The 113,549-nt window shown below is 61.4% G+C and carries 100 protein-coding genes, 2 tRNA genes and 3 riboswitches (2 of these 105 only partly in view); of the genes, 72 read left to right on the top strand and 30 right to left on the bottom strand.

What is annotated here, in order from left to right:
• On the bottom strand, window positions 1–685 hold the 5' end (the start) of the coding sequence (locus tag ACYVGC_RS06310; protein ID WP_460582948.1) for a BamA/TamA family outer membrane protein. The gene continues 1,202 nt to the left of window position 1, outside the view; 685 of the gene's 1,887 nt are visible here — the first part of the coding sequence; its start codon is at window positions 683–685; the stop codon falls past the left edge of the window.
• A 179-nt stretch (window positions 686–864) separates the two neighbouring features.
• On the opposite strand from ACYVGC_RS06310, the gene hemW reads away from it, so the two are divergent.
• From hemW to ACYVGC_RS06290, 4 genes are all read left to right on the top strand, one after another.
• Complete coding sequence (gene hemW, locus ACYVGC_RS06305) at window positions 865–2,019, top strand: coproporphyrinogen-III oxidase family protein (RefSeq protein ID WP_460582946.1); 1,155 nt, start codon at window positions 865–867, stop codon at window positions 2,017–2,019.
• A 49-nt stretch (window positions 2,020–2,068) separates the two neighbouring features.
• Window positions 2,069–2,485, top strand: coding sequence for a hypothetical protein (locus ACYVGC_RS06300; RefSeq protein ID WP_460582945.1), 417 nt, complete (start codon window positions 2,069–2,071; stop codon window positions 2,483–2,485).
• Window positions 2,486–2,790: 305 nt separating this feature from the next.
• Complete coding sequence (locus ACYVGC_RS06295; RefSeq protein ID WP_460582944.1) at window positions 2,791–3,468, top strand: alpha/beta hydrolase; 678 nt, start codon at window positions 2,791–2,793, stop codon at window positions 3,466–3,468.
• Window positions 3,469–3,534: 66 nt separating this feature from the next.
• Window positions 3,535–4,206: a hypothetical protein gene (locus ACYVGC_RS06290; protein ID WP_460582943.1), complete on the top strand. Its 672-nt coding sequence runs from the start codon at window positions 3,535–3,537 to the stop codon at window positions 4,204–4,206.
• 74 nt (window positions 4,207–4,280) lie between these two features.
• Here the strand turns inward: ACYVGC_RS06290 and rpmA are convergent, their stop codons facing one another.
• Window positions 4,281–4,556 carry a bL27 family ribosomal protein gene (rpmA, locus tag ACYVGC_RS06285; RefSeq protein ID WP_460582942.1) on the bottom strand — a complete coding sequence of 92 codons (276 nt, stop codon included), beginning with the start codon at window positions 4,554–4,556 and terminating at the stop codon, window positions 4,281–4,283.
• Between the two features lie 113 nt (window positions 4,557–4,669).
• A complete protein-coding gene (gene rplU, locus ACYVGC_RS06280) occupies window positions 4,670–4,975 on the bottom strand; it encodes a bL21 family ribosomal protein (RefSeq protein WP_460582941.1) in 306 nt (101 codons plus the stop codon).
• A 439-nt stretch (window positions 4,976–5,414) separates the two neighbouring features.
• Here rplU and ACYVGC_RS06275 point away from each other — a divergent pair, with 439 nt between their 5' ends.
• Window positions 5,415–6,374, top strand: a complete 960-nt coding sequence (locus tag ACYVGC_RS06275; RefSeq protein ID WP_283565729.1) for a ribonucleoside-diphosphate reductase small subunit — start codon at window positions 5,415–5,417, stop codon at window positions 6,372–6,374.
• 136 nt (window positions 6,375–6,510) lie between these two features.
• Window positions 6,511–6,792, top strand: coding sequence for a GIY-YIG nuclease family protein (locus ACYVGC_RS06270; RefSeq protein WP_460582940.1), 282 nt, complete (start codon window positions 6,511–6,513; stop codon window positions 6,790–6,792).
• A 162-nt stretch (window positions 6,793–6,954) separates the two neighbouring features.
• Here the strand turns inward: ACYVGC_RS06270 and ACYVGC_RS06265 are convergent, their stop codons facing one another.
• Window positions 6,955–7,425: a nuclear transport factor 2 family protein gene (locus ACYVGC_RS06265; RefSeq protein WP_460582939.1), complete on the bottom strand. Its 471-nt coding sequence runs from the start codon at window positions 7,423–7,425 to the stop codon at window positions 6,955–6,957.
• Window positions 7,426–7,511: 86 nt separating this feature from the next.
• Between ACYVGC_RS06265 and ACYVGC_RS06260 the strand changes: the two genes are divergently transcribed.
• From ACYVGC_RS06260 to ACYVGC_RS06240, 5 genes are all read left to right on the top strand, one after another.
• Window positions 7,512–7,739, top strand: coding sequence for a hypothetical protein (locus ACYVGC_RS06260; RefSeq protein WP_460582938.1), 228 nt, complete (start codon window positions 7,512–7,514; stop codon window positions 7,737–7,739).
• Window positions 7,740–7,960: 221 nt separating this feature from the next.
• Entirely contained in the window at window positions 7,961–10,336 is a 2,376-nt protein-coding gene (locus ACYVGC_RS06255) for a ribonucleoside-diphosphate reductase large subunit (protein WP_460582936.1), read from the top strand.
• Window positions 10,337–10,430: 94 nt separating this feature from the next.
• The gene (locus ACYVGC_RS06250; RefSeq protein WP_460582934.1) at window positions 10,431–10,727 is read left to right on the top strand and encodes a hypothetical protein; all 297 of its coding nucleotides are present in this window, start codon (window positions 10,431–10,433) and stop codon (window positions 10,725–10,727) included.
• A gap of 154 nt (window positions 10,728–10,881) precedes the next feature.
• Complete coding sequence (locus tag ACYVGC_RS06245; RefSeq protein ID WP_460582933.1) at window positions 10,882–11,211, top strand: hypothetical protein; 330 nt, start codon at window positions 10,882–10,884, stop codon at window positions 11,209–11,211.
• 275 nt (window positions 11,212–11,486) lie between these two features.
• Window positions 11,487–11,792, top strand: a complete 306-nt coding sequence (locus ACYVGC_RS06240; RefSeq protein ID WP_460582932.1) for a hypothetical protein — start codon at window positions 11,487–11,489, stop codon at window positions 11,790–11,792.
• Window positions 11,793–11,841: 49 nt separating this feature from the next.
• On the opposite strand, the gene ACYVGC_RS06235 is transcribed toward ACYVGC_RS06240, so the two are convergent.
• Complete coding sequence (locus ACYVGC_RS06235; RefSeq protein ID WP_460582931.1) at window positions 11,842–12,198, bottom strand: hypothetical protein; 357 nt, start codon at window positions 12,196–12,198, stop codon at window positions 11,842–11,844.
• Between the two features lie 198 nt (window positions 12,199–12,396).
• On the opposite strand from ACYVGC_RS06235, the gene ACYVGC_RS06230 reads away from it, so the two are divergent.
• Both ACYVGC_RS06230 and ACYVGC_RS06225 read left to right on the top strand, forming a co-directional pair.
• Window positions 12,397–12,765: a DUF433 domain-containing protein gene (locus tag ACYVGC_RS06230; RefSeq protein ID WP_460582929.1), complete on the top strand. Its 369-nt coding sequence runs from the start codon at window positions 12,397–12,399 to the stop codon at window positions 12,763–12,765.
• Window positions 12,765–12,983, top strand: a complete 219-nt coding sequence (locus tag ACYVGC_RS06225) for a DUF4926 domain-containing protein (RefSeq protein ID WP_460582928.1) — start codon at window positions 12,765–12,767, stop codon at window positions 12,981–12,983. The genes ACYVGC_RS06230 and ACYVGC_RS06225 overlap by 1 nt, the downstream gene beginning before the upstream one ends.
• Window positions 12,984–13,063: 80 nt before the next feature.
• On the opposite strand, the gene ACYVGC_RS06220 is transcribed toward ACYVGC_RS06225, so the two are convergent.
• Window positions 13,064–13,261 carry a DUF433 domain-containing protein gene (locus ACYVGC_RS06220; RefSeq protein WP_460582926.1) on the bottom strand — a complete coding sequence of 66 codons (198 nt, stop codon included), beginning with the start codon at window positions 13,259–13,261 and terminating at the stop codon, window positions 13,064–13,066.
• Window positions 13,262–13,366: 105 nt separating this feature from the next.
• On the opposite strand from ACYVGC_RS06220, the gene ACYVGC_RS06215 reads away from it, so the two are divergent.
• From ACYVGC_RS06215 to ACYVGC_RS06185, 7 genes are all read left to right on the top strand, one after another.
• Entirely contained in the window at window positions 13,367–14,257 is an 891-nt protein-coding gene (locus ACYVGC_RS06215; protein ID WP_460582925.1) for an AraC family transcriptional regulator, read from the top strand.
• 76 nt (window positions 14,258–14,333) lie between these two features.
• The gene (locus ACYVGC_RS06210; protein ID WP_460582924.1) at window positions 14,334–15,071 is read left to right on the top strand and encodes an SDR family oxidoreductase; all 738 of its coding nucleotides are present in this window, start codon (window positions 14,334–14,336) and stop codon (window positions 15,069–15,071) included.
• A gap of 314 nt (window positions 15,072–15,385) precedes the next feature.
• Complete coding sequence (locus ACYVGC_RS06205; protein WP_460582923.1) at window positions 15,386–15,835, top strand: hypothetical protein; 450 nt, start codon at window positions 15,386–15,388, stop codon at window positions 15,833–15,835.
• A gap of 181 nt (window positions 15,836–16,016) precedes the next feature.
• Window positions 16,017–16,604: a Crp/Fnr family transcriptional regulator gene (locus ACYVGC_RS06200; protein WP_460582922.1), complete on the top strand. Its 588-nt coding sequence runs from the start codon at window positions 16,017–16,019 to the stop codon at window positions 16,602–16,604.
• A 98-nt stretch (window positions 16,605–16,702) separates the two neighbouring features.
• On the top strand, window positions 16,703–17,104 hold the full coding sequence (locus tag ACYVGC_RS06195) for a RidA family protein (RefSeq protein WP_460582921.1): 402 nt from the start codon (window positions 16,703–16,705) through the stop codon (window positions 17,102–17,104).
• 110 nt (window positions 17,105–17,214) lie between these two features.
• A complete protein-coding gene (locus tag ACYVGC_RS06190; RefSeq protein WP_460582920.1) occupies window positions 17,215–17,772 on the top strand; it encodes a glycosyl-4,4'-diaponeurosporenoate acyltransferase CrtO family protein in 558 nt (185 codons plus the stop codon).
• Between the two features lie 92 nt (window positions 17,773–17,864).
• Window positions 17,865–18,464 carry a carboxymuconolactone decarboxylase family protein gene (locus tag ACYVGC_RS06185; RefSeq protein ID WP_460582919.1) on the top strand — a complete coding sequence of 200 codons (600 nt, stop codon included), beginning with the start codon at window positions 17,865–17,867 and terminating at the stop codon, window positions 18,462–18,464.
• A 73-nt stretch (window positions 18,465–18,537) separates the two neighbouring features.
• On the opposite strand, the gene ACYVGC_RS06180 is transcribed toward ACYVGC_RS06185, so the two are convergent.
• Window positions 18,538–18,610, bottom strand: a tRNA-Gly gene (locus tag ACYVGC_RS06180).
• Between the two features lie 89 nt (window positions 18,611–18,699).
• Between ACYVGC_RS06180 and ACYVGC_RS06175 the strand changes: the two genes are divergently transcribed.
• The 3 genes from ACYVGC_RS06175 to ACYVGC_RS06165 are packed head-to-tail and all read left to right on the top strand — an operon-like array spanning window position 18,700 to window position 20,534.
• The gene (locus ACYVGC_RS06175; RefSeq protein ID WP_460582918.1) at window positions 18,700–18,951 is read left to right on the top strand and encodes a hypothetical protein; all 252 of its coding nucleotides are present in this window, start codon (window positions 18,700–18,702) and stop codon (window positions 18,949–18,951) included.
• A gap of 39 nt (window positions 18,952–18,990) precedes the next feature.
• On the top strand, window positions 18,991–19,539 hold the full coding sequence (locus tag ACYVGC_RS06170; protein WP_460582917.1) for a GNAT family N-acetyltransferase: 549 nt from the start codon (window positions 18,991–18,993) through the stop codon (window positions 19,537–19,539).
• 11 nt (window positions 19,540–19,550) lie between these two features.
• Window positions 19,551–20,534 (top strand): hypothetical protein, encoded by a 984-nt coding sequence (locus ACYVGC_RS06165; protein ID WP_460582916.1) that lies wholly within the window; start codon window positions 19,551–19,553, stop codon window positions 20,532–20,534.
• A 207-nt stretch (window positions 20,535–20,741) separates the two neighbouring features.
• Here ACYVGC_RS06165 and ACYVGC_RS06160 read toward each other — a convergent pair whose 3' ends face one another.
• Window positions 20,742–23,150: a B12-binding domain-containing radical SAM protein gene (locus tag ACYVGC_RS06160; protein ID WP_460582915.1), complete on the bottom strand. Its 2,409-nt coding sequence runs from the start codon at window positions 23,148–23,150 to the stop codon at window positions 20,742–20,744.
• 108 nt (window positions 23,151–23,258) lie between these two features.
• On the opposite strand from ACYVGC_RS06160, the gene ACYVGC_RS06155 reads away from it, so the two are divergent.
• A complete protein-coding gene (locus ACYVGC_RS06155; RefSeq protein WP_460582913.1) occupies window positions 23,259–23,951 on the top strand; it encodes a zinc ribbon domain-containing protein in 693 nt (230 codons plus the stop codon).
• 139 nt (window positions 23,952–24,090) lie between these two features.
• On the opposite strand, the gene ACYVGC_RS06150 is transcribed toward ACYVGC_RS06155, so the two are convergent.
• Together ACYVGC_RS06150 and ACYVGC_RS06145 are read right to left on the bottom strand one after the other, a co-directional pair.
• Window positions 24,091–26,541: a TonB-dependent receptor gene (locus ACYVGC_RS06150; protein WP_460582912.1), complete on the bottom strand. Its 2,451-nt coding sequence runs from the start codon at window positions 26,539–26,541 to the stop codon at window positions 24,091–24,093.
• A gap of 223 nt (window positions 26,542–26,764) precedes the next feature.
• Window positions 26,765–28,144 carry an Nramp family divalent metal transporter gene (locus ACYVGC_RS06145; protein ID WP_460582993.1) on the bottom strand — a complete coding sequence of 460 codons (1,380 nt, stop codon included), beginning with the start codon at window positions 28,142–28,144 and terminating at the stop codon, window positions 26,765–26,767.
• Between the two features lie 210 nt (window positions 28,145–28,354).
• Here ACYVGC_RS06145 and ACYVGC_RS06140 point away from each other — a divergent pair, with 210 nt between their 5' ends.
• The gene (locus ACYVGC_RS06140; RefSeq protein WP_460582911.1) at window positions 28,355–29,350 is read left to right on the top strand and encodes a cation diffusion facilitator family transporter; all 996 of its coding nucleotides are present in this window, start codon (window positions 28,355–28,357) and stop codon (window positions 29,348–29,350) included.
• Between the two features lie 90 nt (window positions 29,351–29,440).
• Here the strand turns inward: ACYVGC_RS06140 and ACYVGC_RS06135 are convergent, their stop codons facing one another.
• Window positions 29,441–30,064, bottom strand: a complete 624-nt coding sequence (locus ACYVGC_RS06135) for a DNA-3-methyladenine glycosylase (RefSeq protein WP_460582910.1) — start codon at window positions 30,062–30,064, stop codon at window positions 29,441–29,443.
• A 155-nt stretch (window positions 30,065–30,219) separates the two neighbouring features.
• Window positions 30,220–30,441: riboswitch (cobalamin riboswitch) on the top strand.
• Window positions 30,442–30,606: 165 nt separating this feature from the next.
• Here ACYVGC_RS06135 and ACYVGC_RS06130 point away from each other — a divergent pair.
• Both ACYVGC_RS06130 and ACYVGC_RS06125 read left to right on the top strand, forming a co-directional pair.
• Complete coding sequence (locus ACYVGC_RS06130) at window positions 30,607–32,622, top strand: TonB-dependent receptor (protein ID WP_460582909.1); 2,016 nt, start codon at window positions 30,607–30,609, stop codon at window positions 32,620–32,622.
• Between the two features lie 130 nt (window positions 32,623–32,752).
• Complete coding sequence (locus ACYVGC_RS06125) at window positions 32,753–33,805, top strand: YncE family protein (RefSeq protein ID WP_460582908.1); 1,053 nt, start codon at window positions 32,753–32,755, stop codon at window positions 33,803–33,805.
• Between the two features lie 206 nt (window positions 33,806–34,011).
• Here ACYVGC_RS06125 and ACYVGC_RS06120 read toward each other — a convergent pair whose 3' ends face one another.
• Window positions 34,012–34,284 carry a hypothetical protein gene (locus tag ACYVGC_RS06120; protein WP_460582907.1) on the bottom strand — a complete coding sequence of 91 codons (273 nt, stop codon included), beginning with the start codon at window positions 34,282–34,284 and terminating at the stop codon, window positions 34,012–34,014.
• Between the two features lie 161 nt (window positions 34,285–34,445).
• Here ACYVGC_RS06120 and ACYVGC_RS06115 point away from each other — a divergent pair, with 161 nt between their 5' ends.
• The 6 genes from ACYVGC_RS06115 to ACYVGC_RS06090 all read left to right on the top strand — a co-directional run bounded on the left by ACYVGC_RS06115 (window position 34,446) and on the right by ACYVGC_RS06090 (window position 37,744).
• A complete protein-coding gene (locus tag ACYVGC_RS06115; protein WP_460582906.1) occupies window positions 34,446–34,799 on the top strand; it encodes a hypothetical protein in 354 nt (117 codons plus the stop codon).
• 8 nt (window positions 34,800–34,807) lie between these two features.
• The gene (locus ACYVGC_RS06110) at window positions 34,808–35,380 is read left to right on the top strand and encodes a helix-turn-helix domain-containing protein (protein ID WP_460582905.1); all 573 of its coding nucleotides are present in this window, start codon (window positions 34,808–34,810) and stop codon (window positions 35,378–35,380) included.
• A gap of 142 nt (window positions 35,381–35,522) precedes the next feature.
• Entirely contained in the window at window positions 35,523–35,942 is a 420-nt protein-coding gene (locus ACYVGC_RS06105; RefSeq protein ID WP_460582903.1) for a hypothetical protein, read from the top strand.
• 27 nt (window positions 35,943–35,969) lie between these two features.
• Window positions 35,970–36,461: a hypothetical protein gene (locus ACYVGC_RS06100; protein WP_460582902.1), complete on the top strand. Its 492-nt coding sequence runs from the start codon at window positions 35,970–35,972 to the stop codon at window positions 36,459–36,461.
• A gap of 455 nt (window positions 36,462–36,916) precedes the next feature.
• A complete protein-coding gene (locus ACYVGC_RS06095) occupies window positions 36,917–37,222 on the top strand; it encodes a hypothetical protein (RefSeq protein ID WP_460582901.1) in 306 nt (101 codons plus the stop codon).
• Window positions 37,223–37,252: 30 nt separating this feature from the next.
• Window positions 37,253–37,744, top strand: coding sequence for a hypothetical protein (locus tag ACYVGC_RS06090; RefSeq protein WP_460582900.1), 492 nt, complete (start codon window positions 37,253–37,255; stop codon window positions 37,742–37,744).
• A gap of 168 nt (window positions 37,745–37,912) precedes the next feature.
• Here the strand turns inward: ACYVGC_RS06090 and ACYVGC_RS06085 are convergent, their stop codons facing one another.
• Window positions 37,913–38,248 carry a four-helix bundle copper-binding protein gene (locus tag ACYVGC_RS06085; RefSeq protein ID WP_460582899.1) on the bottom strand — a complete coding sequence of 112 codons (336 nt, stop codon included), beginning with the start codon at window positions 38,246–38,248 and terminating at the stop codon, window positions 37,913–37,915.
• A gap of 223 nt (window positions 38,249–38,471) precedes the next feature.
• Between ACYVGC_RS06085 and ACYVGC_RS06080 the strand changes: the two genes are divergently transcribed.
• The gene (locus ACYVGC_RS06080; RefSeq protein ID WP_460582898.1) at window positions 38,472–39,911 is read left to right on the top strand and encodes a hypothetical protein; all 1,440 of its coding nucleotides are present in this window, start codon (window positions 38,472–38,474) and stop codon (window positions 39,909–39,911) included.
• Window positions 39,912–40,100: 189 nt separating this feature from the next.
• On the opposite strand, the gene ACYVGC_RS06075 is transcribed toward ACYVGC_RS06080, so the two are convergent.
• Window positions 40,101–41,414: a cryptochrome/deoxyribodipyrimidine photo-lyase family protein gene (locus tag ACYVGC_RS06075; RefSeq protein WP_460582897.1), complete on the bottom strand. Its 1,314-nt coding sequence runs from the start codon at window positions 41,412–41,414 to the stop codon at window positions 40,101–40,103.
• Between the two features lie 224 nt (window positions 41,415–41,638).
• Here ACYVGC_RS06075 and ACYVGC_RS06070 point away from each other — a divergent pair, with 224 nt between their 5' ends.
• Both ACYVGC_RS06070 and ACYVGC_RS06065 read left to right on the top strand, forming a co-directional pair.
• Window positions 41,639–42,223 carry a DUF6932 family protein gene (locus ACYVGC_RS06070; protein WP_460582992.1) on the top strand — a complete coding sequence of 195 codons (585 nt, stop codon included), beginning with the start codon at window positions 41,639–41,641 and terminating at the stop codon, window positions 42,221–42,223.
• Between the two features lie 2 nt (window positions 42,224–42,225).
• Window positions 42,226–43,200 (top strand): hypothetical protein, encoded by a 975-nt coding sequence (locus ACYVGC_RS06065; protein WP_460582896.1) that lies wholly within the window; start codon window positions 42,226–42,228, stop codon window positions 43,198–43,200.
• A 202-nt stretch (window positions 43,201–43,402) separates the two neighbouring features.
• Here ACYVGC_RS06065 and ACYVGC_RS06060 read toward each other — a convergent pair whose 3' ends face one another.
• Window positions 43,403–44,395 carry an aspartate-semialdehyde dehydrogenase gene (locus ACYVGC_RS06060; protein ID WP_460582895.1) on the bottom strand — a complete coding sequence of 331 codons (993 nt, stop codon included), beginning with the start codon at window positions 44,393–44,395 and terminating at the stop codon, window positions 43,403–43,405.
• A 293-nt stretch (window positions 44,396–44,688) separates the two neighbouring features.
• Here ACYVGC_RS06060 and ACYVGC_RS06055 point away from each other — a divergent pair, with 293 nt between their 5' ends.
• Both ACYVGC_RS06055 and ACYVGC_RS06050 read left to right on the top strand, forming a co-directional pair.
• Window positions 44,689–45,081, top strand: a complete 393-nt coding sequence (locus ACYVGC_RS06055; RefSeq protein ID WP_460582894.1) for a VOC family protein — start codon at window positions 44,689–44,691, stop codon at window positions 45,079–45,081.
• Between the two features lie 76 nt (window positions 45,082–45,157).
• Window positions 45,158–47,764, top strand: a complete 2,607-nt coding sequence (locus ACYVGC_RS06050) for a lamin tail domain-containing protein (protein ID WP_460582893.1) — start codon at window positions 45,158–45,160, stop codon at window positions 47,762–47,764.
• Between the two features lie 12 nt (window positions 47,765–47,776).
• Here the strand turns inward: ACYVGC_RS06050 and ACYVGC_RS06045 are convergent, their stop codons facing one another.
• Window positions 47,777–49,024 carry a hypothetical protein gene (locus ACYVGC_RS06045; RefSeq protein WP_460582892.1) on the bottom strand — a complete coding sequence of 416 codons (1,248 nt, stop codon included), beginning with the start codon at window positions 49,022–49,024 and terminating at the stop codon, window positions 47,777–47,779.
• Window positions 49,025–49,317: 293 nt separating this feature from the next.
• Between ACYVGC_RS06045 and ACYVGC_RS06040 the strand changes: the two genes are divergently transcribed.
• The gene (locus tag ACYVGC_RS06040) at window positions 49,318–50,919 is read left to right on the top strand and encodes a DUF1800 domain-containing protein (RefSeq protein ID WP_460582891.1); all 1,602 of its coding nucleotides are present in this window, start codon (window positions 49,318–49,320) and stop codon (window positions 50,917–50,919) included.
• Between the two features lie 56 nt (window positions 50,920–50,975).
• Window positions 50,976–52,202, top strand: coding sequence for a DUF1501 domain-containing protein (locus ACYVGC_RS06035; protein WP_460582890.1), 1,227 nt, complete (start codon window positions 50,976–50,978; stop codon window positions 52,200–52,202).
• A 140-nt stretch (window positions 52,203–52,342) separates the two neighbouring features.
• Here ACYVGC_RS06035 and ACYVGC_RS06030 read toward each other — a convergent pair whose 3' ends face one another.
• Window positions 52,343–53,179: a hypothetical protein gene (locus ACYVGC_RS06030; RefSeq protein WP_460582889.1), complete on the bottom strand. Its 837-nt coding sequence runs from the start codon at window positions 53,177–53,179 to the stop codon at window positions 52,343–52,345.
• 167 nt (window positions 53,180–53,346) lie between these two features.
• On the opposite strand from ACYVGC_RS06030, the gene ACYVGC_RS06025 reads away from it, so the two are divergent.
• The gene (locus ACYVGC_RS06025) at window positions 53,347–54,180 is read left to right on the top strand and encodes an energy transducer TonB (RefSeq protein ID WP_460582888.1); all 834 of its coding nucleotides are present in this window, start codon (window positions 53,347–53,349) and stop codon (window positions 54,178–54,180) included.
• Window positions 54,181–54,193: 13 nt separating this feature from the next.
• Here ACYVGC_RS06025 and ACYVGC_RS06020 read toward each other — a convergent pair whose 3' ends face one another.
• Window positions 54,194–54,958, bottom strand: coding sequence for an alpha/beta fold hydrolase (locus ACYVGC_RS06020; protein ID WP_460582887.1), 765 nt, complete (start codon window positions 54,956–54,958; stop codon window positions 54,194–54,196).
• A 50-nt stretch (window positions 54,959–55,008) separates the two neighbouring features.
• Between ACYVGC_RS06020 and ACYVGC_RS06015 the strand changes: the two genes are divergently transcribed.
• The 7 genes from ACYVGC_RS06015 to ACYVGC_RS05985 all read left to right on the top strand — a co-directional run bounded on the left by ACYVGC_RS06015 (window position 55,009) and on the right by ACYVGC_RS05985 (window position 62,017).
• Window positions 55,009–55,980 (top strand): SRPBCC family protein, encoded by a 972-nt coding sequence (locus ACYVGC_RS06015; RefSeq protein ID WP_460582886.1) that lies wholly within the window; start codon window positions 55,009–55,011, stop codon window positions 55,978–55,980.
• Window positions 55,981–56,094: 114 nt separating this feature from the next.
• Window positions 56,095–57,384 (top strand): PQQ-dependent sugar dehydrogenase, encoded by a 1,290-nt coding sequence (locus ACYVGC_RS06010; protein ID WP_460582885.1) that lies wholly within the window; start codon window positions 56,095–56,097, stop codon window positions 57,382–57,384.
• Window positions 57,384–57,836 carry a c-type cytochrome gene (locus ACYVGC_RS06005; RefSeq protein ID WP_460582884.1) on the top strand — a complete coding sequence of 151 codons (453 nt, stop codon included), beginning with the start codon at window positions 57,384–57,386 and terminating at the stop codon, window positions 57,834–57,836. The genes ACYVGC_RS06010 and ACYVGC_RS06005 overlap by 1 nt, the downstream gene beginning before the upstream one ends.
• Before the next feature lie 83 nt (window positions 57,837–57,919).
• A complete protein-coding gene (locus ACYVGC_RS06000) occupies window positions 57,920–59,152 on the top strand; it encodes an AAA family ATPase (protein ID WP_460582883.1) in 1,233 nt (410 codons plus the stop codon).
• Window positions 59,152–59,700 (top strand): hypothetical protein, encoded by a 549-nt coding sequence (locus ACYVGC_RS05995; RefSeq protein ID WP_460582882.1) that lies wholly within the window; start codon window positions 59,152–59,154, stop codon window positions 59,698–59,700. Before ACYVGC_RS06000 ends, ACYVGC_RS05995 begins: the two co-directional genes overlap by 1 nt.
• 74 nt (window positions 59,701–59,774) lie before the next feature.
• Window positions 59,775–60,653, top strand: a complete 879-nt coding sequence (locus ACYVGC_RS05990) for a pirin family protein (protein WP_460582881.1) — start codon at window positions 59,775–59,777, stop codon at window positions 60,651–60,653.
• A 194-nt stretch (window positions 60,654–60,847) separates the two neighbouring features.
• Window positions 60,848–62,017, top strand: a complete 1,170-nt coding sequence (locus tag ACYVGC_RS05985; RefSeq protein WP_460582880.1) for a Gfo/Idh/MocA family protein — start codon at window positions 60,848–60,850, stop codon at window positions 62,015–62,017.
• 72 nt (window positions 62,018–62,089) lie between these two features.
• Here ACYVGC_RS05985 and ACYVGC_RS05980 read toward each other — a convergent pair whose 3' ends face one another.
• The 3 genes from ACYVGC_RS05980 to dxs form a co-directional block, all read right to left on the bottom strand.
• Complete coding sequence (locus tag ACYVGC_RS05980; protein WP_460582879.1) at window positions 62,090–62,653, bottom strand: DUF4136 domain-containing protein; 564 nt, start codon at window positions 62,651–62,653, stop codon at window positions 62,090–62,092.
• A gap of 87 nt (window positions 62,654–62,740) precedes the next feature.
• On the bottom strand, window positions 62,741–63,607 hold the full coding sequence (locus tag ACYVGC_RS05975; RefSeq protein ID WP_460582878.1) for an aldo/keto reductase: 867 nt from the start codon (window positions 63,605–63,607) through the stop codon (window positions 62,741–62,743).
• Between the two features lie 293 nt (window positions 63,608–63,900).
• The gene (gene dxs, locus ACYVGC_RS05970) at window positions 63,901–65,847 is read right to left on the bottom strand and encodes a 1-deoxy-D-xylulose-5-phosphate synthase (protein WP_460582877.1); all 1,947 of its coding nucleotides are present in this window, start codon (window positions 65,845–65,847) and stop codon (window positions 63,901–63,903) included.
• Window positions 65,848–66,097: 250 nt separating this feature from the next.
• Here dxs and ACYVGC_RS05965 point away from each other — a divergent pair, with 250 nt between their 5' ends.
• The 3 genes from ACYVGC_RS05965 (at window position 66,098) to ACYVGC_RS05955 (ending at window position 71,157) form a co-directional block, all read left to right on the top strand.
• Entirely contained in the window at window positions 66,098–69,139 is a 3,042-nt protein-coding gene (locus ACYVGC_RS05965; RefSeq protein ID WP_460582876.1) for a TonB-dependent receptor domain-containing protein, read from the top strand.
• 171 nt (window positions 69,140–69,310) lie between these two features.
• The gene (locus ACYVGC_RS05960; protein WP_460582875.1) at window positions 69,311–70,387 is read left to right on the top strand and encodes a lysylphosphatidylglycerol synthase transmembrane domain-containing protein; all 1,077 of its coding nucleotides are present in this window, start codon (window positions 69,311–69,313) and stop codon (window positions 70,385–70,387) included.
• A 110-nt stretch (window positions 70,388–70,497) separates the two neighbouring features.
• On the top strand, window positions 70,498–71,157 hold the full coding sequence (locus ACYVGC_RS05955; protein ID WP_460582874.1) for a hypothetical protein: 660 nt from the start codon (window positions 70,498–70,500) through the stop codon (window positions 71,155–71,157).
• 114 nt (window positions 71,158–71,271) lie between these two features.
• On the opposite strand, the gene ACYVGC_RS05950 is transcribed toward ACYVGC_RS05955, so the two are convergent.
• Window positions 71,272–73,797 carry an erythromycin esterase family protein gene (locus tag ACYVGC_RS05950; protein ID WP_460582873.1) on the bottom strand — a complete coding sequence of 842 codons (2,526 nt, stop codon included), beginning with the start codon at window positions 73,795–73,797 and terminating at the stop codon, window positions 71,272–71,274.
• 253 nt (window positions 73,798–74,050) lie between these two features.
• Complete coding sequence (locus ACYVGC_RS05945) at window positions 74,051–74,461, bottom strand: hypothetical protein (RefSeq protein WP_460582872.1); 411 nt, start codon at window positions 74,459–74,461, stop codon at window positions 74,051–74,053.
• A 172-nt stretch (window positions 74,462–74,633) separates the two neighbouring features.
• Here ACYVGC_RS05945 and ACYVGC_RS05940 point away from each other — a divergent pair, with 172 nt between their 5' ends.
• From ACYVGC_RS05940 to ACYVGC_RS05880, 13 genes are all read left to right on the top strand, one after another.
• Window positions 74,634–74,915 (top strand): LysM peptidoglycan-binding domain-containing protein, encoded by a 282-nt coding sequence (locus tag ACYVGC_RS05940; RefSeq protein ID WP_460582871.1) that lies wholly within the window; start codon window positions 74,634–74,636, stop codon window positions 74,913–74,915.
• A 288-nt stretch (window positions 74,916–75,203) separates the two neighbouring features.
• Window positions 75,204–75,320: riboswitch (SAM riboswitch) on the top strand.
• A 367-nt stretch (window positions 75,321–75,687) separates the two neighbouring features.
• Complete coding sequence (locus ACYVGC_RS05935) at window positions 75,688–76,386, top strand: peroxiredoxin-like family protein (protein WP_460582870.1); 699 nt, start codon at window positions 75,688–75,690, stop codon at window positions 76,384–76,386.
• Window positions 76,387–76,443: 57 nt separating this feature from the next.
• Window positions 76,444–77,823 (top strand): O-acetylhomoserine aminocarboxypropyltransferase/cysteine synthase family protein, encoded by a 1,380-nt coding sequence (locus ACYVGC_RS05930; RefSeq protein ID WP_460582869.1) that lies wholly within the window; start codon window positions 76,444–76,446, stop codon window positions 77,821–77,823.
• Window positions 77,824–77,931: 108 nt separating this feature from the next.
• The gene (locus ACYVGC_RS05925) at window positions 77,932–78,960 is read left to right on the top strand and encodes a homoserine O-acetyltransferase family protein (protein ID WP_460582868.1); all 1,029 of its coding nucleotides are present in this window, start codon (window positions 77,932–77,934) and stop codon (window positions 78,958–78,960) included.
• A 58-nt stretch (window positions 78,961–79,018) separates the two neighbouring features.
• Window positions 79,019–80,044 (top strand): aliphatic sulfonate ABC transporter substrate-binding protein, encoded by a 1,026-nt coding sequence (locus tag ACYVGC_RS05920; protein WP_460582867.1) that lies wholly within the window; start codon window positions 79,019–79,021, stop codon window positions 80,042–80,044.
• A gap of 12 nt (window positions 80,045–80,056) precedes the next feature.
• Window positions 80,057–80,905 (top strand): ABC transporter permease, encoded by an 849-nt coding sequence (locus tag ACYVGC_RS05915; protein WP_460582866.1) that lies wholly within the window; start codon window positions 80,057–80,059, stop codon window positions 80,903–80,905.
• 173 nt (window positions 80,906–81,078) lie between these two features.
• Window positions 81,079–81,822 (top strand): ABC transporter ATP-binding protein, encoded by a 744-nt coding sequence (locus ACYVGC_RS05910; RefSeq protein WP_460582865.1) that lies wholly within the window; start codon window positions 81,079–81,081, stop codon window positions 81,820–81,822.
• A gap of 390 nt (window positions 81,823–82,212) precedes the next feature.
• Entirely contained in the window at window positions 82,213–83,115 is a 903-nt protein-coding gene (locus tag ACYVGC_RS05905) for a S66 peptidase family protein (RefSeq protein ID WP_460582864.1), read from the top strand.
• 116 nt (window positions 83,116–83,231) lie between these two features.
• A tRNA-Thr gene (locus ACYVGC_RS05900) sits at window positions 83,232–83,304 on the top strand.
• A gap of 114 nt (window positions 83,305–83,418) precedes the next feature.
• Window positions 83,419–84,342: a cation diffusion facilitator family transporter gene (locus ACYVGC_RS05895; RefSeq protein ID WP_460582863.1), complete on the top strand. Its 924-nt coding sequence runs from the start codon at window positions 83,419–83,421 to the stop codon at window positions 84,340–84,342.
• A gap of 33 nt (window positions 84,343–84,375) precedes the next feature.
• A complete protein-coding gene (locus ACYVGC_RS05890; protein ID WP_460582862.1) occupies window positions 84,376–85,587 on the top strand; it encodes an amine oxidase in 1,212 nt (403 codons plus the stop codon).
• A 203-nt stretch (window positions 85,588–85,790) separates the two neighbouring features.
• Window positions 85,791–86,282, top strand: coding sequence for a methylated-DNA--[protein]-cysteine S-methyltransferase (locus ACYVGC_RS05885; RefSeq protein WP_460582861.1), 492 nt, complete (start codon window positions 85,791–85,793; stop codon window positions 86,280–86,282).
• A 181-nt stretch (window positions 86,283–86,463) separates the two neighbouring features.
• The gene (locus ACYVGC_RS05880) at window positions 86,464–88,596 is read left to right on the top strand and encodes a prolyl oligopeptidase family serine peptidase (protein WP_460582860.1); all 2,133 of its coding nucleotides are present in this window, start codon (window positions 86,464–86,466) and stop codon (window positions 88,594–88,596) included.
• Between the two features lie 153 nt (window positions 88,597–88,749).
• Here the strand turns inward: ACYVGC_RS05880 and ACYVGC_RS05875 are convergent, their stop codons facing one another.
• A complete protein-coding gene (locus ACYVGC_RS05875; protein WP_460582859.1) occupies window positions 88,750–89,643 on the bottom strand; it encodes an alpha/beta hydrolase in 894 nt (297 codons plus the stop codon).
• Between the two features lie 160 nt (window positions 89,644–89,803).
• On the opposite strand from ACYVGC_RS05875, the gene ACYVGC_RS05870 reads away from it, so the two are divergent.
• Window positions 89,804–90,115: an ASCH/PUA domain-containing protein gene (locus ACYVGC_RS05870; RefSeq protein WP_460582858.1), complete on the top strand. Its 312-nt coding sequence runs from the start codon at window positions 89,804–89,806 to the stop codon at window positions 90,113–90,115.
• Window positions 90,116–90,244: 129 nt separating this feature from the next.
• Window positions 90,245–90,991, top strand: coding sequence for a tetratricopeptide repeat protein (locus ACYVGC_RS05865; protein WP_460582857.1), 747 nt, complete (start codon window positions 90,245–90,247; stop codon window positions 90,989–90,991).
• 63 nt (window positions 90,992–91,054) lie between these two features.
• Here the strand turns inward: ACYVGC_RS05865 and metF are convergent, their stop codons facing one another.
• The 4 genes from metF to ACYVGC_RS05845 all read right to left on the bottom strand — a co-directional run bounded on the left by metF (window position 91,055) and on the right by ACYVGC_RS05845 (window position 98,945).
• Window positions 91,055–92,032: a methylenetetrahydrofolate reductase gene (metF, locus tag ACYVGC_RS05860; RefSeq protein WP_460582856.1), complete on the bottom strand. Its 978-nt coding sequence runs from the start codon at window positions 92,030–92,032 to the stop codon at window positions 91,055–91,057.
• A gap of 165 nt (window positions 92,033–92,197) precedes the next feature.
• Window positions 92,198–96,019 carry a methionine synthase gene (gene metH, locus ACYVGC_RS05855; RefSeq protein ID WP_460582855.1) on the bottom strand — a complete coding sequence of 1,274 codons (3,822 nt, stop codon included), beginning with the start codon at window positions 96,017–96,019 and terminating at the stop codon, window positions 92,198–92,200.
• A 75-nt stretch (window positions 96,020–96,094) separates the two neighbouring features.
• Window positions 96,095–96,203, bottom strand: a riboswitch (SAM riboswitch).
• A gap of 87 nt (window positions 96,204–96,290) precedes the next feature.
• Complete coding sequence (locus ACYVGC_RS05850; RefSeq protein WP_460582854.1) at window positions 96,291–97,655, bottom strand: SGNH/GDSL hydrolase family protein; 1,365 nt, start codon at window positions 97,653–97,655, stop codon at window positions 96,291–96,293.
• 21 nt (window positions 97,656–97,676) lie between these two features.
• Window positions 97,677–98,945, bottom strand: a complete 1,269-nt coding sequence (locus ACYVGC_RS05845) for an OmpP1/FadL family transporter (RefSeq protein WP_460582853.1) — start codon at window positions 98,943–98,945, stop codon at window positions 97,677–97,679.
• A gap of 261 nt (window positions 98,946–99,206) precedes the next feature.
• Between ACYVGC_RS05845 and ACYVGC_RS05840 the strand changes: the two genes are divergently transcribed.
• Together ACYVGC_RS05840 and ACYVGC_RS05835 are read left to right on the top strand one after the other, a co-directional pair.
• On the top strand, window positions 99,207–102,263 hold the full coding sequence (locus ACYVGC_RS05840) for a choice-of-anchor J domain-containing protein (protein WP_460582852.1): 3,057 nt from the start codon (window positions 99,207–99,209) through the stop codon (window positions 102,261–102,263).
• Window positions 102,264–102,433: 170 nt separating this feature from the next.
• Window positions 102,434–105,754 carry a S41 family peptidase gene (locus ACYVGC_RS05835; RefSeq protein ID WP_460582851.1) on the top strand — a complete coding sequence of 1,107 codons (3,321 nt, stop codon included), beginning with the start codon at window positions 102,434–102,436 and terminating at the stop codon, window positions 105,752–105,754.
• Between the two features lie 32 nt (window positions 105,755–105,786).
• Here ACYVGC_RS05835 and ACYVGC_RS05830 read toward each other — a convergent pair whose 3' ends face one another.
• Complete coding sequence (locus tag ACYVGC_RS05830) at window positions 105,787–106,242, bottom strand: hypothetical protein (protein ID WP_460582850.1); 456 nt, start codon at window positions 106,240–106,242, stop codon at window positions 105,787–105,789.
• Window positions 106,243–106,383: 141 nt separating this feature from the next.
• On the bottom strand, window positions 106,384–106,851 hold the full coding sequence (locus ACYVGC_RS05825) for a hypothetical protein (protein ID WP_460582849.1): 468 nt from the start codon (window positions 106,849–106,851) through the stop codon (window positions 106,384–106,386).
• A 302-nt stretch (window positions 106,852–107,153) separates the two neighbouring features.
• Between ACYVGC_RS05825 and ACYVGC_RS05820 the strand changes: the two genes are divergently transcribed.
• The 4 genes from ACYVGC_RS05820 to ACYVGC_RS05805 all read left to right on the top strand — a co-directional run.
• Window positions 107,154–108,806 carry a TldD/PmbA family protein gene (locus ACYVGC_RS05820; protein ID WP_460582848.1) on the top strand — a complete coding sequence of 551 codons (1,653 nt, stop codon included), beginning with the start codon at window positions 107,154–107,156 and terminating at the stop codon, window positions 108,804–108,806.
• A gap of 195 nt (window positions 108,807–109,001) precedes the next feature.
• A complete protein-coding gene (locus ACYVGC_RS05815) occupies window positions 109,002–110,654 on the top strand; it encodes a TldD/PmbA family protein (RefSeq protein ID WP_460582847.1) in 1,653 nt (550 codons plus the stop codon).
• A 168-nt stretch (window positions 110,655–110,822) separates the two neighbouring features.
• Window positions 110,823–112,157 carry a TldD/PmbA family protein gene (locus tag ACYVGC_RS05810; RefSeq protein ID WP_460582846.1) on the top strand — a complete coding sequence of 445 codons (1,335 nt, stop codon included), beginning with the start codon at window positions 110,823–110,825 and terminating at the stop codon, window positions 112,155–112,157.
• Between the two features lie 335 nt (window positions 112,158–112,492).
• A protein-coding gene (locus ACYVGC_RS05805) for a pectate lyase family protein (protein ID WP_460582845.1) crosses the window boundary here: on the top strand, window positions 112,493–113,549 show its 5' portion. 44 nt of this gene lie beyond the right edge of the window; only the first 1,057 of its 1,101 coding nucleotides appear in the window; it begins with the start codon at window positions 112,493–112,495; the stop codon falls past the right edge of the window.

The following is a 113,549-nucleotide window of genomic DNA, read 5'->3' as shown; positions in this document are numbered from 1 at the left end:
TGCTGGTGCCCACTATTTGCAGCGAGTCGAAGTACACCGCCGGCCCGCGCTTGAGCACCACCCGGCCCGCAATGTCGCGGCCGGTTATCCGCAGCGAATCCAAGCCAATGGTAGCGAAGGGAAAGCCTTGGTTTTCAGCTTCTGTGAGCACGCGCTCTTGCAGGGCCACCCAGTCGGCCGGGTGCCAGGGCGTGCGCCTAAAGAACTTTTCGCGGTAGCCGGCGCGGGTCAGCAGGCCATCGCCGAGGTTGCCGTTGTGCAGGTAGGCCCAGCGAAACTGCTCGCCCACGTAGAGGCGTACCCGCACCGTGTCGCGGCCCCAGCGCATGTCGTCGGCCGAGGCCGTGAGGTAGGCGTCGGCCTGCAAGGCCAGCACCAGCTCGCGCACCGTGCGCAGCGCCGTGAGCGAGTCGGGCACCGTAGAGCGCGGGTGCAGGCGGCGCACGGTGGCCCGGCCGGCCGGCTCGGCTTCTATCTTGAGGAAGCGCGGGTGGCCCAGGCGGCGCGGGGCGGCGGGGGCCGTAATTGGCGTACCCACGGGCGGCAGCGGCGGCGAGGCCAGCCCCGGCGCGTTGGGCACGGCCACGCCCGGCCCGGTGTCGGGCGTTTGGGCGCGCAGCGGCCCGGCGGCGAAGCTCAGGGCCAGCCAGCAGCTCCACAGGAATAAGGTAGCGAGTTGGGCCATCGTTGGGAACGCAAACGCGCCGGGCGGTTTTTAATTTCAAGCGTCCGATTTTTGTGCGGGCAGTAGCGTGGACTCTGTGAGTCCGCGCGTGGTATCACCTGGACGTTTCCACGCGCGGACTCACAGAGTCCATGCTACCGCCCGCAAAAGTCGCGCTGTTATCCTCAGTAGTTATAGTTATGCCTGGCCTCTACCTCCACATTCCGTTTTGCAAGCAGGCCTGCCACTACTGCGACTTCCACTTTAGCACTTCTATGGGCCTGAAAGGGCAATTCGTGGAGGCGCTCATCCAGGAGATGGCCCTGCGCCGTACCTACCTCCCCGACCCTACCGCGCCGCTCGAAACCATTTACTTTGGCGGCGGCACGCCCTCGCTGCTCACGGCGGCGGAACTGTATCGCATTTTCGAGGCTATTGCGCTGAATTTCAACGTGTCGCCGCAGGCTGAAATCACCCTCGAAGCCAACCCCGACGACCTCACTCCCGCCAAGCTAGCCGAGCTGGCCGCCTCGCCCATCAATCGCCTCAGCATCGGGCTCCAAAGCTTCCACGAGCCCCACCTGCGCCTCATGAACCGCGCCCACTCGGCCGCCGAGTCGGGGCAGGCGGTGCGGGCGGCGCAAGCGGCGGGCTTCGAGAACATTTCGGTGGATTTAATCTACGGCATTCCGGCCCCCAGCCACGCCGTTTGGGAGGCGGATTTGGCAAAGCTATTTGAGCTGAACGTGCCGCACGTGTCAGCCTATGCCCTGACCATTGAGCCCGATACGGCCTTTGGCCGCCGCCTGCAAAAAGGCACCTTCGTGGCCCCGCCCGACGAGTTTGTGGCCCAGCAGTTTGAGCTGTTGCTCAACGAGTTGCGCCGAAAAGGCTACGAGCAGTATGAAATCAGCAACTTCTGCCAGCCCGGCCGCGAGAGCCGCCACAACGCCAACTACTGGCGCGGCGTGCCCTATCTAGGCCTGGGCCCCAGCGCCCACTCCTTCGACGGCCGCAGCCGTCAATACGCGGTGGCCAACAACCCGCAGTACGTGGCCGCCGTGCTCGAACACGGCGAAGTGCCCGCCACCGTGGAGCAGCTTTCGCCCCTCGACCAGGCCAACGAATACCTGCTCACCACCCTGCGTACTAGCCGCGGCTGCGACTTGACTTATTTACGTAATGAGCTCAATATGAATTTATTAGCTGATAAGACTGATTATCTGCAAAGCCTGGTCGCCCAGGGTATGGCCACGCTGGAAAGTGACGTGCTGCGCCTCACCGACGCCGGCAAGCTGCTGGCCGACCACATTACGCTGGAGCTATTTGCGGCCGCGCCGGCCGCCACGGTGTAGCTTGCGGCCACTACCCAGCCTTCTTTCCGCCCTTATTCCTTCGCCGCCCATGAAGCTTCTCAGCGATGCCCTGGTCAGCAACGACGACTTTTTCGTGGAGCAGGTCCACCTCACGGCCATCGTCTTCGACAACACCGACGACGTAACCATCTGGGCCACCACGTTTCGCGACGACGACGACCATTTTTTCCACCTCGGCCTGCCCTTCCACGACCTCGACACGCTGCTGCGCGTAGCCGGCGACCGCGCCGAAACCCTGGCCGAGGAAGTCGCCGATGCCCTGGCCACCACCGAGCAATGGCCCTGCCTGCTCGAATACACCACCGAGGACGCCCCGCCCATCTCCCTGCCCGGCGTGGTCCTCAAGCTCGCCGTCACCTTCCCCGCCGACACCGACGAAACCGACGACCCGCAGCCGCACAATATCTTCTACCTGGAAGGCATTTTTGCCCGCCTCAGCTCGTAAGGCATTATTTATTAACTATTTAGGACTTACGCAAAACGTCTGTCATTGCGAGCGCAACGCAGTGGAGCGCGGCAATCGCACCAGCACGATACCCGCCCGACAACATGCTGGTTCGATTGCTTCGCGCTGCTCGCAATGACAGACATTTTTGCGTAAGTCCTATACTATAAAGAACGTCATGCTGAACGCAGTGAAGCATCTCGCATGAATTAGTAATCAATCTGTTGAGCGATTAGGTCAGTGCAGCACGCGAGATGCTTCACTGCGTTCAGCATGACGTTCTTTTAACTAAGAATCCTCATACTGTGGCCAGTGACTCCACCACCGCAACGTGGTACCTCATTCCCGGCCTGGGGGCCGATGAGCGGGTTTTCCGCCGCCTGCAACTGAATGGCACTACCCAGGTGCTGCCCTGGCTGCCGCCCCAATCACCCACCGAGCCGCTGGCGCACTACGCCGCCCGCCTGGCCGAGCACGTGCCGCCGGCGCAGCCCTGCTGGCTGGTGGGGGTGTCGTTCGGCGGGCTGCTGGCGCAGGAAATTGGCCGGCTGAGGCCGTTGGCGCGGGTAGTGCTTATTTCCAGCTTGGGCCGGCCGCACGACTTACCGCCGCTGTTGCGCCTGGCGGGGGCCACCGGCTTGCATCGGCTGCTGCCGTTTGGCCTGCTCAAATGGCTGCCGCGGCTGGCGCAGTGGTTTTTTGGGGCGCGGGGCGGCACCGAGTACCGCCTGCTCAGGCAGATACTGCACGACACCGACCCGGCCTTTGCGCGCTGGGCCACCACCCAGTTGCTGGGCTGGCGCGGGCCGGGCCTGCCCGCCGCCGTGCGCCTCCATGGCACCCACGACCGGCTACTACCCGCCGGCCGGGCCCACATCGACTACCCGGTGTCCGGCGCGGGACACTTCCTCATCGTCAGCCACGCCGCCCGAGTAAGCCAGGTGCTGAACAAACTAGCCGCCAACGGAATACTAAACCGCTAAGTGCGGAATTTATGCGCTTGCAGTCAGTATCTTAGCCGTAATTATTAATCGCTAATTTATTACTGCATGGCACAACGCTACTTCCTGAAACGGGCTTTGCTAAGCAATGCCTTGCTGCTGGCTACCGGCGCGCTCCACGCCCAGTCGCTGGCACCCGACTCGACTCAGGCACAAGTTCCGCAGCGGCCCCCTACCCTGCTGAGCAAAGCGGGCCTGCGCCTCACGCGCTTGCGTTACTCACATGATAATCAGGCGTGGCAGTTTCTGCTGCCGCTATCGCTGGGGGCCGAATACCGGGCGGCCCCGCGGATTAGTATCTACACCCAGCTAGAAGCCGACCTGCTGACCAGCTATGCCAGCGGCCGGCGACGCGGCGGCCAAAGCGGCGCAGTATCAGCCGCATCGGCGGCGTTGGGGGTGCGCTACTACTACGGCCGGGCGCACCAGGCGGCCCCCATTTTTGGCCGCTACCTGGCACTGGAAGGCAGCGCCGATTGGGAGCAGCTGACTACCAGCACGTTGCGAAGTGCCCGCCGCCGCACGTCGCCGGCTGTGCTCACACCGGGCGTGTACGTGCTGTGGGGCGTACAACATCGGCTGCGGCCCCACCTGCTTTATGACCTCAACGCCGGGGCGGGCGTACTGGCACCTGCCTACTACAATGTGGAGCGGCCCAGCGGTAGCACTCACTGGAACGTGGGTGGGCAGGTGAACCTGCGGCTTTACTTCAGCCTGTAAACCGTTATACTACACTACTACGACAAAAGGGCTGCCCCGTGAGGAGCAGCCCTTTTATATAAGCAAAGCGGCAATTAAGCAGCAGCTACTTCCGAAGCGAAGGGCACTACCGATACGAACGAACGCTCGTCGCGGCCCTTGCGGAACAGGACTTTACCATCAACCAACGCAAACAGCGTGTGGTCTTTGCCAATGCCCACGTTGGTGCCGGGGTGGTGCTTGGTGCCGCGCTGACGCACGATGATGTTGCCAGCGATGAGCGACTGACCACCGAAGATTTTTACGCCGAGGCGCTTCGAATGCGATTCACGGCCGTTGTTTGACGAGCCGACGCCTTTTTTGTGTGCCATTTTGGTTAGTTGGTAGCTATTAGCGGTTGGCTGATAGCTTATTTGTAAAAAGAAAACAAGCTGGTAAAAGCAGCAGCTACTAGCCAAAGGCCAGTAGCTAACAGCTGTAAAGACTAGCCGATGCTATCAATCATTACTTTGGTGAACTGCTGGCGGTGGCCATTCAGTTTCTTGTAACCCTTACGACGCTTTTTCTTGAACACCAACACTTTGTCACCTTGTACGTGAGCCATGATGGTGCCTTTGATGGCGACGTTCAGCTCGGGGGTGCCGATGCTGAGGGTGCCGTTGTCGTCGGTCATTAGGGCGTTACCTAACTCTACCGAATCACCGACATTGCCGGCTAGACGTTGGGCGTATACAAATCTATTAGCCTCAACCTTAGTCTGTTGGCCGGCGATGTTAACAATGGCGTACATTTTATTTCCGCTGGTGGTTTCTCAAAAGGGAACGCAAAAGTACGGCAACTTTCTGGTACTACCAAACCTAAGTAGTTAATCGTCATTAGTTCGCCCAAAAATGCGGTGGTTCAAGCACATTTTTGCTACGCCTAGCTAAGTGCCTGAATGCAAGCAACGCACCAAAAAAGCGCGCTTTATGTGGACAACCCACGTTATCCACAGCCGGAATGTGGATAACTACTTATAAATCCGTCATTTCGCTTCGTTATTTTCATCCGCTGCTCAGCATAAGCCCGACAGCCAACAAAAAGTGCGGTTGGGCTATCGGTGCTTTTTGCTTGGCAGCAGCCCGGCTATCTTTGAAAAACGGCCGGGCTAGGGCCGAACAAGTATTTCGCTAAGGCGGTTAGCTTGCCAGTTCGCACCTCACGTTTCTTCCGAAACTCAACGTTTTTCTATGGAGCCACTACTCGCCGAAAACCCCAACCGGTTCGTCCTTTTCCCCATCCAAAACCCCGAAGTTTGGGACTTTTACAAGAAGGCGGAAGCCTCGTTTTGGACGGCCGAAGAAATTGACCTTTCGCAGGACCAGAAAGACTGGAACGGCCTGAACGACAACGAGCGCCACTTCATCAAGCACGTGCTGGCCTTCTTCGCCGCCAGTGATGGCATTGTGAATGAAAACCTGGCCATCAACTTCATGCAGGAAGTGCAGATGCCCGAGGCGCGCTGCTTCTATGGCTTCCAGATTATGATGGAAAACATTCACAGTGAGACCTATTCGCTGCTGATTGATACCTACATCAAAGACCCAAAAGAGAAGGACTACCTCTTCAACGCCCTCGAAACCGTGCCGGCCGTGCAGCGCAAGGGCCAGTGGGCGCTAAAGTGGATTAATTCGGAGAATTTCGCCGAACGCCTCATCGCTTTTGCGGCTGTGGAAGGCATCTTCTTCTCGGGTTCGTTCTGCTCGATTTTCTGGCTGAAGAAGCGCGGCCTGATGCCTGGCCTGACCTTCTCGAACGAGCTGATTTCGCGCGATGAGGGGCTGCACTGCGACTTCGCTTGCCTGCTCTACAGCTACCTCGAAAACAAGCTGCCCGAGGAGCGCGTGCAGGCCATTATTGCTGATGCTGTGACGATTGAACAGGAATTCGTGACGGAGGCGCTGCCGGTGAGCCTTATCGGCATGAACTCCAAGACGATGAGCCAGTACATTGAGTTTGTGGCCGACCGCTTGCTGGTGTCGCTGGGCTGCGCCAAGATTTACAATACGTCGAACCCCTTCGATTTCATGGAAATGATTTCGGTGCAGGGCAAAACCAACTTCTTCGAGAAGCGGGTGGCCGAGTACCAGAAGGCCGGCGTAATGACCGAGCGCGCCGACAACATGTTCTCGCTCGACGAGGATTTTTAGGCCAGTAAGTCTGGTAAGCATAAGCCAGCGTTATTTTCGCCTGTCATGCTGAGCTTGCGAAGCATCCTATCGCGTTTGAACGGCTTGTTCTGGCGCGATAGGATGCTTCACAAGCTCAGCATGACAGGCGTTTTTTATGGCTTACTACGTGTACATCACCACCAATCCGGCCAAAACAGTGCTGTATATTGGCGTAACGGGTAGCCTGCCGCGCCGACTGGGGCAACACTATGAAAACCGGGGCAACAACGACACGTTTGCCGGACGGTACCTCCGCTATAACCTGCTGTACGTGGAGCAGTTCGCGGATGTAAAGGCGGCAATAAGCCGGGAAAAGGAATTAAAAGGCTGGACGCGGGCGAAGAAGGAGGCGCTGATTGCGGCTGTTAATCCGGCCTGGGAGTTTTTGTTAGTTTGAGTTGGCTGTTTTGCAATCGGCTGTCACCTAATCGTCTGTCATGCTGCCGAAGGAAGCATGACAGATGAATTGAATGTGCTTAGTCGTAGGTTCTGGCGTGATAGGATGCTTCCTTCGTCAGCATGACAGGCTATTTTGAGTAAATTATTATTAATCAACTATTTACATGCCTAGCTCCGTCAATCCGGGGTGGCCTTGCGGCCTTACCCCCAGGGGCCAGTAAAACTTGCGCTCGGCTTCGGCAATGGCTACGTCGTTGATGCTGGCTTCGCGGCGCTGCATGAGACCGTGGGCGTCGAATTCCCACTGCTCGTTGCCGTAGGCGCGGTACCACTGGCCGGTGGCGTCGTGGTACTCGTACTGGAAGCGCACGGCAGTGCGGTTTTCGTGGAAGCCCCACAGCTCCTTGATGAGGCGGTACTCGTGTTCCTTTTGCCACTTGCGGGTGAGGAAGGCGGCGATGGCGGCGCGGCCGCTGAAAAACTCGCTGCGGTTGCGCCACTCGCTGGTTTCGGTGTAGGCCAGGGCCACGCGGGTGGGGTCGCGCGAGTTCCAGGCGTCTTCGGCCAAGCGGGCTTTTTGGGTGGCAGTTTCGAAGGTGAAGGGCGGCAGTGGCGGGCGGGCTTCGGACATAGGAAGATGGGGAAGGTGACCTTTTGGAGAATGCCGTATTTACCGGTGGCGGCCGCCGTTGGTTTTGCCACTATACCTTTTCCCGCATGACTTCTGCACCAAACCAGTGGCCGCTGCCCGGCCAGGTTGACCCACTTGTTTCGCCCTGCGCCTTTTGCCGCCGGCGGCTGGTCATTAATGGCAAGCCCGTGTTCAAAAGCTGCTCGTGCAAGGCCTTTGGGCCGCCCGTGACTATTGCGGCGCTGGTGGCGGGGGCGGTGCTGGCGGGGGCCGGCTTGTGGTGGGCCAGCCGCCAACGGGGCCGCCGGGGCTAGCTGTATATAACCAATAAAATCTTAGCACATGCCAAGGCCGCCCGGTCCGTTTTGCGAAAAACGGCTGGGCGGCCTCATTTTCAGGCTATGCGGATAGATTCTAAATATTTCTCTTGGCTACCCAAAACATGGGAACTAATTTCCGGCTTTAAAGCACCGCAGCTGTGCTTGCATAGCTAGCCAGATTAGTAGTCATTGCCCACCATAGCACTTCCCATAACATGCTTGTAATCAAACGTGATGGCCGCCGCGAGTCGGTCAAATTTGACAAAGTCACCGCCCGCATTGAGAAACTTTGCTACGGGCTTAATCAAAACTTCGTCTCGCCCATTGAGGTGGCCAAAAAGGTCATCGACGGCATCTACGATGGCGTGACCACCGTGGAGCTTGACAACCTGGCCGCCGAGACGGCCGCCTCGCTCACCACGCGGCACCCCGACTACGCTATTCTGGCCGCCCGTATTGCGGTGAGCAATTTGCACAAGGTGACTTCGAAGTCTTTTTCGAGTACCATGAAGCGCCTCTACACCTACGAGGACCCCAAGAATGGCGACAACGCCTCGCTGCTGGCCAAGGACGTGTGGGAGATTATTCACAAGCACGCCCACACCCTGGACTCGGCCATCATCTACGACCGGGACTACAACTACGACTTCTTTGGCTTTAAAACCCTGGAGCGCAGCTACTTGCTGCGCCTCGATGGCAAGGTAGTGGAGCGGCCCCAGCACATGCTGATGCGCGTGTCGGTGGGCATCCACAAGGAGGACATCGACTCGGCCATCAAGACCTACAATATGATGAGCGAGCGCTGGTTTACCCACGCTACGCCTACCCTCTTCAACGCGGGCACGCCGAAGCCGCAGATGTCGTCGTGCTTCCTGCTCACGATGAAGGACGACTCGATTGAGGGCATTTATGACACCTTGAAGGACTGCGCGCTGATTTCGCAGAGCGCGGGCGGCATTGGGCTGGCCGTGCACAACGTGCGCGCCACGGGCTCCTACATCAAAGGGACCAACGGCAACTCGAATGGCCTGGTGCCGATGCTGAAGGTGTTCAACGACACGGCCCGCTACGTGGACCAGGGCGGCGGCAAGCGCAAGGGTGCGTTCGCCATTTACCTGGAGCCCTGGCACGCCGACGTGTTCGAGTTCCTGGACCTGAAGAAGAACCACGGCAAGGAGGAAATGCGCGCCCGCGACTTGTTTTACGCCCTCTGGACGCCCGACTTGTTTATGAAGCGCGTGGAAGCCAACGGCGACTGGACGCTGATGTGCCCCCACGAGTGCCCCGGCCTCGACACCGCCTGGGGCCCCGAGTTTGAGAAGCTCTACACCAAGTACGAGCGTGAGGGCCGCGGCCGCAAGACCATTAAGGCGCAGGAGTTGTGGTTCCACATCCTGGAAAGCCAGACGGAGACGGGCACGCCCTACATGCTGTTCAAGGATGCCGCCAACAGCAAGAGCAACCAGCAGAACCTGGGCACCATCAAGAGCAGTAACCTCTGCACCGAGATAATGGAGTACACCGACAAGGACGAGATTGCCGTGTGCAACCTCGCCTCGCTGGCGCTGCCCCGCTACCTGGTGGAAGATGCCCAGGGCAACGTGCGCTTCGACCACGACAAGCTGTATGAGGTAACCTACCAGGCCACGCTGAACCTGAACAAGGTAATCGACGTGAACTACTACCCGGTGCCCGAAACCGAGCGCTCCAACTTCCGCCACCGCCCCATCGGGCTGGGCGTGCAGGGCCTGGCCGATACGTTTATCGCCCTGCGCATGCCCTTCGAGAGCGACGAGGCCAAGGGCCTGAACATCGACATTTTCGAGACGATTTACTTCGCGGCCATGACGGCTTCGATGGACCTCGCCAAGAAGGAAGGCGCCTACGAAACCTTCCCCGGCTCGCCCCTGAGCGAAGGCAAATTCCAGTTTGACCTCTGGGGCGTGACGCCGCAGTCGGGCCGCTGGGACTGGGACACGTTGCGCGGCGAGGTAATCGAGCACGGCGTGCGCAACTCGCTGCTGGTGGCGCCCATGCCCACCGCCAGCACCGCCCAGATACTGGGCAACAACGAGTCGTTTGAGCCCTACACCAGCAACATTTACGTGCGCCGCGTGCTCAGCGGCGAGTTTATGGTGGTGAACAAGCACCTGCTGAAAGACCTGGTGAAGCTGGGCCTCTGGAACGAGCAGATGAAGCAGGAAATCATTGCCGCCAACGGCTCGGTGCAGGGCATTGCCCGCGTGCCCCAGCACATCAAGGACCTGTACAAGACGGTGTGGGAGATTTCGCAGCGCACCATCATCGACATGGCCGCCGACCGGGGCGCCTACATCTGCCAGAGCCAGAGCCTGAACCTGCACGTGCAGAACCCCAACTTCGGTAAGCTCACCAGCATGCACTTCCACAGTTGGAAGCGCGGCCTCAAAACCGGCATGTACTACCTGCGCACCAAAGCCGCCGCCGACGCCATCAAGTTCACGGTGGAAAAGCAAGCCGCCGAAACCCTGGAGCCCATGTACGCCCAGAACCAAAGCGATATGAGTTGCTCGCTCGATAACCCGGACGCCTGCGAGGCCTGCGGGTCGTAGGGCACTAACTCAGCTATTAGCCGAGCGTTATAGCTGTACATCACCAAAAAGCCACTCTGTAAGGGAGTGGCTTTTTGCTAAAACCTATACCTGCATGTTTGATAACTATGACCCCGATTTCGGCAAGCTCAACCTAAACTGGCTCCATAGCGTCCGCATCGAGCTAGATGAAATTCAAGAGCTTCTTCACCAGTCAGATTATAAGGTTTCGACGTATATTCGACCAGCCGGCCAGTTTGAGCGTGTCGGCTATACCACTAGCTACCGGAAATTTATTACGGTGCTTTTCACGTTGACAGACCATAGCCTCGTTATTGACGACGTAAACCTTGCTGATTATGGAGCCATTAGAAACGCCGTTATCAAGCAGTTCCTCGAAGAAACCGAATAATCTTTCGATGAACGGCCTTACTCCCGAAGAATGGGAAAAAGGCCGCATTAGCGGCCCGCTCACTGATAAAGAACTTTTTGCTTATCTCAAGAAGGTAGGCAAACTGCCTGCGAATGCGGAGTACAAAAAGGCTTCGTAGTAGGAGAGATAAGTTATGTCAGAAGATAAAATGGGTGTGCGTCACAACTGGCGGACTATTCTACTTGGTGAACTGACTCCAGAAGAACGGGCCGAATATCGGCGCGAATTGAAAGAGGAAAGAGAAGCGGTATTACCAAAGCAGGGTTCAGAAGAGCATATGCACCTGGAGGTATACGAGTACAATCGCCTTTTAAAGCATCGTAATGTGCGTGTTAACTGGCGAGAAATCGAACCCGTAGCGCGTAATGCAGAAGAGATAGAGCTAGCAAGAATAGCAAGGATAAAGGAGATAAGAGCACTGCGAGGAGAACCTGATTGGTATTACTTTTCGCCTGATGACTGAGTGCTTCCCCAGCCGCTGCCGCCCCCGGTAGCGGCTGACGTGCTTTTGGGGGGCGAGCGGGCGGGGCGCACTTGGTAGCTGAGCCGCCTAGAAACTCCGGTTTCGGCGGCCCACCCGCGCAGTATATTTTATGAGCCAACAAAACCCGCCACGCCTCTTGGATTTAGCCAACGCGCATCAGATTATTTTTTGGCTTTGCATTCAACCGTGGGACAGTACCGCCATTTGTGGCGTTGCGGTAAGGTCGGGTAACCTCTGGCATAACTTCGCCCACTATGAAATCCATTCCATTTGCGCAGTACGTGGCTTTGCTCAAGCTACTCGGCTTGGAATACGTGCGCACGGTGGGCAGCCATCAGCACTGGGACTTTCCAAAGGGGTCGGGTAAAGCGCTGCTCCGCTCACTTACCCTGCGCGATAAGGACAAAGACATTCCGGTACTGCACATGCTTACCAACCTAGCCACGATGGAAGCCTCAGGGGTGGTAACGAAAGCCCAGTTTGAGCAATTGCTAGCGGCGCAGCAAAACCCGAAAGCGGCAAAAGCGCAGCGCAAACGGCGCGAAGAAGACGGGAAATAAAAACGGCCACCTGTAAAGGCGGCCGTTGTAAGGAGGAGATAAAGCAAGATTAGAAGGCGGGTAGCAATACCTGCTCGGTGAGGATGCGGCGGCTGCGGGCCGGGCGGTTCAGCACCTCTATTGATAGGCGCGGCGGCTCGTACACCGCTACTGGCTTCTTCACCAAGCGCCAGCCCAACGCCAGCAGCAGCTTATCGAGGGTGCCCCGCTCGGCGGTGTCCTGCACAAAAAATTGCAAAGCCTCCTCAAAAGCGGCTTGGGCCTCAGCTTCGGTATCGCCGTAAGACGAAAGCTCGAGCGCGGGGCAATAGGCGACGTACTGGCCGGTATCCTCATCAGGCACCAGCAGTACTTCCACTTCGGCGCGGGTCAGTTGGCCTTGGGTATCGGTGGTGAGCGTTGCCATAACTGGAGGAAGACTACTGAAAGAAAACGAAGATAAGAGGAGACGCGCCGCCACGCGCCCAACTGGTAGACGACAATAACAGCGAATAAGCTAGAATAGCTCATTGGCTCAGGTGCCAATCGCAACCCCGCCGTTGCCGGTAGCCGCTGGCGTGTTTTTGGGAGCTAGCGGGGTGAGCGGGCTTGGTATCTTAGCCGCATGGCAACTCCCATTTCTCCTGCTCATCCGCGCATTACCCGCGATTATGACATCTGCCACGGGTCGCTGGTGGTGCGCGGCTTGCGCTACCCCGTGTGGGCCGTGTTGGAGTACTTGGCTTCGGGTATGAGCGAGGCCGAAATACTGACCGACTATCCAGAACTGGAGGCGGAGGACTTACGCGCCTGTCAGGCCTACGCAGCGTTTTTCCTGAAAAAGATAGACCACACGCTGAAAGGTGATGGTACCCGACAGGCAATGGCGAAACAGGAAATGCTGACGCACCTGCTAAAAACCGGCAAGGTGCCACTTGGCACAACGCTCAACGAAGGGGGCCAATTATCCGCTCCGCAACAAGCTAACCGCTGATGAATCCTTTTGCTGAACTAGATACTGTGCAGCTGCAAAAAGCGCATCTGGAGTGCGGGCTAGCTGCTGGTGCCCTAGGTGCCGTCGTGCTGGTGCACGCGCAAGGGGAGGCCTACGAAGTAGAGTTTATTGGCCTTGATGGGCACACGCAAGCTGTCCTGACGCTGCCTGCGGCCGAAATAGCCTCCGTAGCTCAGCCGTGGCGGCCGGCGGTCTAGGTTACCCAACTAGCAACGACACCCGCCCCGCCGCAGCTGCTTCGGATGCCCGCGCACCAAGGCGGGTTTTTTGTTGGCTATTAGCGAGCCGCGTATTGTGAGGCGGCTTGCAGGTCGGCGGCTTCCAGGTCGGGCATTTCCGCTAAAACCTGCTCGGCCGATAGGCCCGCGGCGAAGAGTTGCAGCACATCGGCCACGCGGATGCGCATGCCCCGAATGCAGGGCCGGCCGCCGCACTGACGCGGGTTGGTGGTGATGCGAGACAAGACAGCTTCCATGCTGCTAAAGTAACTAGGGTTTCCCCAGCCGCTGCCGCCCCCGGTAGCGGCTGACGTGTTTTGGCCGTATTGGTAGCCCCCGCGCCGCAGCCGTAAATTTGGGGTATGCAGATGCTTACCAGCCGGCCGACGGTGCCGATATACCCGTTTGAGCGGGATGAAGCCACCGGCAACAACTTGTTTTCCATTGCGCGCTCGGCGGGCGGGCTGCCTTATGAGGCCGACGTGCTCCTGCCCCACCGCAAGGCCTACTACATGCTGGTGTTTGTGAAGCAGGGCCACGGCCGGCACTGGGTAGATGCCGTGCCCTACCTGCGCCAAGACCACACGCTGTACTTTTCGACCCCCAGCCAACTGCTGGTCAAGGAGGAGCCGACGCCCTTTTGGGGCACCCGCCTCACGCTCACGACCGAGTTCTTAGCGTTGCAGCAAAACGCGGCACTGCGCAACCTGCCACTCATCCAGAACCCGCAGAATGGGCACGAGCTGCCCCTCACAGCCACCGACGAAGCCGTGGTAGACGACCTGCTGGCCAAAATTGAAGCGGAGTACCAGCGCCCCGGCGAGTGGCAGTACCAGATGCTGAGCGCCTACCTCACGGTGCTGCTCACGTACCTGAGCCGCTTGTATACCGAGCAGTATCCGGGCGGCGAGCCCTCGGCCGACCAGCGGCTGCTGCGCACCTACCAGGCGAGCATCGAAACGCACTTTCGCGAGCTGCACGAGGTGAGCGCCTACGCGGGGTTGCTGCACATTTCGGCGGGGCACCTAAGCGAGGTGGTAAAGGCCCAGAGCGGCAAGTCGGCCATCAAGCACCTGCACGAGCGGCTGGTGCTGGAGGCCAAGCGCCTGCTGTTCTACACCCCGCAGTCGCTCAAGGAATTGGCCTTTGACCTGGGCTTTTCGGATGCCTCCTACTTCAACCGCTTCTTCAAGCGCGAGACTGGGGCGACGCCGGCCGAGTACCGGGCCAGCATCCGCAAAATGTACCAGTAGTACCGCGAAATGGGTGCCAGCCGCGCCGGTGGCGCCCGGTAATTTTGTATTGTCAATTAAAAGACAACCAATTACCATGAAAACAGTCCTCATTACTGGTGCCAACAAGAGCATCGGCTTCGAATCCGCCCGCCAGCTCCTCCAGCACGGGTATTACGTGTACCTGGGCAGCCGCGACTTGGCCAAAGGCCAGCAGGCCGTTGACCAGCTCAAGGCCGAAGGCCTTACCCAGGTAGAACCCCTCCAAATTGACGTGACCGATGGCGCGTCCATTGCCGCGGCCCGCGCGGCGCTAGGCCAGAAAACGGCGGTGCTCGACGTGCTCATCAACAACGCCGGCATTCTGGGGGGCATGGTGCAGCCGGCCACCAGCACCAGCCTCAGCACCATCAAGGAGGTGTTTGAAACCAACGTGTTCGGCGTAATCGCAGTCACGCAGGCCTTTATGGACCTGCTGCGGCAGTCGCCGGAGCCGCGCATCGTCAACGTTACGTCGGGCCTGGGCTCGCTGACGCTGCACAACGACCCTTCCTGGAAGTACTACGCCGTGAAAGGGGCCGCCTACCAGCCTTCCAAGGCGGCGCTGAATGCCTACACGATTATGCTAGCCTATGAGCTGCGCGACACGCCTTTCAAGGTGAACGCCGTGGACCCCGGCTACACCGCCACCGACTTCAACCACCACAGCGGCCCCGGCAGCGTGGCCGATGCCGCCGCCCGCGTAGTAAAAGCCGCCCTGCTCGGCCCCGATGGCCCCACCAGCCAGTTTTTCAGCGACGATAACGCGCCCGAAACCGGCATTAGCCCCTGGTAAAGAACAGGTTTTCAACGCACTGACGGCTCGGGTGCAGGCAGCTAACCGCTTGTAAAACAAATTATTACGCCAGCCGCTGCCGCCCCCGGTAGCGGCTGGCGTAATGCGCGGCCGGCCGCTGGCGATATAGCCAGTAGGTGCCTGCTGGCCCTGCCGAGGCCCGCTAGTAGCGGCTTGGCGCTTTAACCGCATTATTGCCGATGGAACCTTACGCTGCTACTGCGCTGGGGCGCCCACTTTCCGCTGACCAACAAGCGGCAGTCACGGCCTTCTACAAGCCTGGCCTGGGGGCCTTGCTTGGGCTGGGGGTATTTATGCCCCTAGTACTTGGCATGATGGCGGGGATAGTATTTGGGATGGTGACCGAGCTTCGGGACATCGAGGATATGGTGCCCGTGGGCGTGAGCGCCGGGGTGGCCGTACTAGTGCTGGCGCAACTGCTACTGCGATGGAGCAGCCGCCGCAAAATGGCCCGGGCCCACTTTATTTACCAATACGGGCAGCCCGAAACCGTCACGTTTGCGGGCCTGACCAGTGAGAACTACGGCAAGAACAGCCGCCGCAAAACCGTTATTAATCTGCTGCGCGGTAGTGAGCCGCTGAAAATCAAGACCTTCGACGACCGCATTATTGCCGCCTTTATGTCCCCGCAGCAAGTGGTGTACACGCATCCGAACTACCCCGATGTGCTGGTGCCAGGCAGCCTGTTTGCGCCGGGCTGGGCTACGGGGCCGGGGGCCAGGCCGCGTATAGTAGAGGTATAACGACTACCTACCAGCGTACGCTTGGCTTTTGCTGGGGCGTTGCAACTACGGCAGCATAATTAGTTAACTTATTGCTTGTTAATGCATTAGTAATCTAACTGCACGTCTGCAATGGCCACCACGCCCACCCACTGCAAGGCAGTTATTACCTCGGCCGGGGCGGCTACGTATGCAGGAGGCTATGCAGCAGTTACGAGAGCACCTGGAGCAAATAGTGTCGCTGACCGATGAAGAGTTTGCGCTGGTGCTGGCGCAGTTCACCAGCCGGCAGTTTCGCAAGCAGCAGTTTTTGATTCGGGAGGGCGAGCGGGTGTGGGATATGTACTTCGTGGTGAAAGGCTTACTAAAACTGGTGCATACCGATGCGGCTGGCAAAGCCCACATTGTGTCATTTGCGCTGGAAGACTGGTGGGAAGGCGACTTCGCCGCCTACCTGACCCAGACGCCGGCCACGCTCTCGCTCCAGTGTCTCGAAGACACGGCCGTGTGGTGCCTGCCGCTGGCCGGCTACGAGTACCTCTGCCAGCACCTGCCCCCCATGGCCCGCTTCTTCCTGGTCAAGTTCACGCGGGGCGGGGTGGCCGCGCAGCAGCGCATTTTGTCGCTGCTGGCTTTGCCCGCCCGCGAGCGCTACGAGCTGCTACTGCGCCAGTACCCCGCCCTGCCGCAGCGGGTATCTAAAACGCAGCTGGCCGCCTACCTGGGCGTATCGCGCGAAACCCTGAGCCGGTTAGCCGAGCCGGGCCAGTCGCCGAAAATAGTGCGCTAGGTCACAGGTAGCGGGCGGGGCCGGCCGAGACCTTTGTGCCCATCAACTCACGTTGCGCCGCGGCTCTAGTATGCCGGCGCAATTAACCCAACTTAGCAATGGAAAAGCGCCTCATTAACCCCTGGCAGTGGCAAGCGCCTAGCGGCTACCAGCAAGCCGTGGAAGTAAAGCAGCCGTTGGCCACGCTCTACTGCGCCGGGCAGGCCGCCATCGACGCCGAAGGCAACCCCAGCACCGGCGACATGCGGGCCCAACTCCAGCAAGTACTCGGCAACGTGGAGCAGGTAGTAACTACGGCGGGCTACCAGTGTAGCGATATCGTGCACCTGCGCCTATACACCACCGACACCGCCGCGCTGTTTGGCGAAGGCGGCTGCTTCGACGTATTCACCGATTGGGTAACCCGGCACGGCATTCAGGCCGCTGCCACGATGGTAGAAGTAAACTTCCTGGCCTTTGAGGGGCTGAAGGTGGAAGTAGAGGCCACGGCCGCACGCTAGCAGCGGCCAAGTAGCCAGCAGTATAGCTAAAATAGCATTATTTACCCAGCCGCTGCCGCCCCGATAGCAGCGGCTACTTTTAAGGAGCTGGCGGACACGTACTTTTAGGGATGCCAACTGCTGCTTCCAAGCGTACGATGCCATCGGCGGCCGTAGTCGCCTGGTACAACGCCGTGCCTAACGTGCTGTGGTCGGAGCTGGCCTTTGGGCCGCTGGCGCTGTGCTGCTATTGGTACGTGGGGTGGCAGTGGCAAGTAGGGTTTGGGGCCGTGAGCCTGCTGGCGTATGCGTGGCCGGCGGCGTGGCTGCGGCGCTTGCAATTAAGCCAGCAAGTAGCAGTTTATCAACAACTTCGGGTGCCGGCGCTCAACCAGTTTACGCAGCAAGGAGCCTTGGTAACGGCGCTGCTGCGCCGCCGCTATCCGCAGTACCGTGCCTTATCGGGCCGGGCCAGCATAGCCAAGTTGCTGCGCACTACCTACAGCCAGGAGCGGTTTCACTGGGCGGGGTTGCTCTACTTTTTGCTGGTGAGCGGCTACGTCGGGGGTTTGGGCCACCTGGGCTGGGCGCTGGGCCTCACGCTGCTTAATGTGGGCTACAACCTGTACCCCATCTGGCTTCAGCAGTACCTGCGGCTGCGGCTGCGGCTGGGGCACGGTGGGCGCTAGGCAGTTGGCGCGGGCGCAACTGCTTGGCCACTGGGGGCCGGCGCACGTATGGCAAGGGGGCCGACTAGCGGCTTCACTCTTTTTTATTTCCAATGGCTTCTTTTGAAGATAACCTCGGCGGACGGCTCGCGCTGCTCAGCCCCGATAAGCTCGACTCCGACCAAAAAAAGCTGTACAACCAGCTGCAAGACACCATGGTGCCCTGGGCCAAGAAGTCAGGCTTTCAGGCCGATACCTACGACAACCGGCTCATTGGCCCATTCAACGCCATGCTGCGCAGCCCACTCCTTAGCAAGGCCTTGCTGGAAGTAACGGCCGCCGAAGGCAAGGAAACTTCGCTGAGCGAGCGGGTGCGCCAAGTGGTTATTCTCACGGTGGGCGCTAGCTGGCAGGCGGCGTATGAGCTGTACGCCCACGCCGCCGCGGGGCAAAAAGCCGGCTTCGATGAGCCCACCATTCGCGAGCTGGTAGCCGGGCAGAAGCCAGCGAGCCTGTCGCTGGATGAGGCAGTGGCCTTTGACTTCACGCAGCGCCTCACCAAGCAGCATCAGATTGACACTGAGTTATATGAGCGGGCGCTTATCGCGTTTGGCGAGAAAGGCGTGGTGGACATGATTTACCTGGCGGGACACTACATGACCATCAGCGGCCTGCTCAACACGTTTGCCGTGCCCGCGCCGGCCGGCCAGTAAATCGGTTATGGTGGGCCTGGCCCACCATAAAAACAGCCCCTCAGACCTAGGTCTGAGGGGCTGTTTTTATATGAGCGAGAAACGAGGTTCGAACTCGCGACCCTCAGCTTGGGAAGCTGATGCTCTACCAACTGAGCTACTCTCGCGGGGTATTTGGTGGGGCAAAGGTAGGGCGGGCGGGCCAAATGGCAAGGCGGGGAACATCGGGCGGCCGCGGGTGGTTTAGAGGCTGCTTATGGCCCGTCGTCCTTCCTCCCGCACTGTTCTTCCGCCTGCTTCGCGCCGCGTTGTGGCGGCGCTGCTTATTGCGGCGGGTATCTTATTGGTAATCGGGCAGTTGCTACGTTTCTACGTGTTAGTTGCGCAGTGGCAGAAGCTGGGGGTGCTGGGGGCTATGCCCTTGGCAGGCGTGCTGCTGGGCCTGGGGGCGGGGGCACTTACCAGCTACGTGGGCTGGCGCGTGGGCAAGGCCGGCGGCGCGGCTTAGCGCGAATAACCCGGCGGGCGGCCGCACCTTTGCGGTATTATGTCCTCTCCGCTCCGCATTTCTATTCCCAAAGTCAACCTGGCCACCGCCACGCGCCTGGCCGACCTGGGCCGCCAAACGTTCAGCGAGACGTTTGCCGCCACCAACACGCCCGCCGATATGGCCGCGTACCTAGCTACTGCCTTCAGCCCCGAGCTTCAGCTGGCGCAGTTGCAAAACCCTGAAAACACCTACCTGTTGGCCGAAATGCAGGGCGAAGCCGTGGGCTATGCGCTACTAGCGCAGAACTCCATGCTGGGGCTGGCCCCCGAGGCCAACGCCCGGCAGCTCGAAATAAAGCAGCTTTACGTGGTGGAAGACTGGATAGGCACCGGCCTGGGCAAAGCCATGATGCGCCGGGCGCTCGACATTGCGCAGGCCGAAAACTGCACCGCCGTGGTGCTGGGCGTGTGGGAACACAACGAGCGCGCCCAGGCCTTTTACCAGCGCTTTGGCTTCCGGGAAGTTGGGGAGGTGGAATTTAAGCTGGGCGAAGATGCGCAGCGCGACCTCATCTACCGCAAGGGCCTGGCCGGGCGGGCGGGCTAGTACATTTGGCTATGCAGGCACCCCAGGCAATTGCTCAAACTACGTGGCGCGGGCTGCTGGCGCTGCTGCTGGGGCTGGCGGCCTGCCAGGCCCAGCCCGATGCCGCCACCCAAGCCGGGGAGGCGGCCCCGCCCACGGGCCACTTTGCGGGCACAGTGCAAGTGGCAGGCCGGCCGGCACTGCGCGCCGCCCTGGAGCTGCGCCACCCCCGTCCCGGCCACTACAGCGCCGAGCTGGTGCTGCCCGAGCAGCCTGCCCTAAGCTTTGTAGCTGATAGCCTGACCTTTGTGGGCGATACCCTACGCCTGGCGCGGCCTGGTCAACCGGGCCAGGCGCTGGCGCTGGGCCGGCAGGGCGACTTCTGGCGCGGCACGCTGCTGCTGGACTCCGTGCGCTACCCGGTGCTGCTGGTGCGGCGCGGCGAGCCCGAGCCGGCCGTGTACCAGGTGCGGCGCGACGAAGTGGCCGGCACCCGCGGCCCGGCCCTGCTCTTCAGCCCCGCCGATGAAAGCCTGCCGGGCCTGGCGCTGGCTTTTTTCCCCACCCGGGCATCGGCCCCCGCGGCGCCCGCCTGGGCCGATGCCCTGGCCCGGCAAGGCCACACCGTGCTGCTGCTGCCCGCTGCCGATACCCTGACTGCCCCAGCCCTGGCCAATGCGCTGGCGCTACTGCGCCGCACGGCGGGCGTGGACACGGCCCGCGTGGGGGCTTGGGTGGGTGGCCTGGCCGCCGCCCAGCTCCCACTACTACTGGCCGAAAACACGGCTTCGCGTCCCTCGTTTGTGGTGGTGCAGGACGCGCCCTCCCCTACCCTGGCCACCCGCGCCGCCTGGAAAACCCTCGCCCAGGGTGGGCAGCTACTGGCTATTTATGACCCCGCCCAGCCACGGGCGGCGGTGGCGGCATTGCGGGCGGCGGTGGGTAACCAGCGGGTGCGGCAGGCGCCGGCCGCTGCTTTGCAGGGGCAGGTAATTGATTGGCTGCGCGGGCGTTGAGTGCCCGCGGGCAGTAGCGTGGACTCTGTGAGTCCGCGCGTGGGAACGTTGAACGTTACTATGGGGCATTTGCTGTTAGGCCACAACGCTGACTGATGATGTTACAGATTGTCGTGCAACGTTCCCACGCGTGGACTCACAGAGTCCACGCTACTGCTTGGCCGCGTATCGTGCAACGTTCCCACGCGCGGACTCACAGAGTACACGCTACACCAGTAGCAGGCCCTTTTCGCGCAGCAGCTGCCAGGCGGGGCTTTGCAGAAAATTTTCCCAGGAACCCGCAACGGCCGGGAAGCTGGCCCCGGCTTCTTTTAGCAGCACTTTGGTGTCGTAGTCGGTGCTGAGCCGCAGCAGCAGCTCGTGCAGCCAGGGGCCGGTGGCCTCGGTAGTTTTGACCTCGAAATCTTCGGCCTGCTCGTAGCAGGTGAGGATGGCGCGCGTGGTTTTTTTGTCTTTGGGGCCGTTGCCGCCGCTGGTTTTGAAGCTCAGCTCGGGCGGGTTGCCGAGCCAGAAGAGGCGGCGATTGGGCTGGGTGGCGTCGGGTTTTTCGGGCTCGCTGAGGGCTTGCTGAATGAGCTGGCGGGGCACCGTGGCGCGGGGCGTTTTGAAATCGAACCAGAAGCTGAGGGGCTCGCGCAGGGCCACGCCGTGCATGAAGTTGTAGAGGCTCTTGGCCAGGCCGGGGCCGAAGGTTTCGTGGTCGGTGCCGAGGGGGTCGTCGTGCCAAAGGTCGTTCCAGGCAAAGTTGCCGGGCTCGGGACCGATGGCGGCCACCTGGTACTTGGCGGGGTTCTTCCCCACCGGCGAGTGGGCCGTCATCGAGAAGCGGTGCCAGTAGCCGCTTTGCACAATGCCAGCCTCAAAAAGCTGCCGCACAACCTCCAGGGAATCAACGGTTTCCTGAGCAGTTTGGGTGGGGAAGCCGTACATGAGGTAGGCGTGCACCAGCACCCCGGCCGCAGTGAAACCCTGCGTAACCCGCGCCACCTGGGCAATAGTAACGCCCTTTTCCATGAGGGCCAGCAGCCTGTCCGAAGCCACTTCGAGGCCGCCCGAAATGGCGATGCAGCCCGAGGCAGCCAGCAGCCGGCAGAGGTCGGGGGTGAAGGTTTTTTCGAACCTAATGTTGCCCCACCAGCTGATGCTGACGCGGCGTTTGAGCAGCTCCACGGCCAGGTCGCGCAGGGCCAGCGGCGGCGCGGCTTCGTCCACGAAGTGAAAGCCGGTTTGGCCGGTTTGGGCTACTATCTGCTCAATTCTATCGACCAGCAGGGTGGCGGGCGCGGTTTCGTAACGACCTATGTAGTCGAGGGTTACGTCGCAAAACGAGCAGCGCTTCCAGTAGCAACCGTGGGCGATGGTGAGCTTGTTCCAGCGGCCATCGCTCCAGAGGCGGTGCATGGGGTTCAGCACTTCGATAACTGACAGATAATCAGTCAGATGCAAGTCGGAATAATCGGGCGTGCCCACCTCGGGGTGCGGCACGTCGGGGTGCGGGTGATTGATATACTCGACTGCGCCGGCCTCGTTGCGCAGAAAGGTACGCTGGAGCAGGTGGCGGCCGTCGGTGGTGGCAGGCGCTGGCAACGTGGCGCTTGGTAGCACATCGCTAATAAGAACGTCATGCTGAGCTTGTCGAAGCATCTCTACCGCGTCGTTGAACGAGCCCGATTGGCGCGGTAGAGATGCTTCGACAAGCTCAGCATGACGTTCTTTTTGAGCTCCATGCCATTCTACCGGCTCCGCCTCACGTTCCTTCTTCCCCTGCAAATACGCAAACAGCCGCAGCCACGGGCCTTCGCCATCATCCAGGGTGAGGTAGTCGATGTAGTCGAAAAAGCGGGGCTCTTTGAGGCCGCGCAGTTCGGTGTTGGGGTAGCCGCCGCCCATTACGGTGATGGCCTGGGGGCGCACGGCCTTGAGGCGCTGGGCCAGGCGCAGGGCGGCGTAGAGGTTGCCGGGGAAGGGCACGGTGAAGCCTACAATATCGGGCTGGGCCTCGGCAATAAGCTCATCCATGAGCTCCATCAGCATGGTATCTACCAGGTTAGGAGCGGCTTGCAGGGCGGCGTGCAGCGGGTCGAAGTGGGTGGCCGACATGGCCAGGCTTTCGGCGTAGCGGGAGAGGCCAAACTGCGGGCCCACGGTTTCCTTCACCAGGTCGGCGAGGTCCTCCAGGTAGAGCGTGGCCAAGTGGCGGGCCTGGTCGGTGAGGCCCATGGTGCCGAAGGCCGTTTCGAGGTCGGCCACGTTGTCGAAGCGGCTGGCTTCGGGCAAAAACCGGCCGTGGCAGATGCGCGGGGCCAGCGTGAGGTCTTTGTTTTGCAAAAACCGGACGGTGGGCCCGATGGTGGCCTCGTAGCGGCGGCGCAGGCGCAGCATCCGCTGGGCATTGTCGCTGAGGTCGTAGCTACCGGCGGCTATTTCGTCGAAAACCCGCGTCAACCCCTCTTTCGAGAACAGCCTCAGCACCAGACCGATGCTGAGGTCGGCCTGCCGCACTTGGTAGCCGCGCCCTACCAAAAAGCCCTTAATGTAGGCCGTGGCCGGGTAGGGCGTGTTGAGCTGCGTGAGCGGCGGGGTAATGAGCAGGAGGCGGGGCGAAGGACTAGGCACGGGGATACAAACCTACGCGAGGGGGCAGAGGTTCGGCGCGGCCGGCCGGTTGGCGGCAATTGCCAGGTAATTATTCGTTTATTTGGCTATCCACTTTAGCTCTGCTCCATGCTTTTTCTCTTCGGCCGCGGCACCACTGTTATTGGCTCTTATCCGCTGGCTGGCATCAAGTGCGGCTACTGCGGCACGCTCAACTCGCTGCTGCTGACCATTTACTCGCGCTACCTGCATTTTTTCTGGATTCCGGTTATTCCCCTTGGCAAGGACAGCGTGAGTGAGTGCACGCACTGCCAGCAGGTGCTGAAGGAAAGCCAAATGCCCGCCGCCTACCGCCAAGAGGCCGCCACGCTGAAGCAGCAAGCCAAGCTGCCGGTGTCTAACTACCTGGTGCTGGCCATCGCGGGCGTGGCGTTTGTGGCCCTAATGATAGTAGGCGCTTTCAGCAGCCCGTCGAAGCCAGCTACTGGCGCGGCGGCCACTAGCGCCGTGCCAGTAGCTGGCGAAAAGCCTGCTAATGAGCCCGCTACCGAAGCCAATAAACCCCTGCTGGCCGCCCCGCAGGTAAACGATATGTACGTGGTGCGCTACGACGATGGTATGTTCAACACCATGCGCGTGCTGCGCATCACCCCCGACTCGCTTTATATGCAGTCTAGCTCGTACCAGCCGGGCGTGCCGGCCAACGTAGCCACGCAGCAAGACTCAGTGATGAAGCATCTCGACCCCACGGTAATGGGCATGTCGCGGGATATTCTGCGGAGAATGAGCGAGTACGGCAATTTGACTGTGGTGCGGCCTTAGCGACTCGGGTCAGGGTACGTGTTCCGGTCCGCCGGCAAAGCCGGCCGACCGGTTGACGAGTGCGCCGCCTGGCCAGTGGGCCGGCATCGTTCACGCGACAACCGGTCGGTCGGCTTCGCCGTCGGACCGGTGCACGTCCTTAAAACGGCACTACCACCTTCACGCTCAGGTTGCGGCCGGGGCTGTAGATACCCAGCCGGCCGCTGGGCGAGGCGGCGTAATACTCAAAGTACTTGAGGCGGTTGAGGTGCGACTGGTAGGCCACGTTGAACAGGTTGTCGGCTTGCAGCACGAGCTGCACGGCCTCACGGCCGGCGCGGGTGCGCAGCGTGGTGCCGGCCCCGGCACCGCACAGCACGTAGCCGGGCGTGGCGGTTTCGGCCCCGTCCACGGCGTAGAAGCGGCTTTGGCGGGTGGTGCCATCGAGGGTGAAGCGGACGTAGCTGCTGGTGAGGTGGTTAGCGGCCCGCTCGGGCACGGTGAGGCGCAGCTCGGTACGGGCCTGCGGGGCCGGGATGAGCGGCAGGTAGCGGCCGGCCGCGCCCACCCGCTCGCGCAGGGCGGCGTTGTCGTTGAGGCCGATGACCAAGGCCGCGCCGGTGCGCCAGCTTAGCCAGGGCAGGGCGGCGGGGTGCAGGTTGAGGGCCAGCTCGCCACCGTAGAGCCGGGCAGCAGCCTGCTGAAACTGGTAGGTGGCGTTGCCGGGCACTAGTTCGAGCGGCTGGCCCTGGGCATCAAACTGCTTGGCTTGGTAAATAAAGTTATCGACGTGGTTGTGAAACACTTCCGCACTTCCCTCCCAATCGGCTGATTTCCAGAGCACGCCCAGGTCTTCTTGCAGCGAAAACTCGGGCTCGAAGCTGCGGTTGCCCAAGTACACGATGTGCGCGCCGGGGTCGAGGCCGTTGGAGCCGATTTCGGGAATATTAGGGGCGCGGTAGCCGCGCGAGATATTGGCTCGCAGCACCAGGTGCTCGCCCACGGCGTAGCTGCCGCCCAGGCTGGCCGACACGCCCCGGTAGCTTTTGGCAAAGGCCGTAAACTGCTGCGCCGCGCCCGGCGTGCCGGCTCCGGCCGCCCCATCGAAACCGGTGGCGGGGTTGGGGGCCACGTAAAAATCAGCCCAATCCACTTGGCGGGTATCGTAGCGCAGGCCGCCGGTGAGCTCCAGCGCACCCAGCGTTTTCTTGAGCAGCCCAAAGCCGCCGAGGTCGAACAGCGTGTAGCTTGGAATGGGAAAGTCGGTGGCGTTCAAGTGGTTGTTCACCTGGCTCATGCCGTTGGCCCCCACCGTCAGCTCGTAGCCGCGCCAGGTGGGCAGCAGGTAGCGCGCTTGGTAGTTGGCGGTGGTGAGGCGCAGGTCGAGGCCCGGCTGGGCGGGCGCGGTGGGGTGGTTGAACTCCTGGCGGTGGTTTTGCTGCACGCCCAGCAGCAGGCGCAGCTCGCCGGGACCCAGCTTGACTTCGCCGGTGCCAAAGGCCCGGTAGTGCCGGATGTGCTGGCGCAAGTCGCTTATCTGATAACTACTTAACTCCTTGTCACTTACTAAAGGCCGGTTGCGAATATCGTCGCGGTTGCCCTCGAATACCTGGCGCGTAAAGGCGCGGCTCAGCGAGTCGCGGCTGCCGTCGGGAATTTCCTGGTGGTCGTCGAATGCGGTGAGCCAGAGGTGGGCGCCGCCCCAGCTTTTTTGTACGCCCACCATGCCGGTGAGGTTCAGCTCGCGGAAGCCCGTGTTGTACACCAGCCCATCCACGGGGTTGCGGTAGTCGCGGGCCAGCCGGTGGCTAACCCGGAAGCTAGTTTGAAAGCCGTTCTGCTGGTAGTTTAAGCCCAATGAATTACCAATCAACCCGTTGATAGACTGATACTCGCTTAGCACTTCGCCGTGCAACTCGCCGGCGGGGCCGCTGGGCAGGGCGGGAATGAGGTTGACCACGCCAGCTACGGCGTCGGAGCCGTAGAGCAGGCTGGCGGGGCCCTTCACCACCTCCACCCTATCCACGCCGTAGCCATCGACCTCGATGCCGTGCTCGTCGCCCCACTGCTGCCCTTCCTGGCGCAGGCCGTTGAACATGGTGAGCACCCGGTTGTAGCCCAGCCCCCGAATAAACGGCTTGCTGATATTAGGCCCCGTGGTAACTACACTCAGGCCCGGAATGCCCCGCACTGCCGCATCAATGGCATTCGAGTTGGCATTGAGGCGGATTTCGCGGCCCGTCATGGCCGCAATGGGCACCGGCGAGCGGCGGATTTCGGTGGCCCGGCCCACACCCGTTACCACTACTTCGGCCAGGGCCTTGCCTTCTGCTAACAATTTAATGGTCAGTAGTTTACTGACTGGAAGCATAACAGGCTGGCTAGCTGTGGCGTAGCCCACGGCGCTGATTTGCAGCCGCTGGCCCCCCGCCGGCAGGCCAGCCAGTACGAAGTGGCCGCTTTCGTCGGCGGTAGTGCCCTGGGTGAGGGCCGGCACCGCCACGCTGGCAAACGGCACCGGGCGGCCGGCCTGGTCCTGCACCTGGCCGCGCAGGCTTTGGGCACGGGCCAGCATTGGGAGGAGGAGCAGGCAGAGGAGAAAGTGCTTCATACGAACTTAGGGGAATGAGCACTTTACCCAAGGGCAAAGCGCGGCCAATAGCCAGCTTTTCAGCTGCTTGAAAAAAGTTGAAACCGCCTTGTAAAACACCAGCTATCAGCCAGTTATGCTTAACGAAATTTTTGGGCCGCTTGTGTGTAGCGTGGACTCTGCGAGTCCGCGCGTGGCACGATGGGCGAACGACCCACGCGCGGACTCACAGAGTCCACGCTACCTATTCGTTCCCGACCACCGTTTGCCAGAGCAGGAACACGTTGAGCGCCATTATCAACCCGGCCACGGCCCAGGTGAGGATGCGCAGCCAGGGCTTGTTGACAAACACGCCCATCTTCACCTTATCACCCGTGAAAAGCACCAGCGGCACCACCGCAAATGAAAGCTGGAGCGACAGGATAACCTGACTGAGCACCAGCAGCTGGCCGGTACCTTTTTCGCCGTAGATGATGGCCACCACCAGCGCCGGCACCACGGCCACCAGCCGCGTAATGAGCCGCCGCACCCAGGGCTTAAGACGCAGATTCAGAAAGCCTTCCATCACAATCTGGCCGGCCAGGGTGCCGGTAAGCGTGGAGCTTTGGCCCGAGGCCAGCAGGGCAATGGCAAACACTACGCTGGCCGCCCCCGCGCCCAGCACGGGCGTGAGCAGCTTGTGGGCGTCGGCGATGTCGGCCACGTTGTCGTGGCCCTTGCCGTGGAAGGCGGCGGCGGCCGTGACCAGGATGGCCGCGTTCACGAAAAACGCCAGAAACAGCGCCACCGTGGAGTCGATGGTGGCAAACTTGATGGCCGAGCGCTTGCCGGCCTCCGTGGGCTCAATCTGCCGCACCTGCACAATGGCCGAGTGCAGGTAGAGGTTGTGGGGCATCACGGTGGCCCCCAGAATGCCGATGGCCACGTAGAGCATGGCCGGGTTGGTGACCACTTGCAGCTGCGGCACCAGGCCCTTGGCCAAGCCTAGCCAATCGGGGTTGGAGGCGACTATCTCATAGGCGAAGCAAATGAAAATCAGGAAGATGAGGCCCGCCACCAGGCTTTCGATAACCCGAAAGCCCTTGTTTTGGAGCAGCAGCACCAGCAGCACATCGAGCGTAGTAAAGGCCACGCCCCAGGCCAGCGGCAGGCCAAAGAGCAGGTTGAGGGCAATGGCCGAGCCAATGACCTCGGCCAAGTCGCAGGCGGCAATCGCGATTTCGCAGAGCACCCAGAGGCTGATGGCCACGGGCTTGGAATAGTGGTCGCGGCAGGCCTGGGCCAGGTCGCGGCCCGTGACAATGCCCAGCTTGGCCGCCAGGTGCTGCAAGAGCATGGCAAACAAGTTGGAAATCAGCACCACGCTCAGCAGCGTGTAGCCGAAGCGCGCGCCGCCGGCCAGGTCGGTGGCCCAGTTGCCGGGGTCCATGTAGCCCACGGCCACCAGCAAGCCGGGCCCCCAATAAGCCCGAAACTTGCGCCAGAACGACGCGCCTTCGGCCGGCACCGCAATACTGGCGTGTACTTCGCTGAGGGAAGTGCCCCGGCGGGCGTGGCGCCAGCCCGGCTCGGGTGCGGTAGCTGTGTCAGGGGGGATAACAGTTGGTAGCAAAGCGTAGGTAATCAAGAACTAAAACAAAGATAGTCGCTATTTTTAGGCTAACCTAAAAATATTTTTAAGCCAGCCTAAATACTGGTTTTGGGGCGAGAAAGTTTCGGGGGTGTGCGGTAAGCTTTAGCTTGCCGGGTGTGGTTACGGCAAGCTAAAGCTTGCCGCACACCCCCGAAACTCCGCGCAGCCGTGCCGACCTTTGTGGGCCCTATCTGCCTTTCTATGTCTGCTTCGCCTGGCCTCAAGCGCCGCCTGGGCCTGCTCTCGCTTGCGGTGAGCATCGTCTTGGTACTCACCAAGTTCTACGCCTACCGCCTTACCCACTCGCAGGTGGTGCTTACGGATGCGCTGGAGAGCATTATCAACGTGTTTACCAGCGGCTTTGCGCTGTATAGCCTCTACCTGGCCGACTTGCCCAAGGACGAAAACCACCCCTACGGCCACGGCAAGGTCGAATATTTGAGCATCGGCTTCGAGGGCGCGCTCATCTTTATTGCGGGCGTTTTCATCCTTTACAGCGCCACGCTGGGCTTTCTGCACCCGCACCCGGTGGCGCAGCCCGACTGGGGCGTGGCGCTGCTGGCCAGCACAGCAGTGGTCAATTTTGGCCTGGGCATGTGGCTGATTCGCGCCGGGCGGCGGGTGCAGTCGGTGGCGCTGGTGGGCGATGGGCAGCACCTCTACATCGACGCGCTCACGAGCATTGTGTCGTCGGCGGCGCTGGTGCTGGTGCACTTCACGGGCATTATTCAGTTTGATGCGGGCGCGGCGCTGGCGCTGGGCGGCTTCATCCTCTACAACGGCTACAAGATGCTGCGCAGCGCCGTGGGCGGCCTCATGGACGAGAGCGACATCAGTACCGTGGCCGAAGTCATTGCCGAGCTACAGCGCCTGCGCCGCCCCGCCTGGATTGACGTGCACAACCTGCGCGTGCAGCGCTACGGCGCCAACCTGCACATCGACTGCCACATGCAGATGCCCTATTATTTCTCGCTGGAGAAGGTGCACACCGAGCTGCACGAGATTGAGGAGCTGATTCGGGCCCGCTTCGCCGCCGTCGAAATCGAGATGTTTGTGCACGCCGACCCCTGCTCGTTTGCCGCCTGCTCGCTGTGCCACATGCCCGAGTGCCCCGTGCGCCGCCACCCCTTCGAGCAGGAAATCGTGTGGGATATCCACAACGCCGTGAAGGACGAGCGCCACCACCTTGTCATTTAACAGTTATCAATTAACATTTAACAGCTTTTCCACTCGCCTAGTGTGTTAAGAAGCACTATTAAATGTTAATTGATAACTATTAAATGAAAGTCACTTGGCTGGACTCGTCCACTTGCTGTCTTTCACCCGAAAGCGCCAGGGCAGGGCCACGGCTTCATCGCCAGCGTACTCCAGCCCTACGCGCGAGCTGGCGATAACCTGCTCATCAGCAAGTACTTCGCCGGCATCTTCTATCCAGATGCGGGGGCCGCTGAGCAACTCGCCGTTGAGGGCCGGCGTGAGGCCTAGCGCCTGGCTGAGCACGCCGGGGCCGGCGGTGAGGTTGCGGGCCAGCTTGGGCAGGCCGCGGCGGCGCAGCATAATCTCTTGTCCCTCAAGTGGTTCTATGGCCCGAATAAGCACCGCATCGGGGTGCGCCGCATCATTCGCAGTGAGGTTGAATAGGGTGTGCACCCGGTACACGGTGTAGAGGTAGGCGTGGCCGCCGGGCTGGTACAGGGCCTGCGCCTGCCGGGCCTTGCGCTGCAAATGCAGCGTAATGCTGGGGTCGCCCTCGTGCCGGTAGGCCTCCGTTTCGACGATGCGGCCGGTGGTCAGCTCGCCATCGATTTCGGTACATACCACCTTACCCAGCAGTTCGCGGGCAATGGTGAGTACATCGGAGCGCTGGAAGAAGGCCAGGGGGAGCACGTTTTTGTCTGAAATAACTGTCATGGCGAGCGTAACGAAGTGGAGCGCGGCAATCGCACCTGAACGACTTAGGTGTACTTCGTTCTGGGGCGATTGCCGCGCTCCACTTCGTTACGCTCGCCATGGCAGACGGTTTTGATGCGTCTGGCAGGGGCCACACGCGTGCCCGCAAAGTATTGTACCTTTGCCCTTGCCACGGTGACCAGACTCCTACCCACGGAGCGAGGTTGAAAAGGGAATCCGGTTCAAGGCCGGAGCTGTCCCCGCAACTGTACGCGCTACATCGGGGTGGGCACCCCAAGCCACTGCCGGCCTTGGTTATCAGCTGATAATCAGGCTAGTGGGAAGGCCGCCCACCCGGCAGCGCAAGCCAGGAGACCTGCCAGGGCATTACCAGGTTCAGCGCTCGCGGAGGACGAGCGGAGAATGAGAGCACCCGCCCCACCCGGTTCACCCGAACCGCTACCCGGCAGCTGCTTTCAGCCTCAGCCCCAGCGTGTTTTCTGGCTTCGGCCGGTAAGCTTCGTGAAGGTTTTGAGCTGAATTTTCGCTTGAAAATTTAGTTCGTGTTGATTTCGCTCCTTTCCAACGCTCCTTTTCCCAGCCCCCGCGGCTGGCGGCTACCCAGCGCCCTCTTGGCGGCGCTGCTGGCCGCCGGCCCCACCGCGCACGCCCAAACCACCCCGGCCCCGCGCCCCGACACGCTGCTGAGCACCCGCCGCCACCGGCTGGCCGAGGTGCGGGTGCAGGCCGTGCGGCCCAGTCGCTTTGCCGTGGGCAGCCGGCAGGTGGTGCTCGATTCGCTGGCCCTGGCGCAATACCGGGGCGGCACCCTGGTGGAGCTGCTGGAGGAGCGCACACCGCTGTATTTCAAGAACTACGGGCCGGGGCAGCTGGCTTCCATTGCGCTGCGAGGCACGGCTTCGCGCCACACGGCAGTGCTGTGGCAGGGGTTTAATATCAATATTCCATCGCTGGGCGAGGCCGATTTTGCCATTTTGCCGGTGGGCGCGGCTACTAGCATTGCGGTGCAGCCGGGGCCGGCGGCGGCGCTCTACGGCAGCGGGGCCATTGGCGGGGTGGTGCTGCTCGATACCGAAACCGACTGGCAGCCCGGCCTGCGCGGCAGCCTGCAAGCTGATGCGGGCAGCTTTGGCCTGCGCGGCGGCAGCCTGGCGGTGCGCGGGGCTACGGCCCGCGTGGCGGCCCGCACCACCGCCAGCTGGCGCACCGCCCAAAACGACTACCCCTACACCCTGCAAGAGGCGCGGGGAACGGCGCGCTACCGCCTCACCAACGCGGTGCTGCACCACCAGTGGAGCCTGAGCCAGGACGTGGCCCTGCGCCTGGGCGCGGCCGGCGAGCTCACGGCTACCGCCTGGCTCACCGACACCGACCGCGACATCATGCCCAGCGTGTACGCCGCGCCCACCCAAACCCGGGAGTTTGACCAGAGCCGCCGCCTGCTGCTGGGCTACCGGCACCTGGCTTCGGCCCGGCGGCAGTGGTCGGTGCGCGGGGCGTGGTTTGAGGACGTGCTCGACTACCAGGATGGCGGCGCCATCAGCCGCTCGCGCATGCGCACCACCCAGGTCCAGGCCGAGCACACCGCCGCGCTGGGTGAGCGCGGCAGCCTGCGCGTGGGCGCTGAGGCCCAGCATTTTGCCGCGGCCATCGATGGCTACGGCCCCACCGCCGTATCTGAAAACCGGGCCGCCGCCTTTGCCCTCCTGCGCTACGACCCGCGCCCCGGCCTGCGGCTGTCGGGCAACCTGCGCCAGGCGCTTTTGCCCGGCGGGGCGACCCCACTCACGCCCACCGTGGGCGTGGAGTGGGACTGGCTAGGCCGCCAAACCGCCCTCACTGACTCAACCCACTCGGTGCTCACGCTCAAGGCCAGCGCCTCGCGCAGCTACCGCGCGCCCACGCTTAATGAGCGCTACTGGCGGCCCGGCGGCAACCCCGACCTGCGCCCCGAAACCGGCTGGGGCTATGAGGCGGGCGCGCAGCTGCGCTACCCCCTCGGCTCGCGGGCCAGCCTGCTGTTCGAAGCCACCGCCTTCCACCAGCTCGTGGACGACTGGGTGCAGTGGATACCTAATAATCAGGGTATCTGGAGCCCCAACAACCTGCGCCAGGTGCGCAGCCAGGGCCTCGAAACCAGCGCCGCCTACCGCCTGCGCTACCTGCGCTACCGCCTGCACGCCCGCGCCGCTTACAGCCTCACGCACACCACCAAGGTGCTGGGCGCGGCCGCCGACTACGACCCCGTGGGCGTGCAGCTCATGTTTGTGCCCCGCCACCAGGCCACCGTAGTGGCCGACCAGCAGTGGGGCGGCTGGCTGCTGAGTACCCAGGCCAGCGCCACCGGCCGGCGCTACACCGATGCCGCCGCCTCGGCATTTTTGCCGGCCTACGCGGTGGCGGGGGCCACGCTGGGCTACACTTGGCACCTGGCGGGCTGCGACTTAACCTCCTCACTCCGACTCACTAACCTGCTCAACCAAGATTACGCGGGCTACCCCGGCCGGCCGGCTCCGCCGCGGGCGTGGCAGGCCAGCCTGCGGCTCGACTGGCGCTGATTGTTTGGCTGCTGGCTTTAACGCTAGTTGGCGACTTAGAGCTAATTTATTTTCAATCAATTACTTATCTGGTTTTTACCACTCTCTTTATTTTCACTTGGCGCTGCAAAAGCGTCGGCTTTTTATGAACATGAAAAAACTTTTTCGCCCCCTACTACTAAGTATGGCGCTCACTGGCTTCCTGGCCAGCTGCTCCGATAACAATGACCAGCCCACGCCCACCGGCGGCTCGGGGCAGTATGCGTTCGTGGTAAACGAGGGCAACTTCACCAGCGGCACCGGGTCGGTGAGCCGGTTTGATAAGAACACCAAGGCGCTGATTCCCGACATCTTTGCCAGCGCCAACAACGGCGCGGTGCTGGGCAGCGTGGCCCAGAGCATGACCGTGGTGGGCACCACCGGCTACGTGGTGGTCAACAATAGCAACAAGGTAGAAATCGTGTCGCTGCCCGAGTTCAAGTCGACGGCCACCATCAACGGGCTCAACCAGCCGCGCTACCTCACCCAGTCGGCCTCCAACCCGCGCAAGGCCTACGTGACCGAGTGGCTCGGCGGGCCGTACCCCGCGCCGTACACGCCGGGCCGCGTGAGCGTTATCGACCTCAACACCAATAAGGTAACGGGTACCATTGCCGTGGGCATCAACCCCGGCAAGGGCACCCTCGTCAACGGCAACCTGTACGTACCCAACAGCGGCTCTTCGTTCCTGACCGTTATCAACGACGCATCGGGTACCACGAGCACCATTGCCCTGCCCTCGCCCGCCAGCGAAGTAGTGGCCGACAAAAACGGCGCGCTCTGGATACTCTGCTCCACGGACTACGTTAGCAAGACCGCTACGCTCGAAAAATTCATTCCGGCTACCAGCACGCAACAAGTGTTCTCCCTGCCCGCCGTGGGCTCGGGCAGTGGCCTGCGCATCAGCCCCGATGGCCAGCAGCTCTACTACAGCTACAAGGCCGCCGAGTACCGCATGAACATCACCGATACCGCGCTGCCCGCCACGCCGCTCATCAAGCGCGATTTCTATGGCTTTGATATTGACCCCGTTACGGGCCAGCTCTACGGCACCGATGCCCTCAACTACAGCACGCCCGGCCTACTAGTACGCTACCAGCCCAACGGCACGCTCATCGACGAAACCCCGGTGCAGGTGAGCCCCAACAGCGTGGTATTCTACTAAATCGCAGATTTAGACAGATTGTGCTGATTTCGCTGATTCAGACGATAACAAAGCTCAACCTTATAATCTACTGGTTTACACTGCTCTGAAAACAAACCCTGGCTAGCCAAAAGGCCTCCCTTTCAAAGTGAAAGGGAGGCCTTTTTAGTGGCTAAAAACAGGCAGCACCAGCGCCGTTCGAATCCGCGAAATCCGCTCAATCTGCGCTAATCTGCGATTCCATCGTGGTTGCGGTCGGCGGCGCGGTCGGTAGCGTTGAAGATTTGCTTGCCGGTGGGGCGGTGGGCAGTGTCGCGCGGAATGCCAGCGGCCAGTGAGTCGCCGTTGGCATTGCCATTGGAGGCCTCCTGATTGGACGTCATTTTCTTGGTTGAGCCGAGCTCCACGTTGGTGTCGCCGGCTTTGTTGCCGGAGTTGCAGGCGGCCAGGGGCAGCGCCAGGGTAGCAAGCAGCCCCAGCAGGCGGTAGGTACGGGTCATGGGTGGTGGGTTGGGAGCCGCCGGGGCGGCCAGTGAGGGATGGCGGGCAAGGTAGTTCGCAATGGCGAACTCAGGTAGCTAGTACCGCAAAAACCCGGCGCGGGTTGCTGTGCCGGGCGGGGCATTGAGCTTTGCGGCGGCGGCGGTAAATTTGTGGCCTCATGGCTCGTTCTGCTCCCGCTTCTGTTTCTCAGCGCCTGCGCGCCCGCCTGGCCACCTACCGCTGGCGGCGGGTAGGCACGCTGGCGGCCGTCAGTTTCGTGCTGAGCCTGAGCCTGATACTGTACCTGTTTGGGATAGGCGACCGGTTTCTGGGCCGGTTCAGTGCAGCTTTTTTCGTGGGATTTTGCCTGCTAACTGTTACTTTTCAGGTGGTAATTCCGTTTATTGGGTGGGCAACCGCCCATTGGTTCGGCAAAAGCTGGTCGGGCGGTGCCACGCCGGCCCCGGCGCGGCGCGCTGCCCCGCCGGCCAGCCGCCCGCCCGCCGCCCGTCGTTCGTCCACTTTAACTTAATTCTATCCGTGAAAACCAATCTCTTGCACATCAAAAACATGGTTTGCCCACGTTGCGTCGAGGCGGTTCAGAACTTGCTGGTGAAGGCCGGCTACGAGCCCACCAACGTCACGCTCGGCCGCGCTCAGCTCGCCGCCAGCACGCCCGTTGACCCCCGCGTGGTGGCCCCGCTGCTGCGCGAAGCCGGCTTCGACGTGCTGCTCGACCGCGCCGAGCAGCTGACCGAGCAAATCAAGGCGGTGCTGCAAGATTATTTGGAGCACCTGCGCACCGCGCAGGCGCCACTCACTACGTCGGCGTTTCTGGCCGACCGCTTTGCCACTACCTACTCGCACCTGAGCAAGGTGTTTTCGCGCACCGCCAACCTTACCATTGAGAAGTACCTCATTCGCATGAAGATAGAGCAGGTGAAGGAGCTGCTCAGCTACGGCGAAATGACGCTGGTGCAGATTGCCGACCAGCTGCGCTACAGCTCGGGGCAGCACCTGAGCAACCAGTTTCGGCAGGTGACGGGCCGCTCGGTAAGCGAGTTTCGCCGCCTGCTCCACCCCGACCGCCTCTCGCTCGACGCATTAGGCTAGGGACAGTAAATGGGTGGAAGGCCCCGCGACTATTCTAAGTCGCGGGGCTTTTTGCGTTAATACTATTGCGAAATTTTTCTTGCCCTTCAACAATATTTATAAACTAGCGTATACAACTTCATAAATTCGCTTGCTATTTTTTATGCTAAACGACCGAAACCTCAAACGACTGTTAGTGCCGGTGGTATTCACTAGCCTCTGGTTAGTGGGCTGTACGCAGCCGGAGTCAACTCCAACTCAGAAATCACCAATTGCTGAGCAGCCCAGCCCGGAGGTAAGCTTGCTCTACTATGATATTGACCAGGCTCAAGATATCGAAAAGAATGTCTTGGGTGCCCCAAAACCTAATGAAACTATTTCTTATGTATTTGGGACCGATGCAGCCCACAAATCCCACCACTTCGCCAATCTTCGGGCCCTTCGGCTTGATATCAAGCGCCGTATTGATTCCTTTCGAGTAGCTGGGGTAAAGATTTCTTATGATACCATACCAGGGACTGTTACGCATGGCAAATTGAGAGAGTATCCCATTGAGGATACCAGCCACCTGCATACCAACTAAACCGCTAGCAATAAAAGATTAACCTTTATGAGCATTTACAACACGTTCACCATTAACAAGCCTCGTCGGCCTTCGCAACCCGGGCACAAGGTTCAGCATAAAGCCCACGGTTCAACACCATCGGTAGGCCCCGGGTACCCCGACCTTTATTTGGAAATATTTTTTAAATCCGACTCCATAACTAAACTAATAAACCCAGCCAACGTCTGGCACGGCGATGTCATTATACTAGCCGCTCCCTTCGGTACCGGCTTGAGCGAAGCATTTCACGCACCTACCATCAGCTTGCATAAAGCAGTAGAGGGTCCTCTACTTAAGTTTGATTTTAGGTATTCCGTTAGCTTAGTGGGAACAACTAAAATTCATGTGGGCATCGGGGATTATTTTAGTCTTGATAAAGACGTTGCTCCGGTTAGGAGCTTTGTAAAGGTATGGGGCTGGATAAATACGGTAACGGGTGAAGGTGATTTTAATAGCAAAAAAGAAGGCTCATTTATACGACTAGGCGTATATTATTAGAACCAAATTGATACAAATTTCTTTCGCTCGGGCCAACACCTGAGCAACCAGTTTCGGCAGGTAACCGGCCGCTCGGTAAGCGAGTTTCGCCGCCTGTTCCACCCCGACCGCCTCTCGCTCGACGCGCTGGGCTAAGGGCATGTACTTACAGAAAATCACGAAAGCCCTGCTGCCTGATTGGTAGCAGGGCTTTTGCTCTATAGGTATTTAATGGGACGGTCACGTATGAACTGGCACAGATAGCATAGTAGGTAGTGGGAAAAAAAGTAAATATCTATCTTATATTAGTATTGTCTATTCGTATTTCTTTCATTTTTCTCATGACTATCAGCAAGAAGACATGGCTGCCAGCGCGCTATCTATTTGTCGGGTGTTTGGTACTGAGCGGGTGCTCCCATTCAGACTCGCCACCATCTCAGACCCACCCTAGCAGCATTACTGACCAGTCTAACCCAATGAGGGACTTGCTCTATGGTGATATTTTTAGTGCTCAGCAAATCGAACAAAAAAAGCCGGGCGCAAGACGTTCCGACGAACCAATTGATTACGAATTCAGCAATGACTCTTTGCATAGGGCTTACCACTTCGCTAACCTGCGCGCATTACGAATAAGCATCAAGCATCGTGTAGATTCATTAAGGGCAGCAGGCGTAAAAATTTCTTCCCACGATACTATTCGGACAATGACTGCCACTCATGGCGTGATGGTAATAGAAGCTGACAATACGCCACTGGCAAAACATATGCTCAATTTTCGCTAATATATTTTCTCTCCTTTTTCCACAAGGTATATGTACAATAAAATGACCGTTGGGCTACCTCCTAGACCTAAACAGAATGAGCAAAAAGTACAACACTACGCTCACGGCACAACGCAGCCAGCTGCATTGGGTTATCCTAACTTATATGATATGTATAAATATTTTTTTAAATATGACTCAAAAACCAAGTTAATAAACCCAGCCAACGTCTGGCATGGCGATGTTGTCCTTCTAGTGGCTCCGTTCGGTACAGGCCTAAGTGAGTCATTTCACGCTCCAACTATTAGTGTACGTAAAGAAGTAATTGGTCCACGTCTTGAGTTTAATTTTAAGTATTCTGTGAGCTTAGTAGATTCTACTAAAATACATTTGGGTATTGATAAGTACTTTAGCATTGATAAAGACGTCGCTCCAATCACAGGTATAGTTGAGGTATGGGGCTGGGTAAATACTGTAACGGGCGAGGGCGATGTTGATAACAAGAAGGCGACTGGCTTCGAGCGAATGGGGGTAGACCATTAAGTAACCGGTCGCTCAGTGAGCGAGTTTCGCCGCCTGCTTCACCCCGACCGCCTCTCGCTTGATGCGCTGGGCTAAGCGGTAAAATGGTAGTCGAGTAAATGAGTAAGGGGTAGCTGACACCGGATTAAACGACCGTGTCAGCTACCCCTTACTCATTTACTCGACTACTCACTTACCATACGCCTTGCAGGCGACCAGGCACTCCTGGCAGGCTTGGGCGCACTGCTGGCAATGGGCGTGCTGGTGCTTGGCGCATTCGTCGTGGCACTTCTGGCACAGCTCGATGCACTCTTTCATAATGTGCGGGGCGTGGGGCGAATTGCGGGCGATGAAGGCGGCCGTAACCCGGCAGATGTCGGCGCAATCGCGGTCGAGCCGGATGCAGGGCACCATCATCTGGATGTCGTCTTCACTCAGGCAGGCGTCAGCGCAGTAGTCGCAGGCGGCCACGCAGCGCGCTAGGGCATCGAGCAGGGAACGGTAGTCGGCGGGGGCGTTTTTCATGTGAGGTTGGCGGGGGAAAAGGAATCGGCAGGCCACGGTGGCGGGCTGCTTACTTGTACGCGTTAACCCACTGGGCCGGCGGTATAAAGTGCGGGCGGCCAGCGTATAAAATCAGGGCTGGTGCCCGTATTATGCACGTTACCAGGGCCAACCTTGTGGTTCCCGCGGGCCACTCTCGGGGTGCATTTTCCGTTTAATAACCAGCTACCTACCTGCTGCGCTTATGAAAACGACTACCTCTCTGTGGCTGCTGGCCACCGCCCTGGCTACCACCCCGGCCCTGGCCCAGCACGCGATGCCCGGCATGACCATGCCCGCCGACACCACCCACCAGCACCCGGCCGAAACGCCAATGGCCGGCATGAGTGGCATGGCCGGTATGGATATGGGCGGGGCCCCCATGAGCCACGCTTACTCGCGCAACTTGCCCATGAGCCGCAACGGCTCGGGCACCGCCTGGCAGCCTGACCAAACGGCCATGTACATGTGGATGCAGCACAAAGGCCCCTGGATGCTGATGTACCACGGGGCCGCCTTCGGGCGCTACACGAGCCAGAATTTCAACCACAGCGGCGGGCGCGGCCACGCCAACCGCGTAGACGGCCCCAACTGGTTTATGACCATGGCCCAGCGCCCGTTGGGCGAGCGTGGCCTGCTGAACCTGAGCCTGATGCTGAGCCTCGATGCGCTGACCGAAACGCGCGGCGGCTACCCACTACTGTTTCAGACCGGCGAAAGCTACCGGGGCCAGCCGCTCATCGACAAGCAGCACCCGCACGACTTGTTTTCGGGGCTGAGCGTAGGCTACACCTACGCTTTTTCGAAGGATGTGGACCTGACGGCCTACCTGGGCTACCCCGGCGAGCCGGCAGTGGGGCCCACCGCGTTTATGCACCGCCTCTCGGCCATGCCCAACCCCGACGCGCCCCTCTCGCACCACTGGACCGATGCCACGCACATCACCTATGGCGTGGCCACGCTGGGGCTGCGCTACAAACAGTTTAAGCTGGAAGGCAGCAACTTCACGGGCCGCGAGCCCGACCAGTACCGTTTCGATTTCGACAAGCCACGGGCCGACTCGTGGGCCGCGCGCCTCAATTGGAACCCCACCTCGGCGCTGGCCATGCAAGTCAGCCGAGCCTCCATCAAGAGCCCCGAGGACCTGCACCCCGACGAAAACGTGACGCGCACCACGGCCTCGGTGCTGCACAGCCGCAGCTGGGGCGAGCGACATTACCTGGCCTCGTCGCTGGTGTGGGGCCTCAACCAGCGGGCGGGCAGTACCGGTGAGCACGCGGTGCTGGCCGAAACCAACCTCACGCTGGGCCGCCCCACGTTTTACGGCCGCTACGAGTTTGTGCAGAAGGACAGCGAGGAGCTGGATTTTTACCCCTCTTTTCCCGCCTCGGAGCCCATGCGGAGCCAAGTGTTTAATATTCACACGCTTACGCTGGGCAGCAGCTACCGCCTCACCACGCTGGGCGGCCCGCGCGGCCCCGAGCTGAGCGTGGGCGGCCAGCTCACGGGGTATTTCTTGCCCCAAAACCTGCAAGCCGACCGGTTTTACGGCGTGGTGGGTTACGTGGGGCCGGGCTACGGCAAGCTGCCGCTATCGGCCTCGGTATACGTGCGCCTGACTGCGCCCTGGATGCGGGCCATGTAGGGGCCGCCCTACTCGCAGCCAAGCACCGGGGCCAGCGGCCGGCAATGGGCCGCGGCGATAACGCCGCTGGCGTTTGGGCAATAGAAGGGGTAGCGAGTGCGAACGGCCGTGGCCACGGGTTGGGGCGTAGCCGCCACGGCAAGTATAGCGCAGCAGTGGGCAGCAGAGCCTGAGCGCGGCCGGGCGGGCCTACTGCCAGGTGCGCACGTACTTGCCCTGGGGGTCGTAGCGCTTGGCTTGCTGCGCCACGTCGAAGGCGGTGTCGCGCACGTCGGTGCCGGTGCCGGCAATGTATTTCCAGTTGCCCCAGTTCACAGCCGGGTCATGGTCAAGTAGCTGATGCTCAAACCAGGCCGCGCCCCAGCGCCAGTCCTGGTGCAGGTCGTGGATGAGGTAGCTGGCCACGTTTTGGCGGCCCCGGTTGCTCATGAAACCGGTGGCGGCCAGCTCGCGCATGTTGGCATCCACGAAGGCGTTGCCGGTGCGGCCGGCGGCCCACGTGTCGAACACGGCCCGGTCGCGGGTCACCGCCTTGGGCACCTGCCCGCGCAGGCCGGCCCAGCCAAACAGCGCCCGCCCCGCCCGCTGCGCCAGCAGCAGAAAGTAGTCGCGCCACAGCAGCTCCAGCCGCAGCTGCATGGCGCCCTTGCTGCGCGCGCCGTGGGCTTGGTCGTGGGCATCAATGGCCGCCCACACCTGCCGGGCCGAGAGGCTACCGTTGGCCAGCCACGCCGAAAACTTGGTGCTAAAGGCCTCGCCCAGCAGCTGATTGCGCGTGTCGTCGTAGCGGCCAATGAGGTGGCGCACCACAGCGTAGTCGTGCAGGCGGGCCAGGGCCGCCGTTTCGCCGCCGCCCTGGGTGGGCAGGGCCGTGCGGGGGTCGGGCACGGGCACCGCCAGGGCCGGCTGGTGCAGAGCCGCCGCCAGCTGTGCCGGGCTGGGCAAGGCGGCCGGCACCAGGCCGGCGGGCAACGGCGGCAGCGTGCGCGGCACTGGCAGCGGCGGCCGCACCTTCATCTTATCAGCCACCGAAAAACGGAACTTGCTGAATGAGAAAGGGATATCGCGCACGGCAATGGGCAGGTCGGCGGGGTCGAGCAGCGTGCGGGTTTCGAATAGCCGCAGCGGCACGGCCGGGCCCAGCGCCGCCGCCAGGGCAGTTTCGGCGGCTTCTTCCTCGGTGGTGTGCTCGGCGCTGGCCCACACGGCGCGGGCACCCAGCTGCCGTGCCAGGGCCGGCAGCACCTCGGCGGGCCGGCCCACCACAAAGTGCACGCCCGAGCCCAGCGTCGCGTAGCTAGCTTGTAAATCGGCCAGCGAGGCCAGCAAAAAAGGCAGGCGGTGCGGACCTATTTTGGGCAGGCCCAGGTAGGCATCGGGCCCGTGCGCGTCGGGGTCGAAGCAGTACACGGGCAACAGGGTATCGGTAGCGGGCGGCAGCGCGGCCAGCACGGCGTTGTCGTGCAGGCGCAGGTCGTTGCGCAGCCAGTAAATAATGGACATGAGGCGAGATGTATCGGTAGCAGTAGCAATAGGCTAACACGCAGCCCCGGCAACCTTCCCGGCCGGGCGGCGGCTTTCTTCCTCGTTACTACGGCCGTCCCGCGCCGCCGGGCACGTCGGCCCATAGCAGCAGGGCTTCGGCATCTACTATAAATCTTACCTTGATAATAATATGAAAGTTATTCACCAAGTTGCGTTATCAAGCAAGTAATTATCAACATTTCATGATACCAGACTGGACTCTTCAAGGAATAGTACCGCCTTTTATAGGGGGAGATCCTACAATCCCTACAAATATGTCTCCTTACCGCACTACTATGAAATCATTTGCTCAGCGGTTTGGGGATTCACCAGAAAGACAAGCCATTATCAGTGGATTGCTCGATTATCGTGCTGCATTGCTAGCGGCAGGCCTGACAGGTTTTCAATGGCTAAGCGGCAGCTTTGTGGAAAAAGTCGAATCTATCCGTGGGCGTCCGCCTGGGGACGTAGATGTAGTAACACTGGTAAACAGGCCTACTGAGTTTATCACAGATGATAAATGGACAGAATTCCTTGATGGTGAATATGGTAGCTTGCTTCTTGACTCAGAAGGCATGAAAGCAACTTATCACTGTGACGCTTACACTATCGACCTGAACGAGCCAGGAATTGACATTGTTAATATAACACGCTACTGGTTTGGTCTTTTCTCACATCAGCGGATAACATCCGTCTGGAAAGGGATGGTAGTCGTAGAGTTAGATTTGCAGCAGGACGAAGAAGCTAGAAATATTTTGACCCCAGCGGCTAACCTAGCAACTATGTGATTATGTTCACCAATGATAATCTTCCGCTTTTGGCTGCCGAACTAGCTGAGGTTGACCAAATGATAGGGCAACTTAGCCCAGGAGCTATTACGTCTAAACGGACACTACAGAACCGGAAAAACGTACTTCAAAATAAGCTCAAGACTCTGAGCGAGCAGCCCGACACTGCTGCCTTTATAGAGCTACTATTCAGCGGTGGTCCAGTGCTTGATTCACGCGCTATTGATGCTTCATTCGCAGCCGATGCTTTATACGATTACCAAGATATTATCAAAAAAGCAACTGCTGTTAAGAATGGTGGATTAGGAAGCCGAGGGGTAGTAGCTGGAACTGCTACTGAAAACTCCCGCCTCTTCCTAACAGGAGTAGCGAGGGGCTCCTTTGGTTTCAGGTTAGAGGAAAATATTGATAGGACAGCTTCAATCTTTGATTCTAATTTGAAGGAAATCGTAACTGACGTTTCAGTTAAAATGGATGCTTTTTGCAGTGATACTGATAAGGAATACGACACTTTTATTCAAGACGTAGACTCAAGACTATTTTCTTCTTTTAAAAAGTTTTTTAAACTACTATATGAATCAAAGGCCCAAATGAAGATTATAAATCGTCAGGAAGGGAGAATCTTTGATACAGATAGTATTAGCAAGGCTTTTATTAGAACTGAAGCAACTCAAGTCAATGACGAGGAACGACGAGTCACGGGTACGCTGACTGGCTTAGCTGATGGCATGTTCAATTTCGTCACAGACAACCAGTCTCCAATATCCGGCAGACTTGCCCCCACTTTTGGCATAGAATATAAGAATCAGGTTGAGAGTTCTGAATTTCCATACCAACTTGGCATAAAGTATAGTGCACAAGTAGTCAAACGTATTACTAAAAGAGGAGCAGCAGCAGAGCACACAGCCTTCTTCTTAGTTGGATTATTGGAATCAGGTAATCCTGATAATCCTGACACGCTTTGGCGCAAAATGTAGATATCAAAGTTTCTCACCTGCTGTAGCTTTACTTTCAATTAAAATCCAAAAGCTCTTTCGGTCTCACGGCTGAAAGAGCTTTTGGATTTTGGGTAATTACCTATTACTATGTATTCTCTTGAGCGACGTTAAACAGCTAAATAATCTGGTGAGGACGAAGAATTTTTAAAACCTAAAGGATTTTACTTTTCTTCATCAGGTTCTACACCAGCCCCTGCGCCACCAGGTACTCGGCAATCTGCACGGCATTGGTCGCCGCGCCCTTCCGCAGGTTGTCGGCTACTATCCACATATTGAGGGTGTTGGGCTGAGTGTCGTCGCGGCGCAGGCGGCCCACCAGCACGGCGTCGCGGCCGTGGCTGTCTTTGGGCATGGGGTAGCGGTTGGTGGCGGGGTCGTCGACCAGCTCCACGCCATCCGTATTCCGGAGAATTTCGCGCACTTCTTCGAGATCAAAATCGTGGGCAAACTCGATGTTTACCGACTCGGAGTGGCCGCCCATCACGGGCACGCGCACGCAGGTGGCGGTGACGCGGATGCCATCGTCGCCCATGATTTTCTTGGTCTCGTTCACCATTTTCAGCTCCTCCTTGGTGTAGCCGTTGGGCTGAAACACGTCGATGTGGGGCAACACGTTGAGGTCGATGGGGTACGGGTAGGCGGGGTTGCTGGCCGGGTGGCCGGCGCGCTCCTCCAGGAGCTGGTCCACGGCCTTTTTGCCGGTGCCGGTTACGCTTTGGTAGGTGCTGATAACGAGGCGCCGGGCGTGGTATTTCTTGTGCAAGTCGTTGAGGGCCACCACCAGCTGAATGGTCGAGCAGTTGGGGTTGGCGATGATTTTATCGGCCTTGGTCAGCTCCTGGGCGTTCACCTCAGGCACGATGAGCTTCTTGGTGGCATCCATGCGCCAGGCCGACGAGTTATCGACCACCGTGGTGCCCACTTCGGCAAACTGGGGCGCAAACTCGAGCGACACGCCGCCGCCGGCCGAGAAAATGGCGATGGCCGGGCGCGCCGCAATGGCGTCGGCCATGCTCACCACCGGGTAGTCTTTGCCCTGAAAATGAACCAGCTGGCCCACCGATTTAGCCGAGGCCACAGGCAATAATTCAGTCACCGGAAACTGGCGCTCGGCCAGCACTTTCAGCATTTCGGTGCCCACCAGGCCGGTGGCACCCACAACCGCAATTTTCATGAAGATAACAGTTAATCAGCACGTTAGGCAGTCAGCTTTCGCGCCGGCCGCTCGTGGCAAATGTCGGGATAAATTTGGTTAGCCGGCGCGGGGTGACTGGTGCCAGCCCCGACAACGAGGCTGGCCCGGCCCAACTAGGGTAAATAGTTGCCGGGTCAGCCAGCCAAAGCTACCGATTACCCGTTGAGGTTGGAAGGCCGTTGCGCAAAGCGCAGCCTTCGTGGCCAACCGGCCAGCCAGCAGCACCTTTCGCGTCGGCCTAATCTTTTTATCTTTCAAAAACCCAGTCATTTATGCCCATTAACCCCAAAACCAAGGGCCTGGCCCACGTAGCCCTGCGCACCACCGACTTTGCTCGTGCCAAGGCCTTTTATCACGACTTGCTGGGCTTGCCCATCGCGCTGGAAACCCCCGAAATACTAGGGTTTTTGGTGGGGTCCACGTTCATCGGCTTCAAGCAGGCGGCCCCCACCCACCCCGGCGGCGGCACCTTCACGCCCTTTAATGTGGGCCTCGACCACATTGCCATTGCCTGCGAAGACGAGGCCGAGCTGCACCGCGTGGCCGAGGCCCTGCAAGCTGCTGGAGTAGAAAACACGGGTATCAAAACCGATACCGTGCAGCCCAAGCAGTACGTGGCCTTTAAGGACCCCGACCGCATTTCGTGGGAGTTTTACATGGTCTAGAATAGCGCACAGCGCTATACTTCAGCGTCTGGAAGCTTACTTAGGGGCGGCTACATCCGGTAGCCGCCCCTATTTGATGCGCCTGCTCCTGCTGCTTTTTCTTTTTCCGCTGGTGGCCGCCGCCCAGCTGGCTGACACGTTTGCCGACGGCGATTTCACCAAAAACCCCGCCTGGACCGGCGACGCCGGCAGCTTTGTGGTGGCCGGCCAGGTGCTGCAAAGCAACGGCCCGGCCACTACGGGCACGCAGCTACAGCTAGTTACGCCCTGCCAGGCCAGCACCGGCACTAGTTGGGAGTTTTGGGCCAACCTCAAGCTAGCCACCTCCTCGGCCAACCTGGCCGACGTGTGGCTGCTGGCCTCGCAGCCCGACCTGCGCAGCCCCGCCACCGCCGGCTACTTCGTGCGCCTGGGCGGCACCGACGATGAGGTGAGCCTTTTCCGCAAAGACTCGGCCCGCAGCCCCGTGCTGGTGATTGATGGCCTCAACGGCACCCTCGCTTCTACTACCAACAACGTGGTGCGGGTGCGGGTAACCCGCTCATTACAAGGCCAGTGGACGCTGGCGCGCGACCTTGCCGGCGGCCGCAACTTCGTGGCCGAAGCCAGCCAACCTATTGACAATCAGCAGCAGCGCAGCGCCGCAGTGGGCGTGTCGCTGTTGTACTCGTCGGCTAATAGCAAGAGCTTTTTCTTCGACGATTTTAGCGTGACCGACGCCACGCCCCCGCTCCTCAGCCGCGCCGTGGCCCTGGATGCGCGCACCGTGGACGTGGTTTTCAACGAGGCCGTGGACCCGGCCACGGCCGCTCAGCCCGGCCATTACCGGCTGGCCACGGGCGGGGGGCCGGTGTCGGCAATACCATCGGCGCTGAACCCGGCCGTGGTGAGGCTCACGTTTGGCAGCGACTTGGCGGCTAGCAGCACCTTGGAAGCCCGGCAGATAGCCGACCTCTACGGCAACGTGTCGGCCGGGCCGCTCACGGCCACTTTCGGCGGCACGCCGGTAACGCCCAGAGTGGGCGAGCTGCTCATCACCGAAATCATGGCCGATGAAACGCCGGTGGTGGGTTTGCCGGCCTCCGAGTTTGTCGAGATTTTCAACAACACGACCACCAAAACACTGAGCCTGCGCGGCATACGCCTGCTGAAACCCGGCAGCAGCACCGCCGCCGTGCTACCCGACACGGCCCGCCTACTGCCCGGTCAGTACGCCGTGGTGTGCGGCAGCACGCGGGCTGCGCAGTTTGCCGCGTATGGTAAAGTGTACGGAGTCAGTAACTTCCCTTCGCTCACCAACGCCGGCGACCAGCTGGTGCTGCGCGGCCGCGACGGCACCACGCTGTTTGAAGTGGCTTACGCTGATGCCTGGTACCGCGACCAGCGCAAGAAGGAAGGCGGCTGGACCCTCGAAATGCTAGACCCCGCCAACTACTGCGGCGGCGCGCCCAACTGGCAGGCCAGCCAAGATGCCAGCGGCGGCACCCCCGCCCGCCGCAACAGCGTAGCCGCCCTCAACCCCGACCGCACGCCGCCCGCATTGCTGCGCGCCATTGCACTCACGCCCAGCGCTATCCGGCTGTATTTTGGCGAGAAGCTAGATAGCCTGGCGGCCGTCAGCCCGGCACTCTACACCCTGCAAAGCAGTACCGGCACGGCTCCAACCGTGAGCCGCGCCACCCCCGTGGGTCCCGATTTTCGGGCCGTGGACCTGAGCCTGAGCGTAGCGCTGCTGCCCAGCCGGCCCCTCACGGTAGCTGTGGCCCGCGCCACCGATTGCGTAGGCAACGCCAGCGGCGCGCTCAGCACGGCCGGCGTGGCGCTGCCCGAAGCGGCGCTACCGGGTGATGTGGTTATCAACGAGTTATTGTTTAACCATGCGCCGGGCGGCGTGTACTTCGTGGAGCTGCTCAACCGCTCGCTGCGCTACGTGAACTTGCAGGGGTATCAGCTTACCAATCAGAAGGCTAGCGGCACGGGCACGGCGATTATCAGCCCCGGCGCGCCCTACGTACTGGCCCCCGGCCAGCTGGTGGCGCTGACGTCGGATACGGATATTTTACAGGCGCAGTACCCCACCAGCAGCGACCCGGCCGCGCTGCTGGCCGTGGCTGGCTTTCCGGCCCTGGATAATAGCGCGGGCAGCGTATTTATCTACGACGCAACCAGCAAAGAGCTAGACCATTACGACTACGATAAAAGCCAGCAGCTGAGTTTATTGAGCACCCAGGCGGGGGTGTCGCTGGAGCGCATTCGGGCCAGCGGGCCGAGTTTGGCCAGCAACTTCCACTCGGCGGCGGGCGCGGTGGGCTACGCCACGCCCGGCCGCCCCAACTCGCAGGCCCAGGACGCCGTGGGCAACGGCCAGGAGCTGAGCATGGTACCCGAGTTGTTCACGCCCGATGAGGATGGCCAGCAGGACTTTACCACCCTCAACTACCAGCTCGACCAGCCCGGCTACGTGGGCTCCGTAACGGTGTACGACGCGCTGGGCCAGCTCACGCGCCACCTGCTGCGCAACGAAAGCCTGCCCACCACCGGCTTCGTGCAGTGGGACGGCCTCGACGAGCGCGGCCGCAAGGCGGCCGTGGGCTACTACCTGGTGCACATCGAGCTGTTTCGGCCCAGCAGCGGCGAACGGCGCGAATACAAAAAAACGGTAGTAGTCGGGGCCCGGCTTTAGGCGAAACCCCTTCTACCAAGCGTTGAAATACAGCTGCTTATTGACGTAGTCGATGGTGGGACGGTACTCACTCAGCAGCGGGTAGCCCACGAGGCCCTGCAAGGCCTCGCGGTTGGGGTTTTGGTTGAGGTGGGCCATGTCGGCAAACACCGTATCCTGCTTGCGGAAAGCCAGCGGGCCAGCCAGGCGCACCTCGGGCAGGCGGGCGGTGGTGACGGTGCGGGCGGCGGCATCGGCCCCGCTCAGCTGGGCAGTAGAGGCCCGGCGCAGCACGCGGGCCAGCCCGGCCTCGTACTGCTGGTCGAGCAGGTTGGCCTGCGCGCCGCAGTCTACGCCCACCCGAAACGTTTGGCCCCCGGCAGTCATGGTCACCACGGGCAGGTGGCCGCTCAGGGTGAAGGGCACACGCATAAGCACAGCGGGCGGCGTGGCGGCCGGGTCGGGCTGGCGCAGCAGCACCTTGCCGGCCCGGTAATCCAGGGTTAAGGCATACTGGCTCAGGATATTATAGCCGATGAGCCCGAGCAGCGTGGTGCCCCCCAGCTTCTGTTCAAGGCTGGTCAGGTCCAGGGTAGGCACTTCCTTGTTTTTGAATTTAATCCCTTGCCAATCAAAGCTTTGGGCAACGTGGTACGACAGGCCGGCCAGCTGGCCGTTTACGCCCGCGCCGCCAGTGGCGGCCAGCGTGGTTTCGGTGGCCGGGGCCGCAAACTCGCGCTTGTTCAGCACCAGGGCCGGGGCCCCGGTGTCGAGTAGGAAAGTGCCGCGGCGGCCGTCTACCTCGGCCTCTACCAGCAGCAGGCCGTTGCGCAGCTGGGCGGGAGCCTCGAGCTGGGGCGGAGTGGTGAGCTCGCCAGGGCCGAAGGTGGTCGAAATCTTCTTGGTGCCGGCCGGCATCAGGTTCAGCTCGGCAAACTGCCCGGCCGGGGTAAGCACCATATCCACCTCTTTCTCAGTGCCTTTACGAGTCAGGGCGCACACGTAGCGGGTGTTGGGGCCGGCGGGCTCCTGGCGCACCACGCGCAGGCCTTCAATTGGCCCGTATTGCGGCAGCAGCTGCGTTAACAGCTGCGTGGTGTAGGCGGCGGGCAGGCTGCCCACGCGGGTTTCGGGGGTGAGATAGGGCTGCACGGGGGCCAGCGATTTGCCGTTGAGCGCCGCCACAAGCTGGTCGAGGGCGGCCACGCCGGTGGCCTGCTGAGCGAGGGCTACCGGCGCTAAACCGCAGTATAAGAGGAGGAAATAAAGTAGCTTTTGCATAGACCTTATTGGAAACGAAAGCACAGGCCGAGCCAGTTGGCGCAACTTGCAAGTAAGGGTACATGCACCGGTCCGCCGGCGAAGCCGGCCGACCGGTTGTCGCATAAACGAGGCCTGCCCGACTGGCTAAAGCGGCGCACGCGTCAACCGGTCGGCCGTGCACCGGTCCGCCAGTGAAGCCGGCCGACCGGTGCACGTATGTACGCAAGGCTTCGGAAAACAAATTTCCGTTGCTTGACCACGGCCGTTTCCTCGGTTTTTAAACCATTAGCCCGGCCCGGCGTCCAAGCACCATGAACGCACAGCAGCTCCAGCATTTGTATTGGCGGGCCGGCTTTGGGCCGCGCCCCCAGGATGTGGCCGCCGGCGGCAGCCCCAGCAAAGCGCTGCGCCAGCTGCTACACGAGGCGCGGGCGTACGCACCCATCCCAAGCTCGTCGCTGGCCGCCTTTAGCGACCCGCTGGGCGCGGTGATGGCCGTGCCGCCCGGCGCGGCCCCGGCGGGCATGGCCGCGGGCCCGGCCGCCGCGCCACCCGCCCCGGCCAGCTCGGCGCAGCCGGGCACACTCAACCCCGCGCCTACCCTGCCGCCCCTCGCGGCCGTGGATGCGCTGCGCCCGCGCTCGGCGCTGGCCATGCGCCGCCAGGGCGTGCCGCAGCTGCGCCGCGCGGCTCTCACGCCCGAGCAGCGCAAAATGCAGAATGCCGGCATCCGCGACGCATTTATGGGCATGAGCACCGCCTGGATGGACCAGATGGCCACCTCGCCCGGCCAGCTGCGCGAGAAAGTGGCGCTGTTCTGGCACGGGCACTTTGCCTGCCGCACCCGCCGGCCCGACGACTCGCTGGCGCTGCTCAACACCATTCGCGAAAAGGCGCTGGGCAAGTTCCCCGACCTGCTGCTGGCCGTGAGCCAGGAGCCGGCCATGCTGCAATTTCTTAATAATCAGCAGAATAGAAAGCAGCACCCTAACGAGAACTTTGCCCGCGAGGTGATGGAGCTCTTTACGCTGGGCCGGGGCAACTACACCGAGCTCGATGTGAAGGAGGCCGCCCGCGCCTTCACCGGCTGGGGCTACGACGCGCAAAGCCGCTTCAAGTTTCGGGAGCGCGAGCACGATGCGGATACCAAAACCCTGCTGGGTGAAACCGGTAATTTTGGCGGTGAGGACGCCCTGCGCATCATCACGCAACAGCCGGCGCTGGCCACGTTTATCGTGACCAAAATGTACCGCTTCTTCGTGAACGACGTGCCCGACCCCACCCGCATTGCGCCGCTGGCCGCCGCGTTTCGCCACAGCGGCTATGATATCAGCGACCTGCTGGAACGGATGTTTTCGGCCGACTGGTTTTATGCGCCGGCTAACACGGGCAGCCTCATCAAGTCGCCGGTGGCGCTGGTGGCGGGCCTGCGCCGCACCCTCAACCTGCGCATCGACAACAACAAGCAGCTGCTGGGCTACCAAAAAGCTTTGGGCCAGACGCTTTTCATGCCACCCAACGTGGCCGGCTGGCCCGGCGGCCGCGCCTGGATAGACTCGTCGTCGCTGCTGCTGCGCTTGCAGCTACCGAGCATCCTGTTCAAAAACGCCGAGTTTGCGGTGCGCCTCAAAGACGACGAAAACGACATCACGCCCCAAACTACCGGTAAGGAGCGGCTCGTTAAAAACACCGAAACCACGCACCTACCGCTGGCTCCCATTCAGCAGCTGCTGGGTGCCGCACCGGCCGATGCGCAGCCGCAGCTACTAGCTAACTTCTTACTAACTATTCCTTTGCGCGCTGAAAACCTGGCTTTGGTGCAGCAAGCCGCCGCCAAAGCCACCACGCCCGAAGAGAGGCTGCGCAACACGCTGGTGAGTTTGTTGAGCTTGCCGGAATACCAACTGGCGTAGGGTTACCCCGTGGAGGGCGATTCATTATCAGCGCAATAATCATAAATCAATAATTTATGCAACGTCGCCAATTTATTCAAGCCTCGGCCCTGGCCAGCACACTGCTGCTGGTGCCCAAGTTTTTGCACGCCCTCGACCGGCCCGCAAACCAACTGGCGGCGCGGCTGCGCGATGCACCCGGCGGGGCGGCCAAGCGCCTGGTTGTGGTGCAGCTGGGCGGCGGCAACGACGGGCTTAATACCATCATTCCGTTTCGTAACGACCTGTATTACAAGGCCCGGCCCACCCTGGCGCTGAAGGATACCGAGGGCCTGCTGCCCATCAGCGACGAGTTGGCGCTGCACCCGGCCATGAAGGGCTTGAAAGGGCTGTTTGACCAGGGGCAGGTGGCGATTTGCAACGCCGTGGGCTACCCGAACCCCGACCGCTCGCACTTTCGCTCCATGGATATTTGGCAGACGGGCTCGGGCTCGGAGCAGCTGCTGAGCACCGGCTGGCTGGGCCGCTACCTCGACAGCACCTGCGCGGGCGGCGCGCCCGCCTACCAGGCCCTCGAAATCGACGATACGCTGAGCCTGGCGCTGAAAGGCGCGCAGCGCAACGGCCTGGCCCTCAAGAACCCCGGCAAGTTTCATCAGCTCACGCAGAGCCGCTACCTTAATGCGCTCAGCCAGGAAAAAGGCGTGGCTCCGGCCGGCTCGGAGCTGGATTACCTGTATAAAACGCTGGCCGAAACGGCTTCGTCGGCCGACTACCTCTTTGAGAAGTCGAAAATCCACACCAGCACGGCCACTTACCCCAACTCGGACTTTGGCAAGAGCCTGAAAACTACCGCCGAGCTTATCAACTCGGGCGTGGAATCGCGGGTGTACTACCTGGCGCTCAGCGGCTTCGATACCCACGTGCGGCAGCACGAGCAGCAGGGCCGCCTGCTGGGTGAGCTCTCGGACGGCCTGGCCGCGCTGGCCGCCGACCTGCAAAAAAGCAACGAGTGGAACAACACGCTGGTGCTGGTATTCAGCGAGTTTGGCCGGCGCGTGGGCCAGAATGCCAGCAACGGCACCGACCACGGCACCGCCAACAACGTGTTTCTGCTGAGCGGCGCGCTTCGCAAGCCTGGCCTGCTCAACCAGCCCGCCAGCCTCGCCGACCTCGACCAGGGCGACCTGCGCTACCAGCTCGACTTTAGAAGCCTCTACGCCAGCATCTTAACCGACTGGCTCGGGGCCGACGACAAGCTAGTGCTGGGACCCGGCATCGAGAAGCTGGCGGGCCTTGTTTAATGATTCATTACCAGCTACTTGTCATTGCGAGCGCAACGCAGTGGAGCGCGGCAATCTTTCCTGCACGCCAGGCTTACTACTCCAACGATTAGGAAAGATTGCTACGCTCCACTGCGTTGCGCTCGCAATGACAACTAGTATTAAAGCGGCACCATGAACCCAAAGCCATATAGCCACTGGGCCGAGCCGAACTGGTGCGTGACGCGGCCCAGGCGGTCGGCGCCGATGTAGCTGTTGGTGTAGCGAGCGTAGGCTCCCTGGAAATCAGAGCTTAGGAAAAAGTACTTGTAGAGCTCCAGGCGCAGGCCGCCGCTGGCCCCGGCCACCCAGCCTTCGTAGTGAAACGGCCCCTCGGCGTGGCTGGTAAAAATGGACGAGATGGTGTACGATATCATGGGCCCGCCGCCCACCTTGCCAATGGCGCTGAGCGTGACGTGCCGCCCGGCCCGCAGCTGCCAGCGCTTCACCAGGTTGGCCATTAGGTAGTTGTTACCATTAGTGTGCTGCAGGTGCACGAAGTCGGGCGTTACCACGGTGTCGCGGTCGAACTTGTAGCCCCGAATCTGGCCCGACACGCGCATGGTCTGGAAGTCATCGACCACGTACTTGAGGTGGTTCCAGCTGACCTCGATGCCTAGGTCATGCTTGTCGTGAAACATGTAGCCCACCGTGAGGTCGTACTGCGGCACTGTGAGGTTGCTGAGCTTCCAGAAGTCGCTCATGCTGGGGTGGTCGTGGGCTACAGCATCGTGAAAGGTGAAGTCGTAATCGTCTGACTTATCGTTTTTAAAGCGGATATCGGACTTGGTGTACCAGTCGCGGTTGTAGCTCCAGTTGAGGTACACGGCACCGTGGTCGCGGGTGGTAGGCACGCCAGCCAGGGTAGCCGTGGGGGTAGCAGTTGGCCCGGCAATCTGGGCGTGCCCCGTGCTGGCTAAGCCCAGCAGTAGGCCCGCCAATACTAGATAGTTCTTCATTAATAGCGCGTCGCAAAACCTTGCCATAGGCGCAAGGCTACTCAAAGTTACGGCCGGGGCCTTGAGCGCCGGCCGCACCGCGCGGCCGTTTCCTGTAGAAAAGATGTAGGGCGGCCACGCTTCCTCTGGTGGGGCGCTATATTTGGCCGGCTCTACTTCGCACCGTTATGCAACGCCCTTATCATCGTTTTCTGTTTCCCCAACTGCTAAGCCAGCCAATGTGCCTGAGCTTATTGGCGCTCTTGCTGGGGCTGGCACCCCGCTTGGCAGCCGCCCAGGTAACACCACTGGTATTCCCAGCCGGTACCGACTCGAACACGCCCGTATACCTCGGCCCACGCTTTCGGGGTGGGCCCGACTCGGTGCGGGCGGTAGTGGCGCGGGCCCTGCGCCCGGCCAGTGCCGCGCTGGCCGGCCAGGTTTACTTGCACCTGGAGTTGAATGAAGTGGGCGCGGTGCGCGCCAGCTACCTGCTGCCGCCGCCCCGCAACACGCCGGCCGCCAACCTGGCCCGCCATACGGACGTGCAGGCCCTGGCCCAGCAACTAGCCAAGCGCCTGACCCCGTGGCAAATACCACCCAACACCGGCTCCTACCAAGGCCCTACCGTACTCAATACCCTGAACGTGCCCCTGACATTTGGAGCTGGCGCACCTGCCGCCCCGCTCAGCTACAGCGACGAGATGCCCACGTTTCGGCTGGCCGGCAGCCGGCCCGGCGGCACCGCAATTTTTTCCTTGGTCAGCCTGTTGCAGCGGCAGATTCTATTTCCAGCCACCGACATCCGCAACCGCGTATCGGGCACCGTGTATGCCTACCTGGAGGTGAGTGCAACCGGCGTGGTCGAGCAGCGCCGCATCGTGGGCAGCCTCAGCCCTACCCTCGATGCCGAGGTGCTGCGCGTGCTTGAGCTGGTACCTACGGCCAGCACGCCACCCCGCCAGGCAGGCCGCCCGGTGCGGGTGGGCTACGTGCTGCCGTTCAACTTCAAAACGATTTAGAGCATTCAGTAGCCTACCCTTCCCCAAACGCCGCGCCGGCCAGCGCCAGCACGGCACGGCGCGTGGCCTCGGGCTGCTCCAGGTAGGCCTGGTGGCCGCTGCCTTCGAGGAAGAGCGCCGAGGCCACGGGCGCCAGCGCGGCCTGGGCCACCGAGTCGGCCAGGGGCACGGCTACGTCGTGCTTGCCGGCCACCAGCAGCACCGGAAACCGGGCGGTGCGCAGCACGGTGGTGCGGTCGGGCCGGGCGGCCATGGCGCGCAGGGCCCCGGCAATAGTGGCCTCGGGCGTGGCCTTGCCGATGTCTTCGAGCAGGGCCAGGGCTTCGGGCAGGCGGTCGCGGTTGGCGGGGGCAAACAGCGGGCGCACAAAGCTTTCCATGAATTTAAACAGGCCGTGACGCTCCACGAAGCCAATATTTTTCTCGCGGTTTTGGCGCTTCTCGTCGGTGTCGGGCCGGGCCGTGGAATTGATGAGGGCCAGGCCGGCCACGCGGTCGGGGTAGCGCTCGGCCAGGGCCAGGGCCACGTAGCCACCCATGCTGTGGCCCACCACCAGCACCGGGCCAGTGGCACCTTTCTGGTCGAGGTAGCTCACCACGTAGCGCGCCTGTGCCTCCATGCTGAAATCGGGCACGGCGGCACGGTTGGTGCCGTGGCCCAGCAGGTTGGGCGTGAGCAGGCGGTAGGCGGCCGGAAAGGGCCGGGTAAACTCGGTCCAGACTTCGCGGCTTTCGGCAAAGCCGTGCAAAAACAGGATGGTGGGCGCGGTGGGCAACATGGCGAACGGGTACCTTGCGGACGGCAAGCTTAATTCGCCAAAACTACGGGATGATTTCACGCCAACGCTACCCTTTTTTATTCGCGGCCGGCCTGGGCCTGACGTTTGCGCTGGTGTCGCGCTACCTGTTTGACGACCAGCTGGGCGACCGGGCCGGGGGCCTGCTCACCATCAGCTTTTTGCTGCTGGTGCCGCTGGCGCTGGGGGCCATCACGGCGCACTTCCTGCCCGGCGGGCGCACGTTCTGGCGCATGTGCGGAGCGCCCTGGCTCACCTTGCTGCTGTTCGGCTTTACCACGATACTCTTTCATTTAGAAGGGCTTATCTGCCTCCTCATCATCGGGCCCGTCTTTTTTGTGCTGGCCTCCATGGGCGCCTTGATTTATACCAGCGTGGTAGACCTGCTGCCGCCCCGGGGCGATAAAACGCTGGTAGTGGCGGCGTTCGCGGTGCTGCCTTTCGTGGCCATTACCGTCGAAAACCGCTTCGACAACCCCGATAGCTTTCGGCGCATCGAAAACACGGTGGAGATAAACGCCCCGGCCGCCGTGGTGTGGCGGCACATCATTCGGGTAGCGCCCATTCAGGCCGCCGATTTGGGTGCTAGTATTATCGACGACATTGGTTTCCCGCGGCCCATCGAGGCCACGCTCACCCACGAGGGCGTGGGCGGCGTGCGCCACGCCACCTTCGAGCGCGGCGTCGAGTTTATCGAAACCGTGGACGAGTGGCGTCCCCTCAAGCGCCTGTCGTTCAGCATTTTGCCCAATACGGCTACCATTCCGCCCACTACCTTTGATGAGCACGTTATCGTGGGCGGGCGGTTTTTCGACGTGCTGCGCGGCACCTACGAACTGCGGCCTGCCGGCCCTGGCCGCACCCTGCTGGTGCTGCACAGCCAGCAGCGCCTCAGCACCCACCTCAACTGGTACGCCGGCCTGTGGACGGGCTTCGTGATGAGCGAAATCCAGGGCCGCATCCTGGGCGTGCTCAAGCGCCGCTGCGAGGCACCGGGCGCTTAGCGGCTGGCAGCCCTGGGCTGGCCTAAGGTCTTCTTAAGCAACCTTCACCGGCCGTTCGCAGTTGGGAGAATTGCTGCCTCACCAATTCCTAATCCGCCTAAATTCCCTTTACTGATGAAATCCTTTTCCCCCCGCCTACTGCTCGCCGTGCCCGCCCTGGCGGCCGGCCTGGCCCTCGTGGCCAGCCGCCCCACCGCGCCCACCATCGCCCCCGACCCCGACAACGCCGGCCTGAAGCTGCCCGCCGGCTTCGGAGCGCTTAAAGTGGCCGAAACCGGGGCCAAAGCCCGCCACATCGCCATCACGCCCCAGGGCATCATCTACGTGAAGCTGGCCAAGGTGAAAGACGGCAAGGGCGTGCTGGTGCTCCACAGCCAGCCCACTGGCAAAGCCACCGTCACGGGCGGCTTTGGTGACTACGGCGGCACGGGCATGTACGAGAAGAATGGTTACCTCTACGCCTCTTCCGATTACGCCGTGTACCGCTACAAGCTCGATGCCAAGGGCGAAGTAGCCGACCCCAGCAAGCCCGAGCTGCTGGTGCGCGGCCTCAAAGTAGGCAGCCAGCACGAGACGAAGTCTATTGTACTGGATAATGCTGACAACCTGTACGTTAATATCGGAGCCTACGCCAACGCCTGCCAGGAGCAGGACCGCACGCGCGACTCGAAAGGCATTCCCAACTGCCCCATTCTGGACTCGGCCGCCGGCATCTGGCAGTTTAAGGCCGACCGCCTCAACCAGCGCTACCCCGAGGGCACGCGCTACGCCACCGGCCTGCGCAACGTGGTGGGCCTCGACTGGAACCAGCAAGATAACCAGCTCTTTGTGATGCAGCACGGCCGCGACCAGCTGCACGACAACTGGCCCGCCCTCTACACCGACCAGCAGTCGGCCCAGCTGCCCGCCGAGTGCATGTTTGCCCTCACCAAGGGCGCCAATGCCGGCTGGCCCTACACCTACTACGACCCCCAGCGCAAGGAAGTAATGCAGGGCCCCGAGTACGGCGGCGATGGCAAAACGCCCGCCAAAGGCGACTACATTAAGCCCGCCGCGGCCTTCCCCGCCCACATGGCCCCCAACGGCCTGCTCTTCTACACCGGCACCATGTTTCCGGCCAAGTACCGCAACGGCGCGTTCATCGCCTTCCACGGCTCCTGGAACCGCGCCCCCGAGCCCCAGGCGGGCTACTACGTAGTGTTTCAGCCCTTTAAGGATGGCAAGCCCAGCGGCCAGTGGGAAGTATTTGCCGATAACTTCGCGGGCTCGGCGGCCAAAACGGCCAGCGGCCGCGCCGACCACCGCCCCTGCGGCCTTGCCCAGGCCCCCGACGGCTCGCTCTACGTCACCGACGACACCAAGGGCACCATCTACCGCATCGTGTACACGGCCAAGAAATCATAATGAGCAAGCAAATTTTTCTGGCTACCGCGCTGGCTTTCGGCGCGTTATCGCTGCAAGCGCAGCACCGCCCTACCCCTAAAGCCAAGGTCAAAACCGCCGCCAATCCGGCCCTCACGGCCTCCCTCACCCGCGGCGCGGTGGTGTACAAAAACGTGTGCATCACCTGCCACATGGCCGATGGTGGCGGCGTGCCCAACATGAACCCACCGCTCACCAAAACCGAATACGTGCTCGGCGACAAAACCCGCCTGGCCCACATCGTGCTGGCCGGTCTGGCCGAGCCCATCGAAATCGACGGCAACGACTACAAGCAGCACATGCCCGCCCAGGCCTACCTCACCGACCAGCAGGTGGCCGACGTGCTCACCTACGTGCGCAACAACTTCGGCAACAAAGCCAGCGCCGTGCAGGTAGCCGAGGTAAAAGCCGTGCGCGACAAGCTACCGAAGTAGCTGCTACTCAGATGCTACACGCGGCGGCCCTGGCAACGGGGCCGCCGCGTTGTATTTTTAGCCCCCTCCTATTTCCTCCCGCCATGAACGAGCAGCTGATTGTCAAGAACTTCGGACCCATCAAAGACGCCACGGTGGACTTTAAGCGGGTCACGGTTTTCATTGGGCCAACGGGCGGGGGCAAGAGTACGCTGGCGAAGCTAGCGGCCATTTTTCATACTTCTCTTTATAACAAAAGTCTTAATACCCCTTCGCAAAAAGAAGACTGCTTACACGATTATAACCTTTCGGAATTCATGGGTAGAAACCCAATGGCCTCATTGAAATCTAGCGAATTGTTCAAATCTTTATTATTTGTAGAGGGCCAAATTGCTGTAAGATTAGAAAATGATAGGGATGAATTTGCTTTTGATTATAAAAAGTCACAAAATCTAGTTGATGAGGCTCGTAACTTATTAGAAAAATTACATCCTGATTTACATAATGAGGACAGAATTAAAATTATAAAAAATATAAATGACTTACTTGACCAAGCCAGCGTCAGTAGAAATAAAACATTAAAAGCGGGAGAACTTGCTTTTAAATCATTGCCCTTATACATTCCTTCTGACCGCGCATTTGTATCATCTATAAGCTCTTCGTTTGCTGGATTGATGCGCGACGATATTGGCTTACCTAAACCATTACTCAACTTTGCTAATGCTTTCTTCCAAGCACGAGATGAGATTTATAGCTTAGAAATAAATTTTTTGAACGTTGAATATCTCAGACACGACAATAAGGACTACGTAAGCTTTTCAAGCCACGGAAAACAAGCTTCTCTCCAATTAAATGAAACCGCCAGCGGTATCCAATCCGTCACGCCGCTGCTAGTGCTGCTAGAGCACCTGAGTCGCAACACCGAACAGGCGCAAAGCTTCATCATCGAAGAGCCGGAGCTAAACCTCTACCCCACCGCCCAACAAGGGCTGCTGAACTGGCTGGTGGAGAAATGTACCAAAGGCGACAACGACCTGACTATCACCACGCACAGCCCCTATATCTTATCCAGCTGCAATCTGCTGCTGGAGGCCTACAAAGTGGCCCAGCTACGCCCCGACTTGGAGGACGAGATAGCCGCTATCGTACCAAAAGCATGTTGGCTGAACCCCGACGAATTTGCCGCTTACTATGTAGCCGATGGCACGGTGAAACCCATTACCGACGAGCGCACGCACCTTATTGGCGGTAATGAGTTAGATGCTGTATCGGGTGATATTTCGGATAGCTTCCACAAATTATTACGCCTGCAAAAACAAAAATCGCAGTCCGTCTAATGGAAAACGCCATTAAGCGACGCTATACGCATTGTCGCCAAAATAATTGCGTACAAACTTGCCCTAGCGGCAGCAGTAACTACGAAGACCCCACCATTGGCTGCGTTCAATTAGCAACGGGTGATTATGACGAAGAGCGCCACTTTACTGTGCATACCAATGGGCAGCAAGCTGTCACCTTGGTTGCTATTGACAAATGCCTTATTGGCCAGGGCCCAACTAAACCCAAGCGTTGCGATTGCGCTTTTTATACGTCTGATAAAATTGCTTTCGTAGAATTCAAGCTGCGTCCCCCAGAACGCGAACGGCAAGAAGACACTCGACAGGACAAGCGACTAGCAGAAGCAGCCGAGCAATTGATTGCCAGCATTAAATCGTTTGAGGCCGAAGGCTTCATCACGACGCACGAAGTGGAAGCATATGCACACGTTGGCTTCCAGCCAATTATTCCGGCCCCTACCACCACGCTGACTAACTTGGCAACGCTGATAAATGCTGAAACTGAAAGCTTCGTTGATTTTTTTGCTACAAACGAAGTGACGCTTTAAGCTTGGTCGCCCACAACCTTTTGCCCCGCCCTAGCTTATAAAAGCTGTACCTACACAGTTTTACTTCAACAGCTATGGCCTCCGAATTCCGCCGCATATTTCAGGTTATTGATGGCAACAAGAAGCTCGTCGGCGACGGCTTCGACGTGACCAGCCCCATGCCGGGGCCGCGCATCCGGCAGCTGAGTCCCTACCTGCTCATCGACCACATCGGGCCCATGCAGATTGCGCCCACCGACACGCCGCTGGGCTCGCCACCCCACCCCCACCGCGGCTTCGAAACCGTGACCGTGGTGTATGACGGCCACCTGGCCCACCGCGACACGGCCGGCCACGACGGCAGCATCGGCCCCGGCGATGTGCAGTGGATGACCGCCGGCGCGGGTCTGCGCCACGCCGAGATGTACGACCGCGACTTTGCCCGGCGCGGCGGCACCCTGGAGCTGCTGCAACTGTGGGTAAACATGCCCAAGGCCGACAAGCTGGTGCCGCCCAAGTACCAGGAACTGCTGACCGCCGCCATCCCCCGCGTGCCGCTGCCCGATGGCCAAAGCAGCATCCGCGTAATCGCGGGCAGCTACGGCGGGGCCACCGGTCCGGCCAGCACGTTTTCGCCCATCACCCTGCTGGACTTACACTTAGCCCAGGGGGCTGACTTTGTACTCACGCTGCCCGCTGCCTACAACGTGGGCCTCTACGTAGTGCGCGGCGCGGTGCTGGTGAATGGCGACCGGCCCGCCAAAACCCAGCAGCTCGTAGTGCTGGGCTGGAATTCGACCGACGTGCAGCTCACCTCTACCGAAGACAGCCTTGTGCTGGTGCTGGCCGGCGCGCCCATCGAAGAGCCGCTGGCTACCTACGGCCCCTTCGTGATGAATACCAACGAGGAGCTGATGGCCGCCATTGCCGACTTCGAGAGCGGCAACATGGGTAAATTTCCGGAGGACGAGTAGCGCTAGCGGGCAGTTTGTTAGGGTTTTAATCGTTGTCATGCTGACGAAGGAAGCATCCTATCAGGATAGAACGGCTTGTTCTACCCTCATAGGATGCTTCCTTCGTCAGCATGACAGATGTCTGAGGACCAACCTCCACACAACCCGTATCCTGCTTTGCGGGTACTCACTACCTCACCCTACCTACCCAACTCATGAACAACGACTTTGCTTCCACTACTTCCCGCCGCGCGTTCATGCGCACGCTTTCGCTGGGGGCGGGCGCTACGCTGGCGGGCACCGCAGCGCTGGCGGGGCCGCTGGGCTGGCTGGCACCCGAGCGCAAGCTGGGCGTAGCGCTGGTGGGCCTGGGTAATTACAGCAAGGGCCAGCTGGCCCCGGCGTTGCAGCAAACCAAGTACTGCCAATTGGCGGGCATCGTGACGGGCTCGCCAGAGAAGGCGGCGCAGTGGCAAAAGCAGTACGGTCTGCCAGCCAAGAACTGCTACGACTATAAAACCTTCGACCGAATAATTGCTAACCCCGCCATCGACATTGTGTACGTGGTGCTGCCCAATGCCCTGCACGCCGAGTACGTGGTGCGAGCCGCGCAGGCCGGCAAGCATGTCATTTGCGAGAAGCCGCTGGCCACCACGGCCGCCGATGCGCGCCAGATGATTGCGGCTATGAAAAAGGCGGGCAAGCAGTTCAGCGTGGGCTACCGGCTGCACTTCGAGCCGCACAATCAAGCCATGATGCGCCTAGGCCAAACGCAGGCATACGGCAACATCACCCACCTGGCGGCCGACAACGGCTTCAAATTCGACAGCGGCAGCACGCCCTGGCGCGTGAATAAAAAGCTGAGCGGCGGCGGCCCGCTCATGGATATGGGCATTTATTGCCTGCAAGGCTGCCTCTACACCAAGGGCCAGGTACCCATCGCCATCACCTCGGCCAAGCTAGCGCCCGAAACTGGCACCGGCTACTTCAAAGAGGTGGAGGCGGGCCTGAGTTGGCAAATGCAGTTTGCCGATGGCTCGGTGGCCGATTGCCGCACCAGCTATGCCCAAAACCTAGAAGGCCGCCTGCGTGCCGATGCCACCAACGGCTGGCTGGAGCTAGAGCCAGCCTACGGCTACGGTGGTCTGGCGGGCAAAACCAGCAAAAACGACGGCCTGCTCAATCTCCCCAATATCAACCAGCAAGCGGCCCAGATGGACGACTTCGCGCAGTGCGTGCTGCAAAACAAGCCCACCCGCGTGCCCGGCGAAATGGGCCTGCGCGATGTGCAGCTGCTCGAAGCCATCTACCGCGCCGCCGAAACCGGCCAGTCCATCTCAACTAAAGACGTAGTGCAGCTCATCGACCGCAGCAACGGTAAGTAGCGCGGACTCTGTGAGTCCGCGCGTGGGTCGTTCCGCATCGTTCTACGCGCGGACTCGCAGAGTCCACGCTACCTACTTAGCCGGTACCGGGAACCGCGCAAACACGTCAGCTACACCCTTATCAATCTGCTTGGAAGCCCGAGCAGGAGTGCGCGAGAGCACAGTGGAAGTGGTGCCCTGCCACACCAGCTCTTTGCGGGCAGCATCAACCAGGTCGATGGTGGCGGTACCTTCTTGATATTGATTCACAGGCACTTCGCCTGCCTGCCAGTGGTAGTTGCGCTGGCCGATGTAGTTACGCAGGCCATCCTGCCGGAAGTTAGTTTCGCGCGTTTGCACGCGCTGCTCAGTGGTAAGGCCGATGTTCACCCACAGGTCGGGCTGGTCGGCTTTCTGGAAGCCGCGGGCCTCCATTTCGCGCGTCACGGCCCGCTTGAGGTCGAAAATGTTGGAGCCTGAGCTTATAAAAGTCGAGTCGTTGCGGGCAATGGCGTCCATGAAGTTATAAGTCTTGTACTGCGCCAGGTTCACGCCCGGCCGGCTGTCGGTGCGCGTCACCTGCTCGGAGGAGCAGGCAGCCAGGCCCAGCGCCAGGCCAAGCAGGGGTTTCTGGAGGAAGCGGAGCAGCGTGGGCATGGGCGGGCAAGGTAGAAAACCAGGAAAAGCAAGAAGCCGGTTAGCGTTGCTAACCGGCTTCTTCTAACGCTCGAAAACCCGCCCGCGTTACGCGGCCTTGATTTTATCGAGCGTGGCCATGTCTTCGGCAGAGAGGTGAATATCAGCCGTTTTCATATTTTCTTCTAGGTGCTTTACTTTGGAAGTGCCGGGAATGAGCAGGATATTGGGCGAGTGGTGCAGCAGCCAGCTCAGGGCAATTTGCTGCTGGGTAGCGCCGTGCTTCTGAGCTAGTTGGTCGAGAGCCGCCAAGGCTTCCTTATTGCCGCCCGAGAGCGGGTACCACGGAATGAACGCCATGTTTTGCTCACGGGTGTAGTCGAGTACGGCTTCCCACTTGCGGTTATCAACCGAGTACATGTTCTGCACCGACACCACTTCGAAAAACTCCTGCGCCTTCTTAATTTGGTCTACATCAACTTCCGAGAGGCCAATGTGCTTAATCAGGCCATCCTGCTGCGCTTTTTTCAGGAAATTGAATGTGTCCTCCACCGGCACGTTAGGGTCGATGCGGTGCAGTTGGTACAAGTCAATCTGCTCGACTTTCAGGCGCTGGAGGCTGCCGTGCAGGGCTTCCTCCAGGTGCTTGGGGCTGGCATCAACGGGCCACTGGTTGGGGCCGGTGCGCAGCAAGCCGCCCTTGGTGCCAATAACGACGCCCTTATCGGTGTAGGGGTACAGCGCTTCGGCAATCAGCTCTTCCGACACATTCGGGCCGTAGCTGTCGGCGGTGTCAATGAAATCGACGCCCAGCTCCACGGCGCGCTTCAGCACCCGGATGGCTTCGGCCCGGTCCTGGGGCGGGCCCCAAATGCCGTCGCCGGTGATGCGCATGGCCCCGTAGCCGAGGCGCTTTACGGTGAGGTCGCCGCCGATGGTGAACGTAGCGGGGTAGGTTGCGGTGGTAGTTGCCATTTGTGGAAAATCTTGTTGGTAAGAGAGTTAACTAGCTGCTAATGTTATACAGAACTTACGCAAAATCAGTTGTCATTGCGAGCGCAACGCAGTGGAGCGCGGCAATCGCACCAAAACGATATTCGAACGACTCGTTCTAGTGCGATTGCTTCGCTATGCTCGCAATGACAACCGCTTTTGCGTAAGTATTAGTCAGATAAGACAACCAAATCCGGCTATTGTTTGCCTCCGCAGTTGACGCAAAAAAGCCCCGTAGCTGCCGCTACGGGGCTTTTATAAGTTATAAAGAGTGCCTAGCTCAACACCGTCTCGCGCGGTTCGGCAGCCACTTTGGCCCCCATTTCGCGCACGGCCTGAGCAATGCCGACGGCATCGAAGCCGCACTCTTTGTAGAGCTGGTCTTGCGAGCCGTGCTCTACCACGCGGTCGGGGATGCCGAGGCGGCGCACGGACAGGTACTGGCCGTGGTCGGCCAGGAATTCGAGCACGGCCGAGCCGAAGCCGCCTTGCAGGCAGCCGTCTTCCACGGTCACGATGGCGCGGTAGCGGCGGGCCACGGCCAGCAGCATTTCCTCGTCGAGCGGCTTGCAGAAGCGCATGTCGTAGTGGCCCACGTCGAAGCCCTCTGCGGCAAGCGCAGCGGCGGCCTTTACCGCGTAATTGCCGATGTGGCCGATGGTGAGCACAGCCACGCCGCCCGCTTCGCCCTCATGCACCACGCGGCCCGTGCCGATAGCCACGCGCTGCAGCGGCGTGTGCCACTCGGGCATCACGCCCTCGCCGCGCGGGTAGCGGATGCTGAACGGACCAGCATTTTCGGGCAGCTGCGCGGTGTACATGAGGTTGCGCAGTTCCTGCTCGTTCATCGGGGCCGAAACCACGATGTTGGGGATGCAGCGCATGTAGGCCAGGTCGTAGCAGCCGTGGTGCGTGGGGCCGTCGGCCCCGGCGAAGCCGGCGCGGTCGAGGCAGAACACTACGTGCAGGTTTTGCAGGGCCACATCGTGCACCACCTGGTCGTAGCCGCGCTGCATAAACGACGAGTAGATGTTGCAAAACGGCACCATGCCCTGGGTGGCCAGGCCCGCCGAAAACGTAACGGCGTGCTGCTCGGCAATGCCCACGTCGAAGGCGCGCTCGGGCATGGCGGCCATCATAATATTCAGCGAAGAGCCGCTGGGCATGGCGGGCGTCACGCCCATTATCTTGTCGTTGGCCTGGGCCAGCTCCAGCAGCGTGTGGCCAAATACGTCCTGGTACTTGGGCGGCTGCGGCTTGTCGGGGACTTTAGTGAAAATCTCGCCGGTAATCTTGTCAAACAGGCCCGGCGCATGCCACAGCGTCTGGTCTTTTTCGGCCAGCGCGTAGCCCTTGCCCTTCACGGTCACGCAGTGCAGCAGCTTGGGGCCGGGAATGGACTTGAGGTCGTTCAGCACTTCGACCAGGTGCTGCACGTCGTGGCCATCGACGGGCCCGAAGTAGCGGAAATTCAGTGCCTCGAATAAGTTACTCTGCTTCAGCAAAGTAGCCTTCATGGCGGCCTCTACTTTGCGGGCAATCTGCTGGGGGTTGGGGCCAAACTTGCTGAGCTTGCCCAGCACGTTCCACAGCTCGTCGCGCACTTTGTTGTAGGTGCGCGAGGTGGTGATGTCGGTAAGATACTCCTTGAGCGCGCCCACGTTGGGGTCGATGCTCATGCAGTTGTCGTTGAGCACGACAATCATGTTGTTGCGCATGGCCCCGGCCTGGTTGAGGGCCTCGAAGCTCATGCCGGCCGTCATCGAGCCATCGCCTATTACGGCAATATGCTGGCGGTCAAACTCTTTCTTGTAATCAGAGGCCACCGACATGCCCAGCGCCGCCCCGATGCTGGTGCTGCTGTGGCCCACCCCGAAGGCGTCGTACTTGCTTTCCGTCATCTTCGGGAAGCCCGACATGCCGCCGTAGCGGCGGTTGGTGGGGAAGCGGTCGCGCCGGCCGGTCAGTATTTTGTGGCCGTAGGCCTGGTGGCCCACATCCCACACCAGTTGGTCGTAGGGCGTGTTGAAGACGTAGTGCAAGGCCACCGTGAGTTCGACCACGCCCAGCGAGGCCCCGAAGTGCCCGCCGTAGATGCTCACCGTGTCGATGATGAACTCGCGCAGCTCGGTGCTGACTTGCACTAACTGCTCGGGGGCGAGCTTTTTAAGGTCGTCGGGCGAGGATATCGCCGCCAGGAGCGGGCCGGGTTCAATTATCATCGGGGCAGGCAGTAGAGGGGAGCGGCATAGCAACCGCGGGGCGAGCTAAAAGATTGGCCGGCCGACCTCAAAGATACGGCAACAGTGCGCGGACGGTTGTATATAACCGACCTTTGCCCGCCCCGCGCAAAGGTCGAGCCAAGTGGCTTGGTCGGGACAATAGCGGGCCCGGCCGATGAATTAGGCGGGCTGGCCCGTAGCCACTGCAACCATTGTCAGCCGTTTGCGCACTTTGGCCGTTATGAATTTTATGAACAAGACTACTCTCCCGCTTTCGGGGCTTTTAGCTGCTACGCTCATTGGCAGCCCGTTACTGAGCTTCGGCCAGGCTGGGGGCCGGCCGGCGGCCGCGCCGGCCGCCGCTACCGCACCGCGTAGCACGGGCCGCGTCACGGGCACCATCACCGATGCGGCCAATGGCAAGCCGGTGTCGTACGCCTCGGTGGCCGTCATTAATCCCGCCACCAACAGCGCCGTGAACGGCGGCGTGGCCGGCGACGATGGCAAGTTTGTGCTTCCCGTGCCGGCCGGCACCTACCGCGTCGAGGTCAGCTTTATCGGCTACCAAACGCAGGTGAAAAACGGCCTGGTGGTAGCGCCCGGCGGCACCGTAGCGCTGGGCAATATTGTACTGGCTGGCGCTGCTCAAAAGCTGGCTGAAGTAGTGGTAACCGGCAAGAAGCCCCTCATTGAGGAGCGCGTGGACCGCACCATCTACAACGCCGATGTGGACAAAACCACGGCCGGCGGCGATGCCACCGACGTGCTCAAGCGCGTGCCGCTGCTGAGCGTAGACCTCGATGGCAACGTGAGCCTGCGCGGCTCCAGCAACATCCGGGTGCTCATTAACAACAAGCCCTCGACCATCGCCGCCAGCAGCGTGGCCGACGCGCTCAAGCAGATTCCGGCCGACCAGATTCAGACGGTGGAAGTAATTACCTCACCTTCAGCTAAGTATGATGCCGAGGGTTCGGGCGGGATTATAAACATCGTTACGAAGACCAACAACCTGCGCGGCGGCTCGCTGGGCGTGAACGTGAGCACCGGCCTGCGGGCCAGCAACCTGGGCCTGAACGGCAACTACCGCAACGGCAAGTTTGGCGTGAGCCTGGGCGGCTTTGGGCGGGCTAGCTATAACCAGCCGGGCAGCTTCGACAATTCGCAAACCAGCGTGGCGCTAGCCAACAGCACGAATGGCACCACAAGAGCCGGCGACCGCACCACCACCGCGCAAAATGCTGATACCCGTCGCAACGACGCCTTTGGGCGCTACACGCTGGGCCTCACCTACGATTTCGACAAGCACAACTCGCTGGCCGGCTCGCTGGCCTACGGCATTCGCAACTCTGACAACTACCAGGATGGCCTGCTGAGCCGCATCGCTACCAACAGCGGAGCCCTAACCCCCAACTCCTTGCGCGATGTGCATTCGACCAATAACTCGAACACCATCGACGCCAGCCTCAATTACACCCACACCTACGAAAAGGAGCAGCGCGAACTGAGCGTGCTCACGCTGTTCAGCCGCAACAACCAGACAAACAACTTTACTAACAGTGTTTTCAACCCTGCCGACCTGACCAAGAATACGTTTATCGGCCAGTTGGGTAACAATAACGACAGCTACAACGAGGAGTACACCGGCCAGATTGACTACCAGACGCCTACCGTCAAAAACCAGTTGCTGGAGTTTGGGGCCAAGGACATTGTGCGCCGCGTAAACAGCGACTACAGCTACTTCTACGACGCCGCGCTGCAACCCGCCGCCGGTAGCGCCTCGCTCAACAACTCGTTTCGCTACCGCCAGAACGTGGCTGCCGGCTACGTCACCTACACCTTGGGGCTGCCCAAAGGCTTCACGCTGAAGCCAGGTGTACGCTTTGAATACACCACCATCTCGGCCGATTTCAGCAATGGCCAGGGCGTGCTCACTAACGCCAACATTCCCGACTACGGGGTGCTGGTGCCCAGCGTGAACCTCTCGCGTAAGCTGGAGAATGGCAACGTGGTGAAGCTCTCGTACAACCGCCGCATTCAGCGCCCGTCGCTGCAATTTTTGAACCCTAACATTCAGGCCAGCAACCCGTTGAATGCGTCGGCCGGCAACCCGCTGCTGCGTCCCGAGTACACCAACAACTACGAGCTGGGCTACAGCACCACCGTCAAGCAGAAGGTCAACCTGAACCTGACGGCTTTTGTGCGCAACACTACGGGCGCCATCCAAACGGTGCGGGTGCCGCTGCCCGACTCGCTCAACCCCAACCGCATTCAGGGCGCGCTGCTGAGCACCTTCCAGAACGCGGGTACCGAGAACGCCTACGGCGGCAGCCTCTTCGCGGGCACCAACTCGGGCAAGCTCTCGCTCAATGGCAGCGTGGACGTGTACTACGCCGTGCTGCGCAACAACGACCCCAGCGTGCTCTACAACTCCAGCAACAAGGGCACCGTAACCAATGCCCGCGCCTTCGGCTCGTATGACCTGGGCAAGAGCTATTCGTTGCAGCTGTTTGCCTTTTACCGGGGCCAGCAAGTGCAGCTGCAAGGCTTCCAAAGCGGCTTTGGCATCTACAGCCTGAGCTTGCAGAAAAGCTTCGCCGAGAAGCGCGGCAGCATTGGCTTCGGAGCTGAGAACTTCTTCAACGGCACCCGGCGCATTCGCACCGACGTGGCCACGCCCTACGTGGACAGCTACGCCTACAACGGCGTAAACGTGCCCATCAACGGCCCGCTGCTGACGCAGAACAGCACCAACCTCAGCCAGGCGCTCAACTTCAAGATTAACTTCAGCTACCGCATCGGCAAGCTCACGGCCGGCGACACCGGCCGCCGCGGCAAAAACGTGAACAACGACGACCTCAAAGAAGGCGGCGACGCGGGCGGCGGCCTCGGCGGCGGCGGCGACACGGGCGGCGGCCAAGGCGGTGCGGGTGGCGGCGGCGGCCGTCCCAGCGGTGCGGGGCAGCGCCCCGCCGGCACCGGCCAGCGCCCAGGTGGCATCCCCGGCACCGGCCGCCCAGCCAGCGCTACCGATTCCACGCGCCGCGCCATTCCGGCCGACTCGCTCCAGCAGCTGCGCAATCAGCCCACCCTGCCCAACGGCGCGGCCGGCCAGCCCACCCCCACGCCCGGCGTAGCGGTGCCCGCCACCCCGGCCGATGGCACCACGACCCAGCCCGCCGCGTCACCGGCCCTCAAGCCCAACGGCACGCCTTCGCCGGTGGGCCCGCCCTCACCGGGCACTACCTCGCCCAGCGGCATCACGCCGGCCGGTAGCACCGGCGGGCGGCCGTAACGGCAAGTGCTTGGTTAACAATTATTTTTTGAATGCCCGGTTGCTCCTGCAACCGGGCATTTTTATTGCAAGCCGGAGGCGGAGAAATATGATGGGCCAACTGCATTGAGTTGCCGGGTGCTACCCCGCCCCGGTGGGCCACCGTATTTTTGCCCGACCTTCCCCCTGCCTATGCCCCTACCCGCCCCCCCGCCACCGCCCGCCGCCCGCCCCGAAGCCGACCTGATGTGGCAGCTGCGGCCGTCGCGCATTGTGCTGCCGGCCCTCATCGGCCTGAGCGTGGTGGCGTTCCTGTTCTGGCGCTCGTACAAGCCCGGCGACCTCGCGCCACTGGCCGATGCCAAGTGGGAGTGGCTGGTAATCACGCTGTTGGTGCTGTGGGCGCGTGACCTGGGCTACATCTACCGCATCCGGGGCATTGCCGAGGGCGAGCTGAACTGGCGGCAGTCGTTTGGGGTGATTGTGGTGTGGGAGTTTGCCTCCTGCGTGCTGCCCTCGGCGGCGGGCGGCACGGCGGCGGCCCCGGTCATTCTCGCCCGCGAGGGCATTCCGCTGGGTAAAGCCATCGCCTACACTATCGTGACGGCTTTTCTCGACAACCTCTACTACGTGCTGATGGTGCCACTGGTAGTGTGGCTGGCCGGCGATGGCCTCTACCCCCAAGGCCTGCAATCGGCGTTTGTGCAAACGCTGCGGGCCATTTTCATCTTCAGCTACGTGGCCGTGTCGGCCTATTCGGCCTTGCTGATGTACGCGCTCTTTATCAACCCGCGCTCGGTGCGGCGGCTGCTGGTGCGGCTGACTTCGTTGCGGGTGCTGCGGCGGTTTCGGCGGCTGGCCTACCGCCAGGGCCAGGAAATGGTGCTGGCATCCAGGCACTTGCAGGGCGCGGGCGCGGCCTACTGGTGGCGCGCCAGCCTAAGCACGGTCTTCGTCTGGACGGCCCGCTACGCCGTTATCGGCTGCCTCATTGCGGCCTTCACGCCCATGAACACGGGCACGTTCCTGTTCATTTTTGCCCGCAACATTACCTACAAAGTGGTGCTGCTGCTGGCCATCACGCCCGGCGGTGCGGGCATTGCGGAGGGCGCGTTTCCCACGTTTTTTGGGCGCTTTATGGGCACGGCGGCCATGACGAGCTTCCTGGTGCTGCTCTACCGCATCGTCACCTACTACTTCTACCTGGCGCTGGGCGTAGCCTACCTGCCGCGCTGGCTGGCCGGGGTGGGCCGCCAGCCGGGTAAATAAGTTAGTCCTTGCTGATTCGTACTATGCGTATTTATGAACTGTTAAAAGCGCTTTTTATCCGGCCCGGCCAACTTCCGTCCAGTGTGCCACCAGTTCCAGAAAGCCCGAAAATGCAGCTTTCTTCCATCGCTGTTATTAGTGCTGACCGGCAGGCTTACATAGCGAAACATCTGGCCGAGATTGATAAAGAAGTAGTATTGTTTGCACAAAGCTACCCTATTGACTTCAACGCTTTTCTGTACCGGCCGGCGGCTGCCGACTTCATTCGCCGGGAAGTATTGCCAATCAGAAACGGGGATATTCCAAATAATGCCTGCCTGGATAATAGCCACTGGCTAACAAAGAATTACCTCAACTTTCCCGGCCCCTTTTACACTGGTGAATCAGATACATGTGGCACGGGCGATGGCGAAGCACCGGCCAACGTGCTCTACGATGCGGACTACTGCGAATACGTTTTCGAGCAGCCCCAAAACTTTGCCGAGTTTCTATGCGTGCTCGATGCGGCGGCTGTCGAAGTGCTGGATAGCTATTCCTGCGACGGCAACGACCACTGGACAGTAGCGCTGTGCCGCGAGTGGTGGCGCGGCAAGCCCGAGATTGTCAGGCGCTTAAGCACCCCAGCTTTTCAAAAAACCAACGGCAGCCGCACCCAGCTCTACGTCGATTACCTGAACGGCACCGCCGAAACCGACCTGCGGCGCTACTGCTATTTTCTGGAAAACGGGGACTACCCCACCACGGAAGAAGTGGCCCTGACCACCCTCTAGGAAGCCCCCGCCCCCGGAAAGCGCTGGCAGCCTGAAACTGTTTGAGAATCCCGGGATAATCTTACCCCTTCAGCCAAAGCATTTACCCAGGCTATCTCTTTTATTGATAATGTATTACGGTTGGCTAGCCGGCCCTACCAACGGCCCACCCGGCCGCTGGTAGTCCGCCCAAAACTCGGGCCGGTAGGGCACAATAGGTCGCACAGCGGGAGCTTTCGCGCTCCCCTTCGGAGCAGGCCCGGGGGCCGCTCCCGCCTCGGGCAGCAGCCGGAAGTAGTGCTCCGTAAAGCTTTGGCTATAAAAGGCCCCACGACCGAGCGTGCGGCCGGCATTTAGGGTCTGGCCTAGGCTGCGGCGCACGTAGTAGCGCCCGTTGGCCGCCTTGGCATAATCAACCACGTGCGTGGTGCGGTCGGCCGTGAATAGATGCGGATAAATATGCGCCAATGCGTTTGAACGGCCCTGATTTTTGCGGGTAGTGGCATTGGTCGCCACTGTGTCGGCTTGCCACAGCGCCTCGTAGCGCAGCACGGCGTAGTCGCGGGCGCGCACTAGTAGCTGGCCCTGGTAGCCGCTCATCAGGTAGGTGCCGGTGCTGCGGTGGTCGCCGTGGCGAGCCGCGAAGCTGAGCACGTACAGCGTATCAGCCCCCTGCCGCCGCACGCTGTCGAGCTTCAGCACGAAGCGCCGGCCGGCGCGCCGGCCAAAGAGCGGCGAAGTTCGCACTGGGTCGGCCGCGCTAAGAGCCGACCCCTGCGTGCCGGTGTACAGGGCGGGCACGCTGAGCCAGGATACTACCCCCCCGCGCTCCGTAAGCACGTGCCGCTGCTCGGGTAGAAAGGTCACCCCATCCTCCTGCCCCATAAACCCCTTGGTGAAATGCCGGTAGCCGGCCGGCACCCGCAGGCGGCCCACCGTTTCGACTTCAGACCGCAGAGTATCGAAATTGCTAAGGCGCCGGTAAGTGTAGACCTCAGCAGCATAGTCCTGCTGCTCATAGTTTTGGGGAATATGCTTGACTATGCGTTGCAGAATCTCGGCTGCATTAAGGGGCCGGGTGCTGGCCACTTGCACCTCATAAAGGGCGTAGCTGGCGGGGGCGAGCAATACGGTCAGCTCCTCACTGCCGCGGGGCGACTGCACCGTGGCGACTTCATAGCCCAAGCTACTGACCTGCAACTCAGTAGGCCCCGGCAAGGCCAGCGAAAAGCGCCCCTGCGCATCGGCCACCGTGCCCTGCCCCTGCCCAGCTAGCTGCACCGAAGCGTAGGGCACCGGCTGTCGGCGGCGCTGGTCGAGCACTACGCCGCGCACCGTGCGCAACCCCGATACATCGGCCACCGCCACCGGGCGGCGCATGGTAGCCATGCCCCGGCCCGGTGCCGGGTTGAGCGAGCCCAGCCGCTGCCCGGCTAGCCCCGCCGTGGCAGCGGTATCGCCCTTGGCCAGCGCGGCTACGGCGGCGGTGCTATCGGCAGCCGCCAGGTGCGGCGGCTCTACACTGCGCAAAAACAGGAAGCCATCCACTACCTCGCTCCACGGGCCGGCCAGCGGCTGATAATCCAATGCATAGGTAGTGAGCTGGCGGCCGGGCGCGTCGTACCTGAGGCTCACGAAGGCATAGGGCGCATCGAGGGCCAGCAGGCTAGCCTCCAGGGTGCCGGGCGCGGGGGTGGGCACGGGCTGGCCAGCGGTGTTGGCCGGGCCGTGGGTGCCGCCACCCGCCAGGGTGCCTAGTATGTACACTTGGTTAGGCCCCAACGCCGCTTTCACGGCGCGGCCCATGGGACGGTAGGCCCGCAGCTCGTCGGTGCCCAGCACCTCTACGTGGTTAGCGAAGTGCGGCAGCGCGCCCCAGCACACCACTTTCTCGGTGGGGTGCTGTCGCAGGTACCACAGCAGGTTGTCCGCCATTTGGGCATCACGAGGGTTGCTGTCAGCGGCCACAAAGCTGGTCGCCGTTTTGTCGGTGAGGTTGTGGGTGGCGTAGTCGTGGGCCAATGCCCGCAGGCTGCGCAGGCACTGCTGCCAAAACACCGCCTCGGTGCGTCGCGCGGCAGCGGGCGCGGCGGTTGCCTGGCGCAGCAGTGGCTCGGCCTTGTCCAGCTCGGCCTCGAAGGCTGCCAGCGGCTGGGTGGGCGGCAGCGCAAAATGCTCTTGCATATAGCTGGTTGCCTCGCCCAGCAGTTCAAAATTGATGTCCTTAGCACCTTTGCCTTCCTCCAGAAAGTCCTCCAGGTCGTCGATTAAATCGTCGCTATAGTCGCCGGTCAGCTGCGAGTCAAACCCCATAATGCGCAACCCGTCGGGCCCCACCAGCGGCAGCACCGCCTGAAATTCCCGCGTGCTCGTCCAGATGGGAAATACGCTGCTTTGCAAGTTCTTAGGCACCGACTTGCCTACGCTAATTGCCCGCTGGGCCTTGTACAAGTCGAAGAAGCCACTTTCCATACCCAGCGTGGTGAAGCCCATGCGCTGCTGCAAAAAGGCCAGCAGCCGGGCCTTGGCCGCCAGCACATTGCCCTCGCCGTGCGTGGGCTCGCCCAAAAACACGACCCGTGCGCTCCCAATTTCAGCCCGCAAAAAATCCAGCTCAGCAAAGCTGGTATCGGCAGGGGCCACGCTGCGCAGGGCGCGCATGGGCACTGCCGCCGGAGCCTGCGCCCGCGCACCGACAGAAATTAACGCAGCTAAAAATCCTATAATCAACCTTTTACAACCAGCGTGCATGAGCGCAAATACTTAAATTAGCAGCGCTGCCTCTTCTCGGCAGCACCCCCTAAACTTCAAAATAAGCCGACGGCATATGCCGGACCACTATTACCAAAAAAGGCCCCACTCCGTTACCGAAGTGAGGCCTTTGAGCGGGCATAGGCCCTTCTAAAATCGTGGCTTACTTGCTTTTCAGCATCAGCTTGGCACCGCTGGTACCTACCAAAGTCAGTTTGTTGTCGGTCAGCGTTTCTACGTTAAAAGTGTTGCTGCTAGTGCTGCCTTCGGGCGTCATGGTGATGGTTTTGCCAGCCTGGTCAAACACGTACTTGCCGCTCTGCGAGCCAGCATAGGTGCCACCCGACGTAAAGCTGATTTCCATATTTTCATCGGCATCGCTCTGCTTCACTTTGTCGCCGGTGGCATCGGTTTGCTTGTCGGTCACCCAGGTCTTGCTGCTGGTGCCGTATAGCATATTAACGCCTTCTACCTTGCCTTTATCGCTGCCGCACGACGACACAACGAACAGAAAAGCCAACACGCTCAGCATGGAAGCGAAATAGGAGCGGAAGGATACAGGTGAAAAATTCATGGGGAAAAGAGTGAGGGTGAAAGAAAAGCCGTAACTGACTTCGGCTCTGCTTACGCACCGCTTTTTTTTTAGTTATATCTGGTAACCATCCCGCACCACCGCCGTAAAAAGCCACACGCCACCCAGCCCCGCTGCGGCAGCTATTCTTTCACACCCTAACCGCACTTGTCACATGGGCTTGCTCGATTTCTTGAATAACGAAGGTGATAAAAAGCCGGTTGATGCCACCCAGCCCGCTGCTGGCACCGATTTCTTCGGTAACAACAAACCCGCTGACGCCGCTGCCGGCACCGCCTATACCGTGGTAAGCGGCGACTCGCTCTCCCATATTGCCAAGCAACACTACGGCGACGCCGCCAAGTGGCACCAGATATACGAGGCCAATAAGGCCATCATCGGCAGTAACCCTGACCTAATTGAAGTAGGCCAGGAGTTAACCCTACCTAGTATCTAGGTACTTTTTGCAGAAAAAAGGTGAGAAAAGCCACTCCAGCATTGGGGTGGCCTTTTTATTTTTGTAGGATAAACCTTAGCTTACCAGTTGGGTGTGCGGTGAGCTTCAGCTTGCCGTTGTAAGCATACGGTAATGAGCATGTTATTACCCACGTCCTTGCGGTAGTATCCCGGCAAGCTGAAGCTTACCGCACATTTTTTCAATTGTCCTTGCATAGTTCGCGGCGCTGATTATCTTTGCCGTTACCAATCCGGTACTTTTCTGCAGCAGGCGGAATCGTTTTAGTAAGTTTTATACAGAAGCGGCGAGAGATTAGGCTCCGTGACCCGCTGGCAACCTTCACTCGCTGAAAGGTGCCAATTCCTACCCCGGCAGCTGCTTGTGCAGCCTGGGGGGCTATAAACCGAGTACCATGGCACACGCACCCCTCTTCCTCGCTTCCCAGCCCACTACTGCGCTTGCAGGCGGCTCCGGGTATTTTCTATCAGCCGCTTTAGCTAGCCCGGCCCTTTGCGCCCAGCGAATGCGAATGTGCTGTTGTTGCCAAGGATAACGCTTTCGGCGCTGTTTTCTCCTCTTTTCGTGGGTAGTATTTGTGCCGGCTGGCTCAGCCCCGGCATTGATTAATCGATGCGGTTGCTTAAATGCAAATTGCTGATTAACAAATACTTATAATATAAAATTCTTTTACGGAGTTTTACCGAAAAGCGAAACAGCCAACAGCACGGAGTTTGTCACAAACTTTTTTATCGTCGCTATTCCGCTTTGTCGCATGTCTGCTTTCATCCAGTCTCCCCCCGCTCCTACTACCGCTTTTCAGCACGAGCTGGCCGCCACGGCCCAGCACGTAGCCACGGCCCTGCCCCCGGCTGCTTCGCAAATCATTGACGGCGGCATTGCCACAGTAACCGCCGCCGGGCTCACCCAGCACGTGCTATCGGCCGGCCAGCTGGCCCCCGACTTCATCTTGCCCGCTGCCGACGGCCAGCCCCAGAGCTTGGCCGCGCTACTGGCGCAGGGGCCGGTAGTGCTCGCTTTTTACCGCGGCAACTGGTGCCCCTACTGCAACGTGCAGCTGCGCGCCTACCAGCAGGCCCTGCCCGAGCTGGCCCTGCGCGGAGCCACGCTGGTGGCCGTGTCGCCCCAGGTACCCGCGCTTAGCAGCCTCACGGCCAGCGAGAAAAAGCTGGCCTTCCCAGTGCTCAGCGACGTGGGCAACGTGGTAGCCCGGCAGTATGGCCTGGCCTACGGCGTGGGTGCCGAGGTGGCCGACACGCTGCGGAGCGTGGGCATCGACCTGACGGCTTTTAACGGCACGGCCGACGATGAGCTGCCGCTCACGGCCACGTTCGTCATCAACACCGACGGCGTGATTGGCTGGCGCTGGGTGGAGGCCAATTTCAAGCACCGCGCCGACCCGGCCGACCTCATTCGGGCCCTGGAACAGCTGCCGGCTCCGCAGCTGGCGTAGCCACCTCATTGTATATTCTTGATTTTCAATTCAAACCGCTTTTAATTCCCCACCGTCATGGCTACTCCCAACCTGCACTTCGAAACGCTGCAACTTCACGCCGGCCAAGTGCCCGACCCCACCACCGGCTCGCGCGCGGTGCCCATTCACCAAACCACCAGCTACGTGTTTAAGAGCGCGGAGCACGGCGCTAACTTATTTGCCCTGAAGGAGTTTGGCAACATCTACACCCGCTTGATGAACCCGACTACCGACGTGTTTGAGCAGCGCTTGGCGGCACTCGAAGGCGGGGTAGCGGCCGTGGCCGTGGGCTCGGGGCAGGCGGCGCAGTTTATTGCGCTCAATAATATTCTCCAGCAGGGCGACAACCTGGTGGCTAGCTCGTACCTCTACGGTGGCACCTACAACCAGTTTAAGGTGGCTTTCAAGCGCCTGGGTATTGAGGCGCGCTTCGTGGAGGGCGACTCGGCCGAAGGCTTTGAGGCGCTGATTGACGAGAATACCAAGGCGCTGTACGTCGAAACTATCGGCAACCCGAGCTTCAGCGTGCCTGATTTTGAGCGCATTGCGGCCGTGGCCAAAAAGCACGACATTCCACTGGTGGTGGACAATACCTTCGGCGCGGGCGGCTACCTGTTTCAGCCCCTCAAGCACGGCGCGAGCATTGTGGTGGCCTCGGCTACCAAGTGGATTGGCGGCCACGGCACCAGCGTGGGCGGCATCATTGTGGATGGCGGCACCTACGACTTCGGCAACGGCAAATACCCGCAGTTCACCGAGCCCAGCGAGGGCTACCACGGCCTGGTTTTCAACGACGTGTTTGGCAAAAACGGGCCGTTTGGCAACATTGCTTTCGCCATTCGGGCCCGCGTGGAAGGCCTGCGCGATTTTGGCCCCGCCATCAGCCCGTTCAACTCATTCTTGCTCTTGCAAGGCCTCGAAACGCTGAGCCTGCGCGTAGACCGCACCGTGGAAAACACCCTCAAGGTGGCCCAGTGGCTGGAGCAGCGCCCCGAGGTGGCCCAGGTAAACTACCCGGGCCTCGCCAGCAGCCCGCACCACGAAAACGCCGCCAAATACCTGAAGCGCGGCTTCGGTGGCGTGCTCTCGTTCACGCTGCACGGCACCAAGGAAACGGCCGTGGCCCTTATTGATAACCTCAAGCTAATCAGCCACTTGGCTAACGTAGGCGATGCCAAAACGCTTATCATTCAGCCCTCGGCCACCACGCACCAGCAAATGAGCGAGCAGGAGCAGCTAGTGGCGGGCGTGACGCCCACGCTGCTGCGCCTGTCGGTAGGCATCGAGCACATCGACGACATCACCGCCGACCTGGAGCAGGCGCTGGTGGCGGCTACCGCCGCCACGCCACAAGGCAGTAGCAACGAGAGCATTCCGGAGCCGGCCGCGCAGCACGCCCAGCCGCTGGAAGTATAAGGTTTTCAGCTCGTAACGCACGCGTAGACTTTCGCCAACCGGGTAGCGCACCATCGCTACTTGGTTGGCGAAAGCTTGCGTTTTAGAGGCAGGTTCTTTTCGCTTAGCATGGACAGTCAGTTTTTTCACCTTCCTAATCCCTTTCCGCTGGAAAGCGGCGACGCGCTGGCCGGTGCCCGCGTAGCCTACCGCACCTGGGGCCAGCTCAACGCCACCCGCGATAATGTGGTGTGGGTGTGCCACGCCCTCACGGCCAACGCCGACGTGCTGGACTGGTGGCCGGGGCTGTTTGGGAAAGGCTGCTTTTTTGACCCGGCCGACTGGTTTATCGTGTGCGCCAACGTGTTGGGCTCGTGCTACGGCAGCACCTGCCCGCTCGATGCCGACCCGGCCACCGGGCAGGGCCGCTTTCAGGAGTTTCCCTTGGTAACTATCCGCGACTTTATAGCGGCCCACGAGGCGCTGCGGCAGGAGTTAGGTCTGGCCCACATTCATACACTCATTGGTGGCTCGCTAGGCGGCCAGCAGGCGCTGGAGTGGGCCACGAGCCAGCCCGAAGTCATTGGCCACCTGGTAGTTATTGCTACCAGCGCCCGGCACTCGGCCTGGGGCATTGCCTTTAACGAGGCGCAGCGGCTGGCCATTGAGGCCGACGCTACTTACCACGAAAACCGGCCTGGCGGCGGCGATGCCGGCCTGGCGGCGGCCCGCGCCGTAGCCCTGCTCAGCTACCGCGGCTACGAGGCCTACGGCAACACCCAAACCGACCCCGACCCCGAGCGCCTGCGCGACTTTCGGGCCAGCAGCTACCAGCGCTACCAGGGCAACAAGCTGGTGGCCCGCTTCGACGCCTACAGCTACGTGGTGCTCACCCGCGCCATGGATTCGCACAACCTAGGTCGGGGCCGGGGCGGGGTGGCGGCGGCGCTGGCCGGCATTCGGGCGCGCACGCTGGTGCTAGGCATCACCTCCGACGTGCTGTTTCCGCTCAGCGAGCAGCACGCCATTGCCGAAGGCATTCCGGGCGCGGTGTACAACGAGTTGGATTCGGGCTTCGGGCACGATGGCTTTTTGCTGGAAACCAGTAAGATAACGCAGGCATTAGAGCTTTTTTATACGGCCACACTGGCGGCGTAGGGGGTGCGGTGCCCCCACGTAGTAATCTTCCCCTTAAAGCGAACGCTCGTCTTATTTTATGCGCAACTTCCTCTTCTCATACCGCCCATTTGCCAGGATGACCGGGGCGCTGGTGCTGGCCGGCCTGCTGGCCAGCTGCGGCGGCAGCACCAACCCTGGCACGGCGGCCGCAGCGCCCGAAACCGTGCGGCTCGACTATGCCTACTACAACCCATTGAGCCTGGTGCTGAAGCAGCAGGGCTGGCTCGAAAAGGACCTGGCCAAGCAAAATATCAAGGTAGAATGGGTGCTGAGCCAGGGCAGCAACAAGGCGCTGGAGTTTTTGAATGGCAAAAGCATCGACTTTGGCTCGACGGCGGGCGCGGCGGCGCTCATCGGGCGGGCCAATGGCAACCCGCTGAAAGCCATCTACATCTACTCGAAGCCCGAGTGGACGGCCTTGGTGACGAATGGCAACTCGGCCATCAAGTCGGTGGCCGACCTCAAGGGCAAGCGCGTGGCCGCTACCAAGGGCACCGACCCCTATATTTTTCTACTGCGCGCCCTCGACCAAGCCGGGCTGAGCGAAAAAGATATTGAGCTGATTCCGTTACAGCACCCCGACGGCCGCGCCGCCCTGGCCACCGGCGACGTGGACGCTTGGGCCGGCCTCGACCCCCACATGGCCAAGGCCGAGGTGGAGTCGGGGGCGCGGCTTTTTTACCGCAACCCTGAGTTCAACAGCTACGGCGTGCTCAATGTGCGCGAAGAATTTGCCACGCAGCACCCGGCACTGGTGACCGAGGTGCTGGCCGCCTACGAGCAGGCCCGCGCCTGGGCCCGCCAGCACCCCGCCGAGCTGCAACAAACCCTGGCCACCGAGGCCAAACTGAGCCCGGCCGTGGCTGCCAAGCAGTTGGGCCGCACCGATTTCAGCAACGTGCAGTTTGGCCCGCAGCAGCGCGCCACCATCGCCGCAGCCGGGGCGGTGCTCAAAAAGAGCGGCACCATCGACGCCAACGCAGACGTGCAAAAGACAGTGAATGAATTGATTGACCCACAGTACGCGGCCAAGCTGGCGGCCTCGCCAGTGGCGGTTCGCTAACCCTTTCGTAAGATGTCCGCCGTCTCCACTTTAACTACTCCCTTGCTGGCCCCGGCTGCCGCGCGGCCCGCGCGCGCCACCGCCCCGCGGCCCGGCCGCCGCTGGCAATGGCCGCTGGGCGCGGTGCTGCCCGTGCTGCTGCTGGCGCTGTGGGAAGTGCTGGCCCGCACCGGCGCGCTACCGCCCAACCTGCTGCCCGCGCCCTCGCGAGTGCTGGCCACCATAGCCGAGCTGGCGCGCACCGGCGAGCTGTGGCCGCACCTGGGGCTCACGCTGGGGCGGGTGCTGCTGGGCTTTGGGCTGGGCACGGCGCTGGGCACCGGGCTGGGGGCGCTCACGGGCTACCTGCCACTGCTGCGCCGCCTACTCGACCCGCTGCTGCAAGGGCTGCGCAATATTCCGTCGCTGGCCTGGGTGCCGCTGTTCATCCTCTGGATGGGGATTTACGAAACCTCGAAGGTGGTGCTGATTGCGGTGGGCGTGTTTTTTCCGGTGTACCTGGGGGTGATGAGCGGCATCCAAAACGTGGACCGCAAACTGGTGGAAGTGGGCCGCGTGTACCGGCTGTCGGGGCTGGCGCTGGTGCGGCGGGTATTTTTGCCGGCCACGCTGCCCGCCTACTTCGTGGGCCTGCGCAACGGCCTGGGCTTGGGCTGGATGTTTGTGGTAGCCGCCGAGATTATGGGCGCCAATAAAGGCCTGGGCTTCTTGCTAGTAGATGGCCAAATGACGGGCCGCCCGCAGACCATTCTGGCCAGCATTCTGCTCTTTGCGGTGCTGGGCCGCTGCACCGATTCGCTACTGGCGCTGCTGGGCCGCCACCTGCTGCGCTGGCAGGACACGCATGGGGCAAATACCTGATTTATTGCATTTTATAATCATTTGTCATTGCGAGCGCAACGCAGTGGAGCGTGGCAATCGCACCTAAACGATACCCGCACGTCGTCGTTCTGGTGCGATTGCCGCGCTCCACTGCGTTGCGCTTGCAATGACGGGCGATTGTTACGTAATTTATTACTGTTCAACACAATAAGATGCTTCAACTCGACCATATCGGCAAGCAGTTTGACAACGGCGTGGTGGCGCTGGCGGGCATCAGCCTACACTTACAGGCGGGCGAAATTGTGACGCTGGTGGGGGCCAGCGGCAGCGGCAAAAGCACGCTGCTGCGCATTGTGGCTGGGTTGGAAAAGCCTAGCAATGGCCACGTACTCATTGAGAATGAACCCTTAACCGGCCCGCACCCGGCCGTAGGCGTCATCTTTCAGGAGCCGCGCCTCATGCCTTGGCTAAGCGTGCAGGACAACGTGTGCTTTGGCATTCGGCACCTGCCAGTGGCTGAGCAAGCGGCGCGCACGGCCGCCGTGCTGGCGCGGGTGGGCCTCAGCGCCTTTGCGGAGGCGCTGCCGCGGCAGCTGTCGGGTGGCATGGCGCAGCGGGTGGCCATTGCGCGGGCGCTGGTGACGCGGCCGGCGCTACTGCTACTCGATGAGCCCTTTAGCGCCCTCGACCCCTTCACCAAAGCCAGCCTGCACGAGCACCTGCTCGATGTGTGGGCCGATGCCCAGCCCACGCTGCTACTCGTGACCCACGACGTGGAAGAAGCCCTCGTGCTCAGCGACTGCGTGGTGGTGCTGCACGGCCACCCCGGCCGCATCAGCCAGACGCTGCGCGTGGACCTGCCCCGCCCCCGCCGCCGCACCAGCCCCGAGTTTCAGCAGTGGAAGGAGCGCCTGCTGGAAGCCATTGGCAATGAGCACGTAGCGGCGGGTAATTAAATGCGCTTACTCAAACACGATGCGCGCCGGGGCTTGGCCCGCAAACTTCAGCGAGTAGATGCCGGCGGCGAGGCTATTGCGGGCAAGCTGCACTTCGTGGGCGGTGGGCGTGAGGCGGCCCATCAGGTTGAGGAGTTAGGCATTGCCCAGGTCGCGCCAGTTCTCGGGCGGAGCCAGCTGCACGAAGTTGCGGGCTTGGGGTAAGCCAGCGCCACGGGGCTAGCCGCGCTGGCCGGGCGCGCCGCCAGCACGGAGGCCGACCAGCGTAGAATCAGCCGCAGCAAGTCGCGGATGGTCCAGAAGGTGGTAGCGGCGTGGTCGGCGGGCCAAGGTTAACGGGCGGGCGGTGGTTTCTTTGCGGGCCGGCGGTTTTTCTGCGCCGCTCGCCTTATGCCTGCTATTTCTCCGCCCGCGCTCCGGCCGGGCCAGCGCGTGGCCATTGTGGCCCCCGCCCGCAAAATCAGCCCTGCCGAAGTCGAATTTGCCCGCCAAACCCTCACCAGCTGGGGCTTGGAGGTGGTGCTGGGCGAAAGCATTGGGGCGGCCAGCCACCAGTTTGCCGGCGACGATGACCTGCGCCGCCGCGACTTTCAGCGCCAGCTAGACGACCCCAGCATTCGGGCCATTTTTTGCGCCCGCGGCGGCTACGGCACCGCCCGCCTCGTGGACGAGCTGGACTTCCGCGCCTTTGCCGAAAGCCCCAAGTGGGTGGCCGGCTTTTCCGACGTGACGGTGCTCAACAGCCACCTGCTGCACCTGGGCTACCAAAGCATTCACGGCGTGATGCCGGTGCTGTTTGGGCAGGAAAACGGGGCAGCGGCCCTGGCTAGCCTGCACCACGCGTTATTCAGTGAGTCAAGCAGTTGCGAAGCTTTTTCGCACCCACTCAACCGCCCCGGCACGGCCACCGGCGAGCTGGTGGGCGGCAACCTCAGCCTGCTACACACCCTCACGGGCACCAGCTCGCAGGCCAGCTTTGCGGGGCGCATCCTGTTTTTAGAAGACCTCGACGAGTACCTCTACCACATCGACCGGATGCTGCTGCACCTGCATCGCAGCGGCCAGCTGGCGGGCCTGGCCGGGCTGGCGGTGGGCCACTTTTCGCAGATGCGCGACAATGCCGTGCCCTTCGGCCAGACGGCCTACGAGATTATCGACCACTACGCCCAGCGCTATAATTTTCCGGTGGGCTACGGCTTTCCGGTGGGCCATGAGGCTGATAACCAGGCACTAGTAGTGGGCCGGAGCGCCACGCTCACCGTGGATGCGGCTGGCGGCCGGCTCACGCAGTAGCCGGTTCCTACTTAGGTAGAAACTCCTGCGATGCACAAAATTGCCCTGAAGGTTGCGCGGCGCTGGCGCGGCATAGTATATTTGCAGCCCCAACGACACCAGGCGTTGGGGATAATGCCTCTTTAGCTCAGCTGGTAGAGCAGCTCATTCGTAATGAGCAGGTCGTTGGTTCGAGTCCAATAAGAGGCTCTTTTTCAAGCAAAAGCCCCGCACGCTGCTTCGGCACCTGCGGGGCTTTTGCGTTGGCGGCCGGCTGGCCCGAAACCAACCCCAGCCCGCCGGCCGCGTACACGCCAGTTGCCTATGTCAGCAAACTCTTCTTCCAAGCTCTCGCTCTACGGCGGCATCGCCGCCAACGTAGCCATCGCCATAAGCAAATTTGTGGCCGCCTACATCACCGGCTCCTCGGCCATGCTCTCCGAGGGCATCCATTCGCTGGTGGATACCGGCAACGGCGGGCTGCTGCTCTACGGCATGAGCCGCAGCCAGCGCCCCGCCGATGTGCAGCACCCTTTTGGCCACGGTAAAGAGCTGTACTTCTGGGCATTAATTGTGGCCGTGCTCATCTTCGCCATCGGCGGCGGCATGTCGTTCTACGAAGGCATCAAGCACCTGGAGCACCCAGAGCCGCTCGAAGACCCCAAGTGGAATTACCTCGTGCTGGGCATTTCCATCCTGTTTGAAGGCGCGGCTTTATGGCTGGCCATCCGGGCGCTGCTCGAAAAGCAGGCGGCGGGCACCAGCTTCTGGACCACCCTGCGCACCAGCCGTGACCCGGCCGTGTTTGCCTCGGTGCTGGAGAATGCCGCTGCCGTGGCGGGCTTGCTCATTGCCCTACTGGGCGTGTATTTTGGTCATTTACTGAATAATCCGTCGTTCGACGGTGGGGCTTCCATCGTTATTGGCTTGCTGCTGATGGGCGTGGCCGTGCTGCTAGTGTCGCGCACCAAGGCGCTGCTCATTGGCGAGGGCGTGAACGAGGAAACTACCCTGCTGGTGCAGGACCTGGCCCGCCGCACGCCCGGCGTAGCCACCGTGCGCCCGCCCCTCACCATGTACCTGGCCCCCGACGACGTGATGCTGGCCCTCGACGTAGACTTCGACGACCACCTCACGGCTGCGCAGGTCGAAGAAGCGGTGGTGGCGGTGCAGGACAGCATCCGGGCCAGCCACCCCGAGTTCAAGCGCATTTTCATCGAAGCTAAGTCGCTGGCGGGCCGCGAGTAGGCCAGCCGCGCTGCTTCACAATTACTTATTACTATGGCAGTTACCTCGACAGATTCTCCCTTCGATTCGTTTTGGTGGGGCGGCTACGAGTGCACCGACCAACTCAATGCCTTTGGCAACCGGGTCGATTTTTTGCCGCTCACCGGTCACTTGCAGCTGCTTGATGCCGACTACACCGACCTCGGGCCGTTCAATGTGCGCACCGTGCGCGAGGGCATTCGGTGGGCGATGATTGAAAAAACGCCTTACCAGTACGACTGGAGCACCGTGAAAACGATGCTCGCAGCTGGTAAGCACCACAACATTCAGCAAGTCTGGGACTTGTGCCACTTTGGCTACCCCGACGACCTCACGCCGCTGCACCCCATGTTTGCCCGGCGCTTTGCCGCGCTCTGCCGGGCGTTTGTGGCCTTTTATCGCGCCGAGCGGCCCGAGGGCACGCTCATCGTCACGCCCATCAATGAGGTGAGCTTTATGTCGTGGCTCGGCGGCGACGCCCGCGGCACTTCGCCCTACTGCGTGGGCCAAGGCTGGGAGGTGAAGCTGGGCCTCATGCGCGCCTATATTGAAGGCAGTTGGGCCCTGCGCGAAGCTGACCCCAGCATCCGCTTCCTCAGCACCGAGCCGCTCGTGAACATTGTGGCCCCGCCCAACCCCTGGGCCAGCCATGCGCGCGAAGCTAAGCAGGCGCATATCAACCAGTTTCAGGCCACCGATATTCTCTCGGGCCGCCTGTGCCCCGAGCTGGGCGGCCACGAAAGCCTGCTCGACATTGTGGGCTTCAACTACTACTACGACAACCAGTGGCAGCTGCACCCGCACCGCCACCTGGGCTGGAACGACCCCGTGAAAGACCCCCGCTGGGTGCCCCTGAGCGACCTGCTGGCCCAGGCCCACAAGCGATACAAGCGCCCCTTCGTGGTCACCGAAACCAGCCACCCCGGCGTAGACCGGCCGCTGTGGTGGAACATGATTGGCCAGGAGTGCGCCACGGCCATTCGGGCCGGCCTGCCGCTGTGGGGCGTGTGCCTCTACCCCATCGTGGACCGCCCCGACTGGGACCACCTCGACAACTGGCACCGCTCGGGCCTCTGGGATGCCGAGCTGCTGCCCGATGGCCCGCCCCGCCGCCACCTGCACCACGCCAGCGCCGACGCCCTGCGTGAGGCCCAGGAGGTAGTAACCCAGGCCCTGGTGCAGCAAGCAGAACCTAAGCCGCGCCGCCAGCGCATGTTGGTGAGCTAAGCGCCGTAGCCTGCGTATTATAAATGCGCCACTTGCGTTACAAATGCTTTGTACAGAACAATTTATATGTACAAAGCATTTGTAACGCAAGTGGCGCATTTTCTTTTTAGAGGCTTGATGAGCAGCTTGTTTGGCGACGGTTACGTGCCGCTTTTCGGCGGCTACCCTACCTTGCGGTCGCCCGCCACCAACTACGCCAGCCAATGGAAGCCCTCGCCCACCTGTATACGCCCATTGGCATGCTGGCCCTGCACGCCTCCGATGCCGGGCTGCACGCCGTGCAGTTCTTGGACCACGACGTGCCGCCGCCCACCGCCCCCGCCGACCTGGCCAACTGCCTGCGTGAGCCCTACCGCCAGTTGAATGCGTATTTTCATAAAGAGCTGGTTGATTTTGACTTAACGTACGCGCCACTCACGGGCACCGATTTTCAGCGGCAGGTGTGGGCGGCGCTGGCCGGCATCGGGCACGGCCGCACGGCCTCGTACCTCGATGTGGCCAAGCTGCTGAATAACCCGAAATCGGTGCGGGCCGTGGGGGCCGCCAACGGGCAAAACCCACTGGCCATTGTGTGGCCCTGCCACCGCGTTATCGGGGCCAACGGCGCGCTCACTGGCTACGCGGGCGGGCTGGTGCGCAAGCAGTGGCTACTGGCCTTCGAGCAACCCCAGCGCCAGGGCGCGCTCTTTGGGTAAGTCATTCTTTAACAACCGGGTTGTCATTGCGAGCGCAACGCAGTGGAGCGCGGCACTCGCACCAGAAAGATACCCGCGCAAAGCGTACGTTTGGGCTATTTGTTCTGGTGCGATTGCCGCGCTCCACTGCGTTGCGCTCGCAATGACAAACGATTTTTAGCCATTCTCTAACCCCCTCTTTATGAAGTACTTTCTTCCCCTTTCAGCCCTGGCGCTGCTTACCGTGGGCCAGGCGGGCGCGCAGGCCGTGGCCAGCATTAAGCCCCTGCCCTACCCCACCACGCGCAAGGTCGACACCGTAACCACCTACTTCGGCACCAAGGTGGCCGACCCCTACCGCTGGCTCGAAAACGACCAAGCCGCCGATACCAAGGCTTGGGTCCAGGCCGAAAACCAGGTGACGCAGGATTACCTAGGCAAGATTCCGTACCGCGAGGCGCTGCGCACGCGCCTCACCAAACTCTGGAACTACGAAAAGTTTTCGGCGCCCCGCCAGGAGGGCAAGTACACGTATTTCTCCAAAAATACGGGTCTGCAAAGCCAGTTCGTGATGTACCGGCAGTTGGGCACCGGCGCGCCCGAGGTGTTTCTCGACCCCAATACCTTCTCCAAGGATGGCACGACCTCGCTGGCGGGCATCAACTTCACCCAGGATGGCAGCCTGGCCGCCTACCAGATTTCGGAGGGCGGCTCGGACTGGCGCAAAGTGATTGTGCTGAAAACCGGCGATAAGTCCATCGTGGGCGACACGCTGAAGGACGTGAAGTTCTCGGGCCTGGCCTGGAAGGGCAACGCGGGCTTCTACTACAGCAGCTACGACAAGCCCAAGGCGGGCAGCCAGCTGGCCGGTAAAACGCAGATTCACAAGCTATTCTACCATAAGCTGGGTACCGCGCAAAGCACGGATAAACTGATATTTGGCGGCGAGCAAGAGCCCAACCGCTACATCGGGGCCAGCGTAACGGAGGACGAGCGCTTCCTCGTCATTTCGGCGGCCAACACCACCACCGGCAACAAGCTGTACATGCAGGACCTGAGCAAGCCTGGCAGCACCATCGTGAACGTGGTGCCCGACGAAAAGAGCATCAACCAGGTGGTGGACAACGTGGGCAGCAAGCTGTATCTCCAAACCAACTACAATGCCCCTAACTACCGGCTGGTAACCGTGGACGCCGCTGCGCCCAAGCAAGCCAATTGGAAGGACCTGATTCCGGAAACCAAGAACGTGCTGGATATCAGCACGGTAGGTGGCAAAATATTCGCCACCTACCTCAAGGATGCTACCTCGCTGGTGGAGGAATACGACCTGGCCGGCAAGAAGCTGCGCACCATTCAACTGCCCGGCGTGGGCTCGGCCAGCGGCTTTGGCGGCAAAAAGCTGGACAAGGACACGTACTACACGTTCACCTCCTACACGTATCCGCCCACCATTTTCAAGTACGACCTGGCCACCAGCACCTCCACGGTGTATAAGAAGGCCGGCGTGCAGTTCGACCCCAGCAAGTACGAGTCGAAGCAGGTATTTTACAACTCCAAGGATGGCACCCGCATCCCCATGCTCATCACCTACAAGAAAGGCTTGGCGATGAACGGCAAAAACCCCACGCTGCTCTACGCCTACGGCGGCTTCAACTCCAGCGTAACGCCGGGCTTCAGCACCTCCAACATCATTTTGCTGGAGCAGGGTGGCATCTACGCCGTGCCCAACCTGCGTGGCGGCGGCGAATACGGCGAAAAGTGGCACCTGGCCGGCACCAAGCTGCAAAAGCAGAACGTGTTCGACGACTTCATCGCCGCCGCCGAGTACCTCAAGGCCAACAAGTACACCGATACCGACCACCTCGCCATTTCGGGGGCCTCCAACGGCGGCCTGCTCATCGGGGCTACCATGAGCCAGCGGCCCGACCTCTGCAAGGTGGCCTTCCCGGCCGTGGGCGTGATGGACATGCTGCGCTACAACCAATTCACGGCCGGCGCGGGCTGGGCCTACGACTACGGCACCGCCCAGGACTCGCCCGAGATGTTCAGCTACCTCTACAAGTACTCGCCCTACCACGCCCTGAAGCCAGCCAGCTACCCGGCCACCATGATAACCACCGCCGACCACGACGACCGCGTGGTGCCCGCACACTCCTTCAAGTTTGCCTCGCGCCTGCAAGCCGACCAGCAGGGCCCGGCCCCGGTGCTCATCCGCATCGAAACCAAAGCCGGCCACGGCGCGGGCCGCTCTACGGCCCAAGTTATTGGCGAGCAAGTAGATAAATGGGCGTTCATGTTCGAGAACATGGGCGTGAACTACCCGATGGCGCAGTAAGGCTGGGTTAAAAGGTCAAAGGAACACCCTAAAAGAACGTCATGCTGAACGCAGTGAAGCATCTCTACCACGCCGTTGGATTACTGACCCCAACGGCGTGGTAGAGATGCTTCACTGCGTTCAGCATGACGTTCTTTTTACCTTCAACAACCTTCAATCCGCCAACCGATGCAACTCCTTGTAAATCTGGTTATTATTCCAGAATAGCTGCGTCACCATCGCCACGTGCTTCTTGCCGGGCACCACGGTGAATTTCGGCTCCTCGCCCAGCTGCTTCAGCCGCTGCCGAAACTGCTCGCTGCTGCCGCTGATGCTGGGATACGTGTCGCCGCCGATGTACATGCTGAACGGCGGCGCGCCCGCCCGCACGTGGTAAAACGCCGAGGCCTGCCGCCACACCACCGGGTCTTTGCTGAACGGAATGAGGTACTGCGCATCGCCGGGATATTGCATTTTGCTGAGGTAGTCGCGCATGTCGAGGCCGGCGGGGTCGTCGAGCAGCACGGCGTGGGCGGCGTGGGCGGGCAGGCCCACGCGGGCCAGCAGCGTGTCGGAGCCGGTGGCCAGCAGCGCGGCCAGCCCCGCCCCCGACGAGTGCCCCATGAGCACAATGCGGGCCGGGTCGCCGCCGTACTCTTTGATGTGCGCCACCGTCCAGGCCAGGGCGCGGGCGGCATCCTGGGCCTGCCCGGTCACCAGCACTTGGGGCGACAGCCGGTAGCTAATCACCACGCCCACAAAGCCTTGCTTGGCCAGGCGCCGGCCCACGGCCCGGTACAGGAAGTTGTCTTTGCTGCCGCTGTTCCAGTTGCCGCCGTGAATGAAGAGCACCACCGGCCGGGGCGCGGCGGCCTTACCCCTGGGCTGGTAAATGTCGAGCAGGTGGCGCTGGGCGTCGAAGTCGGGAGCCGAGGCGGCCACGTAGGGCACGTCGGCCACGCGGTGGCTGGCGCTGGCCACCGCCCACTCATTGGCCAGTAGCACGGCGGCCACCACCAGCAGCAGGCCCAGCGGCGGCAGGGTCAGCCAGCGAAAAAAAGACTTCATACAGAGGGGCTTACAGCACGCAGCTCGGGACCGGCCCACCGGAAGCGGCTGAGACTTAACGGCACGATAATAGCGACTGTCGCGTTTTCTACGTAAATTACAAGTATTCGGCCTGCCAATGCGGCCCTTTTCTACTATGCAACATTACATCGCCTCCCCCATGTCTACCGTTACCACCGCCCGCACCCGCACCCACGAGCTTCAGCTCTGGACGCCCTGCTTTCTGGCCGTAGCGGCCGGCACCAAACCCTTCGACGTCCGCGAGAACGACTGTGACTATCAGGTCGGCGACGCGCTCTTAATTAGGGAATACGACCCCGATACCAAGGTCTACAGCGGCCAAACGCTGCTGCGCTGGGCCAGCTACGTAATGCCCGGCGGCGCCTTTGGCGTCGAAGACGGCTGGTGCGTGCTGGGCCTGGGCACCATGGCCCCACTGCCGCCCGGCATCACCGATACGCGGCTGTGGTAAGCAGCGCGGGGTTAGCAGTTGATTGAAAAATCGGTAGCCCCGCGTTTCGCCGGGGCCGGGTGTATTTTTGCCCGGTATCGGCCTGGCCGACAGCTTTTTTTCCATTGACTTTTTAACCCCTTTGCCCGCGTGTTTTCTTGGCTTACCTCCCGTGCCCAGCGTGGCGCGTTTTTGCTACTGCTAGGAGCGGCCCTCAGCCTGCCCGCCCACGCCCAAAAAGCTGGCAAAAGCAGTAAAAATGCGCCGCCGGTGGCCACCGGCCCACAGCGATTGCAGCCCCTCTACGGCGGCCTCACGCCCACCCAGGCCCAGCAGCTGGTGGGCCCCGCCGTGCTCGCCGACGTGGACCGCAGCTTTCCGTCGCGGCCCGAGGCCAGCAAGTTCTTCAGCACCAAGGGCTACGAGTATCTGCAAGAAAACCAAGCTGATACGGCTATCGTGCGGTTCAACTTAGCTTGGCTGCTCGACCCCAAAAACCCCGACCCCTACCGCGGCCTGGCCGTGATACTAAGCCAGCGGCCCACCACCCCACCTGAAGCCGTGCAGGCGCTGGTGCAGCAAGGCCTCGCCGTGGCTCCCACCAACCCGCTGCTACTCACCGACGCGGCCACCACCGCCCTGGGCCGCTACGAGCAAACCAAGAAGAAAAAGGAGTTGCTGCAAGCCAGCGAATACACCCAGCGCGCCCTGCTCGCCGACAGCACCAACGCCAACGCTTGGCAAGCCCAGGCGCACGTGCGCTACTACCAGGAAAACTACGCCGGTGCCTGGCAGGCCCTGCATAAAGGCCAGAACCTCAGCCTCGCCAGCCTCGACTTTCAATTCATCAGCGAGCTCATTGCCAAGATGCCCGACCCGCAGGGGAAATTCCATTAGTAATGAGCAATGAACAGTGAGCAATTCCCTTCTGGTAATTGCTCACTGTTCATTGCTCATTACTTAAAACAGCCCCGACGCTACGCGGCGGATAGCCTCCGACTTGCCCATGCTGTAGTAGTGCAGGCAGGGCACGCCGTGGGCCATCAGCTCACGGCTTTGGTTGAGGCACCACTCGATGCCCACTTCACGGGCGGCCGCGTTGTCTTTGGCCTGGTGAATGGCTTCCGCCAGCGCCTCCGGAATGCTTAGGAAAAACGAACGCGGCAGGCCACTGAGCTGACTTTTAGTGGTTAGCGGCTTTAGGCCAGGAATAATGGGCACGGTGATACCCGCAGCCCGGCAGCGTTTTTCAAATTTGAAAAACTCTTCGTTGTCGAAAAACATCTGGGTCACGATGTAGTCGGCCCCGCGGTCAATTTTATCCTTCAGAAAGCGGATATCGGAGCCGTGGTTGGGGGCCTCGAAGTGCTTCTCGGGGTAGCCGGCCGTGCCGATGCAGAAGTCGGTACACAGCACGGGCTCGGAGCCAACCGTCTGGTAGTCTTCATCATGGTCGTGGTAACGGCCGTGATTGAGGTCGGCCACCTGCCCAATCAGGTCGCAGGCGTAGGTGTGCCCATCGGCGTGCGGCTGGAAGTGGCCCTCGCTCTTGATGGGGTCGCCGCGCAGGGCCAGCACGTTGTCGATGCCCAGGAAGTGCAAGTCAATCAGCGCGTTCTCGGTTTCTTCCTTGGCAAAGCCGCCGCAGATGAGGTGCGGCACGGTATCCACATCAAACCGGTTTTTGATGGCCGCACAAATGCCCACCGTGCCCGGCCGCTTGCGCACGGCCTTGCGCTGGAGCAGCCCGCCCGGCCGCTCGCGCAGCACAAACTCCTCCCGGTGATACGTGACGTCAATAAATGGTGGCTTGAACTCCATCAGCGGCTCGATATTCGAGAACAGCGTATGGATGTTTTCGCCCTTACGGGGCGGCAGCACCTCGAAGGAGAAGAGCGTGCGGCCCTCGGCGCGGGAAAGGTGTTCGGTTACTTTCATGGAAGTAGCGCGGACTCTGTGAGTCCGCGCGTGGTAACGTTCAGAATAAAAGTCGTCCGTCATTGCGAGCCTGCGAAGCAATCGCACCAGAACGACTTGTTCAGGTATCGTGCTGATGCGATTGCTTCGCAGGCTCGCAATGACAAGTGGCGCGAGTGCTGGAAATTACGCCGGGTCGTAATTCAAATTCGGCATCAGCCAGCGCTCCAGCTCGGGCAGCGGCATCCCCTTGCGCTCGGCCAGGTCGGCCACCTGGTCCTGGCCGATTTTGCCTAATCCGAAGTAGCGGGCCGCCGGGTGGGCGTAGTACATGCCGCTCACCGCCGCGGTGGGGTACATGGCCAGGTTTTCGGTGAGGATGATACCCGTCTGCTTCTCCGCATCCAGCAACCGGAAAAGCGTGATTTTCTCGGTATGGTCGGGGCAGCCGGGGTAGCCGGGCGCGGGGCGGATACCGCGGTACTCTTCCTTGATAAGCTCCTCGCCCGAGAGGTTTTCGTTGGGCGAATAGCCCCAAAACTCCTCCCGCACGCGCTGGTGCAAGCGCTCGGCAAAGGCCTCGGCGAGGCGGTCGGCCAGCGCCTTTATCATGATGCTGGAGTAGTCGTCGTGGTCGGCTTCGTACTTCTCAATCAGCTTTTCGATGCCCAGGCCGGCCGTTACGGCAAAACCACCGAGGTAGTCGGCGCGGCCGCTGTCGTTGGGCGCGAGGTAGTCGGAGAAGGCCACGTTGTGCACGCCGGGGCCTTTTTCGCCCTGCTGGCGTAGCGTGAAGAACTCGTCGCGCACCTGCTGGCGCGTGTCGTCCTCGTAGATTTCGATAGTATCGTAATTCTTAGTGTTGGCGGGCCAGAAGCCCAGCACGGCGCGGGCCGTAAGGCTTTTGTTTTCAATGACTTCGGCCAGCATGTACTGCGCGTCCTCGAAGAGGCGGCGGGCGGCTTCGCCGAGGTTATCGTCTTCCAGAATGCGCGGGTAGCGGCCCCGCAGCTCCCAGGTGTGGAAGAAGGGCGTCCAGTCGATGTAGCGCGCCAGCTCGTCAAGGGGGTAATTATCAAGCACCTGCGTGCCCAGGAAGCTGGGCTTGGTGATGGGCGTGGTTTCCCAGTCGGCGTGGTAGCCGTTGGCGCGGGCGGCGTTGATAGGCAGGTAGTTCTTGTCGCGCTGGCGGCTGGCGTGGTCGTCGCGCAGGGCCTGGTACTCGGCCGCGATGGTTTGGGTATAGGTGTCCTTACCCGAGCCGAGCAGGCTGGCGGCTACGCCCACCGAGCGCGACGCGTCATTAACGTAAACCGCTGACCCTGAGTAAGCGGGGGCAATCTTTACGGCCGTGTGCAGGCGCGAGGTGGTGGCCCCGCCGATGAGCAGCGGCACTTGCAGCTTGCGCTTTTCCATTTCGCGGGCCACGTACACCATCTCGTCGAGCGAGGGCGTAATCAGGCCGCTGAGGCCGATAATATCGGCACCCTGTTTCTGGGCTTCGTCCAAAATTCGCTCCAGCGGCACCATCACGCCGAGGTCTACAATTTCGAAGTTGTTGCAGGCCAGCACCACACCCACGATGTTCTTGCCGATGTCGTGCACGTCGCCTTTCACGGTGGCCAGCAGTATTTTGCCGGCCGTTTGGCGGGCGGCGCCTTCCTTTTCGGCTTCGAGATAGGGCTGCAAGTAGGCCACGGCTTTCTTCATCACGCGAGCCGACTTCACTACCTGGGGCAGAAACATTTTGCCGGCCCCGAAGAGGTCGCCCACCACGTTCATGCCGGCCATCAGCGGGCCTTCAATCACGTCGAGCGGGCGGCCCACTTGCTGGCGCACCTCCTCGGTGTCCTGGTCGATAAACTCGGTGATGCCGCGCACCAGGGCGTGCTGCAGGCGCTCGGCCACAGGCAGGCTGCGCCAAGCGTCGGCCACTACTTCGACCTTACCCTTTTGCTTCACCGTTTCGGCAAAATCCACGAGGCGCTCGGTGGCGTCGGCGCGGCGGTTAAGCAGCACATCCTCACAGAGTTCGAGCAGGTCTTTGGGCACGTCATCGTACACAGCGAGCTGGCCGGCGTTCACGATGCCCATGTCCAGCCCCGCCCGGATGGCGTGGTAAAGGAAGGCGGCGTGCATGGCCTCGCGCACCGCGTCGTTGCCCCGGAACGAGAATGAGATGTTGCTGACGCCGCCGCTGGTGCGGCAGCCGGGCAGGTGCTCCTTTATCCACTGCACGGCCGCGATAAAATCGAGCGCGTAGTTGCGGTGCTCCTCCAGGCCAGTGCCCACGGTGAGGATGTTGGGGTCGAAAATAATATCGTCGGCCGGGAAGCCAACTTCCTTAACCAGAATATCATATGAGCGCTGGCAAATTTCAATGCGGCGCTCGTAGCTGTCGGCCTGACCGTTTTCGTCGAAAGCCATTACTACCACGGCCGCGCCGTACTGGCGCACCAGCCGGGCGTGGCGGCGGAAGGCATCCTCGCCCTCTTTCAAGGAAATGGAGTTGACAATGCTCTTGCCCTGCACGCACTTGAGACCGGCTTCGAGCACGCTCCACTTCGAGGAGTCAATCATGATGGGCAGGCGCGCAATGTCCGGCTCCGAGGCAATGAGGTGCAGAAAGGTCGTCATCACGGCCTCCGAGTCGAGCATGCCCTCGTCCATGTTGATGTCGAGCACCTGCGCGCCGTTTTCGGCCTGGGCGCGGGCCACGGCCAGCGCCGCCTCGTAGTCACCCGAGCGGATTAGCCGGGCAAAAGCGCGCGAGCCCGTCACGTTGCAGCGCTCGCCGATGTTGACAAACAGGCTGGCCGGCGTGATGTTAAATGGCTCTAAACCAGCCAGGTGCGTAGTACCCTTGGCCAGCTTCTCACCCCCGCCCCCGAGGGCCAGCGACGATACCGAGGCGGCCTCATCGTCCACGAGCGCGTCGCGCTGGGCGGCCGGGGCATCAGGGTGCAGCTGGCCGGCGTGCACGGCGCGGGGGCCGTAGGCGTCGGCTAGTTTCTTAAGCTCAGCAATGTGCTGGGGCGTGGTGCCGCAGCAGCCGCCCACCACGTTGAGCAGGCCTTCCTTGAGATAATCCTCGACCAGCGCGGCAAATTCCTGGGCGCTCTCGTCGTAGCCGCCGAAGGCGTTGGGCAGGCCGGCGTTGGGGTAGGCCGACACGGGCACATCGGCGAGACGGGCCAGCTCGCGCACGTAGGTGCGCAGCTGGTCGGCCCCAAGGGCGCAGTTGAGACCCACGCTCAGCAGCGGCAAGTGCTTGATACTGTGCCAGAAGGCTTCCACCGTTTGCCCGCTCAGGGTGCGGCCCGAGGCGTCGGTAATGGTGCCCGAAATCATGACGGGCACCACCCGGCCGCCTTCGTTGAAGAACTGCTGCACCGCGAACAGCGCGGCCTTGGCATTGAGGGTGTCGAAGATGGTTTCGATGAGCAGCGTGTCTACGCCGCCGTCCACGAGGCCGCGGGTTTGCTCGAGGTAGGCGGTGGCCAGCTCATCAAACGTCACGGCGCGGTAGCCGGGGCGGTTGACATCGGGCGAGAGCGAGGCGGTGCGGTTGGTGGGGCCGATGGCCCCAGCCACGAAGCGCGGCTGCTCGGGCGTTTTCGCCGAGTACTCGTCGGCTACTTCGCGGGCCAGCTTAGCCGACTCATAGTTAAGCTCATACACCACGTGCTCCAGGGCGTAGTCGGCCTGCGCAATGGTAGTGCCGCTGAAGGTATTGGTTTCCACCATGTCGGCGCCGGCCGCGAAATACTCGGCGTGGATGGCCCGGATAATATCGGGCCGCGTCAAGCTCAACAGGTCATTGTTGCCGCGCAGCGGGCGCGGGTGGTCGGCAAAGCGGGTGCCCCGAAAGTCCTCTTCTTCCAGCGGGTAGCGCTGAATCATGGTGCCCATGGCGCCGTCCAGAATCAGCAGACGCTGACGCATGAGTGCGGGCAGGGGCGAAATACAGGCGGGGTCGGGGGCGATGGCGGCGGGGGAAGCAGACATTTCTTTCGGGAGAAAATACAAGCGCAAAACGCTTCTATCCAGAAAGAAAGCCGCGCCAAGCGGCGCAGGTTCCGGCTGATATCTTCTTCGGCCGCAAACGCGGGCCGAACAGGAGTTGGCACCTACTCGGGGTAAGTTGCCAAGACGTCATCGGGCCTGGTCCCTCGGTCTTTCTGGATAGCAGCAGGTACGAAGATACTACGGCCCGGCCCTAAAAAAAAGCGCCTTCCCGGGGAGGAAGGCGCTTTTTCGTTAGCATGCCTTAGGGCACTTACGGCAGCAATACGCCGCGGTAGATGTTGGGGTCTACGTTCGGAATCGTCGAGCCGTAGTAGCTGTTGATAACGCGAATCCACTCGTTGGCAATAATAGCGTAGCCACGGGGCGTGGGGTGCACGCCATCGAGCCCGAAGAAGTTGCCGCTGGCAAACGTGGCCGTGTTATTCACGCCATTGGTGGCAATGCCGCTGGTGGCTACTCGGGTGAGGAAGCTGTTGGCATCGACCACCGGCACCTTAAAGCGCAGGGCCGTTTTAGCGATGATGGTGTTGAGCTGGGTAGTGCGGGCGACTACACTGGCTATTTCCGTTGCATCCAGCACGTACTGGTTCAGGACCGGATTGGTGGGGGTGCTACCCGCGCCAGCACCCACGAAGGGCTGGGCGGTCAGGGTGAGCAGGTCGGCGCTGGTGGCCAGGCGCACCACGGGGGCGGCGGTAGTGCCGGTCTGGATAAACACGCCCGGCGAAGCCGCGTTGGCAGTCTTGAAGGCGGCGGCTACGGCAGCCACCGTTACGGTATTGAAAAACGGCACGCTGGTCACGTTCGGGATGTTGGCCACGGCTCCTTTCACGGTGCCACCCTTGGTGATGGTGCTCAGGATGGCCCGGTAGCCGATACCAAAGCGCGTGGTGTCGGTGAGGCCGCCAAAGGGGTTGGTGGCCGCCACTACGCCGCCCGTGCTGGCGTAGGCCAGCACGTCGTTGTTGCCCATCCAGCAGGTGAAGAAGGTGGGCGTTTTCTGGCCGATGTAGGTAACATAGTCCTTGGTCGGCTTTTCGGCCGCCGTCAGCAAGCGCTCATAAAAGGGGTTGATGGCCCCGTACGGCGCCAGGCCACCCGTGAGCGACGAGAGGCTGCTGAGCACCGAGATGCCGGGCACGCCCAGGTTATCGGGCTGAGCACCCGAATAGGCTTCCAGCTGGTCGCCGCCGGGGAGGGCAACTCCGGTGCGAGCCACTTGCTCACCCAGGTAATTATTAGCCGCCGTGGGCTGCACCGGGGCCAGGGCTCCATTTACCACTTGCAGCTTGATGTAGCCCGAGCCGTCCTTCTTGGCCGTCGAAAAAGCCGGCTGCACGAAGCTGGCTGGGCCCTTGCCGGTAGTGGCAAACTGCTGCGCCAGCAGGGCTGGGTAAGAGGCAGCCTGCGCCTCGTTGTAGAGGCCGCCGTCGGTGTAGCCCGAGGTGAGCGAGTTGCCCACGGCCACGTAGCTCGTGAAGTCGAGCCCATTGGCCGAGGCGGCGGGGCTGGTCGAGTCGAGGTTGGGCTGGCAGCCCGCCAGACCGGCCAGACCCAGGCCCAGCAGCGCGAGCGCGGGGCGGGCAGTTTTAACGGTAGTGAATAACGTAGTCATTGGGTAGGAGAAAAGACGGGCTTAGAATTTCACGTACAGCTGCACACCGGGCACGTAGATGGTGCCTTTGTAGGTGCCGGCTACGCGGTCGGTGGTGCCGTTGCTGATGAGGTCGTCCTGGCTCTGGCTGCGCTTCATGAAGTCTTCGAACAGGAAGGAAGCATCGATGCCGAAGCGCTCGCCGAAGGTGTAGCCCAGGCCGGCCGTTACGCCAATGCGGTCAGCATCAGGCGTTTCAGGCGTTACGAAGCCATCGCGCACGGCCGAGAAGTCGTAGAACGTGCCGGCGCGCACCGTGAAGTTGTCGGTTACCTTGTACTGGCCGCCGATGCGGAAAGCCAGCGCATCCTGGTACTGGCGCTTGGACGACGACAGGGCGTTGCCGCCGAGCACGCCGTTGGTGTAGCGGAAGTCCAGCGACTGGTAGCGGCTCCAGCCCACGAGGTTGGCGTCGAAGGCCAGCAGCAGCTTGTCGCTGGGCCGCACGCCCACGCCGAAGCTGTACACATCGGGCAGGGGCAGCGTCACGTCAAACTTGGTGGCCGTGAAGCTGCCAGCCGCCGAGGCGGGCAGGCCCGTTAGGGTCACATCACCGTCGGCCACGTGGGCTTTCACGGCCGAGCGGTAGCTGATGCCCACGCTCAGCTTATCGCTGGGCTTAAACATCACGCCCAGGTTGTAGCCTACTTTGTGCTCGGCCTTGCCCGTGAGCTGGGCGTGGGCCGGGGCCGCGTTGCCCTGCGCCTGCACCGGAATATCGCGCTGCAAATCCACATCGCCAAGCAGCAGCGTGGTTACGCCGCCCCCGATGCTGAACTGCGGCGTGATGGCGTAGGCCACCGTAGCCTGGCCCATTACCGAGCGCAGGTTGATGTCGGTGAGCGAGTAGCGGCCTTCCCAGCCCTGGGCATAGTGCAGCTCGCTGCCAAAGGGCGTGTACACGCCCACGCCCAGGCGCCACTTGCCTTCTTTAGGCCCGAAACCGATGAACCCGCTAAAAGGGAATACGTTGGTATTCTGCAAGTTGCGCTGGCCCTGGTCGGCGTCGCCGGGCCGGAACGAGATGCGCGGAATGGCCATATTGCCACCTATCTGGAAGCCCGTAGGGGCGAAGGCAAACGCGCCGGGGTTAAAGAACTGCGAAGCCTGGTCGAGGTAGAGACCGGTGCCCGTGCCGCCCATGCCGACGTTTTTGGCGCCGGTAAGGCCGACCTGGAAACCGCTGGCGAAGGCTCCCGAGGAAGCCGCGAGCAGCGCCCCCCCCGTGAGGAGTAGAGATTTTACCTGCATAAAATGCAAAAATGTTAGGTGGGTGGATTGAGGGGTTAAATGTAACGCCAATTTTCATAATAAGTAGTAGGCTAGCCTACTACTTTGCCGCGTGCAACTTCCGTCGGCTTCCATTGCCTTTGGCCAGGCTCACCGGCTACCACCCAAACCACTTCATTTAGAAACAGTAAGGTAACATGCTTTTCAGCCGCGCCGGGGCTATTTTTGTTTCCTGATACTCACCCTTTTCCTCTCCAATTCAAGTATATACCAACTTTTTACATGACAAGAAAACTCCTCTTCTTTGGTTGGGCAAGCGTGCTGGCAACGGTTTCGCTAGGCGCGCAGGCCCAGGCTTCGCTCACTACAAGCCCCTACACGCAGAGCTTCGACGGGCTGGCCAACACCGGCGCGAGCAATGCCAAATCGACCCTACCCACGGGCTGGGACTTCACCGAGACTGGCACCAGCGCCCTGGCCGACAACCTGTACGCGACCGATAACGGCGCGGGCAACGGCGGCAATACCTACAGCTACGGTGCCACCGGCGGCACCGACCGTGCCTTGGGCAGCCTGCGCAGCGGCACGCTAGCCGTAGTGCTGGGCGCTCGCTTTGCCAACAACACGGGCGCGGCCCTACCCAGCCTGGCCCTCACCTACACCGGCGAAACCTGGCGCGTGGGCGGCACGGCACGCGCCGACAAAATGACGTTTGAGTACAGCACCGATGCTACTTCGCTGAGCACCGGTACCTGGACGGCCGTAACGGCCCTCGACTACACCAACAACAGCGCCACGGCAACCACTACGGCGGGCGTGAGCACGCCAGTGCAAACTACTGCCGTTACCGGCACCATTGCCAGCCTCAACCTGGTCACCGGCGCCACCATCTGGTTTCGCTGGACCGACACCGACGCCAGCGGCGCCGACGATGGCATGGCCATCGACGACATCTCGCTGAGCTGGGGTACTACCAACCCCACCGGCGCTACCCTGACGGCCTCGGTAACGGCCCTCACGTTTGGCGGCCAAAACGTGGGCACCACCTCGGCGGCGCAGACCTACACGCTTTCGGGCACCAGCCTCACCGGCGCTACTACTCTCACGGCCACCGGGCCGTTTACCATCTCGAAGACCAGCGGCGGCACCTTTGGCACCACGCTGAACTACGCGGCCGCCGACCTGGCCACCGCCCAAACGGTGTACGTGCAGTTTACGCCCACCGCCACCGGCACGGCCACGGGCAGCATCGCCAACGCCAGCACGGGTGCCACCACCCGCACGGTAGCCCTCACGGGCACGGGCGTTGACCCCACCCAAACCAGCTTCGACTTCAACACCTGCGCCACTACCCTTTCCGACGGGTGGCTTCAGTATAGCGTAACCGGCCCGCAAGTATGGGGCTGCACCACGTTTGGCCGCGACCCCGCGGCCCCCGCTGGCACCGTAGCCGCGCCCTACGGCGTGCAGATAAACGGCTACGCCGGCGGCAACATCGCCAACGAAGACTGGTTTATCTCGCCGAGCTTCAACCTGACCAACACCACCTTCCCGCTGTTCTCGTTCTGGAGCCGCACGGCCTTCAGCGGCCCCGGCCTCAAGCTGCTGGTATCGACCAACTACAGCGGCAGCGGTGCCCCCAGCGCCGCTACCTGGACTGACCTGAACGCGCAGTTCCCCGGCGCAGGCTCCGATGTGTGGACCCAAACGGCCGGCATCAACCTCTCGGCTTATAAGAGCGCGAAGGTGTACGTAGCCTTTGTGTACACTTCGACCACCACGGGCGCAGCCCGCTGGACGCTCGACGACATTGCGCTCACCAACTCGACTACGGCCCCGGCCCCGAGCTTCTTCACCGATGTGAACAGCCTCGCGTTTGGCTACCAGGCCGTGGGCACCACCGGCACCCGCACCCTCAACGTGACGGGCGCTAACCTCACCGGCGGCGTAACCCTGACCTCGTCGAACGCGGCCTTCACGCTCTCGAAAGACGGCACCACCTTCGCCAGCACCGTGGCCCTGACCCAGGCCGAAGCCAACGGCGTGGTGAAGCCCGTAACCGTGCGCTTCTCGCCTACCGTGGCCTCGACCAACTACTCGGCTACGCTAACCCTGACTTCGGCCGGCGCTACCAGCCGTACCGTAGCCGTGACCGGCAACACCTACGACGTAGCCAAGACCCTGGAAGTGGTGAACTGGAATATGGAGTGGTTCGGCTCGCCCGACGCTACCCTCGGGCCGGCTGACAAAAACCTGCAATACACCAACGCCTTCACCGTGCTCAGCGCCCTGAAAGCCGACGTGTACGCCCTGGAAGAAGTGGTGGATACCGTGCGCCTGCGCACCCTCGTCACCCAGCTTTCGACCGCCAATGGCGTTACCTACGCCTACAAGATTTCGGAATTCGGCTCGTACGCCGATGACAAGAACGACCCCGACTACATCACGGCGCAGAAGCTGGCCTTCATCTACCGCACCGACATGGTAGCCAACCCCTCGTTCCGCGGCTTGCTGCGCTGCTCGCAGGCTGCCGCCTGCCCGGCCTTCACGCCCTGGGCTTCGGGCCGCTTCCCCTATTCGATGCGCGCCGATGTGACCGTTGACGGCGTAACCAAGAAGGTAAACTTTGTGGTGATTCACGCCAAGGCCAACGCCACCGCCACCTCAGCCAACGACTACGCCCGCCGCAAGGCCGGCGCCGACTTGCTGAAGGCCGAGTTGGAAGCCACCTACCCCACCGACAATACCCTCATCGTGGGTGACTACAACGACGTGTTGGAAGGCACCATCGCCACCGGCGTTACGCCGGCCATCAGCTCGTACTCGGCCTTCACCCAGGATGCTAACTACCTGCAAATCACGCTGCCGCTGGCCCAGGCCGGCGGGCGCTCCACGGCGGGCTTCCCCACGGTGATTGACAACGTGATTGCCAACAAGAACATGGCGCAGTACTACATCGCCGGCACGGCCGCCATCCGCACCGACGTGACGACGGGCATCACCAACTACGCCAACACGACCTCGGACCACTACCCCATTTTCTCGCGCTACTCGTTCACGGGTGTTGCGCTGGCTACCAAGGGTGCCCGCACCGCCTCGCTGGGCCTCTACCCTAACCCGGTAATCAACAGCGTGCGTTTCGACGTGCCCGAAACCGGCAAAGACCTGAGCCTGAGCGTGTACACCACCACCGGCAGCCTCGTGCTGCGCGGCACTGGCACGGTAGAGCAGCTCAATCAGCAGCTGAGCCAGCGCGTGGCGGGCCTCGCCGCCGGCCTCTACGTAGTGCGCGTAGTGGGTGCGCAGCAGACTTACACCGACCGCTTCCAAAAGCAGTAATCTTAGGAGCTATTAGCTGTTAGCTTCTTAGCGAAGAGCCCCGGCCAGCTGGCCGGGGCTCTTTTTTTGGGCAAAAGTGGCGTGGACCCTGGCCGCTCACTACTACCGCTGTGCAACGATTGCCGCACCGGCGGCTACCTTGGGGTCCGTTGTGTCTTTATCCCAAGCGTATGCGTTTTTTTACCATCGTGCACCATTGCCGGCTCGCCGGCCTCGGCTTGCCGCTGCTGGCCGCCGGGCCCGCGCTGGCCGCCCCACCAGCGCCGCGGCCCTACTACTCGGAGCCCGCCGTGGCGCCCGACCGCCAGGAGCTGGCCTTCGTGTCGGGCGGCGATATCTGGACGGTGCCGGTGGCCGGCGGCGAAGCCCGGCTGCTGGTGGCCCACCCCGCCACCGAGAGCCGCCCGCTGTACGCGCCCGATGGCAAGTCGCTGGCCTTCACTTCCACGCGCAGCGGCAACGGCGATATCTACCTCCTCAACTTTGCCTCGGGTGAGTTGAAGCGGCTGACGTTTGACGACGGGCTCGACCAGCTCGACGGCTGGAGCGCCGATGGCAAGTATCTGTATTTTTCGAGCACCAGCCGCGACATCGCGGGCATGAACGACATCTACCGCGTGCCGGTGGGCGGCGGCACGCCCACTGCCGTGAGCGCCGACCGCTACGCCAACGAATTCTTCGCCGCGCCCAGCCCCGATGGCCGCACGCTGGCTTTTGCCGCGCGCGGCGTGGCCTCCAACCAGTGGTGGCGCCACGGCCACAGCCACTTGGATGAGTCGGAAATCTGGCTGCGGCAGGAAGGCAAAACCGGCCCCAGTTACCGCGGCCTCACCAGCGGCGGCAGCAAAGCGCTGTGGCCCATGTGGGGGCCGGGCGGCCAAAAGCTGTTTTACACCAGCGACCAGGGCGGGGCCGAAAACATCTGGACGGTGGGCCTGGATAATACTAAACCCCAAGCAGTTACCACGTTCAAAGGAGGCCGGGTGCTGTGGCCCAGCATCTCGTACGATGGCAAGCTCGTGGCCTTTGAGCGCGACTTCGGCATCTGGACGCTGAACACCGAAACGGGCCAGACCCAGCCGGTGGCCATCAGAAGACGGGGCGCGCCGGCCAGCCCCGGCGTGGAGCGCCAGCGCTTTACTGACCGCTTGCAGGAGCTGGCCCTCTCACCCGATGGCAAGAAGGTCGCCTTCATTGTGCACGGCGAAGTGTTCGCCGCGTCCTCGGCCGATGGCGGCGACGCCACCCGCCTCACCACCACCGTGGCCGCCGAAACCGACCTGGCCTGGGCCCCCGACAGCCGCCGGCTGGTGTACGCCTCGGCCCGCGACGGCGCGCGGCACCTCTACAGCTACACCTTCGCCACGGGCCAGGAAACCCGCCTCACCAACGCCGCCCTGAGCGACGCCCAGCCGCGCTTCTCGCCCGATGGCAAGCTGCTGGCCTTCGAGCGCGATGCCCAGGAAGTGCGCATCCTGGATTTGGCCAGCCGGCAAGAGCGGGTGGCCGGCACGGGGCGCTTTGGCCGGCCGCCGCTGGCCGCCGAGCGCTCGGTGGTATGGTCGCCCGATGGGCGCTGGCTGGCGTTTGCACCGGCCGGGGCGCGGGGCTTCACCAACGTGCAGGTGGTGCCCACGGCGGGCGGCGCGGCGCGGTCGGTGAGCTTTTTGGCCAACACCAACAGCAACAGCCTCTCGTGGAGCCCCGATGGCAAGTACCTGCTCTTCGACACCGGCCAGCGCACCGAGGATGCCCAGGTGGCCCGCGTGGATTTGCAGCTGCGCACGCCCCGCTTCCGCGAGGACCAGTTTCGCGACTTATTCAAAGAATCGGTGCCCGGCCCAACTACGCCCGATAAGAACGCTACCCCGCCTACCAAGGCCCCCACGCCGGCCCCGATGCCGGTAGCGGCCGCCGACTCAGTACGCGCTAAAAATCAGGCTATTATTAAGAAGGGCAAGAGCAAGAAGGGCGCGGTAGGGGTCGCCGCCATTCCCACCAAGCCGCCCGTCACCATCAATTTCGACGACATCCGTCGGCGGCTGAGCTTGGTGCCGGTGGGCGTGGATGTGCGCACCCAAACCATCAGCCCCGATGGCAAGTGGCTGTTGCTCACGGCCACCGTTTCCAACCAAACCAACCTCTACGTGTATCCGCTCGATGAGCTGGGCAAGGAGCCGGCCACAGCCCGGCAGCTCACGTCCACAGCCGGGCCCAAGCGCGAGGCGCAGTTTTCGCCCGATAGCAAGGAAGTGTATTTCCTCGACCAGGGCCGCATTCAGGTGGTGCCCGTGGAGGCTGGTAAGGGCGCGGCCCGCAGCGTAGCCGTGGCTGCCGAGCTGAACGTGGATTTTGAGGAGGAGAAGATGGTAGTCTTCGACGAAGCCTGGGCCTACCTACGCGACTTCTTCAACGACCCCACCTTCAACGGCACCGACTGGCCCGCCCAGCACGACAAGTTTGCGCCATACATCGCCGGGGCTCGCACCCCCGACGAAGCCCGCCGCCTCACCAACCTGATGATTGGCGAGCTCAACGCCTCGCACTCGGGCATGGGGCCCGCCGCCCCGCCCACTGGCACGGTAGCGCCCGCCACCGGTCGCCTGGGCGTGCGCTTCGATGCCCTTGATTATGAGCAACATGGCCGCCTACGCATTACCAGCGTGCTGCCGCTGGGCGCGGCCGCGCTAGCCAGCCTCCAGCCCGGCGACGTGCTGCTCGCCGTGAATGGCCAGCCCCTCACCGGCACCACCAACCTCGATGAACTGCTGCAATACCAGGTGGGCCGCCGCACCACGCTGCGCGTGTCGGCCGCTAGCAAGGAGCGCGACGTGGTGGTGCGTCCCCTCAGCCGCGACACCGAGAAGGCCCTCGACTACCGCCAGTGGGTGGAGGAGCGCCGCGCCTACGTGGCCCAGGCCAGCGGCGGCCGCCTCGGCTACGTGCACATGTTCGACATGTCGGCGGCCTCGCTGGCGCAGCTTTACCTCGACCTCGACGCCGAAAACATGACCCGCGACGGCGTGGTGGTGGATGTGCGCAACAACAACGGCGGCTTCGTGAACGTGTACGCCATTGATGTGCTGGCGCGGCGCAGCTACCTCAGCATGCGCAGCCGGGGCATGGCCGCGCCGGTGCCCGCCCGCAGCGCCCTCGGCCAGCGCAGCCTGGAGGTGCCCACGGTGCTCGTCACCAACCAGCACTCCCTCTCTGATGCCGAGGACTTTAGCGAAGGCTACCGGGCCAGCAAGCTGGGCAAAATAGTGGGCGAGCCCACCGGCGGCTGGATTATCTTCACCTCGGGCGCTACCCTGCTCGACGGCTCCAGCCTGCGCCTGCCCACCAGCACCATCCGCGCCACCCGTGACGGCCAGGTGATGGAAATGAACCCCCGCCCCGTGGACATCCCCGTGACGCGCCCCATCGGCGAGAGCTACACCACCCGCGATGCGCAGCTTGATGCGGCGGTGAAGGAGCTGCTGGGCAAGTAGTTAACCACTGTCGCGGAGGGCGACACAATAATCTACTTTGCCATATCGACAGCCGAAACGCTTTCGGCCGCGCCCGCCAGGGGCAGCTGCACCTCCAGCTCGACCTTGGCGGCGAGGGGCAGGCGGGGCACCAGCACGTAGTACACTACGTTGGATACGAGGTCGCCCGCGTCGGCGGCCAGCTGCACGGTGTAGGTGTAGCCGGCGCAGGTTTGGCGCACGTGCTGGGCTTGCACGTAGCTACAGCTGGCGGTGCGGGTTTTGCCGGCCAGCAGGGTGTAGGCGCTAAAATCGACGGGCGGCAGGGTCTTGCCCCCAAACAGCGCCCGGTACTCGGCCGCCGAGTTGACGACGTAGGTATTGGACTGCCCCACATTGGGCACCGGCTCGGGAATAATAGCTACGAAACCCGGCAGCTGGGTGGTCGTCACGTCGGCCGACGCGTTGCAGGGCACCACATCGTCCTCCTTTTTGCAGCTGTTGCTCATCGCCAAAAAACTGAGCGCGGCGAGCGCCAAAAGTCGACGTAGTTGCATAAAAACCAGGGTACTTGGGTGGAAAAAGGAGCGCGGGCAAGAAATATACTATCCGGCTCCCAGAATCCAAGTTTGCATCCTGCTTCCCATAGCTTATTTGGGCGGCACCACGTCGAACACCACGTTGGCTTCGGCGGCCAGCTTGGGCACCAGGGTGTAGTAGAGCACCTCCGTGGAGGCCTGGCATAGGCCAGCCGCCAGTTCTATTTTGTAGGTGTACTGCGCGCAGCTGCGGGTTACTTGCTGCGCTTTTACGCTGCTGCAAGCGGCCGTTTTTGTTTTACCAATCAGCAGGGTGTAGCGCGCAAAGTCGATGGTGGGCACCACCGCACAGTGATTGAGGGCCTGCAACTCGCTGGCCGAATTGACAACGTACGATTGGGTCAGGCTCACGTTGGCGACGGGCGTGGCGAAGCAATATGGGCTAGCCATCCAGCCCATGACATCGGTGGTGGCCACAGCCAGCGTGGAGCAATCCTGGGGCGTCGCTTCGTCCTTTTTGCAGCCACCAAAGAGCAGTAAGCTACCGGCGGCCAAGGCAAGTAAGTAATTAGTTATCATACGCTTCGTAAGATGAGTGTAGAGATTGGAGTACGGACGCGCCCAAACAGTTGCACGGGCAAAAGCCGCCCGTAAATTAGGCTCGCAGTACCGGGTTTTATCCTCAGATAAAACCCGGTACTGCCCGTGGGCACCCAGCCGCTATCCGGCAGGCCATCGACTTACCGCAACGCTTTTTTAGGTGGGTTTGGTGAAAAGGCGTTGGTTTCGCTGCAACGCCTAGCTAATGGATATGTCTTTTTCATGAAAAAGATGCCATCTTGCCGGTCGGTTTTACCGGTCGCCTTTAATTTTCTTTCGCTTTGAAACGACGTGACTTTGTGGGCCTTACCGGCCTGGCCACCAGTGCCCTGCTGCTGCCCCACTTCCCGGGCTTCGGCGGTACCCTCGTAGACCCCGCCCGCCTGCTGGAGCCCGGCCTCGACGTGGCCGCCAAAAAGCGCCTGGCCGACGTGGCCCTCAACGCCGCCCGTAGCGCGGGCGCCACCTACACCGACGTGCGCATTGGCCGCTACCTCAACCAGAGCGTGTTTACCCGCGAAAAGCAGGTGCAGAACATTGCCAGCGGCGAAAGCTTCGGGGCCGGCGTGCGCGTGATTGCGGGCGGCAGTTGGGGCTTTGCCTCCACCAACAACGTGAGCGAGGCCGGCTTGGCCCAGGCCGCCAAGCTGGCCGTGGCCATGGCCAAAGCCAACGCCAAAACCCAGAAGGAGCCCGTGAACCTGGCCCCCCAAAAAGGCTACGGCGAGATGAACTGGCGCACGCCCATCAAGCAAAACGCCTTCGAGGTGCCCGTGGCCCAGAAGGCTGAATTGCTACTGTCCGCCAACGCCGCCGCCCTGGCCAATGGCGCTAACTTCGTCAATTCCAGCTTATTCCAGATAAACGAGCAGAAGTACTTTGCCAGCACCGATGGCTCGTATATCGACCAGGATGTGCACCGCATCTGGCCCACGTTTTCGGTTACGGCCATCGACCGGGCCAGCGGCAAGTTTAAGACGCGCGACGCGCTGAGCTCGCCCATGGGCCTGGGCTACGAGTACCTCACGCCCCAGGCCGCCGACAAGATTGCCGGCCCCCAGGGCACCGGCCTGGTGGGCTACCGCAACAGCTACGACATCCTGGAAGACGCCGCCCTGGCCGCCCGCCAGGCCAAGGCCAAGCTCACAGCCACCTCCGTGCTGGCCGGCAAATACGACCTCGTGCTCGACCCTAACCACTTAGGCCTCACCATCCATGAGAGCATCGGCCACCCGCTGGAGCTTGACCGCGTGCTGGGCTACGAGGCCAACTACGCGGGCACCAGCTTCGCCGACCTGGCCTGGAAGGCGAAGAACCTGCCCTACGGCTCGAAAAACGTGACCATCGTGGCCGACAAGCTGCAACCCGGCTCGCTGGGCGCGGTGGGCTACGACGATGAGGGCGTGAAAACCAAGGAGTGGACGCTCATCAACCAGGGCAAACTGGTTGACTATGAGAAGATTCGTGACCAGGCGCACATCGTGGGCCAAACCGCCTCCGATGGTTGCTGCTACGCCGACTCGTGGGGTACGGTGCAGTTTCAGCGCATGCCCAACGTGAGCCTGCGCCCCGGCACCGCCAAAATGAGCGTGGACGACATGATAAGCAAGGTCGACAAGGGCATCTACATTGCCGGCCGTGGCTCCTATTCCATTGACCAGCAGCGCTATAACTTTCAGTTTGGCGGCCAGGTGTTCTACGCCATCGAGAAAGGCAAAATCGCCGGCATGCTCGACGACGTAGCCTACCAAGCTAACACCCAGGAGTTTTGGAACTCGTGCGTGGCCGTGTGCGACCAGAGCGACTACCGCCTGTTCGGCTCGTTCTTCGATGGCAAGGGCCAGCCCTCGCAGGTATCGGCCGTGAGCCACGGCTCGGCCACGTCGCGGTTTAATGCGGTGAACGTGATAAACACGGGCCGCAAGATTGGGTAAACCTTATGCGGCGCTAACGGGGCGCCTCACCCCTAGCCCCTCTCCGAAAAGGAGAGGGGGACTAGTTCTAGTTTTAGACTCAGCTTTTAAGCTATTGCTAAATACTAGTTCCCCCTCTCCTTTTTGGAGAGGGGCGCACCAGAACAAATACCACCCTCATTCTCTCTATTCCTCAAACCTTTACGCTCCCTCACTTTGAACAGACGCAACTTTACTACCCTTACTGGCTTGGCGGCCGGGGCGCTGTGGCTCCCCTCCTTCCCGAGCCTCGCCGGCAACCTCGTGGACCCGGCCCAGCTGCTGGAGCCCGGCCTCGACGTGGCTGCTAAAAAGCGCCTGGCTGACGTGGCCCTCACCGCCGCCAAAAGCGCTGGCGCCACCTACGCCGATATTCGGATTCAGCGCACGCTCAACCAGGGCATTTTCACCCGCGAAAAGCAGGTGCAGAACATCGCCAGCGCCGAGAGCCTGGGCGTAGGCATTCGGGTGATTGCCAACGGCACCTGGGGCTTCGCCTCGACCAATAACATGACCGACGCGGGCATCGCCAAAACGGCCCAGCAGGCCGTGGCCATCGCCAAGGCCAACTCCAAGGTGCAGAAAGAGCCCGTGAAGCTGGCCCCCCAAAAGGGCTACGGCGAGGTGACCTGGAAGACGCCGATTGAGAAAAACGCCTTCGAGGTGCCCATTAAGGAGAAGGTAGATTTGCTGCTGGCGGCCAACGGCGCGGCGCTCAGCAACGGCGCGTCGTTTGTGAACTCGGCCATGTTCCAAGTAAATGAGCAGAAGTACTTTGCGAGTACCGATGGCTCGTACATCGACCAGGATATTCACCGCATCTACCCCACGTTTGGGGTGACGGTGGTGGACCGGGCCAGCGGCAAGTTTCGCTCGCGCCAGAGCCTGAGCTCGCCCATGGGCATGGGCTACGAGTACCTCACGCCCAAGGCCGCCGACAAGATGGCCGGCCCCGCCGGCTCAGGCGTAATCGGCTACAAAAACAGCTACGACATTCTGGAAGATGCCACCCTGGCCGCCAAGCAGACCAAGCAAAAGCTGACCTGCAAGAGCGTGACGCCCGGTAAGTACGACCTCGTGCTCGACCCGCACCACCTGGGCCTCACCATCCACGAGTCGGTGGGCCACCCCTTGGAGCTCGACCGCGTGCTGGGCTACGAAGCCAACTTTGCGGGCACCAGCTTCGCTACGTTGGAGTGGAAAAAGAAGAACCTGCCCTACGGTTCCAAGCAGGTTAACATTGTGGCTGACAAGCTACAAGCCAACTCGCTGGGCGCGGTGGGCTACGACGATGAGGGCGTAAAAACCAAGGAGTGGAACCTCATTGAGCAGGGCAAGCTCGTGGACTACCAGAAAATCCGCGACCAGGCGGGCATCGTGGGCCAAACGGCCTCCGATGGCTGCTGCTACTCGCAGTCGTGGCGCGATGTGCAGTTCCAGCGCATGGCCAACATCAGCCTCAAGCCTAGCCCCACCAAAATGAGCGTGGATGAACTGGTGAGCAAGGTCGACAAGGGCATCTACATCGTGGGCAACGGCTCGTTTAGCATTGACCAGCAGCGCTATAACTCGCAGTTTGGCGGCCAGGTATTCTACGCCATTGAGAAGGGTAAAATCACCGAAATGCTCGAAGACGTGGCGTACCAGACCAACACCCTGGAATTCTGGGGCGCGTGCGCCGGCTCGTGCGACCAGAGTGACTACCGCTTCGCGGGCTTCTTCAACGATGGCAAGGGCCAGCCCTCGCAAAGCTCGGCCGTGAGCCACGGCTCGGCCACCTCGCGCTTCAACGGCGTGAACGTGATTAATACGGCCCGTAAAATCGGGTAGTATGGCATGTCCCTATCATTTTCATCTGTCATCCTGAGCTTGCGAAGGACCTTATGCCAGTTGAACAAGTCGTTCGAGCGTGATAAGGTCCTTCGCAAGCTCAGGATGACAGATGAAAATGATAGCCAAGTAACTTTTTGATATTCAGCATAAAGCTTGTTCATAGAAATGGCAATTCTTTCCCAAACCGAAGCCCAGGACATCCTCAAGAAGGTGCTCAGCTTCAGCACCGCCGACGAGTGCGAGGCCAACCTCAACGGCAGCCTGGAGGGCAACGTGCGCTCGGCGCGCAACTCCATCAGCACGGCCGGGGCCGTCGACAACGTGTCGCTGGCCGTGACGTCGTATTTCGGCAAGCGCTCGGGCACCGCCACCTGCAACCAGTTTGACGAGGCCACCCTGCGCCGCTGCGTGCAGCGCGCCGAGGAAATTGCGCGCCTGGCCCCCGAAAACCCCGAGTCGATGCCGCTGCTCGGGGCGCAAACGTATCTGGCTTCGCCCCAGTCGTTTGCGCAGAGCACGGCCAATATCACGCCCGACTACCGCGCCAACCAGATGGCGGCCAGCATGCAGTATTGCGACAGCAAGAAGCTGTCGTCGGCCGGCTTCCTCAATGACCAGGCGGGCTTCGTGGCCAAACGCAATTCCAAGGGTTTGGAGGCGTACCAGCGCACCTCAAACCTCGATTTCAGCATTACCGTGCGCACGCCCGACGGCCTGGGCTCGGGCTACGCGGCCACCGACTTCACCGACGTGTCGAAGTTTGACTCGAAAACCCTGACTGCCATCGCGGCCAGCAAGGCTTCGGCTTCGCTGGGTGCCAAGGCCATTGAGCCGGGCAAGTACACCGTTATTCTGGAGCCTAATGCCCTGGTTTCGGGCTCCGATGCTTCGCTGCTGGGCGCGCTCATGCGCTCGTTCGATGCCCGCTCGGCCGACGAGGGGCGCAGCTTCCTGAGCAAGAAGGGCGGCGGCAATCGCAAGGGCGAAAAGATGTTCGATGAGCGGGTTACGATTTACTCGGACCCTACCAACGCCGAAGTGCCCGACCTCACCTTCTCGGGCGATGGCCGCCCGCAGCAGCGCACCACCTGGATTGAGAAGGGCGTGGTGAAGAACCTCTACACCTCGCGCTACTGGGCCCAGAAATCGGGCATTCCTGACCTGCCCAACCCCGGAGGATTCATCATGGAAGGCGGCACTCAAAGCACCGCCGACCTCATCAAGGGCACGGCCAAAGGCATTTTGGTGACGCGCCTGTGGTACATCCGCCCCGTTGACCCGCAAACGCTGCTCTACACCGGCCTAACGCGCGACGGAACGTTCTACATCGAGAACGGCGCTATCAAGTTCCCCGTCAAGAACTTCCGCTTCAACGAAAGCCCCATTATCATGCTCAACAACCTGGAGGCCATCGGCCGCCCGGTGCGTTTGGCCGGTAATTTGGTGCCGCCCCTCAAGATTCGCGACTTCACATTCACGAGCTTGTCCGACGCCGTGTAGCAAGTAGCGTGGACTCTGCGAGTCCGCGCGTGGCGTCGTTGAATAAATCGACCCAACGCTTCTACGCGCGGACTCACAGAGTCCACGCTACCTCAGCCCCTGCGCCCACCCGGCGCGGGGGTTTTTTTTTGTTTCAGTCTCTGCGGGCAGGCACCAGGCCTAACAGCCACAATAGCAGCAAGAAGCCCGCCAATTTCCTGTTATCGTTGCCGGCAACGATTGCATATATTTTTAGGATAGAATAGTGCCGTTTTTACCGAAAAAGTACAAACCTTTGCCCATCTACCTGGTCGAGTGGCCAGGCCAGTTCTTTTCCACATCCCACCCCAAACTTTATGAAAGCCAGTGTATTAGCGGCAGCTATGCTGCTGTCCTGCTCCGCCGTTCTGGTGAGCTGCAACAACAATACCCCCTCCCCCACCGCGACCACTGCAACCCCGCAATCGGCCGATGCTACGGCTGCTTGCGGCGCGCAGGGCTGGGCCTCCCAAAACGGGGGCACCACCGGCGGCGGCACGGCCAGCGCCACGGTCGTAACCACCTATGCCCAGCTAAAGGCCGCCATTGAGAGCGCTACCGTCAAGGTGGTGCAGGTCAACGGCACCATTACCATTCCTTCGGGCGGGCGAATTTCTTTTCAGGACCAGAGCGGCAAAACTGTTTTCGGCAGTGCCGGGGCCAAGCTGGTTTCGACCGACCAAACGCAGAGCAACTCCGGTATTCTGTACGTGAAGCGGTGCCAGAACGTCATCCTGCGCAACCTCATTTTTGAGGGGCCGGGGGCCTACGACGTGGATGGCCAGGACAACTGCACCATTGATGCCTGCACCAACCTGTGGGTAGACCACTGCGAGTTTCGGGATGGCGTGGATGGCAACCTCGATATCAAAAACACCTCCAACTACCTCACCGTTTCCTGGACCAAGTTTACGTACCTGAAGCCCCCGAAAGCGGGCGGCTCGGGCGGCTCCAACGACCACCGCTTCTCCGACCTCATTGGCTCGTCGGACGGGGCCACCGCCGACCGGGGCAAGCTCAGCATCACGTTTGCCCGCTGCTGGTGGGCGCAGGGCTGCGTGGAGCGGATGCCCCGCGTGCGCTTCGGTAAAATCCACGTAGTGAACAGCTTGTATAACAGCACGGTCAGCAACAAGTGCATTGCGGCCGGGCTGGAGTCCAACGTGCTGGTGCAGAACAACGTGTTTGAGAACGTGAACAACCCCATTGCCCTGATTGGTGGGGCCACGGCGGTGCAGGAAACCGGCAACCTGTACACCAACACCAGCGGCACCAAAGTGGGCAATGGCAAAACGGCCTTCACGCCGCCTTATTCACTCTCGGTACTGAGCGCGTCCAGCGTGAAGGCGACCCTTACCGCGTCTTCGGGGGCGG

The organism is Hymenobacter arcticus, assembly GCF_054779975.1.
Note: the sequence above shows the minus strand (reverse complement) of the source record. Positions and strands in the feature narration are given on the sequence as shown.

Coding starts and splice junctions, on each gene's coding strand:
- hemW (WP_460582946.1), top strand. CDS start 865: ATGCCTGGCCTCTACCTCCACATTCCGTTTTGCAAGCAGGCCTGCCAC.
- ACYVGC_RS06300 (WP_460582945.1), top strand. CDS start 2,069: ATGAAGCTTCTCAGCGATGCCCTGGTCAGCAACGACGACTTTTTCGTG.
- ACYVGC_RS06290 (WP_460582943.1), top strand. CDS start 3,535: ATGGCACAACGCTACTTCCTGAAACGGGCTTTGCTAAGCAATGCCTTG.
- rpmA (WP_460582942.1), bottom strand. CDS start 4,556: ATGGCACACAAAAAAGGCGTCGGCTCGTCAAACAACGGCCGTGAATCG.
- rplU (WP_460582941.1), bottom strand. CDS start 4,975: ATGTACGCCATTGTTAACATCGCCGGCCAACAGACTAAGGTTGAGGCT.
- ACYVGC_RS06275 (WP_283565729.1), top strand. CDS start 5,415: ATGGAGCCACTACTCGCCGAAAACCCCAACCGGTTCGTCCTTTTCCCC.
- ACYVGC_RS06270 (WP_460582940.1), top strand. CDS start 6,511: ATGGCTTACTACGTGTACATCACCACCAATCCGGCCAAAACAGTGCTG.
- ACYVGC_RS06265 (WP_460582939.1), bottom strand. CDS start 7,425: ATGTCCGAAGCCCGCCCGCCACTGCCGCCCTTCACCTTCGAAACTGCC.
- ACYVGC_RS06260 (WP_460582938.1), top strand. CDS start 7,512: ATGACTTCTGCACCAAACCAGTGGCCGCTGCCCGGCCAGGTTGACCCA.
- ACYVGC_RS06255 (WP_460582936.1), top strand. CDS start 7,961: ATGCTTGTAATCAAACGTGATGGCCGCCGCGAGTCGGTCAAATTTGAC.
- ACYVGC_RS06250 (WP_460582934.1), top strand. CDS start 10,431: ATGTTTGATAACTATGACCCCGATTTCGGCAAGCTCAACCTAAACTGG.
- ACYVGC_RS06245 (WP_460582933.1), top strand. CDS start 10,882: ATGTCAGAAGATAAAATGGGTGTGCGTCACAACTGGCGGACTATTCTA.
- ACYVGC_RS06240 (WP_460582932.1), top strand. CDS start 11,487: ATGAAATCCATTCCATTTGCGCAGTACGTGGCTTTGCTCAAGCTACTC.
- ACYVGC_RS06235 (WP_460582931.1), bottom strand. CDS start 12,198: ATGGCAACGCTCACCACCGATACCCAAGGCCAACTGACCCGCGCCGAA.
- ACYVGC_RS06230 (WP_460582929.1), top strand. CDS start 12,397: ATGGCAACTCCCATTTCTCCTGCTCATCCGCGCATTACCCGCGATTAT.
- ACYVGC_RS06225 (WP_460582928.1), top strand. CDS start 12,765: ATGAATCCTTTTGCTGAACTAGATACTGTGCAGCTGCAAAAAGCGCAT.
- ACYVGC_RS06220 (WP_460582926.1), bottom strand. CDS start 13,261: ATGGAAGCTGTCTTGTCTCGCATCACCACCAACCCGCGTCAGTGCGGC.
- ACYVGC_RS06215 (WP_460582925.1), top strand. CDS start 13,367: ATGCAGATGCTTACCAGCCGGCCGACGGTGCCGATATACCCGTTTGAG.
- ACYVGC_RS06210 (WP_460582924.1), top strand. CDS start 14,334: ATGAAAACAGTCCTCATTACTGGTGCCAACAAGAGCATCGGCTTCGAA.
- ACYVGC_RS06205 (WP_460582923.1), top strand. CDS start 15,386: ATGCCCCTAGTACTTGGCATGATGGCGGGGATAGTATTTGGGATGGTG.
- ACYVGC_RS06200 (WP_460582922.1), top strand. CDS start 16,017: ATGCAGCAGTTACGAGAGCACCTGGAGCAAATAGTGTCGCTGACCGAT.
- ACYVGC_RS06195 (WP_460582921.1), top strand. CDS start 16,703: ATGGAAAAGCGCCTCATTAACCCCTGGCAGTGGCAAGCGCCTAGCGGC.
- ACYVGC_RS06190 (WP_460582920.1), top strand. CDS start 17,215: ATGCCAACTGCTGCTTCCAAGCGTACGATGCCATCGGCGGCCGTAGTC.
- ACYVGC_RS06185 (WP_460582919.1), top strand. CDS start 17,865: ATGGCTTCTTTTGAAGATAACCTCGGCGGACGGCTCGCGCTGCTCAGC.
- ACYVGC_RS06175 (WP_460582918.1), top strand. CDS start 18,700: ATGGCCCGTCGTCCTTCCTCCCGCACTGTTCTTCCGCCTGCTTCGCGC.
- ACYVGC_RS06170 (WP_460582917.1), top strand. CDS start 18,991: ATGTCCTCTCCGCTCCGCATTTCTATTCCCAAAGTCAACCTGGCCACC.
- ACYVGC_RS06165 (WP_460582916.1), top strand. CDS start 19,551: ATGCAGGCACCCCAGGCAATTGCTCAAACTACGTGGCGCGGGCTGCTG.
- ACYVGC_RS06155 (WP_460582913.1), top strand. CDS start 23,259: ATGCTTTTTCTCTTCGGCCGCGGCACCACTGTTATTGGCTCTTATCCG.
- ACYVGC_RS06150 (WP_460582912.1), bottom strand. CDS start 26,541: ATGAAGCACTTTCTCCTCTGCCTGCTCCTCCTCCCAATGCTGGCCCGT.
- ACYVGC_RS06140 (WP_460582911.1), top strand. CDS start 28,355: ATGTCTGCTTCGCCTGGCCTCAAGCGCCGCCTGGGCCTGCTCTCGCTT.
- ACYVGC_RS06135 (WP_460582910.1), bottom strand. CDS start 30,064: ATGACAGTTATTTCAGACAAAAACGTGCTCCCCCTGGCCTTCTTCCAG.
- ACYVGC_RS06125 (WP_460582908.1), top strand. CDS start 32,753: ATGAAAAAACTTTTTCGCCCCCTACTACTAAGTATGGCGCTCACTGGC.
- ACYVGC_RS06120 (WP_460582907.1), bottom strand. CDS start 34,284: ATGACCCGTACCTACCGCCTGCTGGGGCTGCTTGCTACCCTGGCGCTG.
- ACYVGC_RS06115 (WP_460582906.1), top strand. CDS start 34,446: ATGGCTCGTTCTGCTCCCGCTTCTGTTTCTCAGCGCCTGCGCGCCCGC.
- ACYVGC_RS06105 (WP_460582903.1), top strand. CDS start 35,523: ATGCTAAACGACCGAAACCTCAAACGACTGTTAGTGCCGGTGGTATTC.
- ACYVGC_RS06100 (WP_460582902.1), top strand. CDS start 35,970: ATGAGCATTTACAACACGTTCACCATTAACAAGCCTCGTCGGCCTTCG.
- ACYVGC_RS06095 (WP_460582901.1), top strand. CDS start 36,917: ATGAGGGACTTGCTCTATGGTGATATTTTTAGTGCTCAGCAAATCGAA.
- ACYVGC_RS06090 (WP_460582900.1), top strand. CDS start 37,253: ATGTACAATAAAATGACCGTTGGGCTACCTCCTAGACCTAAACAGAAT.
- ACYVGC_RS06085 (WP_460582899.1), bottom strand. CDS start 38,248: ATGAAAAACGCCCCCGCCGACTACCGTTCCCTGCTCGATGCCCTAGCG.
- ACYVGC_RS06080 (WP_460582898.1), top strand. CDS start 38,472: ATGAAAACGACTACCTCTCTGTGGCTGCTGGCCACCGCCCTGGCTACC.
- ACYVGC_RS06075 (WP_460582897.1), bottom strand. CDS start 41,414: ATGTCCATTATTTACTGGCTGCGCAACGACCTGCGCCTGCACGACAAC.
- ACYVGC_RS06070 (WP_460582992.1), top strand. CDS start 41,639: ATGATACCAGACTGGACTCTTCAAGGAATAGTACCGCCTTTTATAGGG.
- ACYVGC_RS06065 (WP_460582896.1), top strand. CDS start 42,226: ATGTTCACCAATGATAATCTTCCGCTTTTGGCTGCCGAACTAGCTGAG.
- ACYVGC_RS06060 (WP_460582895.1), bottom strand. CDS start 44,395: ATGAAAATTGCGGTTGTGGGTGCCACCGGCCTGGTGGGCACCGAAATG.
- ACYVGC_RS06055 (WP_460582894.1), top strand. CDS start 44,689: ATGCCCATTAACCCCAAAACCAAGGGCCTGGCCCACGTAGCCCTGCGC.
- ACYVGC_RS06050 (WP_460582893.1), top strand. CDS start 45,158: ATGCGCCTGCTCCTGCTGCTTTTTCTTTTTCCGCTGGTGGCCGCCGCC.
- ACYVGC_RS06045 (WP_460582892.1), bottom strand. CDS start 49,024: ATGCAAAAGCTACTTTATTTCCTCCTCTTATACTGCGGTTTAGCGCCG.
- ACYVGC_RS06040 (WP_460582891.1), top strand. CDS start 49,318: ATGAACGCACAGCAGCTCCAGCATTTGTATTGGCGGGCCGGCTTTGGG.
- ACYVGC_RS06035 (WP_460582890.1), top strand. CDS start 50,976: ATGCAACGTCGCCAATTTATTCAAGCCTCGGCCCTGGCCAGCACACTG.
- ACYVGC_RS06030 (WP_460582889.1), bottom strand. CDS start 53,179: ATGAAGAACTATCTAGTATTGGCGGGCCTACTGCTGGGCTTAGCCAGC.
- ACYVGC_RS06025 (WP_460582888.1), top strand. CDS start 53,347: ATGCAACGCCCTTATCATCGTTTTCTGTTTCCCCAACTGCTAAGCCAG.
- ACYVGC_RS06020 (WP_460582887.1), bottom strand. CDS start 54,958: ATGTTGCCCACCGCGCCCACCATCCTGTTTTTGCACGGCTTTGCCGAA.
- ACYVGC_RS06015 (WP_460582886.1), top strand. CDS start 55,009: ATGATTTCACGCCAACGCTACCCTTTTTTATTCGCGGCCGGCCTGGGC.
- ACYVGC_RS06010 (WP_460582885.1), top strand. CDS start 56,095: ATGAAATCCTTTTCCCCCCGCCTACTGCTCGCCGTGCCCGCCCTGGCG.
- ACYVGC_RS06005 (WP_460582884.1), top strand. CDS start 57,384: ATGAGCAAGCAAATTTTTCTGGCTACCGCGCTGGCTTTCGGCGCGTTA.
- ACYVGC_RS06000 (WP_460582883.1), top strand. CDS start 57,920: ATGAACGAGCAGCTGATTGTCAAGAACTTCGGACCCATCAAAGACGCC.
- ACYVGC_RS05995 (WP_460582882.1), top strand. CDS start 59,152: ATGGAAAACGCCATTAAGCGACGCTATACGCATTGTCGCCAAAATAAT.
- ACYVGC_RS05990 (WP_460582881.1), top strand. CDS start 59,775: ATGGCCTCCGAATTCCGCCGCATATTTCAGGTTATTGATGGCAACAAG.
- ACYVGC_RS05985 (WP_460582880.1), top strand. CDS start 60,848: ATGAACAACGACTTTGCTTCCACTACTTCCCGCCGCGCGTTCATGCGC.
- ACYVGC_RS05980 (WP_460582879.1), bottom strand. CDS start 62,653: ATGCCCACGCTGCTCCGCTTCCTCCAGAAACCCCTGCTTGGCCTGGCG.
- ACYVGC_RS05975 (WP_460582878.1), bottom strand. CDS start 63,607: ATGGCAACTACCACCGCAACCTACCCCGCTACGTTCACCATCGGCGGC.
- dxs (WP_460582877.1), bottom strand. CDS start 65,847: ATGATAATTGAACCCGGCCCGCTCCTGGCGGCGATATCCTCGCCCGAC.
- ACYVGC_RS05965 (WP_460582876.1), top strand. CDS start 66,098: ATGAACAAGACTACTCTCCCGCTTTCGGGGCTTTTAGCTGCTACGCTC.
- ACYVGC_RS05960 (WP_460582875.1), top strand. CDS start 69,311: ATGCCCCTACCCGCCCCCCCGCCACCGCCCGCCGCCCGCCCCGAAGCC.
- ACYVGC_RS05955 (WP_460582874.1), top strand. CDS start 70,498: ATGCAGCTTTCTTCCATCGCTGTTATTAGTGCTGACCGGCAGGCTTAC.
- ACYVGC_RS05950 (WP_460582873.1), bottom strand. CDS start 73,797: ATGCGCGCCCTGCGCAGCGTGGCCCCTGCCGATACCAGCTTTGCTGAG.
- ACYVGC_RS05945 (WP_460582872.1), bottom strand. CDS start 74,461: ATGAATTTTTCACCTGTATCCTTCCGCTCCTATTTCGCTTCCATGCTG.
- ACYVGC_RS05940 (WP_460582871.1), top strand. CDS start 74,634: ATGGGCTTGCTCGATTTCTTGAATAACGAAGGTGATAAAAAGCCGGTT.
- ACYVGC_RS05935 (WP_460582870.1), top strand. CDS start 75,688: ATGTCTGCTTTCATCCAGTCTCCCCCCGCTCCTACTACCGCTTTTCAG.
- ACYVGC_RS05930 (WP_460582869.1), top strand. CDS start 76,444: ATGGCTACTCCCAACCTGCACTTCGAAACGCTGCAACTTCACGCCGGC.
- ACYVGC_RS05925 (WP_460582868.1), top strand. CDS start 77,932: ATGGACAGTCAGTTTTTTCACCTTCCTAATCCCTTTCCGCTGGAAAGC.
- ACYVGC_RS05920 (WP_460582867.1), top strand. CDS start 79,019: ATGCGCAACTTCCTCTTCTCATACCGCCCATTTGCCAGGATGACCGGG.
- ACYVGC_RS05915 (WP_460582866.1), top strand. CDS start 80,057: ATGTCCGCCGTCTCCACTTTAACTACTCCCTTGCTGGCCCCGGCTGCC.
- ACYVGC_RS05910 (WP_460582865.1), top strand. CDS start 81,079: ATGCTTCAACTCGACCATATCGGCAAGCAGTTTGACAACGGCGTGGTG.
- ACYVGC_RS05905 (WP_460582864.1), top strand. CDS start 82,213: ATGCCTGCTATTTCTCCGCCCGCGCTCCGGCCGGGCCAGCGCGTGGCC.
- ACYVGC_RS05895 (WP_460582863.1), top strand. CDS start 83,419: ATGTCAGCAAACTCTTCTTCCAAGCTCTCGCTCTACGGCGGCATCGCC.
- ACYVGC_RS05890 (WP_460582862.1), top strand. CDS start 84,376: ATGGCAGTTACCTCGACAGATTCTCCCTTCGATTCGTTTTGGTGGGGC.
- ACYVGC_RS05885 (WP_460582861.1), top strand. CDS start 85,791: ATGGAAGCCCTCGCCCACCTGTATACGCCCATTGGCATGCTGGCCCTG.
- ACYVGC_RS05880 (WP_460582860.1), top strand. CDS start 86,464: ATGAAGTACTTTCTTCCCCTTTCAGCCCTGGCGCTGCTTACCGTGGGC.
- ACYVGC_RS05875 (WP_460582859.1), bottom strand. CDS start 89,643: ATGAAGTCTTTTTTTCGCTGGCTGACCCTGCCGCCGCTGGGCCTGCTG.
- ACYVGC_RS05870 (WP_460582858.1), top strand. CDS start 89,804: ATGTCTACCGTTACCACCGCCCGCACCCGCACCCACGAGCTTCAGCTC.
- metF (WP_460582856.1), bottom strand. CDS start 92,032: ATGAAAGTAACCGAACACCTTTCCCGCGCCGAGGGCCGCACGCTCTTC.
- metH (WP_460582855.1), bottom strand. CDS start 96,019: ATGTCTGCTTCCCCCGCCGCCATCGCCCCCGACCCCGCCTGTATTTCG.
- ACYVGC_RS05850 (WP_460582854.1), bottom strand. CDS start 97,655: ATGACTACGTTATTCACTACCGTTAAAACTGCCCGCCCCGCGCTCGCG.
- ACYVGC_RS05845 (WP_460582853.1), bottom strand. CDS start 98,945: ATGCAGGTAAAATCTCTACTCCTCACGGGGGGGGCGCTGCTCGCGGCT.
- ACYVGC_RS05840 (WP_460582852.1), top strand. CDS start 99,207: ATGACAAGAAAACTCCTCTTCTTTGGTTGGGCAAGCGTGCTGGCAACG.
- ACYVGC_RS05835 (WP_460582851.1), top strand. CDS start 102,434: ATGCGTTTTTTTACCATCGTGCACCATTGCCGGCTCGCCGGCCTCGGC.
- ACYVGC_RS05830 (WP_460582850.1), bottom strand. CDS start 106,242: ATGAGCAACAGCTGCAAAAAGGAGGACGATGTGGTGCCCTGCAACGCG.
- ACYVGC_RS05825 (WP_460582849.1), bottom strand. CDS start 106,851: ATGATAACTAATTACTTACTTGCCTTGGCCGCCGGTAGCTTACTGCTC.
- ACYVGC_RS05810 (WP_460582846.1), top strand. CDS start 110,823: ATGGCAATTCTTTCCCAAACCGAAGCCCAGGACATCCTCAAGAAGGTG.